Genomic DNA, 111,548 nt, shown 5'->3' on the forward strand with positions numbered 1-111,548 from the left:
TTCTCGACCTCGAGGATGCGGGTGAGCGCATCGATCTTCTGCTGATACGACACGATCAGGTAGCGCTGGGTGATCGTCGAGGAGGTCGTCGTTTTCGACGCGACCGTGATCTCCTCGGGGTCGTTGAGGTACTGCTTCGACATGCGGCGGATGGCCGCCGGCATCGTCGCGGAGAACAGGGCGACCTGCTTGGTGTCCGGGGTGTCGGCGAGGATCGTCTCGACGTCCTCGGCGAAGCCCATCTTGAGCATCTCGTCGGCCTCGTCGAGCACGAGGTACTTCAGCTCGGACAGGTCGAGCGTGCCCTTGTCGAGGTGGTCCATGATGCGGCCGGGGGTTCCGACGATGACGTGGACTCCGCGGCGCAGCGCCGAGAGCTGCACGCCGTAGCCCTGACCGCCGTAGACCGGGAGGACGTGGACACCCTTCGTGCGCGACGCGTACTTCTCGAACGCCTCGCAGACCTGCAGCGCGAGCTCGCGGGTCGGGGCGAGCACGAGTGCCTGCGGGGTCTTCTGGGTCAGGTCGAGCCGGTCGAGGATCGGCAGCGCGAAGGCCGCGGTCTTGCCGGTGCCGGTCTGTGCGAGGCCGACGACGTCGCGTCCCTCGAGGAGCGTCGGGATGGTCGCGGCCTGGATCGCCGACGGGGTCTCGTAGCCCACGTCGGAGAGCGCCTTGAGAACCTGCTCCCCCAGCCCGAGGTCGCGGAAAGTGATGACGGGCGGCTCGTCGACGGACTCGGGTACAGACTGTTCAGCAGAAGTGGACACGCTTCAGGGTAGTCCGCCTCTGCCGAGATCGCATGATCGACCCGGCGCGACCGAGCCCGGTGCCCTAGCCTCGAAGCAGGTCGACGGACTCGAGGGGGTATCGATGCCGGAGTGGTTGCTCTTCACCATCGCCGCGGTGGTCTTCTCGATCGCGGCGACGTGGCTCGCCAAGCGGGCGCTCGAGGCACGTGTCGGCTGGGTACGCGGTCCTGTCGTCTCCCTCATCGTCTTCGTCGTCTTCGGGCCGCTCGGTGTCTGGGTTCTGCGCGGAGCGGGAGTGCTGCAGGAGGAGGGCGGCCTGGTCACCGATCAGCCGGTCGCTTTCGGCTTCGTGCTGCTCGTGCTCGCTTGGCTGTTCGCGATCGTCCTCATCGCCCTCATCACCCTCGAGCTCATGTGGCCGGCGCGTCCGCCGGTCGGTCCCGTCACCTACGTCCGCGAGGCATTGCACCGCCGCCGCCGGGCGGTGAGGTACGCGCGTATCGTCGCGATCGCCTCGCGTCACGGCCTCGGCGGGATGCGCAGCGAGTCGGCGCGTGCCGAACTGCCCCGGGCGCTCGCAGCCACCCTCGACGATGCCGGTGTCACCTTCGTCAAGCTCGGCCAGATCCTGTCCACCCGCAACGACCTGCTGCCCGCCGAGATCACGAGCGCGCTGGCGTCCCTGCAGATGGACACGACGCCCATCCCGTGGCACGAGGCGAAAGCAGCGATCGAGAAGCAGCTGGGCCGACCGCTCGAGCTGGTCTTCGCCGGCATCGACGAGACGCCGCTGGCAGCGGCATCCGTCGGTCAGGTTCACAGCGCACGGCTGAAGGACGGACGCGCCGTCGTGGTGAAGATCCAGCGTCCGAAGGCGCGCGCCCAAGTCGCGACCGACCTCGACATCATCGAGCGTGCCGCCGCCGACCTCGAGCGACGCACGACGTGGGCGAAGGATGTCGGCGCCTCGGCCCTCGCCGCACAGTTCGCCGTCGCCCTGCGCGAAGAGCTCGACTACCGTGTCGAGGTCGCGAACATGCAGATGCTGCGCGACTCGATGACGGCAGCCGACGCTCGCGCGGTGCGGATCCCGGACGTCTTCCCCGACCTCTGCACGGAACAGCTGATCGTCATGGAGCACGTGCAGGGCATTCCGTTCAGCCGGCTGCCCGAGCCCGACAGCGACGCGCCCGGCGCTGTCGCGCCCGCGGAGGCGACGCGCATCGCCGACGCCGTGCTCGACGTCATCGTCGGGCAGATCGCACTGCGGGGGGTCTTCCACGCCGACCTGCATCCGGGCAACCTCATCCTGCAGCCCGACGGGATCGTCGCCCTCATCGACTTCGGGTCGGTCGGGATCATCGAGCGCAGTATGCGGCGCCTTCTGCTGCCGATGCTCGTGGCATTGCACAACGAGGACGACTCCGGCGCAACGGATGCCGTCCTGATGCTCGTGAAGCCGCGCGGCGACGCCGAGCTCGATGTCGGAGCACTTCAGCACGACATCGGCGTCATCCTCACACGACTGCACAACTCCACCTCCGACCAGCATCTCTTCACCGCGCTGATCGAGGTGCTCCGGCGCCACCGACTCGCACTCCCGCCCGGTCTGCTGCTGGGGTTCCGGACGCTCGGCGCGATCGAGGGGACGCTGCGGCGCCTCGATCCCGACTACGACATGATCAAGCGCGCGCTCACTCGGGCCCCGCAGTACGCCCTGCACATGGGCGATCCGCGCTCGGCGGCGATGACCGCTCAGGTGCAGCTGCAGCTCGGGCTCGAGCGAGCGCGTGAGCTGCCCCGCCGCGTGGACGGCATCCTCAGCGACCTCGAGTCGGGCCGCCTCACCGTACGACTCCGCGCTCTGGAGTCCCCCGACGACCGCTCGTGGGTCGAGTCGCTCACCGGACGCCTCACCACGACACTCGTGGGAGCCACCCTGGTCATCGTCGGCGTCATGATGGGCGTCGTCCAGCACGGTCCACTGCTCACCGAATCGGTGTCGGTGTTCCCGTTCCTGGGTAGTGTGGTCGGGCTCGGCGGCCTTCTGCTGCTGCTGCGTTCGCTGCGTTCGGCGCTCGTCCGTCGCGATGGAAGGTGACCCATGAAGATCCGCGATCTCGTCCACTTCGTCGCGGCCGCCGATGCCCTGCACTTCCCGCGCGCTGCGGAGAAGCTCGGAGTGTCGCTTCCCGTGCTGTACTCGTCGATCGACCGCCTGGAAGAAGAGGTCGGACATCCGCTGTTCACGAAGGACGGCGGCAAGCCGCGCCTGACCCCGGCCGGCACCCTCCTGCTCGCCGACGCCCGAGCCGAGGTCGCCGCGGCGCCCGCGCCGGCTGTCGCGCCGAAGCAGAAGGCGTCGGGCGGTGGAAAGGCCAAGGCGTCGAAGGGCTCGGGTCGCGCCCCCATCGTCAAGGGACAGCCCAAGCCGTACAAGAAGCGTCAGGGACGCTGAGGCCTCAGCCGCGGGTGGCGGCAGTCTCGGGTGCGCTGTTCCCGGTGCGCGACTGCGGCTGCGGGGACCAGCGGAACAGGTCGATGAGACGCGCGAGCGCAGGAACGCGGGCGAGCAGAAGCAGCAGGCCGTAGCCGAGGGCACCGCCGGCGACGTTCGAGAGGAAGTCGTTGATGTCGGCGATGTGTCCGCCGGCGAAGTACGCCTGCGCCGCGAGCTGCAGCGACTCCACGGTCAGGCTCGTGATCGCCGCCGCACCCACGACCTTCAGCCACGTCGGCCGGGCGAGCATGAGCGGAATCAGGATGCCGAGCGGCACGAAGACGAGCATGTTCATCAGCGCGTCGTCGAGCTCGTAGTCGGCGAACGGGATGAGCGCCAGCCCCGGCGTCCACGGCACCCCCGAGTCGGGCTTGTCGAGGAAGATCGGGAAGATCGTGTTGCCCACGATGCCCGCCGCGTAGACGGCGACCGCCGCGGCCACGGCCGCACGAGGCAGCGAGAAGCTGCGCCGAGCCCACAGCACGGCCAGGAGCACGGCGAAGACCACGATGCCGAAAGGGATGACGACGGGAAGGACCGGTAGTTCGGCGAAGGGACTGCTCATCATCGTCGACGCTATCGCGCCGCCGCCCCACGCCCGGACGGCGTGCCTCACCGCACGCGCGGGTCGATGAGGAACTTCATCGTGTCGGGGTCGGAGTTGCGCCTGAAGAAGTCGGCGAGGTCATCGAGACCGCCGCGTGCGGTGACGAGGTCATCCACGCGCACGGCACCCGAAGCGACCAACTGGATGGCGAGCGGCCAGGTGTCGACATAGCGGAAGAGCCCCTCGACGACGAGCTCGCGACTCTGAAGCAGGAAGAGGTCGAGGTCGACCGTCGCTGATCCCATACCCACGAGGACGGCGCGACCGGCGCCGCGGAGCGAACGCAACCCGGCGGCGATCGCCGCGCGGGCGCCGGACGCGTCGATGAACGCGTCCATCCGCCCGTCGAGTGTCGCCACCTCGGCGGGCTCCAGCACCCGCGTCGCCCCGTGCGTGAGTGCGACCTGTCGACGAGCGTCGACCGGATCGACCACCACGACCTCGGCAGCGCCGAACGCGCGCGCCGCGGCGCCGGTCAGGATGCCGATGGGACCGGCACCGGCCACCAGCACCCTCGAGCCCGGCACCACCCCGGCCTTGCGAACGGCGGCGATGCCGACCGACAACGGCTCGACCAGCGCGCCCTCGTCGTCGCTCATCGTCTCGGGCAGCGGGTGCGCCGCGTCGCCGGGAACCGCCAGGTAGCGCGCGAACGCGCCGTTCTCGGGCGGCGCCGAGGGGAACCGCATCCGCTCGCACAGGTTCGTACGCCCCGCCCGGCACGCGGGGCACCAGCGACAGGGACGCTGCGGATCGATCGCGACCCGCTCACCGATCCGGTTCGCGTCGGCCGGAGAGGCGACGGCGGCGATCACCCCGGCGGCCTCGTGTCCGAGGATGAGAGGACTCTCGACGACGAGATCGCCCACCCGGCCGTGCTCGAAGAAGTGCACGTCCGACCCGCAGAGCCCGACGGCAGTGAGCTCGACGAGCACGTCGCCCGGTTCCATCACCGGTACCGGCATGTCGCGGACCTCGAGACGACCCGGCGCGACCAGCACGCTCGCCATCATGCGATCGGGGATGCTGCTCATGCGTGCACCCGCTGACCCGCAGATCCGGTCGTCGGCGCTTCTGCGGGAGGCGCGTCGAACTCCTCGTCGTAGCGGGCGAGCGCCGCGGAGAGGTCGTCGGCCCGGCGGCCCGCTGCCTCAGCCGGGTCGAGCGAGAACAGCAGCGTCTCGGGTAGCGACGTCGCGAAGTAGTCGACGCGCGCGGGAGCAGAGCGCAGCTCGGTCACCCGCGCCGCGACTCGCGACCGCAGGGCGGCTGCAGCACCGTCGTCGCCTCGGGCACGGGCGGCCCGCGCCCCGTCGAGCGTGTCGGCGTCGACCTCCGCCGCTGCCGCTTCCACCATCGCCGCCCGCCACGCGTCATCGGCCGCCGCCGCTTCACCCGCATCCGCTCGAAGCCGCCCGAGCCGCAGCCACAGGGCGGCCCGGCTGTCGAGCAGGTGCCAGGCCTCGCCGAGCGATCGCGGAGCGTCGAGCGCGTGCTCGAGGATGGCCGCCGCCTGCGCGGCATCCGGCTCCACCTCCGCAGCGCGCGCGATCGACGCCCGGGCGAACGCGCGGATCGCGACGCCCTCGCCGCCTTCCCACGGCTGCAACGGACGGCTGAGCAGCAGGTCGATGGCCTCGGCGGGTCGCCCGACCATCGTCAGCAGGTCGGCCACCGTCACGAGGAGGTCATCACGCACGATGAGCCGGTCGCGGTGCGGCTCGAGCCTGGCCAACCGGGCGGCTGCGGAGATGCCGCGCCGCTGCGCGAGCTGGTCGAGCTCGAACCAGAGCCGGGGGTCGTCGCTCACCTCGACGGCCCGGTCGTACAGCACGGCAGCCGCGTCGAGGTCGCCCTCGACCTCCGCCGTGGCCAGCGCGGCGTTGCGCAGCAGCACGCCGTCGCGCGTCGCATCGTCGAGCGCAGCACGCCACTGGACCAGCGCGTCGGCTCGGCGTCCGCGGTCGTAGAGCCACATGCCGAGCAGCGATCGGGCACGCGCATCCGTCGGATCCGCGGCCACGGCAGCGTCGAGAGCGTCGTAGGCGTCGAGGCCCGCGGGGAACACCCAGTCGGCCGGTGCGCACTGCGCGCGACGGCGCGCCTCGGCCGCGGCATCCGTCTCACCCGCCTCGGCGAGCACACGCGCCCGGACGTACTCGGCGACCGGGGCGACGCCTCCCGTGCCGGCCGCCGGGCTCGCGGCCGCGGCGGCGAGCACGGCGAGCGCGTCGTCGCGCTCCCCCGCGCGGGCGAGATCACCCGCGAGATCGAGCAGCACGAGGCCGTCGTCGGGAAGCCCGCACCCACCGAGGGAGGCGGTGAGCACGTCGAGCCGATCGCTTCGCCCGAGGTCGGCGAGCTCGGCCTCGGCTTCGGCCTCGCGGCCGAGGCGACGCAGCACGATCACCCGCAGGTTCCGTGCGAGCGGGTCGTCCGACCCGTGACGCAGCGCATCGTCGAGGCGGCCGAGCGCGGCGAGGTCGCGCCCGGCTCGCGCGTCGAGCAGAGCCATCTGCAGGCTGGCGGGGTGGGCCCACCGCACATCCCACGCGGCCTTCGCGAACGCGTCGTAGGCACGCTCGTCGTAGCCGCGACGCCTCTCGACGAGTCCGAGGCGGTAGTGCGCCTCACCGTCGGCGGGGTTCGGGTTGCGGAAGGTCAGCCGGTCGACGGCGGCGCGCAGGTATGCGGCGGCGTCGTCGTACTCACCGCGGCCGTAGGCGGAGGCGCCGAGCGCCGTGTTCGAGCGCGCGTCGCCGGGGTCACGGCGGAGCGCCTCTTCCCAGTACGGCTCGGGATGCCGCGTCGGGTGGCGGTACTGCGCGAGGTGGACGCCCGTGAGGTACAGCTCGTCGGCTGAAGCGATGTCTGCGGGCAGCGGCGGCTCGGTCGCAACGGCAGGCTCGGGCGCGCCGTCGTCGTCGGAGCGCGGCCGCCAGCGGATGAGCTCGCGACCGCCGTCGTGGACGACCACCTCGACATCGGTGCCCCCGATCCCCTCAGCGCACTCGATCGACTCGATGAACGGCCGGCCCGGCCCGAGGTCGATGACGCGCTCGTGCGTGTCGGCCCCCGCGGTGATCCGCACCCGGGCCGCGCGCACGGCCCCGGTGACGGCGACGCCGACGTGCACGCGCCCCGCTTCGAGACGCACCGAGACCGCAGCATCCTTCGTCGCCTGGTGCGCCGCGCCGATGCCGGTGATCGGGAACCAGAACTGCGAGAACGTCTTCACCTCGCCGGGTGCGAGGTAGGCGAAGTCGGGCTGGTTGTCGGTGTACACGCCGGCCATCAGCTCGACGTAGGGGCCGTCGCCATCGGTCAGCTGGTCGTCCCAGGCGTGGCCGAAGGGGGCATTGCCCCACGTCCACTGCTTCTTGCCCGGTGCGATGCGGCGGTCCGCCCAGTGCACGAAGCCCGCACCGGCGGCATGGTCATAGCCGCCGAAGAAGTCGTCGCGCGTCTCGACCACCATGTATGACGTCGGCACGGGGATGTTCCCGTAGTAGTCGATGCGGTCGGCATCGGGGTGGGCGGCGTCGACCCGCGCCGGGTAGTCCACGCCGTAGTACGGGCGGTCGGCCCGGGGAAAAGCCGTGACGGCACGACGAGCGTGATCGGCGACATAGCGGACGTCGGTCGGGAAGAACGACTGGTAGTCCTCGTGAGCCCGGGCCGCGACGTTCGCCCACCACAGGAACGTCTGCGGCACCTCGGTGCGGTTGTGCAGACGGGCCCGCAGCTCGATCAGCGAGCTGTCGGGGCGCAGGCGGATGCCGTGGGTGCCGCGCATGCGCGCGAAGGGGTCGTGATCCGACATCCAGACGGTGACCGCCCCGTCGGGTTCGCGCTCGATCCAGCTCTCCATCGGCAGGAAGGTCGCGGGCCGGTGGTGCTGCGGCCAGTTGAACTCGACACCCCCCGACACCCAGGGCCCGGCGAGCCCGACGAGGGCGGGCTTGATGACGTTGTTCCGATAGAAGAAGTCGTAGTCGGCGCTCTTGTCGTAGCCGATGTGAATGCGGCCGCCGAGCTCGGGAAGCAGCACCAGCCGGATCCAACGGTTCTCGAGGTGCACGGCCCGCCAGTCACGGTCACGCGGCTCGGCGGCGATCCGCTCGGTGAACGGCAGCGGGTACACCCGCCCGCTCGACCCCTGGTAGACCCGACGGTCGAAGAACATCGGGAGCTTCTCCGGTTGCGCCGGCTCGTACGTGGGGATCGTGAGTGGCTGCTCCCAGACGGCCACGCCGCCGTCGTCGAGCGTCGCCTGCTCGTCCGCGGGCGGCTCGGGAAGACGCAGCGAGGATGTCGAGGTCGAATGCATGCCTCCAGCGTCGCCGAGCGAGCGCGGCCGCAACATGGCGGAAGCGGCCGTGCACCTGGACGATCCGCCGATATGCCAGGATGACGATCATGGCCATCTCAGACGGTTTCGCGGGCGAACGCCTGTGCGTCGTGCCGGCGCCGGCCATCACCGCCGCGCTCCAGCGCCCCGTGACCCGGCGACTCGTCGTGACCGATGCCGGCTGGTTCCCGCACGCCGCAGATCATGGCCGCACCCGCGAGCGCGGCATCCGCACGACGATCGTCATCGTGTGCACGGCCGGCGCCGGATGGCTCGAGATCGCCGGCACACGCCACCGCGTGCCGGCCGGGACCGCGGTGGTGATCCCCGCGCGCACGCCACACGCCTATGGCGCGGATACCGATGACCCCTGGACGATCTGGTGGTGCCATGTCGTCGGCTCCGACGTCGACGACCTCACCGCGGCGATCGGCACGACGGCCGCGCGCCCGATCGTGCGACTGCATAGCGTCGAGCGCGCGGTGTCACTGCTCGACGAGATCGTGCGCGGGCTCGAACGCGACCAATCGCCGGTGCGTCTGGTCGCCGTCACGGGCGCAGCGTTCAAGCTCATGACGCAGCTCGCGTCAGACCAGGCGCTTCCCGAGCGCGGCGACCCGCTCGAACGCGCGATGACGTTCCTGTCCGAGCGGCTCGACAGCGCGGTGCCGGTCAGCGAGCTGGCCGCGCTCGTCGGGGTCTCGGCATCCCATCTGACGTCGCTGTTCCGGCGCGCGACGGGAGGCGGCGTCCTGGCCTACCACACGGGCCTCCGCATGACGGCGGCACGCACCCTTCTCGAGCGCACCGACCGCACCGTCGGCCAGATCGCGACCGAGGTGGGTTACAGCGATCCGTTCTACTTCTCGCGGCACTTCCGACGCGTGCACGGGATGAGCCCGAGCCGCTACCGGGAGGACCGTCGCGGATGACCCCGCTCAGCTGCGGTCGCGCGTGGCTGTCGTCGGCGCCGCGAGGATCTCGGCGTTGAGGCGTCGCTGCCACGCGACATCCGACCACTGCGGATGATGCGGCGCCGCGTTCGAGCTGAGCACCATTCCCCACACCCCGTGCTCGAGCGCGGTGCGTACACCGTGCTCGGCGAGCTCCGTTCCGACCGGCCCGTCTTCGAAGTCGGCCCGGAGCGGGGTGTAGCCGACCCACCCCTCCCCTACGACAGCGGGGATGCCGCGGCGCCGCGACCACGCGGCGAGCGCCGTCACCCGCGACCCGATCTCGCGCAGCATCTCTTCGCGGTAGAGCCCGTAGTGGTTGTAGAGCCAGCGGTCCCAGAGGTCGGGGTCGACCCAGTCGTACCCGTAGATCTGCTGATCGGTGATGACGGTAGCCTCGAACTTCCAGTCGGCGGCGCGGCCGTACTCGGTGAACGTGGGCGCGTCGTCAACCAGCAGCGCTCGCATGGCCGCGCCGGGGAAGCCCTCGGTGCCTTCGGAGCGGATGTCGATGCGCCGCTGCAGCGCGTCGAGCACGCCGTAGGCGTAGACGTGCAGCTGACCGACCTGGAACCGCTCGGAGAGTCCCGCGAGGTCGAGGAAGGGGGCCTTGCCGTAGCTCGCGGTGACGAGGTGACCGGGGTGCGCGGCACGCACCTGGTCGAGGGCGGCATCCCCGCCGTCGGCGAACGCGGGGACGATCGAGAAGTCGACCTCGTTGTGGAGCTCGGCGAAGGCGATCGTGTCGCCCAGACCCGCGGCCTCGATCTCATCGAGCATCCGAATCGTCGCCGTCGCCAACACGTCGTAGCGCTCGGCGAGCGGCACGGCGTCGATCGCGCGGAACCAGCGCTCGTCCGCCGCGAACGCCGGTGACTGCTGGTACTCCCAGCTCGCGAGGATGACGACGATGCCGCGTTCGCGGGCACCGCGCAGCAGATCGAAGAAGCGCGTACGGAGGTCGAGCCGGTAGCCGCCGGGCACGTCGTACCAGCGTGTTCCGTTGCCGAACACCTCACCGTGCGGCGAGCGCCCGAGCCCCTCGATCTCGAGGTCGCTCGCGAGGTCGTCGAGCCCGAGACCGCCGAACAGCAAAAGCGGCGCCGCGCAGATGCGGATGGCGTTGTAGCCGCGGTCGACCGCTTCGTCGAGCGCAGCGCCGAGGTCGGCGTAGGGCTCGCCCGCGCCGGCTCGCGTGTACCAGGAGAAGTCCCACAGCGTGATCGTGAGGCGCGGCGGCAGGTGGGCGGGAACGGCGCCCGTCAGCGCCCGGGTGTCGGGGGCGGGATCGTGGCCGGAGCCGAGATAGCGGGTCATCGGGTCATCCCTTCGTCGCGCCGGCGGTGAGACCGGCTCGCCAGAATCGTTGCAGAGCGGCCATGACCACGATGAGCAGCACGGCCGAGACGGCGGCTCCCGTGACGACGAGCTCGTAGTACAGGGGTGCGCGCTGCGTCTGACCGTTCCAGAGCATGAGCCCGAGGGTGACCGGGAACGTGCGGGCGTCGTTGAGCATGACGAGCGGCAGCAGGTAGTTGTTCCAGATTCCCACGAACTGGAAGAGGAACACCGTCACGAGGGCCGGGGCCATCATGCGGGTGGCCATGGTCGCGAAGATGCGCACGTCGCCGGCGCCGTCCAGGCGCGCGGCCTCGATGACCTCGTCAGGCACGCCCGCGGTGGCGTAGATGCGGCAGAGGTAGACGCCGAAGGGGCTGACGATGCTCGGCAGCAGGAACGACCAGTACGTGCCGGTGAGGCCCACCGCATTGAACATGAAGTAGGTCGGCAGGGCGATCACCGTCGCGGGAACGAGGACGCCGCCGAGGATCATCGCGAACACGGCCTCGCGCCCGGCGAAGGCGTACTTCGCGAAGGCGTAGCCCGCCGCACCACTGAGTATCGTCGCGATGAGTGCGCCGAGCCCCGAGTAGAACAGGCTGTTGAGCAGCCACTGCGTATAGATGCCGCGATCGGTCGTGAAGAGGTTCTGGAGGTTGGTCAGCGGCTGCGGTGAGTCGCTGAACCAGAGTCCGAACGAGCCGAACAGGTCGGCGTTGCTCTTGGTCGCGGCGAACAGTACCCACACCACCGGCAGCGCGAAGTAGACGAGAGCGGCGACGAGCACGGCGAGGGTCGGCAGCGATCCCCAGAACCCCGCGCCCGGTCCCCCGGTGCCGCCGCGGCGGGCCGTGCGGCGATCGCGACGAACGGATGCCGCGCCGGTGGTGACCGAGCGGGTGGATTCGGTGACGGGTGCGATCACCATGCGCGATTGCCCTTCCGGTTGACCAGCCGCAGGAAGACGAACGAGAACACGAAGGCGATGACGGCCACGATGACAGCCATCGCGGCGGCGAGGTTCGGATTGCTCTGCGTGAACGCCTGGTTGTAGGCGGCGAGGTTCGGCGTGTAGTCGGTGTTGATGGCGGTCGTGAGCGGCCGCAGCACCAGGGGTTCGACGAAAAGCTGCAGCGTGCCGATGATCGTGAACACCGTGGTCAAAACGAGCGAGGGACGCAGCAGGGGGAGCTTGATCTCCCACACGATGCGCCACTCGCCCGCACCGTCGATGCGCGCGGCCTCGTACAGATCGGCGGGCACCGCCTGGAGCGCCGCGATGAGGACGAGCATGTTGTAGCCGGCGAACGTCCAGATGCCGATGTTCGCGATCGCGAACATGACGGTGCCCGATTCGAGCGGGGCGGCCGAGATGCCGAGGGCGGAGAGCCCCTGGAGGATCGGACTCGTGCTCGGCACGTAGAGGAAGCTCCACAGCAGCGAGGCGATGACGCCCGGCACGCCGTACGGCATGAAGAACGCGACGCGGAAGAACTGCGGCCAGCGTGCCCGGGTCGACTCCAGCAGCAGCGCGAGCACCGCCGAGAGCACGACCATCAGCGGCACCTGGATGAGCGCGAAGACGGCGATGCGCCCGAGGCTCGAGACGAACGCGGGGTTCGCCAGCGCTCGGACGTAGTTGTCGAGCCCGACGAAGAGCGTCTCCGGCGCGCCCAGTCCGAGGCCGCTCGCGCGCACCGAGAACAGGCTCTGCACGACCGCCCAGACGATGGGGGCGACGTAGAAGACGGCGAAGGCGAGGAGGAACGGGCCGAGCAGCAGCAACAGCGGCAGTCGGCTTCGGGTGGTGTGCATGCGATTCCCTTCGGGGCACGACCGGTCGGGGCGGGCGGCGTCGCTGCCGTCCGCCCCGCTCGGGTCAGTCGGCTACCGAGATCCCCTTCGCCGTCATCTCGGCCACCATGCGCTCCTGCACCGCGGCATAGGCCTCGGTGAGCGGGGTGCCCGACTCGACGGCGGCGGCGACCTCGTCGAGCAGGCTGGCGTTCAGGGCGTCGACCAGCGGCGGCCACTGCCAGTCGCGCGCGACCTGCTCGTTCGACTCGGCGAACACGTCCCAGATGTCCTGGCCGCCGAAGAACTCGAACACCTCGGGGGCCGACTGGATCGAGGGGATCGAGTCGACGTCGGCGATCGCGGGCCAGCCGGCGCCGTTCTCGGTGAGCAGGCTCACGCTGTCGAGGTTGCTGTTGAGCCAGAGGGCGAATTCGGCCGCCTGCTCGGGGTGCGCCGACCCCTTCAGCACGACGTTCGCGGAACCGCCCGACCAGCTCGCCGAGCGGGGGTTCGCCGCGTCCCACTGCGGCATGAGTCCGACCGACCACAGCCCCGAGGTCTCGGGTGCGTTGTTGCGGATGATCGCGTCGGCCCACGAGCCACTCATCCACGACACAATGCGCCCGGCCTGCACGTCGGCGAACCACTCGCTCGACAGGTCGGCCTGAACCTTCACGAGGTCTTCGTCGATGAGGCGCTGCCAGTACTCGGCCATGCGAAGGGTGTCGGGGTTGTCGATCGCGACCTTCCAGGCATCGCCCTCGACCTGGAACCAGGGCTCGCCCGCCTGCTCGGCGAGGCCCTCCATCCAGGCGGCCTGGTTCGGCGCGAACGCCGCGATGTATCGGTCGGGCGCCGTCGCCCGCACCGCCACGGCGGCCGCGTAGAAGTCGTCCCAGGTCGCGGGGGCCTCGGTGATCCCCGCTTCGGCGAACACATCGGAGCGGTAGTAGAGCCCCATCGGCCCGGCCGCCTGCGGGATGCCGTACACCCGATCGTTGAACGTCGTCGCGCCGATCTGCCAGTCGGAGAAGACGTCGACCTCGTCGCCGACGTAGTCCGTGATGTCCTCGAGGGCGCCGTTGAGGAGGAACGTCGGCATCTGGTCGTAGCCGACCTGGGCGACATCCGCGGGGTTGCCGGCCTGGACATCCGAGAGCATCTTGGCGTAGCCGCCTTCGGCGCCCGAGACGATCGTCTGCAGCTCGACCTGGATGTCGTCGTGCTGCTCGTTGAAGAGATCGACGGCCTGGTCGATACCGGGCACCCAGGTCTGGAACGTGAGGGTGACCGGACCCTCGTCGGCCGGCGCGGAACAGGCCGCGAGCGGCGCGATGACGGCGACGGTGACCGCCAGCGGGAGAAGGCGACGGCCGCGGAGCCGCCGGGGTGGAGTAGACATCGATGCCCCTTTGCATGTGTGCGACAAGCTGCTCGGGTAGCAGCCGGATTTCACACGTTAGAACCGGCGAGAGCGCACGCACATAGCCGAATGAGCGTGCGCCCTGGACGATCCGCTGATCACGCCGCCCGGGGCAGACCTGCTCCGGGACGCCTCATAAGCGGCTTTCATACGGTGAGAAGAACGAAGGGAGCAGGGATGCCGGAGGAAGTCGTCTCGGACGAAGCGCGGGTCACCATCAGCGGCGGCGAGCTGCGGGGCTCGCGGACGAACGGGGTCGACCGCTACCTCGGCATCCCGTACGCGAAACCGCCCGTCGGCGAGCGCCGCTTCCGGGTCGCCGAGCCGGTCGATCCGTGGGTCGGCGAGCGCGACGCGACACGGTTCGGCCCCACGGCGCCGCAGACCCCGTACGCGGGCGAGCTCGGCGAGCTGCTCACGGTGCCGACGATCGACGGCGACGACATCCTCACCGTCAACGTGTGGGCACCGGTGGGAGCGACGGACGCCCCCGTCGTGCTGTGGCTGCACGGCGGCGCTCTCGAACGCGGCGCCGCCGCGCAGACGATCTACGACGGCACCACCTTCGCCCGGGACGGCATCGTCTTCGTCTCGGCGAACTACCGCCTCGGTGTCGAAGGATTCAGCGTGCTCGACGACGTTCCCCTCAACCTCGGGCTGCGGGATGCCGCCGCCGCGTTGCGCTGGGTCAGCGACGAGATCCACGCGTTCGGCGGCGATTCGGCACGCATAACGCTCATGGGCGAGTCCGCCGGTGGCGCCCTCGTCGCCGCGCTGGTGAGCGATGCGGGCTCGCGCGCTCTCGTCTCGGGCGCCATCATCCAGTCGGGCCCGCTCGAAGCCGTCGAGCCCGACAAGGAGCGCCGGGCGTCGGACGCGATCGCCCGCGAGCTGGGCATCCCGACGACACGCGAAGCGTTCGCCGCCACGGGCACCGCCGATCTGCTGCGCGCGCGATCACGGGCCTCGGCCGGTTCGAGCCCGCTGCGCGGCGCGCCGGGGTTCGTCCTCGCCCTCGACGAGGAGTCGCTGCCCGAGGTGCCCGAGGTCGCGCTGACGTCGGCGGATCTGCCCGTCATGATCGGGACCAACACCGACGAGTACCGCCTGTGGCTGACCCCCGACGCGATCGCCCGGATCGGGCGGCTGAAGGCGTGGGGGGCCCGGCGCGCGATGGGGGTGTCCGAGCGGGCGGCCCGGTCCGTCGCACGCGCGTTCCCCGGCGCATCGCCCGGTGAGGTTCTGGGGCAGCTCCTCACCGACCGGCTGCTGCGCGCCCCCGCGACGCGCGTCGCCCGCGCGCGCACCGCTCCGACGTTCGTCTACGAGTTCGCCTGGCGCAGCCCGGTTCGGGGTCTGGATGCCGCGCACGCGCTCGAGATCGGCTTCGCCTTCGACCGGCTCAGCGACCCCGAGGCGCTGCTGCTCGCGGGACCGGACGCCCCGGCCGATCTCGCGCGCGACATGCACGCGGCGTGGGTCGCCTTCATCCGCGCGGGCGACCCCGGCTGGCCGCAGTTCTCACCGTCGCGCATGACGCGCATTTGGGATGCCGCGACCCGCGACCTTCCGCAGCGACGCGCCGAAGTCATCGACGCTCTGAGCTGACCCGGGCATACGCGAAATCCGCCGCGTCGGCTAGGGCCTCTCGCCAATTCGTCGTCGGTGCGAGAGTTTCGTCCGGACCTCTCGCACCGACGAACGGAGCCGTCATGACGGACGCCAACACCTCACCTGCCACGGGCGACGACGCTGCCGTCGACGATGCCGCCGTCGTCGACGCGCAGACGCCCGCCCCGGAAGCATCCGAGAACGCATCGGGCGTCACGCGCGCCGCGTCGCGCGTCGTGCATGGCGTCGCTGATGCAGGCAAGGGCGCCATCCACAAGGTGCAGGATGCCGCGAAGGATGCGCTTCCCGACGCCGTTCCCGACGTCGCAGACAAGATCGTCGACGCCGCGGCCGGCTTCGCCACCGCCCGAATCGATCAGAACGTCAAGATCGTCGACGGCGCGCTGACGCTCACCCGCCGCACCGGCAAGGCCGCGCGCATCGCTGCCGTCATCGGTGTCGTCGCCGTCATCGCGCTGCTCATCGCCCGCCGCTCGTAACGGGATCGAAGCGCGCTCCCCCGCGCTCACCGCGCATCGAGAGCATCATCGCGAGGGCGATCCAGCCGATGAGCGGTAGGACGATCAGAAAGAACCACACGCCGCTGCGGTTCGTATCGTGCAGGCGACGCCAGGTGACGGCCAGCATCGGCAGCAGGGTGGCCAGCGAGAAGACGAGCACGATCACGTCGGGGACGTTCTGCACGACACGAGTGTCGATGGGCCGCCAGTCGCCTGTCGTGAGACCGTTGACCACCTGGACCACGATCGGGAACAGGACGATCACGAGCATCGGCCACCAGAACTCCGCCCGGCTCGCGCGTCCGCGGAAGGTCGAGTAGTTCTGCATCCACCGCCGCAGCGCCGCGAGCGGCGGTGCACCGACATAGGGCCGGGTGAGCGGAGGTTCAGTCAGACGGTTCGGTCGGGGAGTCGCTTCACTCGTCATGCCGTGAGCCTACGGGGCGCCCTCACGCGGGCGCCTACCGGAACACGCGCCCGATCGACGCACCGGTCTGCGAGATCTGCAGCCAGATCGCAAAGCTGTACAGCGGTCGCATGACCCACCGCAGCAGCGGGATTCCTCGCCGCGAACTCGTGCGCTCCCACGCGTGCCGGATCAGCAGGCGGGTACCGCCGGCCGCGGGCTCCAGCTCGATCCGCATCCGGCGCTTGTTCGACGTCGGCGAGTCGGGCCAGGTCGTGATCCACTCGATCGCCGTCGTGGGCTCGCTGTCGACGAGTTCGATGCGGGCGCGCCGACGCTCGGGGTTGATGCGCTGCGGCTTGCCGTTCGGCGCCGTCTCGAGCGCGTACGCGGTCCATGTGGCTCCCGGCGCGGCGTCGTCGGGCAGATCGTCGACCCGGCCGAACAGGAGGTCCCATTCCGGCATCCGGGCGGGGTCGTTGAGCAGCGCCCACACGTCTGTCACTGCAGCGGGGACATGCACTGCGCCGGCGCCCGAGAGCGACCGGCCGTTGTCGGCGGCGCGAGTCGGCAGCGCGGGGTAACGCTCAGCCTGATCCAGAAGCTCGCGCACCTGCTGCGGGCTCGTGTCGAGGCGCTGAAGAATCGCCTCGATGAGCCCGCTGCCCTCGTCGACCAGCTCGCGCAGCACCGCGGCGGCATCACCACGCTTGCCTCCCTGACCCGCGCGTCGGAGCACGTCGAGGGCGCGATCGTTCCACGCGAACTCCCCACGCTCGTGATACGTGATGCGGCCGGGACCGGGCATGGCGGCCTGCACTCCGAGTGACGCGAGCTGATCGGCGTGCTGCTGCTCGACTGCCGCGCGCGTGCGCTCTAGGTCGGCGCCGAGCGCGCGCAGAACCTCGCCGGCCACCTGCTCGTTGATCGTCAGGGCCAGCAGAAGGTGGTCGATGTCACCGCTCTGCTCGCCGAGTCGAGATGCCTCCTCGGCACCGGCGAGGGACAGGTCGTACATCGTCGCGGTCGCTACCGTCAGCTTGCTCATCGGGTTCTCCTGGGGACGTCGATGGTCGGATCGATCCGTTTGGCGTACTTCTTGTGCACGGCCTGGCGCGAGACGCCGAGCGCGTCGGCGATCTCTTGCCAGCTCATGCCCGCGCGCAGGCCCGCCTCGACCTGCGCCAGCTCGAGGCGCTCGGTGAGAGAGCGCAGCGACGCGATCGCGCGCAGACCCGCACGTGGATCACGCGTGTCTGCGGCGACGCCGGCGATCTGGGTGGATTCCATATAAGCAACCTAGGTTGCTGAAGGGCTCCTTGTCAACCTTGGTTGCCAGCCGAGGGCTGCGTCGGACTACAGCCCACCGCGGATGATGACGACGCTGTCACTGATCTGCTCTCGGCCCGGGCGGCTCTCGGCATCCGGCAGGTAGCGGAAGTCGCCTACCTCGATGGTGGGCCCTCCCGTGATGATCGTCCCGAGTCCGCCTCCCGAGGAGCACGCCTTGTTCTCGAAGCCACCGTCGCGGAGCTGAATGAGGCAGATCTCGTCGTCCTGGCCCTTCGCAAGGAACAGCTCGACCCCGTCCACCTCGCCGACGAAGCGCGTCGTGTCGGACGCAATGCCCTCGATCGCCCGCTCGTCGGCGACGACGTCGCGGTCGGTCTGCTCGGTCGCAAACTCAGGCAGATCGCCTGCCGAGCAGCCGGCGAGCAGCAGGATCGGTGCGGCCACGAGCAGTGCTTTCATCAGCGATCGCATGCCTTGCACCCTATCGAGAGGGATGTCGCGGCTCAGGCCTCGGTGACGCGGCCACCCTCGACGTGCCAGCGTCGGTTCGTGCTCACGGCATCCAGCATCCGCCGGTCGTGGGTGACGAGCAGCAGCGTGCCGTCGTACGACTCGATCGCCTGCTCGAGCTGCTCGATCGCGGGCAGGTCGAGGTGGTTGGTCGGCTCGTCGAGCACCAGGACGTTCACGCCGCGCGCCTGCAGCAGCGCGAGACCGGCGCGGGTGCGCTCCCCCGGCGACAGCTCGTCGACCGGGCGCAGCACGTGATCGGCATTGAGACCGAACTTCGCCAGCAGCGTCCGCACCTCGCCGGAAGCCATCTCGGGCACGAGCGCCTCGAAGGCGTCGGCCAGCGGGCGCGAGCCCACGAGCAGCGAGCGGGCCTGGTCGATCTCGCCGATGCTCACGCTCGACCCGAGTCCGGCCGATCCCTCGTCCGGAGTCTGGCGACCGAGGATCGTGCGCAGCAGCGTCGACTTGCCGGCACCGTTCGGCCCGGTGATGCCGATGCGGTCACCGGCGTTGACCTGAAGCGAGACCGGTCCGAGCGTGAACGCCCCCTGCCGGACGACCGCGCCGTTGAGCGTCGAGACGACGGAACTCGATCGCGGCGCGGCACCGATCGTGAATTCGAGCTGCCACTCCTTGCGGGGCTCCTCGACCTCTTCGAGCCGGGCGATACGGCTCTCCATCTGGCGCACCTTCTGCGCCTGCTTCTCGCTCGACTCCGTCGCGGCCTTGCGCCGGATCTTGTCGTTGTCGGGATTCTTCTTCATCGCGTTGCGGACGCCCTGGCTCGACCACTCCCGCTGCACCCGAGCACGAGCGACGAGATCGGCCTTCTTCCCCGCGAACTCGTCGTACTTCTCGCGCGCGTGACGGCGCACGGTCGCCCGCTCTTCGAGGTAGGCGTCGTAGCCGCCGCCGTAGATGCGGTGCGAGTTCTGCGCGAGGTCGAGCTCGAGCACGCGGGTGACGCTGCGCGCGAGGAACTCACGGTCGTGGCTGACCAGCACGACTCCCCCGCGCAGGCCGCTCACGAACGTTTCGAGGCGCTCGAGCCCGTCGAGGTCGAGGTCGTTCGTGGGCTCGTCGAGCAGCACGATGTCGAAGCGCGACAGCAGCAGGGCCGCGAGCCCGACGCGCGCCGCCTGACCGCCCGAGAGGGATGTCATGAGGATGCCGTCGGCGTCGAGCTCGAGCCCGAGGTCGGCGAGCACGATCGGCAGGCGCTCGTCGAGGTCGGCTGCACCGCTCGCGAGCCAGCGCTCGAGGGCCGTGGCGTACCGGTCGTCCGCGCCGGGGATCGAGGGATCGCCGAGGTCGGATGCCGCGGCATCCATCTCCGCCGTCGCCTCCGCGCATCCGGTACGACGGGCGATGTACGCGGCGACGGTCTCACCCTCGACGCGCTCGTGCTCCTGCGGCAGCCAGCCGACGAACGCGTCGGCGGGCGCGAGGCTCACGGTTCCCGCCTGGGGTGCGTCACGCCCGGCGAGGATGCGCAGCAGCGTGGACTTGCCGGCGCCGTTGGCCCCGACGATCCCGACGACGTCACCCGGACTGACGGTGAGATCGACGCCCTCGAAGAGTGTGCGGTGGCCGTATCCGCCGGCGAGGCCCTGAGCGACGAGAGTTGCGGTCACCGGACGATTCTTCCATCTGGCGGGATGGGCGCCGGATCGGTGCGGGCTGACCGGTGGGCGTCTAGCCCTCGCCGAGCGCCGCGTCGCGGTCTCTGCGCCAGGTGACGAGGTAGGGATAGGCGGTGTTCAGATCGTGGGCGCGGCGAGCGGCACGGACTGCGGGGGCGAGCAGGTCCGCGTCGCTGCGCTCGTACGAGTGACCGAAGGGCAGAGGGAACCGCGACCGAAAGTGGTCCATCCACAGCAGCACGAGGTCGCCGTCGTGGGCGAGGACCCCGCTCGAGAACGAGCCGCGCTCGTGGCGGACGATGTCCCAGCCGCCGTCCGTCCGCGGAATCGCGGAGAAGTCAGGGTCACCCATCCACCGCCACGCATCGCGGTGGCGGACCGGTGCGCCGATGCGACCCGCGAGGGCTGCGGCGAGGGCGTCGGGGGTCCAGGGCGCGGGGAAGAACGATGAGAGGCTCGCGATCAGCGCGAGCGGGCTGAGGAGTCCGGCATCCGCACTCCTGCGCTCAGCGGCGAGAGCTTCATTGAGGATGACCGTGTTCGTCGCAGGCGCTCCGGGATCGAGCATGGCGAGGTACAGCTGCAACATGTCGAGGTACCGCCGGTGGTCGGCGGCCGTCGCGAACGGCGGAAGCGGGATGTCGGCGACGGGCTCGCGCCCTGCGGGAACGTCAGCGTCGAGGAACTGTTCCATGCGGACAGTTTGGCGCAGAGCGGTGCGGGTGCTGACGAGGTGGGATGCGGCTGGCTTTCATCTGTCAGCACGAGAGTGAATGGCTAGCATCGGCATCAATCGCCTCCCGTCGTCGGCTCGCCCGCCGAGGCGCGTGAGAAAGGCCGCCGCCGAATCTGAGGTCCGTACGCCGTAGGTCCGTCAGCCCCGGCTTCGTCGTCGGAGCACTCGTGTACGTCGCGATCGTCGTGACGTTCGTGATCCTCGGGGCCACCAATTTCGGTCGCGGAAACGACGATGAACCGCCGGTCCTGCCGTCAGACTTCCCGCGCCCGACCGTTACCGGGACCCTCGGCCCCTGAGAACGGCCGCGCTGGCCTCTCGCGAGGGGAATCCCGGCGCTACGGACGAACCCGGGCCCCGCGTCCGTCGAAGACGACGACATCGTCGTGCTGCAGCTGGCGTCCGCGGCGGCGGTCGACCTCGCCATTGACCGTGACGAAGCCATCGATGATGGCTTCCTTCACATCGCCGCCCGAGTCGAGCAGGCCCGCGAACTTCATGAACTGTCCGAGGCGGATGCCGTCGCTCCCGATCGAGACGTCGATGATGCGGGGAGTTTCAGCCATGCGGAAATGCTAGCCGAGCACTACGGGCGCAGGACCAGGATGTCGCCGGGCTGGATCTCCACCGGGGACATGAACTTGCCGTTGTACCCCATCACCGTGATGTAGTCGATGCACAAGCGATCACCGATGCCCCAGGCCGTGTCGCCGGACGCCACCGTGTAGGTTGAGATCTCGCCCTCATCGTTCAGCCCCCCCTCGCCAGATGCGTAGGTTGTCGGACCGAGGTCGGTGATCGTGCCGCCCAGCCGCGCCGCGGGATTCCACGCGTCGTAGGGATTGATCATGGCCCACGTCGGGCAGTCGCCGGGACCCTTGGCGCGGACGCTGACTCCGCCGTCGATGTCCTGGTATTCGGCCGTGCCGCCCTGACCGTCGAGCGGTGTGGTAATCTCCGCCACGGCGTCCGACGGTGGGCTCACGGACGGCGACGCTGTCGACCCGACGTTCGCGTCAGAGTCCGCGGTCAACGAGTCGGTGAGTCCTGAAACGGCCGGCATAGCCAATGCGAGAAGACCAGCGACCGCGAGCCCGGCGGCGCCCAGCAGAATTCCCTCGCGTTTGTTCATTGCTGAGGAGGCTATCGGACACTCCACTTTCCCGCACCGACTCGAGAACGGCCCTCCGGCCTTTCATGCAACACGGAAAGTGCTGTGGGACTATGCGACCACGCTCGTCGTCATCGTCCTGTCCCTGCATCTCGCCAGCGGAAGCCAGCAGAGTTCATGCTCGCGGCGGCTATCGGCACGGCAGCGCTCGCTGAGATCGCGGCGGCGGTCGCGGTCAGTACATCTCACCGCGTGCGGACACTCGCGTCGGCCAAGTCCGCACCGCCACGCCTCACCGCAACGAAACTGATGGCTGGTAGATAGGAAGGGGAAGGGCCGGGGCGCTTCGGACATCGGAAACCAGTTCGTCTCGGTGCCGCCTTGCTCGGTCCGCTCGATCGTCTTGGCGCCTAGGAACAAGCGTCGCATACGCATTCGGATAGAGGTGCGCCAACACCGAGGCAAAGTCGGGCTCAACTGCAGCACAGTACCGGTACTGACCGGCAAGCCGAGTGACCAGGTGTTGCTCCCGCTCCTCAAGCTTCGCCGCATGACCCCCGATGCCAAACTTCTCGATGTAATAGAACTCTTGCCGCAGCCTCGCCTTGAGACGCTTGCGCACCCGTGCGTGCGAACGATCCTCCACCGACAAACCCGTGACGAACATCGGTTGGCCGCGTTTGAAAGATCTCGTCTTGAGATTGTTCAGCTCGAAGCCAGCAGATACGACAGCAGTCGCAACTTCATCCTCAACATCGAACCAGGCATGCTGCGAGCTGAACGTCATGTCATCTGCGTATCGCGTGTAAGTCAAACCACGATCGACAGCCAGGGATGCAAGGCGGTCATCCAACTCCATCAGTACGATGTTTGAGATTCGAGGGCTCGTTCTCGCCCCGAGCGGCAGGCGCATTCTTCGACAAGTGAGCCTTGACAGCAGGTTCGCGGCCTCCCTGCCGAAGCCCAGCAGGACGAGCGCATCGGAGATCTGGACCGAGGTCGTGCTCGCGAAAAAGCTCTTGATGTCGAACTTCTGCAGAAACTGAGCACCAACATGCTGCGCGGCATTGGTGAGCGTGGACCTCCGAGCCACATACCCGTTGGGCGCCGGCCCCATCGACAGGTCGACGGGAAACAAGATAGTGCTTATCCGCCGATGCACGGCGTCGAGCTCCGACACGGGGACCGCGACCAACCTGCGCTTGCCTCGTATAACCATCGAGTACGTGTCATAGGCGCTAGCATCGTCGCACGACTCAGCCAGCCGCTCGAGCCGAGCAACATCCCGCCCGAGAGGCGCAGTGAGCGATGCCACGCTCGGGTGGACTTGAAACTCGAAGATCGGGTGCAGGGGTGCCATAGTCGCTCACTGATCACATGGTCGCGAGGGTGACTCACCCCCAGAACTCGACACCCCTGCTCTTACACAATAGGGTGTCGCGAGCCGCCCAGGTGGCGATCATCGTCGAAATCGAGAAGATACGCCAGGTTCCTTCCCAGGGAGAGGTAGCGGTTCGTCTCGAAGTCGCGGGCTCGACCACTGAGATGAACTCTAGTGATCCCCAAAGCATAGTCGGTGACAGCCAAGCAGGGAGCCAACTTTGTGCCGACGTAGGCCCTAGCCTCGCGCAGGCCGACCGAGCTTAGCAGAACACGCCAAAGTCGTCCATAGAGCGAGTCCATGGCGGAGTTCTCTTCGAAAACCACTGTCAAGGAAGCGTCGCGGTAACGTGCTAGCACGCTTTGGAGCAAAGTCCCATACATCGCCACTAGGCGATCTGTAAGAGGCTGATCGAGATCGTTTCGCGCGTATGCCACGTATGCTCGGAACTCGAGGCCGCCTAGCGCGTCCAGCAGAACCTGGCGAACTGACTCGCTGTCTTCCGTGAAGTGGAAACCAGTCTCCGCAAACTTGCGCCGTCGCACCTCGTCGGGCCAGATCGTCGAGTCACCCAACGCGGTCTCGTACGCAGCCCTGATAATCGACTCCGCCGCCGCGACGTCGCGAAACGCGGTGGCGCCGATGAGCGTAGTGCGATCGTTGCGCGACGTGCCTGACTCGTCAAGAAACAGGTGTACGCGCTCAGCCGGGAGAGTTTGAGCGATGGCGGTCACGTTGCGAGCATATGCGCGATGCGGTCACGCAACCACATCCCTGCTGAGCCATCATGTGTACGCGCTTCAGCCCGAGGCCCGCGAGCACGATCGACGGACGCTCGTCGAGGTTGGCGGCACCGCCGGTGAGCCAGCGTTCGGTCGCGGTGTCGCACCGGTCGTCGGCACCGTAGGTCGGGGCCCGCCTACCCAGGTCGGATGCCGCGGCATCCGACCACCACAGTCGCCACGCGCATCCGGCGCGGCACGCGATGCGCGCGGCGACGGTCTCGCGCTCGACGTGCTCGTACTGTTGACCCGGGCGGCCACAGGCCGCTTCGAGGAGACCAGGCTCGCGTTCCCGTCTGAGGGGCGTCGCTTCCGGCGCACTGCGGATGACCGCCAACTTTCCGATGCCGGTGGCTACGGGCGAAGCCGACGACCGCGCCCGGCCCTCTCCAACGGCCGATTAACGGGTGATTGTTCGGGACGTCCCAGCTTGCCGAGGCCGCATGCGTTCGCCCCTTACCCCGCAACCCCAGCGCCAGGACCCCAGATATGCCTGAATCCCACGTCAACACTCCGGGCACCATTTCGGTCCTCGAGCTGGACGTCCCACTCCCTTACCGACGACCGTGAATCACGAACATCCATTGGGCGCATCCTCAGCCGAGGAACGCAGGAGCACAAACGCACAGAATCACACAGTCAGGGAAGCACAGAAGCACAAAAGCGAGAAGGCGCACTCAGAGCAACGCTCGCACGTTTTTGGCTTCAAATTTTTGACGGCGACCGTTGTACGACGGGTCGAAAGCCAGCAGGTTACCTGCTTCGAGCCCCGCCCACATCCGGCGATCCTCGAGTTCATTGAGATGGAAGAAGTAGAGGTGCTCGCCGCTTCGCGCGAACCCAAACTGCTTGCCCGCAGGAATAGTCTCAACGATTCCCGTGATCCGCCCGCCCGCACGGATTGCGTGGACAGTATTTGATCGACAGGTCACTGCCATCCCTTGCGCCCTCCGCGAGATGTACCCCTCGCTCGTCGTAGCCTCTGCGACCCGCTCACAAAGTCCAGCCAAGTGGGAAAACCAGTCGTCAAACTCCTCGGTCCGGCTCTCCGAGGGAAGCTCGGCCGTCGCCTCGAGGCAGGCTTCTACCAGTTCCAGCGCGTCCGAGAACCGCCCCGCCGCCAGTGAGCGCTCGCCGCCGAACGTGGCAGATCGCAAAAGCAGCTCGACCAGCTGGAACCCCTGCTTGGGGCTTGGTTGCTTCTTCGCGGCGGCCGTGGCTGAGCCGACCGCGAGCAGGTATGAGCCCTCGTAGAAGTGCGACAGCCCGATACGGAGGAAAATTTCACAACTGTCTGGATCGAGGCGAGCGGCCTCCTCAAAATGCGCGCGCGCGGTCCCGATTTCGATACCTTCCGAGTCCAGGAAGGCCGCTAGATGAAAAAGGGCTAGAGGCTTCGACGCGTCGTCCGCAAGCTCGACGGCCTGCTCAAAGGCAAGCCGTGCGGCGGCGTGGTCACGCCGCAATGCATGCACATACCCCTCCACGCGGCGAGTCTCGTAGAACCCAGGCGAGAGCTGGTGAGCTTCCGTGCAAGCGGAAAGCGCGCGGTCGAGGTTGCCACCCTTGGTTTCGCGAATTGCCCTAAGGAGGAGTCGAGCCGCGGGCGCGTTGTGTAGCTCACGAATCTCGACCGTTCTCGGGTCGAATCGCCGATCTCGTTGCGCGCTGCCACGCTGGAGCCTGTTGCTCAGTTGCATGAGCTGTTCGCTCTTGGCCAATACTCTCGCGCGAACCTTCTCGGACACGGGGTTCTGCTTCGTCAGGTAGTCTCGCGCGAAGTCGCCCACTTCGTAACCAGCGTCGCTGTCAATCCCCGAGACGTAGGTCATCGATACGAAGTTGCTGCGCATGAGGTCGAGGACGAATGCTTGTATTTGTGTCGCGCTGACCTCGTTGATAAACGCCAGCTCGCCCTGATAGCGCACGCCTCGAAGCACTTGCATGCTTTGGAGAACTCGGCGCGCGCCACCTCCCAACTTTTCGTAGACGTTCGACATGCAGAAGTCGAGCAGGAGCCGACTCGAGGCGACCATGTCCGATGGGCGGCGGCCAGCCTGAACGCCTGATACGACCCATTTGATGTACAGTGGGTGCCCCTTCAACTTCTCGACCAGAGAGGATCGGCCGGCTTCGTCGAGCTCTTTGAGCATCTTCACGTTGCGGCCATGGGCCAAGGACATCAGCAAAGATCGACTCTCTTCGGCACTCAGCGGGTCGAGCTTGACGTCGTTCTCCTTGAAGACGCCGATCCGGCTGGTCATGAGAACCTTCGAGCCATTCGGAATCTCACGCAGGAATTCCCGCAGACGCTCGTCGGTCACGGTTTCCAGGTTGTCCAAGATGAGGAGAACTTTGAACGTAGCCATGTACTCCAACAGGTCTTCTGTCGGGTCGCTTCCGCCCGCTACGCCGAGCTGTGATGCAGCCTCGGAGAACATACCGAGACTATCCTGAATGGCGTTACTGATACGCTCGATCTCCGTCACGGTGAGTTGCTGACTTTTGGCCGTCACCCAGACGATCGCCTCAAAATCAGCCTTCGGGTCGTCCAGCAGATCATAAGCGACTTTGAGTGCTATGGCACTCTTACCAAGCCCCCCATCCCCAAGAATCGAGATAGCCGGCCACGAACCGAGCACGTAGCGCTTGATCTTGCGCAGATCATTCGACCTCCCGAGAAAACCCGTCTCGTCGAAGTCAGGCATCGGGAGATTGTGGAACGGCTCATTGACTGGATCTGCGGGCAAATTGACACGCAGGCCAAGAACGGATGAAGGGTCATCATTGATCTGCGCCAGCATCTCCTGCGTAGCTCGCCAGTGGTCAGGAGCAGCAGTAACTAATTGCTGAGCTATATCGATCGTGCGAGGGAGGTCCTGTATCTCGAGAGGACGCGTGTGCGCAACGCGATTCCGGGTCTGCGTAAAGAGGCCAATCTGCGGCGACACCCCTGTAAGTGAGTCGCGCAGGTCGCTCGCCAGCAGGGACTTGTGGGACAAGAGCAACTCATGGGTATCGGCGAAATCCAGGTAGTCCACAATTGCAGGGTGGCCTTTCGCAGCTGATCCACGATCATGCGCGAGACGCGCTTCCGCCTTCTGAACAACCGCAGGTGGCAGCATCGCGCCGTGAACCACCCGCAGTTCCTGGACCGAAGCGCGCGAGTCGAGCTCGATCGACGAGATGAGTGCGAAACAGGTCAATCGAGTGGCGTTGAACACGTAAGGCCTTTCTTGATGCGGTCTCCCTTGCGCATTCAACCACCTGCGGGGCCGAACCAGGCGCACCCCGCCGGGCAAGCCCCCCGCGCCCTTCCCTCGAAGGGCAAGCTTGTCCGCACGACTACGGAATCAAGAGCCACGTCCGTTCCGCGAGGTCGGCTTCGAGGCCGTTCGGCTACGGTAGCGATACGAACCCGAGGAAGGAGTACGCGCAGCGTGGACGGCACGAGTGACGTGACCCTCCGATCCGGGTCACACGACCACCTCCGACACCACGAGGCAGGTGAGGCGCTCCGAAGGATCGCTTCGTCGGCCGCGGAGCCGTCGAGAGTTCTGATCGCGGACGCACTCACCTACCGCGTGCCTGAACTGGCCGCGCTGGCGGGGGTTCCGCAGGATCCTCGGTGGCATCCAGAGGGCGACGTGCTCACCCACTCACTCCTCGCAATGGATGCAGCAGCAAAGCTATGGAGCGCGCGTCGCGGGTCGACAGCTCGTCGCGGATCAACAGCGCGCCGCGGGATAGTCGTCCTTGCAGCGCTATTCCATGACGTCGGGAAACCCGACACGACACGGATAGGTGTGCCTTCCGTGGCCTCGCCTGGACACGCCGAGCTTGGAGAACGAATCACGCTGCGCGCGGGCATCCGCCTTGGGTGGCCGGTCGAGGAGGTACGAGCCGTTGCCGCTCTTGTCCGCCATCACATGGCGCCCCTCTCGGTCGAGGGCGACCCCACACCGAAGGCAGTCATGCGACTCCAGAGGCGGCTTGCCGCTGCGGGAACATCACTCGAAGAGTGGTCGATCGTAGTTAACGCGGACGGCTCCTCTCGCGGAGTCGCTTCAGACCCAAGTCGTGCTGACTCGTGGTTGCGTGTTCACTCCAGGGCCTCATAGTTTGCCCTCGCGTCCGGCTTGTAGGCAACGACGAGCACGAGCGTAGTTCGATCGCGCACATCCTCGAGCGTTCTGAAGTAGTTGTGAATCGCCACGGATCGCGGAGGCTCCGCACCGCTTGCGCTCCGGTCGCGCCAGCGAGGCAGCGCCAGTACGTCGACGACAACCGTGAACGTTCTGGAAGGAGGCGCGTTGGTGGTAGGCCTCGACGCTGTGGCTGTCAGGCGCCGCGTGGCCATTCCGATCCGCGCGCGCGACGTCGTAGTCTCGCCTCATGCAGGAACGCGCCCCCGATGGCCCAAGCAGCCACTGTCGCACCACCTATCTGTTGGGTGCCGGATTCTCTAGGGCTGTCTCCCAATCTATGCCCCTACTTAACGAACTGGGCCGCCGGGTGCACGAGGCAGATGCTGTTCTTGAAGAGCGTGTAGCTCGTCATGAGATCGAAGATTTCGAAACTTGGATGTCGCTCGTCGCGAAAGGCGAGCCTTATCGGAGCCGGGCCGAAAATCACGAATCGCTCGGTTTGTATTTCCGCGCCGTGCGGCAGGTCGGGCGAGTGCTCCAAGATGAGGTCGGTATCGCGACAAGCGGGGACCTACCTGTTTGGCTTCAACGCCTGGTCCAGATCTGGCACGCAACCAAGGCGCCGGTTGCGACCTTCAACTACGACACGCTCACGGAGATCGCCGCCAGGAGAGGGAGTCTTTATGACCCAACCGAGAGGCTCGTCCTCCCCTGGCCGACCGTCATAAACTTCGCGCCGAGCGGGAATGACAGGTCGATGGGCGAGGAGAGCCGCAACGTCGCCTGGTCATCGTTTCAGCTGCTCAAGTTGCACGGTTCGATTAACTGGTTCTGGGTGCCGGAAGACTCGAGTGGCGCAACACTCGAACGTGTTCCGCTTTTCGATGCGGCGATCGAGAATGAGCGGAACTTCGACGTGTCCCGTTGGCTACCGGGCCGTGAGCCGTACATCGTTCCGCCTGTGGCGAGCAAGTCCTTGTTCTACGGTGGTCCTGTCACAACCCACCTGTGGCAAGCAGCCAGCGCAGCCCTCAGGGAGAGCGATGAACTTGTCGTCATCGGGTACTCCATGCCAGCCACCGACCTATCAACACTCGGGCTGTTACGCGAGTCTCTGCGCGGTAAGCAGAATCTGAAGGTTGTTGTGTGCGATATAGAGCCGAATCGAGTTGTCGAGCGAATCACAAGCCTTCTATCACCCGACATGGAACTGGACGTGACTACCTTCGCAGGCCTAGATGCGGTCGCATCCTTCGTCGACGATAGATGGGCCGCGATGCGGAGTAGGGTAATTGACACGCTTCGCGCGCGACTCGTTGCTGCTGCAGAACTGCCAGTTTCGCTTAATGGCGATGGGCAGCAAGTTCGGCAGATCAATTCGCTCACTCGGTCTGGCGATTCCTTGACACTGCATGCTTCCAACAGTTTTCATGCGACTATGTGGCGGGAAGAATCAGACATCAATCCCGAAGAGAGGGTGGGCCCGTCCTACTTCGTTGAAGCGCGGGAAGTCGCGGCGGCACTGAGCGGTTGCGTCGAGGTGCAAGCTGAAAGCCAATCGCGGCGAGCGGAGGTCTGGGGTGGCCGGGAATCGTCTTTTGGCATCCGACGCTGGTTCGATCTGTATGCGAATCTCTCTTAATCGCCCACCTAGGTGATGGCCGCCGTGGCGTCGCGGTAGCGCACCTCCACGGACTGGGTACGCTTTACATCCCCGGGTCACAACCGCGAGCACGCGCCTCGCGGAGGTGATTACGGCCCGTAAGAGAACCGACCAGCGTGGCTCTTATCGCCAGACCCAAACCGAATCGAGGCGTCAGTAACGGTGCTTTACCTGTTCGCGCTTTCCCCTGAAGCTCTGCCGCCAACCTCCGTGAGTCTCTCGGTGATCCCGGGAATTGCCTGACTTCCCGAGAGGCGCGTTCGTGGCTGAGAGGCATGCCATGTCACGCCGAGAAGAAGGGCTGTTTCCGTGAAAGACGATGGAACTCGGAGGGCGCCCTCACCGTGAGCATTACCATCGAGCACCGCGATGCACGAGCCGGGCGCGATGCTTGGCGAAACAGCCGGTCGAAGGTAACCGCGTGGTGCCCCTGGAGGGATTCGAACCCCCGACCCGCTCCTTAGGACGGAGTGGCTCTTCCACTGAGCTACAGAGGCAAGGCACCCCAAGTCTAGACGGCCGCGGGCCGCGGCATCCCGTCCCTCCGCAACCCCAGCGCACCCCGCCCTATGCTGACCAACGTGACCCGAGACGCCCCAGCCGCTGCGCCAGCGCGCAGGCCGCTGCGGACGGCGCTCGGACTCCTCGCCGCGTTCGTGCTCTTCTTCGCCACCATGGCCACGTGGATCGGCAGGCTCATCGCGTTCCACGCGCTCGGTATCCCGATGCAGGGCGACGAGTGGCTCGGCTGGGTGCTCGCGGGGCTCATCGCCCTCGCGGTGTGGCCACTCGCGGGACGGCGAGCACATCGCGAGTTCTGGGCTCACCAGCACCACGGCGCCATTCCGCCGAGAGCGTCCGTGACGGCACCGGATCGCGCTCTCCGCATCCTCGTCATGGTCGTCGGCGCGGCGGGCTCGTCGCGCTGTGCGGGCCGCGCAACATCACCCTTGCGCTGGCCGAGGCGTGGCAGATCATCGCTCCGGGCGGACGGTCATCTAGTGCGCTCCTGCAGCTGATCGGTCTGCTGCTGTGCTTCGTGCTGATGGTTCCGCCGATGCTCATCACACAGCGGAGCCTCCGCCGCACCCCGCCCGATCATCCGGATCGCCTGGGCCTCGAGCTCCGCCAGAACTGGTACGTGTCGGCAGCGACCGCGTGGGTCTGCTGCCTGCTGCTCGGGCTGATCGTGAGCTTCGTTCTCGCCAGAACCCTCTGACGCGGTAGTCGCCCGCCGACCTTCAGAATCCCCTGGGAGTCACCGCTCACGTTTGCGTTCGGCTCTGATTCTCGGAATCGTGGCGGGCTCCGCAGCAATCCACGGAAGGAGAGCTTCATGCTCACGCTCACCGAGAACGCCGCCACCGCGGTGAAGAACCTCACCGCCCAGATCCCCGCCGAGACCGGCGGTATCCGTATCAGCGACTCCGGCTCCCCCGAAACCGGCTTCGCCCTCTCCCTCGCCGAGGCCCCGCACAGCGAGGATGCCGTCGTCGAAGCCGATGGTGCACGCATCTTCGTCGACCCGGCCGCGGCCCTTGCGCTGGATGACCGCGTGCTCGACGCGCAGGTCGACGGCGAGGGCGCGATCAGCTTCGCGCTCGGCGTCCGGGGCTGACACCCCGACAGACTTCGAGAGCCCCGGCACCCGCATCCTCAGCGCGGAAGCCGGGGCTCTCGTCTGTCCGGCCGACAGCAAAGTGAGTCCAGGATGCGACGCGCATTCATCGCCGGCGACAAGCGAAATTTGAGCATCGCCCGCCGTCGGGCATATTAGAGGGGTCTCATCTGAAAGGCCCAACGACGTGACCGATCGCACCTCTTCCCCGCCCGCATCGTGGTATCCCGACCCGGGTGGAATATACGAGAGCCGCTACTGGGACGGCGCTACCTGGACCGACCACATCGTGATCAATGGGGTTCAAACGCGCGAGCAGGTCCGCGAAACACCCGAAAGCGCCGCTGCCACGCTCGGCCAGCCCACGACACGGCGCGCGGCCCGTGAATTGACGGTCAGCGAGTCCGTAAGCGATGACATGCCCGCTGCGGGCGGGCAGGTCGGCGCACCCATCCTTGATGAAGCTGCGCCCACCATCGCCCAACAGCCGAGCGCGCCTCTCGCCCCGCAGGAACTGTCGCCAGCTCGGTCGACACCGCCGCAGAAGGTGCCGTTCTTCGGTGCCCGCAAGTTCGCTCAGGACCTCCAAGCAGAGAATGCCCGCCTCGAGGAACTCATCGCTCGCTACGGCCTTCGCGAGCTTGCCGACTTGGACGCGGCGAAAGTGAGCATTCAGGCGGAGACCGCGCGGGCAGAAGCGGATCTTGACCGCGCTCGTTCCGGTGCCTTCGCGGCCCACCAGGAGAAGGCATCGGTAGCCGCCCAGGTCATCGACCTCCGCAATCAGATCGAACTGCAGGAGTTCGGACTCTTCGATTTCGAGCATCCCGCGGAAAGCTCAGTAGCGCTAGCGACGGAACTTGAGTCCGTGCGCAGCGAGATCAAGAGCAAGATTAGAGCTGGTGGGGCCACGCAGGCCACGCAGAACTTCACGTTCAACAACAGCGCCGCCAAGGGACGAAAGTTCGTCGCCGACATGTCGAAGCTTCTTCTGCGGGCCTACAACGCCGAGGCTGAGAACTGCGTCAAGACGGTTCGAGCAGGCAACCTCGATGCGGCACGCAAACGCCTTTCGACAGTCGTCGATCAGGTCGAGCGTCTCGGCAAGATGATCGATCTGCGCATCACTCCCGGGTACCACCGGCTTCGGCTGCGCGAGCTCGAACTTGCGAGCCGTCATCTCCAGGCGGTCCAGGCCGAGAAGGAGCTCGAGCGCGCACGACGCGAGGAACTGCGGGAGCAGAAGAAGGCTGAGCAGGAGCTCGCGCGAGAGAAAGAGCGGCTGCAGAAGGAGCGCTCGCATTACGCGAACGCGCTCGCGACCCTGGAAGCGAAGGGTGACCTCGAAGGGGCACAGCGCATTCGCGAGAAGCTCGACGATGTTGAGAACGCGATCGAGAACGTTGACTACCGCGCGGCGAACATCCGAGCCGGTTACGTATACGTGATCAGCAACATCGGTGCTTTTGGCCCCGATGTCGTGAAGATCGGACTCACACGACGGCTCGACCCCATGGACCGGGTGAACGAGCTCGGAGACGCGTCCGTGCCGTTCCGATTCGACGTGCACGCGCTGTTCTTCGCCGATGACGCTGTTGCGATCGAGTCCATGCTGCACCAGCAGTTCGCTGAGCAACGGCTGAACAAGGTGAACCTGCGGCGGGAGTACTTCCGCGTGACGCCCGAAGACGTACTCAACGCGCTGAATGAGCATCACGTCGAGGTCCTCGAGTACACCCTGGACCCGGTTGCAGCCGAGTATCGGAGCTCCATCGCCGTCGTCTGAGACCCCGTCGATAGGGTCGAAGGGATGGAAGCTGAGATCATCCCCCGCATCGTCCTCTTCGTCACGATGGCCGGCTCGGGTGCGCTGCTCATCTGGATGGCGCGGGCCGCGGCATCCGGAAAGCTGAGGCGGAACTCGCTCGCCGGCATCCGCACACCCAGCACCATGGCCAGCGACGAAGCCTGGCTTGCTGCCCACGAACGTTCGAAGGGGGCGACTCTGCTCACCGGCTACCTGGCGGTCGCGATCGGCGTGGTATCTCTCATACCGATGCCGCCGGCAGCGCTCGGGATCATGGTGCTCGTGGGCGCCGCGCTCATGGTCATCGTGATGATGTGGGGAACCCGAGCCGGCACCAAAGCGGCGCTGGCGGCAACCGAGGCAGCACGATGACAACATCCCCCGTCAAGATCGACCTGTACGACGATGTCGTCTTGCGGTCGCTCCGCACGGAGGATGCTGCGGCACTCGCCGAGGCGTACCGCGTGAACTCCGAGCATCTCGCACCTTTCGAGCCCCTCCGCCCGGCGAATTTCACCACCGAGGCAGGTCAGCGCACCGAGATCGCTGCCCTCCTCGCGAGCCGCGAGGCCGGTACGGCGCTCCCCCTCGTCCCCGCCGACGCATCGCGGATCATCGGGCGGATCACCCTCTCGGGCATCACCCGCGGAGCTTTTCAGAGCGGCAACCTCGGTTACTGGATCGACCAGAGCTACGCAGGTCGCGGCCTCATGACCGCGGCGGTCAACGAGGTCTCACGCCTCGCGGCGGACGACCTGCAACTGCACCGCATCCAGGCCGGCACGCTCGTCGACAACGTCGCCTCGCAAACCGTGCTCAGAAAGTGCGGCTTCATCGAATTCGGGCTCGCACCCGAGTACCTGCTGATCGCCGGGCGCTGGCAGGACCACCGGCTATTCCAGAGGATTCTCGCGCGATAACCCGCGGGCGACCGCGCAAATACGGCAGGATGGGCCCGCACCATTCTCGTGAGTCGAACCACCCACTGGAGGATCCTGTGACCTACGCCGCCGCTCCGCAAGCTCCCGCTTCCGTGCCCACTCCCCTGTCACAGCCTCTTTACGGCGCCTCGTTCGGCGAGGCGTTCACCCGCTTCTGGCGGAAGTACGCGACCTTCTCGGGGCGCGCGAGCCGGAGCGAGTTCTGGTGGTTCTACCTCGCGCACGCGCTCATCGTGACGGCGATCTTCGCGTTCATGATCGTCGGTGCGTTCGCCGGGATGACGACCGATCCCGTCACGGGACGGGACCAGCCCGGGCCGCTCATCGGCGTGGGTGCGTTCCTGTTGGTGCTCTGGCAGCTCGCAACCTTCATCCCGATGATCGCCCTGTCGTGGCGCCGGCTGCACGATGCCAACCTGGCCGGTCCGTTCTGGTTCCTCGGATTCGTGTTCCCCATCGGCGGCGTCGTCGTCCTCGTGCTCTGCGCACTGCCGAGCAACCCCGCCGGGGCACGCTTCGACAAGTAACCGCGGTCGCCCCGTAAACCGAGGCCCGCAGAAAACTGCTCGCCGTCACTCCCCGCGATCGGCGAGCCAGTACAGCGCCCCGTCGGCCGTGCGCTCGAGCACCCCGGTGTCGACGGCGTGGCGGCGGAAGAACGCGGCATCCGTCACGAACATGCTCAGCCGCTCGTTGAGCGCCGGCTCGCTCACCGGTTCGCCCGCGGTGACGAGCCGGCGGGCCACCGCCGCCACGGCGGAGTCGAGCTCGTCGAGCGCGAGGTCACCGGCGCAGATCCGCGGCCCCTGCAGAACGGCGAGCGCGGCGAGCTGAGCGTCGAGCGCGGCGAGCGCGTCATCCAGAAAGCTGTCGCTCAGGCGCACGCCGTCATCCGTTCGCTCGGCGATGCCGCTCCGGACGAACGCCTCCGACTCTCCATCGACGGATGCCGACGGCGTCGACCCGATCAGATCGGTGAAGGCGCCCCGCAGCCGCGGACTCCGAAGCATCATGACGAGGGAGCGAACCGGACGCAGCGACGAAGCGGACATCCCTCGATCCTCACCGAGCCACACGCGCGTAGCAAGACGACGGCGACGCTAAAGCGCATGTAGACCCAGGTACTGGTCGCCCAGACAAGTCCGAACCGCAGTCCGATGTGGCATGTCGCGCCCCTTCGTAGCGTCGATGGGGACGAAAGGTGACACATGATCCGTGTTCAATCGCTCTCGAAACGGTATGGCCAGAAGGTCGCGGTCGACGGCCTCGACTTCGCGGTCGAGCCGGGCCGGGTGACGGGATTCCTCGGCCCGAACGGCGCCGGCAAGTCGACCACCATGCGCATGATCGTGGGGCTCGACAAGCCGACATCCGGCACGGCCGAGGTCAACGGTCGCGCGTACCGCGACCTGCCCGCGCCACTGCGCGAGGTCGGGGTGCTGCTCGACGCCCGCGCCGCGCACAAGCGCCGCACCGCGTACAAGCACCTGCTCGCGATTGCCGCGACCCACCGCATCCGCGCCCCGCGCGTGCGCGAGGTGATGGAGCGCACCGGTATCGACTCGGTAGCGAACAAGCGCGTCGGCGGCTTCTCGCTGGGCATGGGCCAGCGGCTCGGTATCGCCGCAGCGCTCCTGGGTGACCCGCAGACGATCATCCTCGACGAGCCCATCAACGGACTCGACCCCGACGGCATCCTGTGGATCCGACGCCTGCTGCGCGAACTCGCCGCCGAGGGCCGCACGGTGCTGCTCTCGTCGCACGTCATGAGCGAGATGGCCCAGACCGCCGACCACCTGATCGTCATCGGTCGCGGCGCGATCATCGCCGACGGGCCGATGCGCGATGTCATCGCGGGAGCGACTCAGCCGGTCGTCCGGGTGCGCACGCACGACAGCGAGCGGCTCGTGGCGGCGGTCGCACGCTCGGGAGTGACAGTCATCACGCGCGAAGACGGCGCGCTCGACATCACCGACCTGACCACCGAAGAGGTCGCGCGCATCGCCGGGGCCGCGGGCGTCGTGCTCTACGAGGTGGCATCGGTGTCGGGCTCGCTCGAAGACGCCTACCTCGCCCTCACCGCGCAGGCCACCGAATACCCGTCGGCACCGAGCCAGAACGAGAAGGACAACTGATGGCCCTCACCACCAAGCCCCACCGCGCCGACGCCCGCACTCAGCGCCCGCCGTTCACCGCCGTGGTGCACTCCGAGTGGATCAAGGTCGTGAGCCTGCCGTCATCCGTCCTCGCACTGGTCGGCATCCTGGCGGTGGGAATCGGCGGGAGCCTGTTCCTCGGCCTGACCCTCGAATCATCCGGCGTGCCCTCGGTTCCATCCATCGAGCGCACCATGGCCGACGTCACGGTACCGATGGTCGTGCTCGGGCAGATCATCGCCGGTATCTTCGGCGTCATGACGATCGGCGCCGAATACTCCTCTGGTGCCATGCAGACGACCCTCACGGCGGTGCCGCATCGGATGCGGATGCTGACGGCCAAGACCCTCGTCACCTTCACGACCGTCACCGCCGTCGCCCTCGTCACCGTGTTCGGTGCGTGGGCGGTGACGAACCCGATCTACGACGGCTTCGGTCTGGGCGCTCCCCTCACCGCACCCGGGGTGTTGCTCGCCCTCGTCGGCTCGGCTGTCTACCTCGGCTTCTGCGCAATGTTCGGACTCGGCGTGACGACTCTCGTCCGCTCGACGACCACCGGATCGATCATCGTCTTCGCCGCGACGCTGCTGCTACCCGTACTCAGCTCGCTGCTGCCGTTCGGGCTCCTCTCTCGCGTCATCCGCCTCGGCCTGCTCGGCAACGCCGGTGACGCCATGGGCCGGGTGGGAATCGAAGGCGGACCTTTCCTCGACCTCTGGAGCGGACACATGAGCGTCGGAGCCGGCTGGCTGATCGCGGCCGTCTGGGCGGGTGCAGCAATCGTGATCGGCGCGGTGGCGCTGCGGACGAGGGACGCGTGAGCCCGTCCCCAGGGCGACGGGACGTGGCTGATGCCGTCATCCTCGTCTCCTACCTGATCGTCGCGGTGTTCCTTGGGTATCTGTCCGTCGAATCGACGATCGCCACTCCCCTGTGGCCGATGCTGCTGCTGGCGCTTGCCGGGGTGGCGGATGTCGTGGCCTCACGGCGGCATCCGGCAATCGGTTTCGGAGTCGCCGTCGCCCTGATGCTCGTCTCCTTCGCCGTCGGTACGGGGGCCGAAGCCCTCCTCGTGGTGGTCGCGCTCTACCGCGCCGGTCTCGACGAGGCACGCCGCGCGTGGCTCTGGTTCGGGTGGGCGACCGCGGGAGCGCTCGCGGCTTCACTGGCACTCGCGGTGCGGGTGCGCGTCGGTCCGCCGCTCCTCGGCCTGGCACCCCGGGAGGATGCCGCCGCCTGGGCGACCGACTGGGCGAGCATCGCCGTCGTCGTGATCGCCGCGAGCCTCATCGCGACCCTGCTCGGCATCAACGCGGGGCACGGCCGGCGGCAGGCCGCAGCGCTCGCCGAGCGGGCGGAGCACCTGCGGCGCGAGCGCGATCAGGAGGCGAGCATCGCGGCCGCGGCCGAGCGCGAACGTATCGCCCGCGAGATGCACGACGTCATCGCGCACAGCCTCGCGGTGATGGTCGCGCTCGCCGACGGCGCGCAGGCCTCGGTCGATCAGCGGCCCGACGAAGCGCACCGCGCCATCGGTCGGGTGAGCGAGACCGGGCGGCGGACCCTCGGCGAGGTGCGGCGGCTGCTGACCGCGGTGCGCGGCGAGCGCGATGCGCCGCTGGCGACGGAGGCACCCCGGGTGGAGCAAATCCCGGCGCTCGTCGAGGAGTTCCGGTCGGCCGGCATCCCGGTGCGCCTGGAGCAGACCGGAACCGTGACCGAGGGCGCGGCCGTGAGCCTGACGATCTACCGCATCGTGCAGGAGGCGCTGACGAACGTCCTGCGGCACGGACGTGACGTGCGCGACGTGCTCGTGCGGCTGGTGTTCGAGCGCTCCGAGGTGACGATCCTGGTGAAGGACGTGTCGGCGCCGGCAGCCACGCCCACCTCTCCGGGGCGCGGGCTCGTCGGTATCCGGGAACGGGCCGCCTTCTACGATGGCTCGGTGGAGGCGGGACCGGTCGCCGGCGGCGGCTGGCGGGTTCTCGTCCGCCTCTCGACGGAGGAACGATGACGCAGCCCGCCGCGCCCGAGGCCCGTACGGCGGTGCTGCTCGTCGACGATCAGGAACTGATCCGGTACGGCTTGCGCCTCGTGCTCGAGGCTCAGCCCGACCTGGTCGTGGTGGGTGAGGCATCCGATGGCGCCGAAGCCGTGCAGGCAGCGCAGCGGCTGCGTCCCGACGTCGTGCTCATGGACGTCCGGATGCCGGGACTCGATGGCATCGAGGCCACCCGCCGGCTGACCGCGGCTCTGCCCGAGACGCGGATCATCGTGCTGACGACGTACGACCTCGACGAGTTCGCGTTCGGCGCGCTGCGGGCGGGCGCGGCCGGCTTCCTGCTGAAGAACACCCGCCCCGACGAGCTCGTCGCCGCGGTGCGGGCCGTGACGGCGGGTGATGCCGTCGTGTCGCCCCGGATCACCGCGAAGCTGATCGATGCGGCGATGCCGCATCTCTCGGGCACCGGCCGGCCGGCATCCCCCGAGGCACTCTCGGCGCTGTCGCCGCGCGAGCGCGACGTGTTCCGCCACGTCGGGCAGGGGCTGACCAACGCCGAGATCGCTGCGGCGCTGCACCTGAGCGAATCGACCGTGAAGGCGCACTTCGGCCGCATCCTGGTGAAGCTCGACCTCGCGAACCGCGTACAGGCTGTGATCCTCGCCTACGAGCTCGGAGTGGTCAGCGTCGACCGCTGAGCCTGTTTGCGGCACGGCTGCGGCGGCGTGGCTCGCCCGGGCTGGCGCTTCGTCTGGCACTTCGCGCCCCCTCGGGTCGGGGGTGGGGGCCACAGCTGCCAAGTGAACCGCGTGAGCCGATGCATACTGACCTCGTGAGGATCGCGATCGCCGGCAGCACCGGCACCGTCGGCAAGCTCGTCCACAGCATCGCCACCGAACGCGGACACGACGTCGTCGCGCTCGCGCGCAGCAAGGGTCAGGACCTCGAGCATGCCTCGCTCCCGCCTTCGGTGCTGGACGGTGTCGACACGATCGTCGACGTCAGCGGCATCCAGACGCTCTCGCGGCATCGCTCGCGCCGGTTCTTCGAGAGTGTGTCGGCCAACCTGCAGCAGGCGGGAACGGCCGCAGGCGTGAGACACCTCGTCGCGCTCTCGATCGTCGGAATCGACGGGGTGGATGCCGCGTACTACGGCGGCAAACTCGCGCACGAGCGGGCGGTGCAGCGCGGGGCGCTCCCCCACACGCTGCTCCGCGCTGCGCAGTTCCACGAGTTCGCCGAGCAGACGCTCGTCCGCGGCAAGATGGGCCCGATCACGGTCGTACCGGCCGCCCGGGTACGCCCCGTCGCGGCAGAGGAGGTCGCCGAGCACCTCGTCACGCTCGCGGAGGGCGAGCCGGTGGGCCGCGCGCGCGACCTGACCGGGCCTCGCGACGAGCTGCTCATCGACATGGTGCGAGCGCTGCTCGATGCCCGCGGCATCCGCCGCACCACGGTCGAGATGCGCCTGCCGGGATCGTTCGGTCGCGCGATCTCGTCGGGGCGCCTGCGCGGGCACGCGCACGCCGAACGCGGCACCGTCACATTCGCGGAGTGGCTCGCGAGCCAGACCTGAGAGGCGCGCCGCCGAGGCGGGGGAACTCATAAAGCACAAGAACTGTTGCGCAATGGTTCTTGCGCATCTAGCGTAGCGGGTATGACCTCCGCCGACAGCTCCGCTTCTCGACTCGAAACCGCTGCCGCCATGCGCGTGCTGGCGCACCCGACCCGGCTGCGGCTCCTCGGCATCCTGCGCGAGAACGGCCCGCAGACGGCGGCTCAGCTCGGCGAAATCGTCGACGAAGCGCCGGGCACGATCAGCTACCACCTGAGCAAACTCGCCTCGATCGATCTCATCGAGCCCGCCGAGCCGCGCAGCGCCGATCAGCGCGAGCGCTGGTGGCAGGCCGCCGCTGCCGAGACGACGTGGGAACCGGCGGAACACCTCGATGACCCGGCCCAACGGGCTGCCTCATCGGCGCTGGAGAAGTCGATCGCGCAGATCTACGCCGCCCGCTACAGCGAGTACGTCGACGCGATGCCGACCCTCCCGGCCGAGTGGGTGGCCGCCGGGGCGACCGGCGACCGCACGATGCGCCTCACGCTCGACGAGCTGACCGCGATGCGCTCCGAGCTCGAATCGCTGATGCACCGGTGGCAGGAAGCGAGCGCGCGACACGACGACGCAGACGAGACCACCGCACCGGTCGCCCTCGTCTACCAGGCCTACCGCCGGCCATGACCACGACCGACTCCCCTGTCCGTTCGGCCGATGCGACGCACCGGCGCGCAGCATCCCGCGCCCTCTACGCCCTGCTGTCGGCGCACGCGATCTCGCAGACGGGTAACGTCATCACGGCCTTCGCCATCCCCTTCTACGTCCTGGCCACGGGCGGCTCGGGCGTCGAGATCGGGCTGGCCGCGTTCGCCGCGACCGCGCCCGTCATCGTGGGAGGCGTGTTCGGCGGGGTGGTCATCGACCGCATCGGCGGCCGTCGCACCGCGATCGTCGCCGACATCGTCAGCGGTGTGACGGTTCTCGCGATCCCCGCGCTCGCGCTCACGGTGGGCCTGCCCTTCTGGGCTCTGCTGGCACTCGTCTTCACGAGCGGCGTGCTCGACGCTCCCGGCCAGATCGCCCGCCGCGTGATGCTGCCCGAGCTCACGGAGGCGGCGCACGTCAGGCTCGAGCGGAGCGTCGGACTCCTCGACGGCTCGGAGCGCCTCTCCAAGCTCATCGGCGCGTCCGTCGCCGGCGCGCTCGTCGCTCTCCTCGGACCAATGGCAGCGCTCGTCACGAACGCTGCCGCGTTTCTCATCTCGGCTGCGATCACCCGCCTGATGGTCCCCGCGACGACAGTGCGAATGACCGCCGTCGGCGACACGGATGCCGCAGCCCGGCGCTCGTACTGGCGCGAGCTGCGCGACGGGTTCCGGTTCGTCGTGCGTGATCCGCTCATGCGGCTCATCGTCGGCATGGTGCTCATCACCAACCTGCTCGATGCGGCCCGCAGCGCCTCGCTGATGCCTCTCTACGCGAACGCCGAGCTCGGCGGCGCCGGAGCCCTCGCCGTCATCGTCGCTGTCATGGGCGGGTGCGCGCTCATGGGCAACATCGCGTTCGGCTTCATCGCGCACCGGATGCCGCGGCGCGTGACCTTCGCGCTGTGCTTCCTCGTCGCCGGCGGCCCGTCCAGCGCGGTGTTCGCCCTCGGCGCGCCGTTCCCGGTGCTCGTCGCTGCCGCCGGCGTCTCGGGGCTCGCGGCCGGCGCGTTGAACCCGATCCTCGGCGCGGTGCAGCTCGAGCGCGTCCCGGCGCCCATGCGCGGTCGCGTCTTCGGCCTGCTCAACGCCGGCACGTGGGCAGGGGTCCCGCTCGGCGCGCTGCTCGGCGGCATCGCCGCCGATGGCCTCGGTCTCTTCGCATCGTTCGGCATCGTCGCGATCGTCTACACCGTGGTCACGACGGCACCCCTCACGGGCGGAGCCTGGCGGCTGATGGAACGGCGACCGAACGAACAGGCGGCACTCTAGGCCCCTGCGCCACGTCTCGCACGTCGTTCCCTATCCGGCATCCGCTCGTGTTGACTGCCGGGATGAGCAACTGGGCCGAGACCGTCATGTTGTGGCACGTGTACCCGCTGGGGTTCACGGGAGCACCGATCCGGCCGGACGGCGCCGACGACGACGGCCAGTCGGATGCCGGCGCCGCAGACCAGCCCGTCGAGCACCGACTGAACCGCATCGAGGCCTGGCTCGATCACGTCGTCGAGCTCGGCCTCAACGGCCTGCTCCTCGGCCCGGTCTTCCCCTCGAGCACGCACGGATACGACACCGTCGACTACTTCCGCATCGATGCCCGGCTCGGTGATGACGGCGACATCGATCGTCTGATCGCGGCCGCCCACGACCGCGGCATCCGCGTGCTGTTCGACGGTGTCTTCAACCATGTGGGGCGCGAGCATCCGGCATTCGAAGCTCTCGAGGAACGGGGCCCGGAAGCCGACACCGCCGACCTCTTCCGCGTGCGGTGGGACGGCTGGCAGCCCGGCGAGCCGGTCGACGCCGACGTCTTCGAGGGGCACGACGCCCTGGTCACGCTGAACCACGACTCCCCCGCCGTCGCGGATCTCGTCGTCGAGGTGATGACCCACTGGCTGGGCCGCGGCATCGACGGCTGGCGCCTGGATGCTGCCTACGCTGTGCCGTCCGCCTTCTGGGCGAGAGTGCTGCCGCGGGTTCGCGCCGAGTACCCCGAGGCATGGTTCCTCGGCGAGGTCATCCACGGCGACGCCGCCCGCATCGTCGAGGAGTCGACGATCGACTCGCTGACGCAATACGAGCTGTGGCAGGGCATCTGGCACGGCATCGCCGACCGCAACCTCTTCGAGCTGAAGCACGCGATCGAGCGGAACAACGAGCTCCTATCGGTCTTCGCTCCGCAGACCTTCGTCGGCAACCACGACGTCACGCGGATCGCCTCGGCGATCGGCCCCGACCTGGTGCCGCACGCGCTGGCGGTGCTGTTCACCGTGGCGGGGGTGCCGTCGGTGTATGCGGGCGACGAGTACGGCTACGAGGCGGTGAAGGAGGAACGACTCGGCGGCGACGACGCGGTGCGCCCCGAGTTCCCCGATGCGCCGCCCGCCCCCGAGTCGCTGCCCGAGACCGCGCAGCACATCCTCCGCACCCATCAGCAGCTCATCGCCGTGCGCCGGCAGCATCCCTGGTTGCATCGCGCCCACACCGACGTCATCCACATCGACAACACCGCGATGGTGCTGCGGACCGCGACCGGAACGGATGCCGTCGTCACAGCGCTCAACGTCGGCGACGCGCCGGTGTCCGTGCCGGTGGCCGATGCGACGCGGGTGCTCGCCGGATCGCTGGCCGACGACATCGACAGGCACGCCGGCGAGGCATCCCTTCCCCCGCGCGGCTGGGCAGTGCTATCGGCTACCCCCGCCTGACCCGCGACCCGACCCAGATGGCGGTTCTCCCCCACGCGTGACGACAATTCGCGTCGGCTCGCATCGGGTCGTCAGCGGAAGTCTCGTGACTGGTGCCTCACCCCCACTCGCAGGTCTTCGAAGGCGTCGGCGAGGATGTTCACGACCCCCTCGTTCGACCGTTCGAGGATGCCGCGGACGATGAGCGCCGGGCTGTCGCGCACCACCCGCCGGTAGCGGTGCCACATGCCCGTCGAGCAGATGACGTTCATCAGCCCGTGCTCGTCCTCGAGGTTGAGGAACGTGATGCCGGATGCCGTCGCCGGGCGCTGCCGGTGGGTGACGAGCCCGGCGATCTCGACACGGCGCCCCGACTCGTGCTGTCGCAGATCGTTCGCGGTGAGCACGCCGCGCGCGTCGAGCTGGGAACGGTAGTGGGTCATCGGATGGTCATCGGGTGAGATGCCCGTGGCCCACAGGTCGGAGGCCAGCACGTCGTAACTCGACTGGTCGGTGAACAACGGCGGCTGCACGGCGATGAGCGAATCGGGCAGGTACTCGATGCGGTCCTGCGCGGCCGATCCCGCCAGCCAGATCGCCTCACGACGGGTGTGTCCGAAGCACTCCAGCGCTCCCGCGGTGGCGAGCGCTTCGAGCTGCGTCGTGTCGGCACCGGTGCGGCGCACCAGGTCGCGCATGTCGCGATAGGGGCCGGATGCCTCGCGCTCGGTGACGATCCGCTCGGCGAACCTCTTGCCGATGCCGGTGACGGCGGCGAGCCCGAGCCGCACCGCGAATGCACCGTCGCGGCGATGCGCCGCCGACTCGTCGGGGGCGTTGATGTCGAAGACCGGCACGGGAGGCTGCTCGCCGAGGCAGCTCTCCTGCCCCGTCGGCCCCAACTGCTCCGCCTCACCCGACACGGATTCGAGCACGGCCTCGGCTCCCGAGAGCTGCAGGTCGGGGCGCCGCACCTCGACTCCGTGACGGCGGGCGTCGGCCGCCAGTGTCGCCGGCGAGTAGAAGCCCATCGGCTGAGCCCGCAGCAGCCCCGCGAGGAACGCCGCCGGGTAGTGCAGCTTGATCCACGAGCTGGCGTAGACGAGCAGCCCGAACGACAGCGAATGGCTCTCGGCGAAGCCGAAGTTCGCGAACGCCTGGATCTTCGCGTAGATGTCGTCGGCGGCATCCCCCACCAGGCCGTTCTCGGCCATGCCCTCGTAGAGCTTCTGCTTGAGCGAGTCGATGCGCTCGATGCCGCGCTTGGAGCCCATCGCACGACGCAGCAGGTCGGCATCCTCGCCCGAGAGTCCGCCGATGACCATGCCCATCTGCATGAGCTGCTCCTGGAAGACCGGCACCCCGAGCGTGCGTTCGAGCACGGGCTTGAGCTTCTCGTGCGGATACGTCGTTTTCTCGTATCCGAGCTTGCGGCGCACGTACGGGTGCACGGCACCGCCCTGGATGGGCCCCGGCCGGATGAGCGCGATCTCGATGACGAGGTCATAGAACCGTCGCGGCTGCAGGCGCGGCAGCAGTCCCATCTGCGCGCGGGACTCGACCTGGAACACCCCGATCGAGTCGGCCCGGCACAGCATGTCGTAGACGGCGGCCTCTTCCTTCGGCAGCGTCGAGAGCTCGAACCTCTCCCCCGTCGCTCCCTCGATGAGGTCGAAGCAGTACTGCAGCGCGGCGAGCATCCCGAGGCCCAGCAGGTCGAACTTCACCAGGCCCATCCAGGCGGCGTCGTCTTTGTCCCACTGGATGACGGTGCGGTCCTGCATCCGGGCGTGCTCGATCGGCACGACCTCGCCGACGGGACGATCGGTCAGCACCATGCCGCCCGAGTGGATGCCCAGGTGCCGGGGTGCCTTCAGCAGCTCGGCGGCGTAGCTGAGCACCCGCTCGGGGATGTCGTGGTCGGGACCGGTGTCGAGCGTGGCCCCCCAGCGTTCGACCTGCTTCGACCAGGCGTCCTGCTGTCCCGGGGAGTGCCCGAGCGCCTTCGCCATGTCGCGCACGGCGTTCTTGGGCCGGTACTGGATGACGTTCGCCACCTGCGCCGCCCGCTCGCGCCCGTAGGTGGCGTAGACCCACTGGATGATCTCCTCGCGCCGGTCGGAGTCGAAGTCGACGTCGATGTCGGGTTCCTCCTCGCGGAGGGCCGAGAGGAAGCGCTCGAACGGCAGCCGGTAGTAGATGGAGTCGATCGCGGTGATGTCGAGCAGGTAGCAGACGGCACTGTTGGCCGCCGATCCCCGCCCCTGGCACAGGATGCCGCGACGCCGCGCCTCTTGCACGATGCCGTGGACGATGAGGAAGTAGCCCGGAAAGTCCTTCTGCTCGATGACCGCGAGCTCTCGCTCGATGCGGTCGCGGTCTTCGGCCGGAAGGTTCGGGTACTTGCGCGGCACGGCCTCCCACACGAGGTGCCGCAACCACGACATCGGCGTGTGCCCCTCGGGAACGGGAAGCTTCGGCAGGGCGGGCTTGGCCCGGCGCAGCGGGAAAGCGAGCTCGTCGGCAAGCTCGACGGTGCGCGCCACGGCTCCGGGGAACCGGCGGAAGCGCCGCGTCATCTCGGCTCCCGACCGCAGGTGCGCCCCGGCGTGGGACGGTAGCCACCCGTCGAGCTCGTCGAGACCGCGGTTGGCCCGGACCGCCGCGATCGCGGCAGCGAGGTGGGCGCGATCGGGTACGGCGTAGTGCACGTTGTTCGTCGCGAGGATCGGCAGGCCGCGCTCACGCGCGAGGCCGGCGAGGATGTCGTTGTGCCGCGAGTCCAGCGGCTCACCGTGATCCATCAGCTCGACCTCGACGGCGTCGCGCCCGAACCGGTCGACCAGGGCGTCGAGCTCGGCGGCGGCAGCATCCGGTCCGCGCTCGATGAGCGCCCGGCGCACAGCGCCCTTGCGGCATCCGGTGAGGATGCTCCATTCGCCTCCGGCGATGTCGGCCAGATCGTCGAGCCGGTACCGGGGCTTGCCCTTCTCCGCTCCCGCGAGCTGGCCCTGCGTGAGCGCCCGCGCCAGCCGGTGGTACCCCTCTTCGCCGCGGGCGAGGATGAGCAGATGCTCGCCCGGCGGGTCGGCCTCGTTGCGCGCGGCGCCGACGCGCTGCGGCAGATCGAGCGACAGCTCCGCCCCGAACACGGTCTTCACGGCGAGCTGCTCGGCGGCCTCGGCGAAACGGACGATGCCGTAGAACCCGTCATGGTCGGTGACGGCGAGAGCGTGCAACCCCAGCCGTTCGGCCTCTTCGGCCAGCTCTTCGGGCGATGAGGCCCCGTCGAGGAACGAGTACGACGTGTGCGCGTGCAGCTCGGCGTACGGCACCGCGTCCTCGGGACGCTCGATCCTCGGCGCGGAGTACTTGCCCCGCTTGCGCGACCACGCGGGGCTGTCGCCACCGTCCGCACCCGGCGGCGCGCTCGGCGCCCGGTTACCGCTGAGCAGCCGCTCCATCTCGGACCACGGCACCGAGGGGTTGTTGAAGCCCATCAGTCGTACCGCCCCTCGACCGACCATTCGCCGCCGTCGCACACCAGCAGCCACGCGGTCTGGGTGGCATCGACCATCTGGAAGCGGTGGGCATGGCGCGCTCGCGCGGCATCCCACGCCCGCTCGATCACCGGCCACGGCCCCGCCCACGAGCGGATGCCGCGCGACCCGGTCGACGACACCAGGGCGGCCGGGATCGCCGTCAGCTCGCCCCGCCCGTCGACGGCCACCATGTCGCCCTCCCGATCGACGACAGCCAGCGGCAGCGCCCGCTCGAAGACCGTCGCGGGCAGCGGATCGGGCAGGCTCCCCGGCCAGGGCCGTTCGCGCGAGCTCGTCACCGGGCGGTCACCCCACGGCACGAGCACCTGCCGCTCGGCGAGCCAGCGGCCACCGCCCACGACCGGGGTCACGACGCCCGTGTGGCCGAGCATCGCCTGCACCCGCGACAGGGCGTGGTGCACCCGCTGCTCGGGACCGGAGCCGAACAGCGACACGGCGTGATGGGATGCCGCATCCACCGCTTCGGGCTCGATCTTGACCCGAGCGACACCGCTGGTGAGCTTGCCGCTCTCGGCCAGCTGCCAGCGCACCCGGTCGACGACGGCGGCGGCGTCGAAGGTGCCGGGGTGGAGCCAGACACGGTTGCTCGTCTCGCCCCGGTCGCCGGTGAGGATGACCCGCAGCTCGGTGCACACGAGATCGACCGCGCCGAGTCCGGAGATGAACTCCTCGGCCGCGACCCTCATGCCGAACGCGACCTGGTCGGCGAGGTCGAGCGGAGGCTCGAACGAGACCTCGCGGTGCAGCTCGGGCGGCGGAGTGCGCGGGACCACCGGGCGTGAATCGGCGCCGGAGGCGAGGCCGTGCAAGCGCGCGCCGCGGGGGCCGAAGCGTTCGACCAGTCGTTCGGGCTCGATCGCGGCGAGGTCGCCGAGGGTCTGCACGCCGAGCCGGGCGAAGAGGTCGACGGAGTCGTCGTCGAGCACCGCGATCGTCAACGGTGCGAGGAACTCCGCCGAGCGCCCGGCTTCGACCACCCGGATGGGCCGGTCGGGGCGGGTGCTCATCCGCGCGGCCTGCTGCGCCGTGAAGGGTCCGTCGGCGACACCGGCCCGCACGTCGAGGTCGCCCTCGGCGACCGCGGCCAGCAGCGCGCCGGCGGCCTCGGTCTCACCGCCATAGAAACGCGCGGGGCCGCGCACGCGCAGCGCGCAGAGCCCTGCCTCGAGCACCTGCACTCCCGGTGCCATCTCTTCGAGGCGCGCCACGATCGGCGCGAACTCCCGGTGATCGCGCACCGCATCCGCGTCGGCCACCTGCAGCGCGGGGCAGCGCGCCTGCGCGTCGCGGCGACGCTGCCCGCGTGCGACACCGTCGGCTCGCGCTGCCGCCGAACACGCGATGACCACGCCCTTCTCGAAGACCGCGATCGGCGCGTTCGGATCGCCGCCGCTTTCGCGCACGAACGCCACGACCGGCCAGTCGGGCACCCACACCACGAGGCTGCGTACCGGTGCCGTCGCCTCCTGCTCCCCCACGTCAGACCGCCCGTCGCATCGGGATCGGCTCGACGACCGGGCCGCCCGCGAGAGCCCGCTCGTGCGGAGCGGCCGAGATCGCGCCATCGGGCGCGGGCAGCAGCATCCGCGCCGATCGGGGAACCGGGAACCGCCGGCTCGACACGGTGACCGTCAGCTCGCGGTCGCTGAGGTAGCCGTCACCGTCGCCCAGCCCCGACCACCGCGGATCGGTGACATCGAGCATCGCCTCGGTCTGCGGCCACGGCCCCTGCACGAGCAGCACCGTTCCACGGTCGCGCAGCCGGCCGGCGAGCTTGGCGATGTCGGAGTCTTTCGCCCGTTCGGGCGGACGCACCGCGACGATAGGAAGCACGTCGGCGATCGTCGCGGTGACGGCGAGCCACCGGGCTCCCGGATCCGGGATCAGCACGACGCGGGACAGGTCGACCCCGGCGTGCTCCGCCGCTTCGGCCCCGAAGCCCGGCATCCCGACCACACCGCACCACGACCCGGTCTGCGACGGCTGGGCGAGCAGGGCGAACAGGAGCGACGACGAGGAGCCCAGCGAATAGGCCGCGCCGGGACGCAGCCCCCGCCCGGGCAGCAGCCCGGCCAGGGCAGGATGGGTCGGCAGCACCGGAGCGTCGAGGCGGCGCCCCTGCATCCGCTCCATCTGCGCGCGCAGTCGCTGCACGTCCTCGGCGGCAGCAGGATTGCGCATGATCGACCTCACTCAGCAAGGGTAGAACATATGTTCTAGACCATCAATGTCGAGATCGAAGATACGACCGACTTCCGACATCGCCTGGCAGATTGGATCGCGTGAACGCCTCCGACACCCCGCCCGTGACCCTGCGCCCCTACCGGTCGGCCGCTGACGAACTACCGGATGCGGAAGGTCCTGTCACACGTCACGCGTTCTGAGGACGAGAAGAGCGGCGAGCGTCGTCCATAGCGTGAAGATCGCCATGATCCCGAGTCCCACCAGCGGCGGCATCCCGCTCGTCGTCCCGACAGCGTACGAGGCCTGGCCGGCCGTCGTGGGCCAGTAGGTACCCGCGAACTCACCGATGACCCCGGGCATCCCCGGGGCGAGAGCGGGCACGAGAAGCGCGACGGACACGATGATCGCGAGCGCACCGGAAGAGCTTCGCGTGATGATGCCGAATCCGAGGCCGAGGACGGCCGTGAGGACGAGGTACACGATCGCACAGACGATGGCCCGAGCAGTTCCAGGGTCATCGAGTGCCGACACGGGCAGGCCGGCCGCAGCGAGCGCGGCCTGCGTGGCACCGAAGCTGCATGCCACCGCCGCGACTGCCACGACCAAGCCGACAAGCGCCGAAACTCCGAGCTTCGAAGCCAGGAGGGCCCCGCGCCGGGGCACGATGGCGAGGCTCGTGATGATCTGCCCCGAGCCGTATTCACTGGTGATGGCCTGCGATCCGATGGTCGCGAGGAGGATCTGACCGACCAGGATGCCCTTGAAGCTGATGCCGGTGGGGTCGAAATCGGAAGGGAGCGCGGCCTGCCAATCGGCCACGAGCCCGCTCACCCCCAGCAGGCTGACCATCACCGTCACGACGACTGCCGAGGCAGCGAGGATCCAGGTGCTGTGGACACTGCGGGCTTTGATCCATTCGGAAGCGAAGAGGTTCATGTCAGGCGGCCTTCTGCTCGATCGTGGTCATGGCGAGAAACGCGTCTTCGAGCGAGTCCCGAACGAGGGTGAGCTCGAACACCTCGGCGCCGGAGGCGGCTGCGATGCGGCCGACGCTCTCCGTCGTCGCCCCCGAGACGACGAGGACGTCGTTGCGATCGGCGTCCGCCCGAACCGGAAGCCCGGCTCGCCGGAGCGCATCACGCAGGACATCGGCATTCGGAGTCCGAACGCGGACGTACTCGTTCGTGCGCGAGGCGATGAATGCGTCCAAAGACTGGTCGGCGAGCAGACGACCGTGGTTGATCACGATGAGGTGATCCGCCGTCAGTTGCATCTCACCCATCAGATGGCTCGAGAACAGCACCAATCGGCCTTCCGCAGCGAGCTCGCGCATCAGGGATCGAGCCCAGCGGATGCCTTCCGGGTCGAGCCCGTTGAGAGGTTCGTCGAAGATGACGATGCCGGGGTCGCCGATCAACGCCGTGGCGATCCCCAGCCGTTGCTTCATCCCGAGCGAGAAGTCGCCGGCCGGCCGGCTCCCTGCTTCAGCCAGGCCCACCAACTCCAGAACCTCCCCGACTCGACCCCGTGGCACGCCTCCGGCACGCGCGACGGACGCGAGATGATCCACGGCCGTACGCCGCGGATGAACGGCACGCGCATCGAGCATCGCGCCGATCACCCGCATCGGATGGGGCAACTCATGCAGACGATGCCCGTTCACGGTCGCGGCGCCGCTCGTGGGCTTGTCCAGGCCGAGGAACATGCGGAGAGTGGTGGACTTGCCCGCCCCGTTCGGCCCGAGGAAGCCGGTCACGATCCCGGGCCGAACCTGGAATGACAGACCGTCCACGGCGGTGACGGTTCCATAGCGCTTGACGAGATCGTGAGCTTGGAGAGATGCCTGCGTTGTCTTCTGCACGGCAGGTACACTACACCGTACCGTGTAGTTTTGCTGCACTGGTCGGTGTAGAGTTCGGGAAGAGCAAAGGATGACGATGAGCGATGCGAGGCCGGTCAGGCAGGGCCAGGAGCAGAAGCGCTCCGCGATACTCGCGGCGGCGCGAGAGCTCTTCGTCGAGGTGGGCGTCGAGCGCTCGAGTATGGATGCCGTTTCGGCGCGCGCGGGTGTCTCCAAGCGCACCGTCTACGACTACTACGGCGATAAACGGCGGCTGCTGCTCGGAGTGGTCGAGAGCGCGGGCGAGACGGCCGTGAACACCCTCCGCGAGCTGTCCGAGACGCACCTGCCGGACGCCATCGCGATCGACGGCCGCGATGAATTGCACCAGGCTGTGATCGCGTTCGCCGCCGAACTCGGGGGGTTCCTCGCCACGTCGACGAACTACGCAGCCGCTGTCAAGCTGATCTCGGAGAACGAGTCGCTCCTGCCCGAACTCGAGGACCACCCGCTGGACCGAGCGCACGCCGACGTTCTCGCCGAGCGCTTCGCTCACTTCGCGACCGAGGGTCTGCTCGACCTCGACGACCCGGGACTCGCCGCCGAGCATTTCCACGCGCTCACGACGCTCCGGGTTCTCAACGAGCCCGCTCGCCGCCGGACGGACGCCGAGCGGGTCCGACAGATCATGACCGATGGCGCCGGCGCATTCCTGCGCGCCTACGGCCCGAGAGCGCGGTAGGCGCGCACCGCGGCGATCAGGCGGCGAGACTCAGGTACGGCTCCCAGCGCGGGTCGGATCGCTCCGTGCCCCGTACGGCCCACTGCGGTCCACGCGGGGGCTTCGGCAGCCATCGCAGCTCCCACCCCATCTCCTGCGGAGTGTGGTCGCTCTTGAGGTTGTTGCACCGCAGGCAGCAGGCGACGAGGTTCTCCCACGAGTTGCTGCCCCCGCGCGAACGCGGCATCACGTGGTCGATCGTCGACGCCGCTTTCCCGCAATAGGCGCATCGGTGCGCGTCGCGGCGGAGCACGCCACGCCGCGTCACCGGCACGCGGCGCGCATTCGGGATACGGACGTACCGGGTCAGGACGATCACGGCCGGGCGTTCGTACGTTCCATCGATCCCGAGAACGGGATCGTGGACGACGTGCTCGACGATCGTCGCCTTGTCGTTCAACACCAGGAGGAGGGCACGACGGAACGACACCACAGCGAGTGGCTCATACCCGGCGTTCAGTACCAGAGTGCGCATTTCCTGTCCTCACGAACTGCCCTGACGGCTTCAGCGGATGTTCGATGACCGACGTCGCGCGAGCCGTGCGGGCAGGCCCCGCGAGGGTGCGAGCACGAAAAAAGGCGCTGTCATGAAGACAGCGCCTTGATTCACGGCCGAGGCCGCAGTGGTGCACACGATGCCGCAGGACGTAGCGACCGATCGCATTCACGGTTCGAATGCCCGGTACTGGTCCCATCAGCTCCCCCTCGGCGTGCGCGAGCGTCGCGTTCAGGGTAATACACCCTCGACCCAGGAAGGTCGACGGGAGATGAACGGATGATGCGTGTCGTCAGCCCGCGTTCGCGACGAGCCACGACTCGGCGTTCATGTACGCGCCGTCGACCACGATCTCGAGATGCAGGTGCGTTCCGAACGCGCGGCCCGTATCGCCGACCTGGCCGAGCAGCTGTCCCGCCGAGACGGTGTCGCCGACCTGCACCGCGCGGGTGCCCCAGTCCATGTGCGCGTAGAGGCTCGTGACGTTCGTGCCGTTGATGTTGTGCGCGACCTTGACGTACACGCCCCAGCCCGGACCGCTCTCGCTCGAGGCGACGACCGTGCCGTCGGCGACCGAGTAGATCGGCGTGCCACGGTCGGCCATGTAGTCGGTGCCGCGGTGACCGGCGTACGGGGTGCCGAAGTTGTTGAACGACATCAGCGGACGACGCACGAGACCGGAACCCGGCGCGACGAGCGGGATCGACTGGCTGTACGACGTCGACGACGAGGCGGTCGAGCTGCTCGCGGAGATGCGGTTCGCGAGGGCCTCGGCGGCTGCCTTGGCGGCGGCCTCCTCGTCCTTCTTCTTCTTGATCTCTTCGGGCGTGGTCGCCGTGAAGCCACTGCGGTCGAGAGACGCGGGTCCGACCTCGGACGCGACGACGATCGACTGCGCGTTGTTGGCGGCGACCTGCTGCAGCGTCATCGCGTCGGCCGACGTACCGCGCACGGCGGCGAAGGCCGGGATGGCGACGGTGGCGACAAGGCCGACCACGGCAGCGACGGTGAAGGTGCTGCGAACGGGGTGGACCCGGCGACGGCTCCGGCGGGAAGCGCGGTTCTCGATGGTCGCGACGTCCCGCTTCTGCTTCTTCGCCATCGGGAAGCGGCGGCCACGCAGGGCGCGACCAGAGCGTTCGGGATTCGTCGCGTCGACCTCGGGTACGTCTACCGACGAATCGTTGTGTTCAGCCAAATCAGTCCTCCGGCGCCTCTGCGCGATGGTCTGCGCTGGCTCGTCGACACTGCGCGTGTAGGTCCACGCGACATTCGGGTGTCACCGCGTGGACGACGAGCCGAAGAGGCAATCCATGCAGCGGTCTCGGGCGGGCTTCTCGCCTGAAGACTTCTCGAGGCTACCGGAAGGTAACGAATAAGTCACGCTGTCGTTCCCTTCCCCACCGGACGCTCAGGTCCGGTGGCCAAACGCTCGCGGACTCAGTCGCGACGCGTGAGGAAGATGTGCGACGCGACCTCGACGGGCAGCTCGAGCCCCTCGTCGACACCGTCCATCTGAACGAGGACGTACCCCTCCGAGAACTGGAACGTGCCCTCACGGCCGGGGACGACGCCCGCCGCCCGCAGCTGCTGCAGCAGTTCGGGGTCGACCTGGGCCGGCTCGGCGAGCCGTCGCACGGTGCCCTCGATCGGCCCGCCGGTCTCGTTCAGCAGACGCACGAGGCCCACCACACCGTCGTCGAAGGTGCGCGCAGGCACATCCCCGAGCTGGTCGAGACCGGGGATCGGGTTGCCGTAGGGCGATTCCGTGGGGTGACCGAGCAGCTCGATGAGGCGACGCTCGACGAGCTCGCTCATCACGTGCTCCCAGCGGCAGGCCTCTTCGTGGACATAGGCCCAGTCGAGTCCGATGACATCACTGAGCAGGCGCTCGGCGAGACGGTGCTTGCGCATGACGTCGACCGCCTTCTGCCGGCCGCTGTCGGTCAGCTCGAGCGAGCGGTCTTCCGACACGACGACGAGTCCGTCGCGCTCCATGCGGCCGACCGTCTGCGAGACGGTGGGGCCGGAGTGCCCGAGGCGCTCGGAGATGCGTGCACGCAGGGGGACGATCGCCTCTTCCTCGAGTTCGAGGATGGTACGCAGATACATCTCTGTCGTGTCGATGAGATCGGTCATCACAGCCCTTGTCGTGCGCGTGGTCGGGAGGATCCCAGCCTATCCGCTGGTGAGGACATGCGAGGCTGCCCTTACCTCCTGCTCATGGCACGGCGGGCCCGGACGCCGCCCCTAGAATCGGCTCATGGCGCACGTCACCCTGCCCCGAGACATCCTTCCCCGCGACGGCCGCTTCGGCTGCGGTCCCGCCAAGATCCGCCCCGAGCAGGTCGCCGCCCTGTCGGGTCCCGGCTCGATCCTGCTCGGCACGTCGCACCGCCAATCGCCGGTGAAGAGCCTCGTCGGCCAGGTCCGCTCCGGCCTGTCCGATCTGCTGCGGCTGCCCAACGGATACGAGATCATCCTCGGCAACGGCGGATCGACCGCGTTCTGGGATGCCGCGGCATTCGGCCTCATCGAGAACCGCAGCCAGAACCTCGTCTTCGGCGAGTTCGGCGGCAAGTTCGGCGCGGCCGCATCCGCGCCCTGGCTCCAGGCTCCCGACATCCGCAAGGCCGAGCCCGGCTCGAGCATCTCGGCCGAGGCTGTGGAGGGCGTCGACGTGTACGCCTGGCCCCACAACGAGACGTCGACCGGTGTCGCCGCCCCCGTGCGCCGCGTCGTCGGCGACGAAGGCGCGCTGACCGTCATCGATGCCACGAGCGCGGCGGGCGGAATCGACTTCTCGGTCTCGCAGTGCGACGTCTACTACTTCGCCCCGCAGAAGAACCTCGGCTCGGATGGCGGCATCTGGTTCGCCGCGGTCTCCCCCGCCGCGATCGAGCGGATCGAGCGGGTCGCCGCGTCGGGCCGCTACATCCCCGAGTTCCTGAGCCTGAAGAACGCGCTCGACAACTCGCGACTCAACCAGACACTGAACACGCCCGCCGTCGCGACGCTCTATCTGCTCGACAAGCAGCTCGAGTGGATCCACAGCAACGGCGGCCTGCAGTGGGCGGCTGACCGCACCGCAGAGTCCTCTTCGGCGCTGTACGACTGGGCCGAAGCGTCCGAGCACGCGACGCCGTTCGTCGCCGATCCCGCCGACCGCTCCCCCGTCGTGGTGACGATCGACTTCGACGACACCGTCGATGCCGCTGCCGTCGCCAAGAGCCTGCGCGGCAACGGCATCGTCGATACCGAGCCGTACCGCAAGCTGGGCCGCAACCAGCTGCGCATCGCGACGTTCGTCTCGATCGAGCCCGACGACGTGCGCCAGCTGATCAAGTGCATCGACTACACGATCGACCGTCTCTGAGCGCGTAACGCCGCTGAGACGACGAAGGGATGCCGCACCGCGCGGCATCCCTTCGTCGTTCCCGTTCGAGCGGTCAGCGCTCCCAGGGCGATTCGTCATGGTCGGAGTCGTCGTCCTCGTCCGAATCATCGTCCTCGTCCGAGTCGTCATCATCGTCGTCGAACTCGTCGTCATCCGAGTCGTCTTCGTCGTCATCGGCAGCGCCGGAATCGAGCGCGTCGATGTCGACCCCGTCGACGTCGCCCGCGTGGGTGACCGCCGTGCTGCCGTCCGCGAAGTCGTCCTCGTCCGCGTCGTCGTCGAGGTCGTCCGCGTCATCATCGAGATCGGCCGCGTCGTCGTCGAGATCGTCCGCGTCGTCGTCGTCGCTGTCCGCGTCATCGTCCTCGTCCGCGGCGGCCTGAGCGGCCTGGTAGTCCGCGAGCCGCACAGCCCACGGAACCCACTCGGGAGCGAGCAGCGCTCCGACGGCCGGGAGCAGCTCGACCTCGAGCACCGTCGGCTCGGCGTCTTCGACCACGGCGACGCTGACCGTCCACAGCCACCCGGGGTAGCCGGCCAGACGGTTGGCGAAGCGCAGAGATACGACGCCGTCGGCCTCGACGACGTAGTCGACGGGATCGCCGACGGTCGACGGGGGCGTGATCTCGGCGAGCGCAGCCAGGGCGAGATCGTGAGCGGCGAGCAGTCGTTCGTCGACCGCGACCGGCTCGGACGCTACGGCATCCTCGGGCGCTGCGGCCTCGTCAGACGCCGGCTCGATGACTTCGACCTCGTCCGTCGCCGACGTGTCGGCGGGCTCAGGCGTCGAGGTCATCGGCGACCTTGCGCAGCACCGCGGCGATCTTCTTGCCGTGACCCGAGCTGGGGTAGCGACCGCGACGGAGATCGGCGCCGATGCCGTCGAGGAGCTTCACGAGGTCCTCGACGATGATCGCCATGTCGTCCGCGGGCTTGCGGTTGCGCTTGCTCAGGCTCACGGGAGCCTCGAGCACGCGGACGGCCAGCGCCTGCAGACCGCGCTTGCCATCAGCGACACCGAACTCGAGGCGCGTGCCGGGCTTGAGCGACTCGGTGCCCGCCGGGAGTGCCGTGGCGTGCAGGAAGACGTCCTGGCCGTCATCGGAGGAGATGAAGCCGAACCCCTTCTCGTCGTCGTAGAACCTGACCTTGCCGGTGGGCATGTGCGTACCTCGCTGTCACGGACCGCGTTTCGCGGGCAGAACGGAATGCCGGGGCCGTGTCAGCCCCGGTAACCAGCCTACGGCACCACTGCGAACCGCTACGCTGATGCGGATGAGCACGCGCAGCACGGGCGACGACCTTCCGGTCCGCCGTATCGACCGCATCCTCGCGTTCATGTCGCTGGGGCTGCTGATTCTGGCGATCGTCTGTTTCTTCGCGATCATCATCGGCACCGCGACCGGCATGGAGCAGTCAGACTTCGGCACCGGGGCGTGGCCCACGGTGAGCGCCATCGTGTGGATCGCGCCGCCCGTCGCGTTCGCCCTGCTGCTGACGGTGCTGATCATGACCTTCATCCGACGGAGCCGGGCCAACAAGGGCCGGTGACGTGTCTCCCGTCGACGCCCGTGCCCTCGCGAGCTGGCTCGCCACGGTCGACGACGACGTCCTGACGGACCTGCTCCGTCGACGCCGCGTCTCGCCCGACGTCGCCTGGGCCGATTTCTTCGACGCCGCCGAGGCCCTGCTCGATCCCGCGGCGGTGGCCAAGGCCGCTCCGCTTCTCTCCCGGCCGCTCGTCGAGGCCATGGACGACGCGGTCGCCTCCGGCGATGCGGTTCCGCCCGGTACGGCACGCGACGCCCTGCTGCATCTCGGGCTCGTCTCTCCTGGCGGGATGCCCTACGCCGGTGCCGCTACGGCGTGGCGCGATGTCCCCCGCCCCGAGACCGCGGGCCGTTCCATCACGACGGGCTCGCCGGAGGATGATGCGCAGCTGGCCGAACGCGCCTTCACCGCGCTCTCGTCACTCGCCGATGTCCTGTCGCTGACGCAACCGTCGCCCCTCGGACGCACCGGTGCGGGAACCCTGGGTGCCGCCGACCGCCGCCGCCTGATTGAAGCAGGAGCGGTGGCGGATGCCGAGACAGCCGACCTCGTGATCGGGATCGGTCTCGACGCCGGGCTCCTCGGTCCGGTCGAGCGCGAGTGGCGGGTGACGACCGAGGGAACCGCCTGGTTGCTCCGTGGCTCCGCCGATCGCTGGGCCAACACCGCCGGCCGCCTGCGCGACGCGCTCCCATCGGCGCTGCGGACGACGGACGGCGGATGGCAGCCGCCGGCGCAGTGGCACCTCGCCTATCCGCTCGACCCGCAGTGGTCCGCGCGTGCCGACCGCCTGACGGCGCAGTGGCGGCTGTGGGCGATCATCGACGCATCGGGGCGCCCGGCAGCCTGGGCGACGGCGCTCGCGAACGGAGGCGACGTCGACCGGACGACGCTGCAGGAGCACCTCCCCGGCGAGGTCGACCGCATCTTCCTCCAGAACGACCTCACGGCGATCGCGCCCGGGCCGCTCGAGCCCGCGATCGATGCGCGGCTGCGCCGCGCGGCGCGGCGCGAGTCGCGCGCGCAGGCGTCGACCTACCGGTTCTCCGCCGAATCGATCGGAGCAGCGCTCGCGGCCGGAGAGGATCCGGCATCCCTCGCCGAGTTCCTCGCCGCGATCTCGCTGACCGGCCTGCCGCAGCCGCTGGCATACGAGCTCGAACGGGCGGCCGGCCGCCACGGCCGACTGCGCGTGGGCGCCGACTCCACCGGTCGGACGCAGGTGACGGCATCCGACCAGGGCGCCCTCGACACGCTCGCCGTCGATCAGGCGCTGCGACCGCTCGGGCTCGTGCGCGATGGCGACCGGCTGCTCAGCCGCAGCTCGGTCGACGCTGTCTTCTGGATGCTGAGCGACGCTCGCTACCCCGTCGCCGCGGTCGACGAGAACGGAGAGGTACGGATCCTCGACCGCGCCAAACTGGCCGCATCGGCGGACGACGCACCGGCAGGCACCTCCGAGGCCCGTTTCCGGCCGCTCATCGAGCGCATGCGCCGAGCCCATTCCTCCGACGACGCGGATGCCGCGTGGCTGGGCCGCGAGCTCGAGCAGGCGGTCAAAGCACGCGCGGTGATCGAGGTGAGCGTGCGCCTGCCGGACGGCGCGACGCGTGACTTCGTGCTCGAAGCGACGGGGCTGGGCGGCGGCCGGCTGCGCGGACGCGACCGCGCCTCGGATGTCGAACGCACTCTGCCGGTGTCGAGCATCGTCTCCGCCCGGCTGACCTGAGCATCGCAGGCACCCTCCGCACAGGCCGACGTGGGCTGAGCACCGGTACGATTGCTCGTTATGGCTGATGGTCCCCTGATCGTCCAGAGCGACCGCACCGTGCTGCTGGAAGTCGCCCACCCGAGCGCCGAGGATGCGCGGCACGAGCTCGCGATCTTCGCCGAGCTCGAGCGGGCGCCCGAGCACATCCACACCTATCGCATCACGCGCCTGGGCCTGTGGAACGCACGCGCCGCGGGGCACGATGCCGAAGACATGCTGGCCACACTCGACCGCTGGTCGCGCTTCCCCGTGCCGCCGTCGGTGTCGACCGACATCCGCGAGACGGTGACGCGCTACGGACGTCTGGTCATCGAGCGCGACGACGAGGGCACCCTGATCTTGCGCTCGAGCGACGCGGCCGTTCTCTCGGAGGTCACGCGCAACAAGCGCATCCAGCCGCTGCTCCTGGGCAACCCCACGCCCGACACGTATGTCATCGACGCCTGGGCCCGCGGCCAGATCAAGCAGGAGCTGCTGAAGATCGGCTGGCCCGCCGAAGACCTCGCCGGCTTCACGCCGGGCACGCCGCACGAGATCGAGCTGCACGAAGACGGCTGGAGCCTGCGCCCCTATCAGCGCAAGGCGGTCGACATCTTCACCGAGGGCGGCTCAGGCGTCGTCGTACTCCCCTGCGGCGCCGGCAAGACGCTCGTCGGAGCCGCAGCGATGGCCGACACGAAGACGACCACGCTCATCCTCGTGACCAACACCGTCAGCGCGCGGCAGTGGCGCAACGAGCTGCTCAAGCGCACGAGCCTGACTCCGGAGGAGATCGGCGAGTACTCCGGTCAGTCGAAGGAGGTCAAGCCGGTCACGATCGCGACGTACCAGATCCTCACCGCGAAGCGGAAAGGCGAATACGCCCACCTCGCGCTCCTCGACGCGCTCGACTGGGGTCTCGTCGTGTACGACGAGGTGCACCTGCTGCCCGCCCCCGTGTTCAAGCTCACCGCCGACCTGCAGGCGCGACGCCGGCTCGGCCTCACCGCGACCCTGGTCCGCGAGGACGGCCGCGAAGGCGACGTGTTCAGCCTCATCGGCCCCAAGCGCTTCGACGCGCCGTGGAAGGAGATCGAGGCACAGGGCTTCATCTCCCCCGCCGTCTGCTACGAGGTGCGCGTCGACCTCCCGGCATCCGACCGCCTCGAGTACGCGGCCTCGGCCGATGACGAGCGGTACCGCCTGGCTGCCACCGCGCACGCGAAGATCGGGGTCGTCCGCGACCTCGTCGCGAAGCACACGGGCGAGCAGATCCTCGTGATCGGCCAGTACCTCGATCAGATCGATGTGCTGTCCGACGCGCTGGGAGCGCCGAAGATCACGGGTTCGACGCCCGTCGACGAGCGCGAGGAGCTGTACGAGGCGTTCCGAACGGGCGAGATCCCGGTGCTGATCGTGTCGAAGGTCGCGAACTTCTCGATCGACCTCCCCGACGCCTCCGTCGCCATTCAGGTCTCGGGATCGTTCGGCTCGCGCCAGGAGGAGGCGCAGCGACTCGGGCGCCTGCTGCGTCCGAAGTCCAACGGTCACACCGCGAGCTTCTACACGCTCATCGCGCGCGACACCGTCGACCAGGACTTCGCGCAGAACCGGCAGCGCTTCCTCGCCGAGCAGGGGTACAGCTACACGATCCTCGACGCCGAGAAGCTCGAAGCGGCCTGAGCCGGTCGCCCCACGGCGGCCGTGTCAGGGCTTGGTGAGCTCGGGCGTCGGCTCGCCGGGAAGCGGCACGGTCGCCGTCGGCGTCGGCATGGGGATCGGCGGCGGCAGCTGGGTCCGCGGAAGGCCGTACGTGCGCGCGATCGGCCGCCGCCGCAGCACGTACTCGACGGCAAGGCAGTAGCCCCCGAGCAGCAGCACCGAGGTGGCGAAGCTCACCCAGCCGACATCCGCCGCCGACGGGTCGGTTCCCGCCACGATCCCGGTCACGAAGGCCAGCAGGTTGTTCACGATGTGCACCGCGATCGCGGCCTCGAGTCCGCCGGTGCGCCACGTGAGCCAGCCCGCGGCGATCGCGAAGAGCGCGACGGCTGCCTGACCGACCGGGTCGTAGAGGTGCCCGATGACGAACAGGGGCACCGGCAGCAGGATGGCAAACAGCGGATGCCGCAGCCACCGCCCGATCGACTGCATCAGGTAGCCGCGGAAGATGTACTCCTCTGCGGCGGCCTGGACCGGCACCACGAGGATGACCACGAGCAGACTCAGCCACAGCGTGGCACCCGCCGGGGGCGTGAGCGATGCTCCGCTCTGCTCGGGAGGGAGCAGCGAGGTGACGATCGCGACGACGACCGCCATGGCCACGGCGAGCCCGACGCACACGATCAGCCACCGCCAGCGCAGCCGCCCGAACACGGCGGAGGCGAACCCGAGACGACGTCCGTTGATGAGGAGCGACGCGAGCAGGTACGCGGGCAGCAGCAGCGCGATCGCGCCGAGGCCGACCAGCAGCGACAGCGGGTTCGTGACATCCAGGGAGTCGGAGGTCTCGAGCACGCGGTTCAGCGCCCGAGCCGCGTCGTCGCTCGACAGCGCGACGAGAAGCGCCGCGAGCGCGACGACGAGCAGCATGGCGAGGAAGAAGACGATGCCGACGGCGCCCACCGCGAGCGGGGTCCACCACCCCGAACGACGACGTGCGAAGACGAGCCGATGGAATGCGAGACGGTCGGAATCGATCGGACGCGGCATGCGTCCATCCTCTCGCGACCCCTACCAGGTCGACCCCCTGCGGCGCGATATCCAGCAAACCGATGGGATCCGGTGCAAGTATGGGCCTATGACAGCACCGCGCATTCTCGTCGTGGACGACGAACCGAACATCCGTGACCTGCTGATCACCGGGCTGAAGTTCGCCGGATACCAGGTCCGCGCCGTCGGCAACGGCGCGCAGACGATCTCGGCGGTGCTCGAGGAGGAGCCCGATCTGATCGTGCTCGATGTGATGCTGCCCGACATGAACGGCTTCAGCGTCACCAAGCGGCTCCGCGGGGCGGGCTACACCGCGCCGATCCTCTTCCTCACCGCCAAGGACGAGACCGAGGACAAGATCGAGGGGCTCAACGCCGGCGGCGACGACTACGTCACCAAGCCGTTCAGCCTCGACGAGATCGTCGCGCGCATCCAGGCGATCCTGCGTCGCACGATGCAGGCCGACGAGGAGTCGATCATCCGGGCCGGCGAGCTGACGATGGACCAGGACACCCACGACGTCCAGGTCGGCGATGTCTCGATCGATCTGTCGCCCACCGAGTTCAAGCTGCTGCGCTACCTGATGCTCAACCCGAACCGGGTGCTCAGCAAGGCCCAGATCCTCGATCACGTCTGGGAGTACGACTTCAACGGCGACGCCGGCATCGTCGAGAGCTACATCTCGTACCTGCGGCGCAAGATCGATCCGCACTCGTCCGAGCCGCTGATCCAGACCAAGCGCGGCTTCGGATACATGCTCAAGGCCGACAAGTCGGCCTGATCCGCGGGAGCGCAGACGCCTGAGCGATTCCGCGAACGACGGCGTCACCCGATGGTGGCGCGGCATCAGCCTGCGCACGAAGGTGACCGGGGTCATCGTCACGTTGCTCGCGATGGGTCTGATCGCCGCGGGCGTCGGCACGATGATCTTCCTCCGGAACGCCCAAGTCGCAGCGCTCGACGGCAGCCTCCGCTCGCTCGCCCCGACCGACCTGGCGAGCACGGTGATGGATGTCACCGTCGAAGACGGCATCGCGCTCTTCGAGGCGAAGGAGTCACCGGCGCCGACCACCTTCGTCGTCGCGATCTACAGCGCCGAGGGCGAGCTGCTGTCGGTCGCGGGCGGACCCGAGTCGGTCCGCCCCGATCTGCCCGCCTCGTTCCCACTCGACCGCACGGTCGTCAAGGGCACCGAGCCTTTCGAGCTCGCCGCCCGTCAGGGAACCGGCACCTTCCACGCGAGTGTCGATGTCCTCCAGCCCGAGGGGTCGCGTGAGAGCTATACGCAGCTCGTCGCGCTGCCGCTCACCTCGGTGACACAGACCGTCGCGAACTTCATCAGCATCTACACCGTGATCGCCGCCCTCATCCTCGTGGCCGGCGCTCTCGGCACCCGCTGGCTCGTGACCCTCACCTTCCGCAGCCTCAGCCAGGTCGAGGAGACCGCGATGACGATCGCGGCGGGCGATCTGAGCCAGCGCATGGGCGACATCTCCCCCGGTACCGAGGTCGGCCGGCTGAAGATCGCCATCAACGCGATGCTCGACCGTATCGACACCGCCCTGGCCCAGCGCGACGCCACGGTCCAGCAGATGCGGCGGTTCATCGGCGACGCCAGCCACGAGCTGCGCACACCGCTCGTGACGGTCCGCGGATACGCGGAGCTGTACCGCATGGGCGCGATCACCGACGCCGAGCACACCGCGCAGTCGATGGAGCGGATCGAGAAGGAGGCCGTTCGGATGAGCGGCCTCGTTGAAGACCTCCTGGCCCTCGCGCGCCTCGACGAACGCCGTGACCTGGTCATCACGCCGGTCGACCTGCGTCCCATCGCCCGTGACGCCGCGCTCGACACGCGAGCGGCGGCGCCCGAGCGCCATGTCTCGGTGATCGAGTACTCCGATGAGACGCTCACGGTGGATCTGCCGACGAACACGGGGACCGGCGCGACGACGAAGCGTTCGGGCGGTGCCCGCAACCGCACCGGCCAGACGCTCTCCCGCCTGCGTCGGCGACCGAAGGACGAGCGGGGCGCACGCTCGGGAGACTCCGGCACGGCGTCCCGGAAGACGGATGCCGCGTCGGCGAACACGTCACCCGGCGCGACCACGGACACGAAGCCGCTGCTGCAGCCGAGCGAGCCGCCGCTCGTACCGGTCGTCCTCGGCGACGAGAACCGCATCCGCCAGGTCGTCGCCAACCTCATCGGCAACGCGCGGCGCTACAGCCCGGAGGGCACCCCGATCGAGATCGCCGTGGGCCTGGACCGCGACGCCCGCATGGGATGGATCTCGGTGATCGATCACGGCGAAGGCATCCCCGAACCCCTGCGCGAGAAGATCTTCCAGCGGTTCTGGCGGGCCGACACGTCGCGCACGCGCGAGACCGGCGGCTCGGGCCTCGGCCTGTCCATCGTCGCCTCGATCGTGGAGGCGCTGCACGGTTCGATCGACGTCCAGGCCACGCCGGGCGGCGGCGCCACGTTCCGGGTCGCATTCCCCTTGGCCGATCGCCGCGAGGCCGCCGAGCATCTCTGGATCGAGACCCAACCGCTGCCGCGTCTGCGCGACGAGCGCTGAGCGGAGTCGCGGCGGCTTCTCCCCCGCCGCACCGGGCACTGGCCTCTCCCCGATCGCATCCGCGCGCGAGCGCAGCGGGTCGACGGCGACCTAGCGTGTCGGCATCCACCGCACACGACGCAAGGAGCGACATGGCCACCTTTTCGATCGACAGCGACGCCGTAGCGAGCGCCACCGCCGCCATCCGCGCCACCTCGGAACGCATCGAGAGCGACACCGGCGCGATGATGGCGCAACTGACACAACTGCAGGGCTCGTGGACCGGCAGCGCCGCTCTCGCTTTCCAGGCCGTCGTGGAGAGGTGGCGCGCGGCGCAGCGCGAGGTGGAAGCGGCGCTCGGCGACATCGGATCGGCACTGGATGCCGCCGGCCAACAGTACCTGCAGGCCGAGGCTGCGGCCGCGGGCTTGTTCCGCTGACGCCCCTCCGAAACGCAGAACGGCCCCCCCGAAGGAGGGGCCGTTCTGTATGCGATGGATCAGAAGTCCATGCCACCCGTGGGGTCGCCCGCGGGAGCCGGGGTCTTCTCCGGCTTGTCCGCCACGACCGCCTCGGTCGTGAGGAACAGGCCCGCGATCGACGCGGCGTTCTGCAGCGCGGAGCGCGTCACCTTGGCCGGGTCGATGATGCCCTGCTCGAACAGGTTGCCGTACTCGCCGGTCGCGGCGTTCAGGCCGTGTCCGATCTCGAGCTCGGCCACCTTGTTGGCGACGACGCCCGGCTCGAGGCCGGCGTTCAGAGCGATCTGCTTCAGCGGAGCCTCGATCGCGACCTTGACGATGTTCGCACCGGTCGCCTCGTCGCCCGAGAGCTCGAGACCGCTGAACGCGTTCTTGCCGGCCTGGATGAGTGCGACACCACCACCGGCGACGACACCCTCTTCCACAGCTGCCTTGGCGTTGCGGACGGCGTCCTCGATGCGGTGCTTGCGCTCCTTGAGCTCGACCTCGGTCGCAGCTCCGGCCTTGATGACGGCGACGCCACCGGCGAGCTTCGCGAGGCGCTCCTGGAGCTTCTCGCGGTCGTAGTCACTGTCGGTGTTGTCGATCTCGCGACGGATCTGGGTCACGCGGCCCTCGAGCTGAGCCGAGTCACCGGCACCCTCGACGATCGTGGTCTCGTCCTTCGTGATGATGACCTTGCGCGCACGGCCGAGCAGGTCGACGGTGGCGTTCTCGAGCTTGAGGCCCACCTCTTCGGTGATGACCTGGCCGCCGGTGAGGATCGCGATGTCCTGCAGCTGAGCCTTGCGACGGTCGCCGAAGCCGGGAGCCTTGACGGCAGCCGACTTGAAGATGCCGCGGATCTTGTTGAGGACCAGCGTCGCGAGAGCCTCGCCCTCGACGTCCTCGGCGATGATGAGGAGCTCCTTGCCCTCCTGGATCACCTTGTCGACGATGGGCAGAAGGTCCTTGATGTTCGAGATCTTCTGGTTCGCGATGAGGATGTACGGGTCCTCGAAGACGGCCTCCTGGCGCTCCGGGTCCGTGACGAAGTAGGGGTTGATGTAACCCTTGTCGAAGCGCATGCCCTCGGTGAGCTCGAGCTCGGTGCCGAAGGTGTTCGACTCCTCGACGGTGACGACGCCCTCCTTGCCGACCTTGTCGATGGCCTCGGCGATCAGCTCGCCGATCGAGGCGTCAGCAGCCGAGATCGAAGCGGTGGCAGCGATCTGCTCCTTCGACTCGACCTCCTTGGCGTCAGCGAGGAGCTGGTCGGTGATGGCCTTGACGGCCTTCTCGATGCCCTTCTTGAGCGAGATGGGGTCGGCGCCGGCTGCGACGTTGCGCAGGCCTTCGCGGACGAGCGCCTGAGCGAGGACGGTCGCGGTGGTCGTTCCGTCACCGGCGACGTCGTCGGTCTTCTTGGCGACCTCCTTGACGAGCTCCGCACCGATCTTCTCGTACGGGTCGTCGAGCTCGATCTCCTTGGCGATCGAGACGCCATCGTTCGTGATGGTGGGGGCGCCCCACTTCTTTTCGAGCACGACGTTGCGACCGCGCGGGCCGAGCGTCACCTTGACGGCGTCGGCCAGCGTGTTCAGGCCGCGCTCGAGGCCGCGGCGGGCCTCCTCGTCGAAAGCGATGATCTTTGCCATGTGTGTGTCGTCCCTCCCGGACGGTGGAGAACAGTCTTTAGCACTCGATGAACGTGAGTGCTAAAGCCATTCTGGCACTCGCCCATGGGGAGTGCAAGCCGCGTGGCCGGTGACGCGACCCGGGGAAACGACGGAGCGCACCGCGATGGCGGTGCGCTCCGTGGAGTGTTGCGATTCAGGCGACGACGCGCACCGATTCCGCTTGCGGACCCTTCTGCCCCGTCCCCACGGTGAACTCGACCGCCTGCCCCTCTTCGAGCACGCGGAAGCCGCTCATCTCGATGTTGGAGTAGTGGACGAAGACGTCCTGCCCTTCGTTCACGGTGATGAAGCCGAAACCCTTCTCGGCGTTGAACCACTTGACGGTGCCCTGTGTCATGCGAATCTCCTGATGCTGTGCGACAGCGTCATCGTATGCAGGGCGTTCCGCCGGATCCGGCGCTTCCGGTCACTGTTGACACGGCCGCATCGAGAATTTCACGAGCGTGAAACACGCCCGGTCGTCAGCCCTCGCCGCCACCGCCCGCGCGGTCCTCGCCGACGACCACGGTGAGCTGCTTGCTGGGCTCCCCGTCCGCGCCGTCCGGGCCTGCATAGGCCTCGCTCATCTCCACGTCCGCTCCGCCGATCACTTGGGCGAGGCCCCGCGCGGCACCCTCGTCCTCCGCATGGACGTAGAAGATCGTGGTCGTCGCGAAGTCATGAGTGCTGGCGTCACCCGCGTCGACGACATCCGAGTTCCATCCGGCACCGACGACGGTGTCGCGGAGGGCGGTCGCCAGTCCGCGCTCCGACGTCGCGTTGAGGATCAAGACGGGATACGAGGTGTCGACGACCGGATCGGCCTCGACGGGAGCCTCGACCACGGACGTCGCCGTGGGCGCCGCCGGGAACAGCCCGATGCGACCGGTGACGATCATCGTGCCGAAAACGCCGGCCGCCACCAGGACGAGGACCGCGACGGCAGCCCAGACCAGGAGCACGCCGGCACGCAGCCGGGGGTTCTCGGCCCGGTGGGCGCCGACGCGGGTGGTGTCGGCGGGCAGCTCGTCGAAGCGGTCTTTCGGGTATGTCGTTGTCGGCACGGAGGAATGCTATCTGCCGAAGCTTCGCGTCACATGGCCGCGCGGTCGGCGCGCGAGCGCTCGGCCGCCGCACGCATGCGCCGCAGGCGGTGCACGAGCAGGGGGTCGTGCGACACCGCGTCGACCGACTCGATGATCCGCCCGAGCAGCTGGTAGTACCGCGCAGGGCTCAGCGAGAGCTCTTCGCGAACGGCCTCTTCTTTCGCGCCGCTGTGAGCACCCCAACGCGCCTCGAAATCGAGGATCGAGCGGTCGCGTTCGGAAAGTGCCACGTCTCCACGCTACGACCGCGCGCGCTCGGAGCCGGGACGCCACTCCCACCATCGCCCGAGCGGATCGGCCGCAGCGTCGATCTCCCCGTCGAGGGCGACCGCGAAGCCGTCGCGCCAGCCGGAGGGAGCACCGCCTGCCCAGCCGTCATGGGTGGCGGGCTCGTCAATCGTCAGCCAGCGCCCCAGTCCGCGCGCACGCGTGACCACGCCCGCGCGTCGTTCCCGGGGGATGTGCACGAGCACCCCGGGCGTGGTGATCACGAGCGTCGCGTCGGCCGGGGCGAGCGCTGCCACGTCCGGAAGAAGGTCGTACGCGTCGCCGGCGAACAGAAGGGGCGGGTCGGATGCCGCGACAGCCGCCGCCGCTCGGATGCGCTCCGCCCGCCCGCTCTCGCCCGGCCACACCAGGCGGGTCAGCCAGTCGACGTCGCGGGGATCGCGCACGTCCAACGGGGCGAGATCGATGCCGGCGCGCCAGACGATCTGGGGATGCCGCACGCGCGGCATCCGCACCCCCCTCACCTCGCTCGGCAGCTCGACCACGGCTGCCCCCGCGGGCGGGTCGAGGCGCGTCTCGCCGTCGTCACCCCGGTACCGATACGAGTAGCGGTCGGGATACAGGCACAACCCGGCGCTCGCTCCGACCTCGAGCAGCGCGATAGGCCCCGAGACGCGCGACAGCGTCGGAAGAAGCGCCGCGCAGCGGAGCGGCTCGTTCGTCTGCACCGAGCGGACGAGGGTCTCCGAGACGACGGCGTCGGCATGATCGAGCACCCACGATGCCCACGACGACGAATCCACGTCGCCGGAACCGAGCAGGCGGCAGACCGCGAACACGAGCGGCGGCTGGCGCCGGTTCGCGGGAAGCCGCGACAGCACCTGCTGCAGGTCGCGGTCTTCGACGACGCGCCGCGCCCATGCCGCGTAGAGATCCGATCGCCCGGGTGCCTCGTCGACGGCGAAGCGTCGGTAGCGCTCGATCACGGCGGCGAACTCGTCGGACATGAAGCCATTCTCAGGGAACATCGACCCGCAACGTCGAGTTGAATAGGACGAGGCGAAGGAGCAGACATGACCTATTCCGTGAACAAGACCGACGAGCAGTGGCGCGAGGAGCTCACCCCTGAGCAGTACGCGGTGCTGCGGCAGGCCGGCACCGAGCGCGCGTGGACCGGGGAGCTGCTCGACGAGAGCCGCGCGGGCCTGTACACCTGCGCCGCCTGCGGCGCCGAGCTGTTCCAGAGCGGAACGAAGTTCGACTCGCACTGCGGTTGGCCGAGCTTCTACGAGTCGGTGCGCCCCGAGGCCGTCGAGCTGATCGAGGACCGCTCGCACGGCATGGTGCGCACGGAAGTGCGCTGCGCGAACTGCGGTTCGCACCTGGGGCACGTCTTCCCCGACGGTTTCGGCACGCCCACTGGAGACCGCTACTGCATGAACTCGCTGTCGCTGTCGTTCACTCCCGAGCAGGAGAAGTGACCGGAGCCTTCGAGGCCGCCGGCGCACGCCGGTCGTGGTCGAAGGTCACCGACGAAGCACCCTCGCACGAGGAGCTCGTGCGACTGGTCTCGGCCGCGGGGCGGGTCGCCGACCACTCGTCGTTGCGTCCGTGGCGGCTCATCGAGATCCGAGGCGACGGGCGGACGCGGCTGGGCCGTGCGCTGAACAAGGCCGAGGGCAAACGCGGTGTCTCGACGAAGCCGATGCGCGCCCCGCTGCTCATCGCGGTCGTCGCCAGCTACAGCAAGAAGAGCAAGGTCCCGCGGTGGGAGCAGGAGGCCGTGGCATCGGGCGTCGCTCACATGCTGAGCCTGCTTCTCGACGAGGCCGGGTGGGGCGTGTTCTGGCGCACGGGCGGCGCGACGCGATCCAAGGCGGTCGCGAAGGCGCACAAGCTCGGCAAGCGCGAAGAGCTACTCGGCTGGCTCTATGTCGGCGGTAAGCCCGCAGACCGCGACTCCGGGCGCCGCAAGTCGATCGACGGCGAGTCGTTTCTGAGCCCGATGCCCTGAATCGCCCTCAGGTCGGAGGCTGCGAGCGGGATCGGAGCCTGCGGGCCGACAGACGACGCTCGTCGAGGAGGTCGGCGATGTCGACGTCGAGCGCTGCCGAGATCCGCGCCAGCTCCTCGATCGACATCGCCGATGGCTGCCGAACGTGCAAGCGGCGGGCGAGCGTTCGCATCGGGATCCCGCTCGCCTCTGCCAGCCATTCCTGCGTCAACCGCTCATCCGCGAGAACCGCGCGGATGGACCGAGCCACTCGAGCGCTTAGCAAGCCGTCTGCCATATGGCAACACTATTGACGCCCTTGCCACATGGCAATAGTTCAGCCAAACTTGGCACGTGCCCACAGGAAGAACACCGGAACCCGGCTCGCTCAGCCGTCATGTCGCGAATCTGCTCGCCGCTGAGATCGCTCGTCGCGGACTGCGTCAGACCGATGTCGCCGCCCAGGCCGGCATGTCGGCCTCGCAGCTGTCGCGCGTCCTCGCCGCGAAGAAGGTCTTCACGATCGATCAGCTCGACGCGGTGTGCCGCGCCGTCGGCATCCCCATCGGGCAGGTCGTCGTCATGCCCGGCCGGCGGCGGTGGCCCGGCAGCGGAGCCGTCGACATCGCCGTGTCCAAGGCGCCGCAGAACGACCGCGGAGCGGACGAGTGTGACGGATGATGCAGCCGAGCGGCAGAATGCCGACAACTCCGCCAAACTGGGCACGTGCCCTCAGGAAAGACCCCGGAAGCCGGCCCGCTCAGTCGTCATGTGGCGAGTCTGCTCGCCACCGAGATCGCACGCCGCGGACTGCGCCAGACCGACGTCGCCGCCCAAGCGGGCATGTCGGCCTCGCAATTGTCGCGGGTGCTCGCTGCCAAGAAGGTCTTCACGATCGACCAACTCGACGCCGTCTGCCGCGCGGTCGGCATTCCCATCGCGCAGGTCGTCGTCATGCCGGGCCGGCAGTCTCGCCGGACCCGCGACGGGTCTCCCCTCCCCCGCATCGATGTCGGCCCCTCACGCGATACTGAGCGGGCGGTGGCCAAAGCGCCACACGATGACCGCGGAGGGGACGACGGTGACGGATGACGAACTTCTCGACACACTCGATCTTCTCGGCGTACGCCTGACCATCACCGACCTGCCTCCCGACCGCGACGGAGAGTACGAGCACGGGCTCCGCGTCGTCCGACTCCGGCCGGGAATGGCCCGACGCCTCCACCGGTCGGTCCTGGCGCACGAGTGCGCCCACGCCGTGCACGGCGACGTGCCGCTTCGCGACCCGCACCACGCCGAACGGCAAGAGGCGAGAGCCGACGAATGGGCGGCGCGGATGCTGGTGTCCGTCGACGAGTACGCGCGCGCCGAGAGCATCCACGACGGACACGTGGATGCGATGGCCCTCGAGCTCGACGTGACCGTCGACCTCATCCGGGCCTTCCAACGCACGCTCCGGCACCCTCGCACCCTTCGTATGCCAGACATTCCGACGGGCGCGCCGCGGTAGCACAGCGATCCGCATGCAGCCGACCGCATGAGTCGAGACGTAAAATCGAGGGATGCCCGGAGGCGCCTCGAGCGCGGGTCGGAGGCAGAAGCCGCTGGCCACCGGAGACACCGCGGGAGTCGCATTGCACGGAAACGCCACCACTCGTTACGACGACGTCGCCCTCCTCTCGGTGGCGAGTGTCCTCCCCTCCCGCATCACCCCGTCAGACGCGATAGAGGAGCGGCTGTCGGATGTGCTGCGTCAGCTGAAGCTCAAGCCCGGACTGCTGCGACGCGTCGCGGGCGTGAACGAGCGACGCAATTGGGCGGCGGGCGAGTCGTCCGACGACGCGACGATCCAGGCCGGTCGGCGAGCGCTCGACGAGGCGGGTGTGCGCCCGGACCAGATCGGACTGCTCATCAACACCTCCGTGTCGCGCAAGCATCTCGAGCCGTCGGTCGCGGTGCGGCTGCACCACGGGCTCGGCCTCCCCACCTCGGCCATCAACTTCGACGTGGCCAATGCCTGCCTCGGATTCATCAACGGCATGAGCCTCGCGTCGGGCATGATCCAATCGGGCCAGATCGACTACGCGATCATCGTCAACGGCGAGGATGCCGACGAGATCCAGGTCAACACCGTCGAGCGACTCAATCGCGGCGGTCTCGGCCGCGACGGCTTCATGAGCGAGTTCGCGTCGCTCACGCTCGGCTCCGGCGCCGCCGCGGCCGTGCTGGGGCGGGCGAGCGAGAACCCCGGCGGGCACCGGATCGTCGGTGGCGTCACCCGCGCGGCCACGCAGTTCCACGAGCTGTGCGTCGGCAGCGTCGACGGGATGTTCACCGACGCCAAAGCGCTCCTGAAAGGCGGGCTCGCGCTCGTCGTCGATGCGTGGAAAGAAGCGCAGTCGACCTTCTCGTGGTCGACGATCGACCGCTACATCACGCATCAGGTCTCGTCCGTGCACACCAACGCGATCGTCAAGGCGGTCGGTCTCGACCGGCGTCGTGTGCCGGTGACCTACCCTCACCTGGGCAACGTCGGACCGGCGTCCATCCCGATCACCCTCGATGCGGAGAAGTCGACGTTGCAGCGTGGCGACCGGGTCCTGCTGATGGGGGTCGGGTCGGGCCTGAACACCAGCATGCTGGAGCTCGCCTGGTGATCCCCTCGGTGCCGCGGGAGCTGCCCGGAGTAGAGAGCAACGTATCGACGACCCGCGTCGTCACCGGTGTCGGCGCCGACGCCGGGTCGCAGCGCCGCTGGCACCTGCTCGACACCGCCCCGCTGCTCGCGCGCGAAGGGATCACGCCCGTCGGGACGATCGTCGCCGTGCACGGCAACCCGACCTGGTCGTATCTCTGGCGCGGGCTCGTCGCTGCGTCGCTACAGCGTGCACGGGCCGGCGGGCCGGCCTGGCGGATCGTCGCCGTCGACCAGCTCGAGATGGGCTACTCCGAGCGGACGTCGCTGACGAGAGGCCTGCCGCAGCGCATCGCCGACCTCGGTGCGATCATCGACGACCTCGACATCGCCGGCACGCTCGTCACTCTCGGACACGACTGGGGCGGCCCGGTCTCTCTCGGGTGGGCCGTGCGCAATCGTGACCGGGTCGACGCCGTCGCCGTGCTCAACACGGCTGTGCACCACCCGGCCGGGATGCCGCTGCCCTCGGCGCTGCGCGTCGCGGGAGCCCGATCGCTGCTGGCCACCACGACGGTCAAGACGACCGCGTTCCTCGACACGACCCTCGCGCTGGCCGATCCCTCGCTCGCGCCCGACGTGCGCGCCGCCTACCGGGCGCCCTACGCGTCGAGCGAGCTCCGCCGGGGCATCGGCGCTTTCGTCGCCGACATCCCCGCGACGCCCGACCACCCGAGCACGCCGGCGCTCGATGAGCTCGCGGGCGGTCTCGTCGACCTCACCGTGCCCGCCCTGCTGCTGCGCGGACCGCGCGACCCCGTGTTCGGCGAGCACCACCTCGACGATCTCGCGCGTCGCCTCCCGCACGCCGACGTCCACCGCTTCGAAGGCGCCGGTCACATGCTCGCCGAGGAACGACCGTACGCAGATCTGGTGCTCGACTGGCTCGACGACAAGGGCCTGTCCGGCGGCGACCACGGCGACCCCGTCGACCGCGGTATCCGCGCCGAGGAGGAGAACGCGCACGACGACGCTCAGCCGTTCGTTCCGATCTGGCAGCGACTGTACGACCGCCGCGACGACGGCGACACCGCCGTGGTCGACCTCACCCGTCGGGTCGGCGGCGAACCACTCGATGTCAGCTGGAACGAACTCGCGCAGCGCGTCGACCAGCTCGCCGCCGGATTCGCGGCGTTCGGCATCCGTCCCGGAGACCGCGTCTCGCTCCTGGTCCAACCCGGCCCGACCCTGACGGCCGTGCTCTACGCATGCCTTCGCATCGGTGCCGTCGTGGTCGTCGCGGACCGGGGGCTGGGCATCCGCGGACTCTCGCGGGCCGTTCGCGGCACCGAGCCCGCCTTCGTCATCGGCGAGCAGGCGGGCCTCGCAGCGGCCCGCGCACTCGGATGGCCCGGCCGACGCATCTCGGCGCCGAACCTTCCGGCGCCGGCAGCGCGCGCGCTCGGCGTCGAGGCGAGTCTGGCCGAGATCGCGGCATCCGGGTCGCGTGCCACCGTTCCGGCACCCCCGGACGCGCACGACGAGGCGGCCATCCTCTTCACGTCGGGTTCGACGGGACCGGCGAAGGGCGTCGTCTATACGCACGCGCAACTCGCCGCGCTGCGCGACACCCTGGGGGCGCACTTCGACGTCACCCCGGACGTCGGACTGGTCACGGGCTTCGCTCCGTTCGCGCTGCTCGGGCCCGCGCTCGGGACGCGCTCGGCGACGCCGCGCATGGACGTCTCGGCACCGCGCACCCTCACGGCCTCCGCCGTCGCCGAAGCCGTGCGCGCCTCGCGTGCGCGAATCGTGTTCCTCTCCCCCGCCGCCGTCGCGAACGTCTGCGCCACAGCCGGCGCGCTCACTCCCGACGATCGCGCAGCGCTCGCGCAGGTCCGGACGTTCCTCTCGACCGGCGCGCCGGTGAGCATCGATCTCCTGCGTCAGGCGCACCAGCTCATGCCCGCCGCCGCGGCGCATACGCCGTACGGCATGACCGAGTGCCTGCTCGTCACCGACGTCACCCTCGACGAGCTCGAGAGCGCACAGCAGGCACCCGACGCCGGGGTCTGCGTCGGCACGCCGATCGGATCGGGCACGGTGCGCATCTCGGCTCTCGACGACGATGGGCGCGCAACGGGCGATCTGTCCGACACGCCGCACGTGACGGGTGAGATCGTCGTCTCGGCACCGCACCTCAAGCGCGGATATCACCGCCTCTGGGCTACCGACCGCGATGCCGTACGCGGCACTCAGGCGCATCCGGGACGCTGGCACCGCACCGGCGATGTCGGCCACCTCGACGCCGATGGCAGGCTCTGGGTCGAGGGACGGCTTCCCCACGTCATCGTCACGGCCGACGGCCCCGTGACGCCCGTCGGTCCCGAGCAGCAGATCGAGAGCATCGACGACGTTCGCCGTGCCGCGATCGTCGGGGTCGGACCACGCGGCCGCCAGGTCTGCGTCGCGGTCGTCGAGACGACACCCGGCGCGCGTCGGCCGGGCCTCGCACCGTCGGATCTGGCCGAGCGCATCCGCACGGCATCCGACACGCCCGTCGCTGCGGCGCTCGTGGTCCCGGCACTGCCGACCGACATCCGTCACAACTCCAAGATCGACCGGTCGCGCTTGGCGGCATGGGCCGAGCGCGTGCTCGCGGGCGCGAAGGCGAGCGCGCCGTGATCGTCCTCGCCACCGGTGCATCCGGATTTCTCGGTCGCGCCGTCGTCGCCGAGCTGATCTCCGCCGGACATGAGGTGCGGACCCTGCAGCGTCGCCCCTCGGGTGTCGCCGGCGCGCACGACATCCGGGGATCCGTCACGGATACGACGACCGTGTCGGATGCGGTGGCGGGCGCCGATGCCGTCGTCCACCTCGCCGCGAAGGTGTCGCTCGCCGGTGACCGGCGCGAGTTCCACGACGTCAACGTCGGCGGCACGACGACCCTCCTCGACGCCGCGGCGGCAGCCGGCGTGGCGCGCTTCGTCCAGGTCTCCTCACCATCGGTCGCCCATGCCGGGTCTGCGCTCGCGGGAGCGGGGGCCGACCCGGCCGACCCCGTCCGCGCGCGCGGCGAATACGCGCGCACGAAGGCGGAGGCCGAGCTCATCGCGCTGAGCCGCGACAGCGCAGCCATGCACGTCGTCGCGGTGCGGCCGCACCTGGTGTGGGGGCCGGGCGACCCGCAGCTCATCGAGCGCATCGTCGCTCGCGCGCGGCGGCGCACCCTCCCCCTCCTCAACGGCGGCACGGCGCTGATCGACACCACGTACGTCGATAACGCCGCCTCCGGCATCGTCGCGGCCCTGCACCGGGCGGATGCCGTCGGCGGTCGCGCCTACGTGCTCACCAACGGCGAACCGCGGCCCGTGGGCGACCTGATGGCGGGCATCTGCCGCGCGGCGGGAGCCCCCGAGCCGAAGCTGCGCCTACCGGCTGCCGTCGCGCGTGCGGCGGGAGCCGCCGTGGAGAAGGTCTGGGAGGTGCGTCCCGGCGCCGACGAGCCGCCGATGACGCGTTTCCTCGCCGAACAGCTGTCGACCGCGCACTGGTTCGATCAGACCGACATCCGGCGCGACCTGCAGTGGGCGCCGACCGTCTCGATCGATGAGGGCCTCGCGCGCCTCGCGGAGCACTACGCCGCTCGTCGCTGAGTCGCGCCCATCACACCTCAGCGGACTCGGCGCCGCCACGGTACGACGGCGATGACCACGCCGACGAAGGCCACACCGGCCGCGACCGTAGCGGCCAGCAGCGACGGTCCGGCCGGAGGCGGCGCGATCGCATCGAGGACGATCGATGCGGCGAGCAGCCCCACGACCGATCCGAGGCCCAGGAGCAGTACCCCGGTGCGCTTCACCAGCGCGGCCGAGATGACGATGTAGACGACCCCCATCGCGCCGCCCAGGTACATCCAGGGCTCGGACGGCAGCGCCGCGGGCATTCCATTGAGGGTCACGCTCACCGCAGCCGCGATGCCGAGCGCGACGGACCCGCCCGTGAAGTTCACGACCGTCGTCGACAACGGGCTGCCGAGCTCCTGGCGCAGGCGCCCGTTGGTGCCCTGCTGCCAGGCGATGCCGGCTCCGGCGATGAGCGGCAGCGCCAGCATCCACCACGCGACCGGCTCACCCCGCTGACCGAGCGCGCACAGCACAACGCCGACGATCGCGAGCAGTCCCCCGACCAGGCGGGGGACGGTCACGGCGACCACCCCGGCGGGTCCGTACCCGACGCGGTCGAGCACCAGTCCGCCCGCCGTCTGGCCGGCGACCAACCCGACGGTGAAGAGCGCGACTCCGATCGTGGCGACGGTGAGTCCCTGCGTGGCGACCGTGACGGCGCCCGCGAGGCCGCCCAGCAGCATCCAGATCGGGATGCCGCGCCCCGCCCCCGCGATCAGGAGACGGAGCCCCCGCCGGCCGCTGGGGGCCAGCAGGGTGATCGCGAGGATGAGCACCAGCCCGCTTCCGAACGAGATGGATGCCGCGACGAACCCGTCACCGATCGCTGCGCCGAGCGCGCCGTTGATGCGCGCTTGAACGGCGGTGAGGACGCCGATGAACACCGTCGCGGCGATCGCCGCTCCGAGCGGCAGAGCCGGGGGTCGAGTCTGATCGGTCACTCGGTCAATAGTGCATCAGGAGCGCCGCACGCCACGAACCCGCGAGCACTGCATCCGCCCCCTCTTGACGCTCGCAGGACGAACCGGGACCGTGGAGAAGGAGAACGGGGAACGGTTCGCGGGTCTGGTCCGCACGTCGCACATCCCCCCTCGGTGCGGCGGCCGACCCGCGAATCGTTCTTCTCGGGGACCATCATGGGGCGATTCATCTATGGCAACGGCAACACCAAAGTCGAGATCGAGGACCGCGCGCTCGCGCACCTGCAGCAGGTGATCGGGTCGAAGCTGCGGCGCAACGAGTGCTTCTTCTTCACGTGGCGCGACGACGTGAGCATCGGCGACGGGCGGCGGTCGGTCTGGATCCATCAGAACGCCGACCTGGTGTTCAAGTACCACGGTCACCGTTCGCCGCAGCTCAACCGCGACTGGCTCGAGGCGCTCACCGCCGTCGCGAATTCCGGGAGCGGTCTGTACCTGACCCCGGAGCCGACCCCTCGCGGTCGCGGCGGTCGCGATGCCGTGACGATGCACGATCGTGCCGACATGATCGGGCTGCACTGACGCGACGCTTAGGCTTGTCCCATGTACGTGGGCACCATTCGTCGTGTCGAGAACACCACCGTCGAGCTTGCCGGGCACTCGCTCGAGGAGATCCGCGATCAGGCGCAGGCTGCCGCGCCGGAGGGCTTCGACCTCGTGTCGGCTCCCGTCCAGATGATCAAGGGCAGCACAGAGCTGAAGGCGACCGCGACGTATCAGCGGCGCGACGGTTTGCGCGACATCGAGGCCGATGACCGGCAGGCGCTTTTCGCGCAGGTGCCGGAGGGCTGGCAGCTCGTCAACATCCGCAAGCACTGACGACGCGTCCGCGCGCCATCTCGTCGGGATGTCGTCGGGCCATGACAGTCTTCGGGCCGGGAGAGGAGAACCCGGCCTGTGGGGACCAACAAGCGCTACGCCGATGCGATCGATCGCCGTGCCGACGAGCGCACCGAGCGGGTCCTCATGCGCATCCCGCCGTGCACGATCCCGATGCAGGCCTACGGCCCCGACCCGCTCGAGTGGCCGGCGGAGCGGCCCACGGTGTGGGCATGGGTGTCGTGGCCGCACAAGCCGGCCGAACGGGTCGCGGCTGTCGCACACGGATGGAACGACCGCGTCGTGGTGGTGCATTGGATGAGCCCCGCCGGCGAGCTCAACACGGTCGTCTGGCGCAACGCCGTCACGCGTCGGAGCGACCACAGGCGCGGTTAGCCCGCCGAGCGCGAGTTGGCAACCCCGTGCCGCATCGCGGGGTGAGGTGGCATCGTGCACGGCGATGCGTTACGTGAAGTACGGGGGCGAGACTTTCATCACCAGCGACGCCGTCGCCCGCGCGCTGCTGGCTCTGACCGCGAGCGTCGCCGCCACATCGGGAAGTGAAGTCGTCACCATCCTCGCAATCGAGCCGGGATCGGAGGAACCCGCGCAGGTCGACCTCGTGATCGGGACGGGCATCCACATCCTGTCCCGGCCCGCCGCCATCGACATCCCGGAGCCGGATTTCGAGGATGCCGTCGGCTGGCTGCAGCTTCATCCCGACTATCCCCGGCTCGCGCCTGAGCCAGGCCCGACAGCCGACACCGACGACCTCACGTCGTGGAACGACGATTTCGGCGGAGCGATCGACATCATCTGAGCCGGCCGCAGTGTGGCACGGAGCTGTGGAACGCGACGTGCTGATCCCGTTTCAGTAGAGGCGAGCATCGAAGCGAACGCCGCGGGCGCGGGCGTCGGGAACGGTCGCGAGCTCAGGTGATAATGAGCGCTGGCAACACGACAGGGTGTTTTGCCGGGTGCCATTGGAGGAGCGCATGCCGTTTCGCACGAAGGAAACACTGGAGGCCTGGCTGGCCGAGTTCGCTGAGCTCGGTTACCCGATCAGCGAGCGGCTGCGGGTCATGCCTCAGGACGGCACCGGGGGCCACGACACCGGCCTCATCGGCCTCGACCTGGTGAACGCCGGCACCGTGACCTACCTGCAGCCCGAGCCCGTCGGGTCGACGCACTGGGCGATCACGTTCGAAGCGCGCGAGCAGGACGTCAAGCTCGACGCGGGCCGCGCCTTCGAACTCTCTTCAGAGCTCGCGATGGTGTCCGCTCTGTGCTCGTTCCTGCAGTCCAAGTCCGCCGCGTTCATCGCCAACCGGGCGGCCTGAGGACTCAGTCGCCGGGCGGCTCCGGGACCAACCGCAACCCGGCCGCGCTGTTCGCCGCCTCATTGAGAACCACGAGCCACCGCCGGTTGAGGGTCCCCGTCGGCGCTTCGGTGAAGCTGAAGTACAGCGAGGAGGCGCGTGAGATCCAGACGCTTCCGTACTCGCCTTCCTGCCCCGCGGCCGCGTCGTCACCATGCGTGTCGGGCTCGCTGCCCCATGTGAAGACGAAGCTCTCGTCGCGACGGAGCTTGGTGACGATGACCGCACGGAGATGCTGCAGCGCCCAGTCGTCGATGTTGATGGCCGGTGCGACACCGTAGATCAGATGTCCCATGGTTCTCCCTCTCGAGCAGCGGTCCCGACCCGCCCCGGACCGGGGCTCCTCTGACGCCTGAGCGTCCGAGCGGCTGACCAAAATGTACCGCGCCCGTCGGGCGTCGGGAGACCGCGCCGAGGGTGCAAATGATGCGTCGCGCTCCCCCGCTCGCGCAAGCCACCTTGCATACTTTCGCCACCCGACGACAATTGTCCGGTGCGTCGGATCCACTACGGAACGGGCGTCGTCCTCACGACGGACGACGTCGCCGACGTGTTGCTCCGACTCAACGTCGCCCTCGCCAACCTTGCGCACTCCGAGCGGGTGACGATTCCCGTCGCGAGTGGCGATTCCGCGGACAGCAGCGTCGACCTCATCCTCGGCCCCGGCATCGCGATCATGTCCGAGCCCGCTCCGTGGCACGGAGACGAACCGGACTTCTCGACCGGTGCCACCCTGCTCCGGATGAACCCGCACTACCCCTATCGGCGCCCCGCCGGACAGGCGCAGCCCATGACGCCGATCGACACGGACGACTGGGACCTCGATCTCGACGGCTACTGACACCGCACGGAGTCACGGAGCCGACTACGGGACTCGAACCCGTAACCCCCGTATTACAAGTACGGTGCGCTACCAATTGCGCCAAGTCGGCAAGGCGTCCAGTCTAGCGACGGACGCGAGCGGCGCCGAAACGTCGGCGGCCGCAGGCGGCCCGTCAGGACGCGGGCGCCTCGGTCGGGGTCGGAGTCGGGGTGGGCGCGGACTTGTAGTACGCGTCGCTCGCGGTCGTCAGCACGAACTGCGAGAACTCGGCCGGGTCGCTCAGGTCGCCGATGTACTGCTTGCCGTTGACGAGCACCATCGGTGTTCCGGTCAGCGCCAGCCCATTCGTGTCAGGGATGCCGGCGACGGCGCGCTCGGTCGCCGACTTCGCCCATGCGGCGTACGAGCCCGACTCGATGCAGTCGCGGACCACGCGGGTCGAGTCGACGCCGGAAGCCTGCGCCATGTTGGCGAGCTCGGTGTCGGAGTAGCCGTCGGAGTCGACCTCGGGCTGACGCGTCAGCAGTTCGTTGTTGAACGCGAAGAAGGCGTCGGGCGCGTTCGTCGCAACGCAGGCTGCAGCACTGGCCGCGCGGAGCGAGTACTTCGTCCCGTTCGACTTCGCCGTCAGCATCGCGACCGGGTAGTAGCTGAGCGTGACCGCACCGTCGTCGACCCACGAGGTCAGCTGCTGCGCATTGGCGACCTGCCACTCGCGCGCGCCGGCGGAGAGGTAGTCGACGTAGACCCGGATCTCGACGGGCGGTGCCGTCGTGGAGGTCGGAGCAGGAAGGCCCTCGGCGGGAGTCGCGGCCGCGGCATCCGGGGCGGGCTCGGCAGGCGCGGACGCGTCGGTCTCGGCGGCGATGTCGGTGGAGACCGAGGTATTGACGACGTCGGCGACGACGAAGCCGTCGCCCGACGCGGTGGCGGGCTCGAGCTGCGGCTTGCTGCCGGCGCTCGAGACGGTCATGGTGACTGCCACCGCTGCGGCTGCCACGACTCCGACGGCGAGCACCCCGAGACCCGAGCGACGCGCGATGCGCGCACGCGACTGCCGGGTGTGAACCTGCAGCGCCTTCTCGCGCACCGCCTCGCGACGGTCGATGACTGCCGGCGATTCGGGAGCGTCAGGAGTGTCGTCAGAAGACATGGAACCTCGGGGAACAGAAGTAAGGATGAGGCCGCGCGGGGCGACTCGCGGCGGGCCTCACGGGTCACTCGATGGTAATCAGCCAGCCTGGGAAAGCCCAGAGCACCACCCGGAATGCGTTGTCTCCCGCACGCCCGCGCCCGTGCCATACTGAGAGCGCGCCCGATGAGGGGCGTACGGGGGCGACCCCGTTCCATTCACAACGGATCGTCCGGCACGTACCTGCCGGTGAAGGAGAAGAAACGATGGCGACTGTCACTTTCGACAACGCAACCCGTCTGTACCCCGGTGGCACGCGCCCCGCGGTCGACAAGCTCAACCTCGAAGTGGGCGACGGCGAGTTCCTCGTCCTGGTCGGCCCCTCCGGTTGCGGAAAGTCCACCTCGCTGCGCATGCTCGCCGGCCTCGAAGAGGTCAACTCGGGCAGCATCCGCATCGGTGAGCGCGACGTCACCGACGTTCCCCCGAAGGACCGCGACATCGCGATGGTCTTCCAGAACTACGCGCTCTACCCGCACATGACGGTCGCCGAGAACATGGGCTTCGCGCTCAAGATCGCCGGCGTCGGCAAGGAAGAGCGCGCGCAGCGCGTGCTCGAGGCCGCCAAGCTCCTCGACCTCGAGGAGTACCTGACCCGCAAGCCGAAGGCCCTCTCGGGTGGTCAGCGTCAGCGCGTCGCGATGGGCCGCGCCATCGTCCGCAAGCCCCAGGTGTTCCTCATGGACGAGCCGCTGTCGAACCTCGACGCCAAGCTCCGCGTCCAGACGCGCACCCAGATCGCTTCGCTGCAGCGCAGCCTCGGGGTCACCACGGTCTACGTCACGCACGACCAGACCGAGGCCCTCACCATGGGTGACCGCATCGCGGTCCTCAAGGACGGCATCCTGCAGCAGGTCGGCACGCCGCGCGACCTGTACGAGAAGCCGAACAACGTCTTCGTCGCCGGCTTCATCGGCTCGCCCGCCATGAACCTGTTCACGGCGTCGCTCGCCGAGGGCGGTGTGCAGTTCGGCACCAAGGTCGCCGCGGTCGAGGCCGACACGCTCGGCAAGGCTCACGGCTCGACGGTCACGATCGGCATCCGCCCCGAGGACATCATCGTCAACCCCGAGGACGGCCAGGGCCTGACCGTCGACGTCGACCTGGTCGAGGAGCTCGGCGCTGACGGCTACCTCTACGGCCACACCGACATCAACGGCAAGCGCACCGACATCGTCGCGCGCGTCGACGGCCGCCGTCACCCGAACGCGGGCGACCGGGTCGTCCTCGCCCCCGTCACCGGACACGTCCACGTGTTCGACGGCGAGACCGGCGAGCGCCTCACCGACAAGGCCATCGCTTCGGCCTGATCCGGTATCTTCGTACGCTGCGGCGCGGGTGGCCTCTGGTCGCCCGCGCCGCAGTCTTTGCGCCTCACATCCGATCGGAGAATCCGTGACCGCCTCGCTCTCGATCACCGCCAGCAGCGTCGACCCGGGTCTGCTCGCCCTCCCCTGGTCGACGACCCTCGCCGATTGGTCGACGCCCGACATCGTCTACCTTCCCAAGGGCATCTCGCGTCACCTCGTGCGCTTCGCGAACCTGTCCGGACGCGTCGTGGCGATCAAGGAGACGACGGCGACGATGGCTCGGCGCGAGTACGAGATGCTCGGCTCGCTGCAGCGCCTCGACGTGCCCTGCGTCGAGCGCGTCGCAGTCATCGACGGACGTCGCGACGAGAACGGCGAGGAACTGCCCGCTGCCCTCGTCACGGCCCACCTGAAGTTCTCCCTCCCCTACCGCGCCCTCTTCACCCAGGTGCTGCGTCCCGACACGGCGACCCGTCTCGTCGACGCCCTCGCCGTGCTCCTCGTGCGCCTGCACAACGTCGGCTTCTTCTGGGGCGACGTCTCCCTGTCGAACACGCTCTTCCGCCGCGACGCCGGCGCGTTCGCCGCGTACCTGGTCGACGCCGAGACCGGCGAGCTGCATGAGCGGGGCCTCACGCGCGGTCAGCGGATGCACGACCTCGACATCGCACGCACGAACATCGCCGGCGAGATCATGGACCTCGAAGCCGGTGGCCGCCTCGAAGGCGGTGTGGACGCCATCGCGATCGCCGACGGCATCATGTCGTCGTACCACTCGCTGTGGGCGGCCCTCACCGACCAGGAGACGTTCTCGGCGAACGAGTCGTGGCGCATCACCGAGCGCGTCCAGAAGCTCAACTCGCTCGGGTTCGACATCGGCGAGATGTCGATCGACGCGGCCGCCGACGGCACACGCGTATCGATCCAACCGAAGGTCGTCGACGCCGGCCACCACCAGCGTCGCCTGCTCCGCCTGACGGGACTGGATGTCGAGGAGAACCAGGCCCGCCGCCTGCTCAACGACCTCGATGAGTTCAGCGCGCGTGTGTCACGCCTCGGGTCGAACGAGGAGATGGTCGCGCACGAGTGGCTCACCCGCGTGTTCGAGCCCGTCGTCCTCTCGGTGCCGTGGGACCTGCGCGCCAAGCTCGAACCGGCGGAGCTCTTCCATCAGGTGCTCGAGCACCGCTGGTACCTCTCGCAGACCGAGGGGCGGTCCGTTCCCCTCGCGGAGGTGCTGTCGTCGTACGTCGAGAACGTGCTCCGTCACCGGCGCGACGAGGCGACCGTCATGGGGCCGCCGACCGAGACGATGTCGGTGCCGATCGTCACCGATTCCGTCCCGGTCGACGACGACGAGGCGGAGGTCGACTGGCGCGACCTGGTCTGAGCGCCATCCGGCCACGGCCCGCGGGTCACGCCCACGGGCCGTGCCGCCGGTCAGTAGCCGACAGTGAAGCGCTCGCGGACATGCTTCGGGTTCTCGATCTCGTCGACGACCGCAATGGCGAAGTCGGCGCCCGAGATGAACGAGTCGCCGTTCTCGTCGGTCACGAGCACGTCTCCACCGTCGCGATAGTGTCCGGTGCGCTCGCCCGGGTTGAATGAGCCGAAGCCGCCCGCAGGGTGGATGAAGAACCAGTCGCGACCGCTCTCGTCGGCCTGCAGGTCTTCGAGGATGCCGATCGCCTCGAGCGCCTCGTCCTTGAACTCCTCGGGGAAGCCGCTGTCGATCAGGCGCGGACCGCCCGGCGCGACGAGGCTGCCACCCGCGCCGCCGACCACGCCGACGCGCACGTTCTCGGGAAGACTCTCGACCAGCAGCGCCGTGTTCGGGCGCACCTGGCCCTGCATGTCGCCGCGCGGCGCGACGGCGGAGACCACGACATCGACGCCCTCGAGCTGACCGACGAGCGCCGGCACGTCGAGCAGGGTGCCTTCGAGGTAGGTCGCACCCTCGACGCGCTCAGCGGGTACCTTTCGGGCGACCGAGACCACGGTGTGGCCGCGCGACACGGCTTCCTCGACGATGTGGCTGCCGGCGTAGCCGGTGCCTCCGATGACAGCGATGCGTGCCATGACTGTTACCTCCGTTGGGTGTCGAGCGCAGACCGCGGTCCGCGCGTGTGGCGAGTCAGCGAGCGGGCTGGGTGTGCCAGATACGGTCGATGTAATCGCGGATGGAGCGGTCCGACGAGAAGAAGCCCGTGCGGGCGACGTTCAGGATGGCCGAACGGGTCCAGGCATCGCGGTCGGCGTAGGCGGCATCCACCCGCTCCTGCGCCGCGATGTACGACGTGTAGTCGGCCAGCACCATGAACCGGTCGTCGTAGAGCAGGTTCGACACGACGGGCTCGAAGGTCGAGCGGTCGCCCTCCGAGAACGCGCCCGACCCGATCAGGTCCAGGGCACGGCGCAGCTCGTCGTCAGCCTGGGCGAACTCTCCCGGCCGGTAGCCGGCGGCCCAGAGTTCCTCGACCTCGGGCTCGCTCATGCCGAACAGGAAGAAGTTGTCGTCACCGACGAGCTCACGGATCTCCACGTTCGCGCCGTCATCGGTGCCGATGGTGAGCGCGCCGTTCAGGGCGAACTTCATGTTGCCCGTGCCCGAAGCCTCCTTGCCGGCCAGCGAGATCTGCTCCGACAGGTCGGCCGCGGGGATGACCCGCTCGGCAAGGGTGACGTTGTAGTTCGGCGGGAAGACGACCTTGAGGCGCCCCTCGAGGCGCGGGTCGTTGTTGACGACTGCGCCAACCGCGTTGATGAGATGGATCACACGCTTGGCCATCGCGTAGCCGGGAGCCGCCTTCGCGCCGAAGATGAAGGTGCGCGGCTGCAGGTCGGATACCGCCACTCGGCCCGACACGACACGCTCGTAGAGGGTGACGATGTGCAGCAGCTTCAGCGTCTGACGCTTGTACTCGTGCAGCCGCTTGACCATGACGTCCAGCAGATGGTCGTCGGCGATCTCGAAGCCGTCGCGCTTCATCAGAACGTCGTTGAGGCGCCGCTTGTTCGCGGCCTTCACGTCGGCGAAGGCAGCGCGGAAGTCCGGGTCCTCCGCGTACGACTCGAGTTCACGCAACCGCTCGAGGTCGGTGAGCCAGCCCGTGCCGAGCGCCGCCGTGATGAGCTCGGAGAGCTTCGGGTTCGCCAGCCGCATGAATCGGCGCGGCGTGACGCCGTTCGTGACGTTCGTGAACTTCTCGGGCATCATCTCGTCGAACTGATGCAGCACCTTCTCGCGCAGCAGCTGCGAGTGCAGCTCGGCGACGCCGTTCACCTTCGCCCCGGCGACCGTCGCGAGGTAGGCCATGCGCACGGCCCGGTGCTCGGAGACGATCGACATGTCGCGCAGACGCTGCTCGTCGTCGCCGAACCGCTCGCGCACACGCAGCAGGAACTCGTCGTTGATGCGGTAGATGATCTCGAGATGCCGCGGCAGCAGGCGTCCGAGCAGATCGACCGACCAGACCTCGAGCGCCTCGGGCAGCAGGGTGTGGCAGGTGTAGGCGAAGCACTTCTGGGTGATCGCCCACGCGGCATCCCAGTCGAGCTTCCGCTCGTCGACCAGCACGCGCATCATCTCGGGGACGGCGATGACGGGGTGGGTGTCGTTGAGCTGGAAGATGACGCGGTCGGGCAGATCCTCGAGATCGAAGTCCTCCGGCAGCACCTTCGTCATGTAGTCGGCGATGGATGCCGCGACGAAGAAGTACTGCTGCTGCAGGCGCAGCTCCTTGCCCTGCGGAGTGGAGTCCTCGGGGTAGAGGACCTTCGAGATGTTCTCGGCGAAGGTCTGCGCGCGCACCGCCTCGACGTAGTCGCCGCTGTTGAAGGTGCGCAGGTCGAAGGCCTTCGTCGCCTCGGCGCTCCAGAGGCGGAGGGTGTTCACACGACCGTTCTGGTAGCCGGGGACCATGTAGTTGTAGGGCACGGCACGGACGCTCCAGGCCGGCACCCATCGGCTGCGGATGACGCCGTCATCGTCGTAGGTCTCGGTGTGACCCGCGAACGACACGGTCTGCGCCGCTTCGGGGTGACGGAACTCCCACGGCGAGCCGAGTGCGAGCCAGGCATCCGGCTTCTCGATCTGCTCGCCGCCCCGGAACACCTGCCGGAAGATGCCGTATTCGTAGCGGATGCCGTAGCCGATACTCGGCACGCTGAGGGTGGCCAGCGAGTCGACGAAGCACGCGGCCAGCCGCCCGAGACCGCCGTTGCCGAGGCCCGGCTCGACCTCGTGGGCACGCATCGTGTCGATGTCGATGCCGCACGCGGCCAGTGCTTCGGTGGCGATGTCGGTGAGCCCCGACGCGAGCAGGTTGTTGTCGAGCTGGCGCCCGAGCAGGTACTCCGCCGACAGGTAGCAGACGGCCTTCCGCTGGTCCTCGCGCTGACGTCGCTGATCTTCGAGCCACCGCGCGACGAGGTAATCGCGGACGGTCGCCGCGAGCGCCATGTACTTGTCGGTCTCGGTGGCCGCCGACAGGGCGACGCCGCGCTCCATGTTGAGGTTCAGCAAAAACTCACGCACGAAACCGTCGACCGTGGCCGGAGGCGAGCTCACCGGCGCGAGCGCCAGCGGGTGGGTCGCGACGATCGTGCGGGAGCCGGAGGTGTTGTCGTTCTCGCTCACGGTTCGAAACTACCCGCTGGATCGTCATCCCGCGGGGTCGTCTCTGATGGACCGCCCGGAATTTACAGGAAGGTCATCGCTCGGTCACAGCCGGCGTCACCGCGATCACTCCTGGGCGGCCCGGATCGTGGCGACCTGGTAGAGCGCGACGGACGCCGCGATACCGGCGTTGAGCGACTCGGTCGCCGACGAGATGGGGATCGAGACGACCTGGTCGCACGTCTCCGTCACGAGACGCGAGAGCCCCTTGCCCTCCGAGCCCACGACGATGACGACCGGGCGGTCGGCCAGCTGCAGCGCTGGCAGCGCGACGTCTCCCCCGCCATCGAGACCGAGTACGAAGACGCCCTGCTTCTTGAACTCCTTGAGCGTGGTCGTCAGGTTCGGTGCGATCACGACCGGGATGCGCGCGGCCGCGCCGGCGCTGGTCTTCCAGGCGGCCGAGTTGACGCCCGCCGAGCGGCGCTGCGGCACGATGACGCCCTGGCTGCCGAAGGCGGCCGCCGAGCGCATGATCGCCCCGAGGTTGCGGGGGTCGGTGACGCCGTCGAGCGCGACGAGCAGCGGCGTCTCGCCCGAGTCGATGACCTGCTCGAGAAGATCCTGCGGGTGGCCGTACTCGTACGGAGGCACCTTGATCGCGACGCCCTGGTGCACGCCGTCGAACCCGGCCATGCGGTCGAGTTCCTGCCGCGTGACCTCGAGCACGGGGATGCCGCGGTTCGTGGCGATCGACAGCATCTCCTTGACGCGGTCGTCCATCTCGACGCGCTGCGCGATGTAGAAGGCGGTGGCGGGGATCTTGGCGCGCAGCGCCTCGAGGACGCTGTTGCGGCCGGTGACCGTCTCGGTGTCGTCACCCGACTTCGACTTGGGCGCGCGGTTCGAGCTGCCTTGGCGCTGCTGCGGCTTGCCGCCGGCAGCGACGTAGCGCTCCTGGGCGGCCTTGCGCTTACCGGCGGGGTGCCAGGCGCGGTCTTCGGCCTTGGGGGTCGGGCCGCGCCCCTCGAGCGAGCGACGGTTCTTGCCGCCGGTGCCCTTGGTGGGGCCCTTCTTCTTGCCGCGTCCGGCGGACGGGTTTCCTGGCTTAGCCACGGTTCACACTCCAATGGGTCCCCTCGGGACCGTCTTCGAGGACGATGCCGGCCGCCGCGATCGCGTCGCGGATGCGGTCGGCCGTCGCCCAGTCCTTGGTGGCGCGCGCCTCGGCGCGCTGGTCGATCATGGTGCGCACGAGCGCATCGAGAGCGATGGTCTCGGCGTCGTCGCCGCGCGCCTCGCCGGCGGCGTCGAGTCCGAGCACAGCGAGCATTCCCGAGACGGCTGCGACGGCATGCGCCACTGCGTCTCGATCGCCCGCGTCGAGAGCGGTGTTGCCCGCCCGGACCGTCTCATGCAGAACGGCGAGCGCCTGCGGGACGGCGAGATCGTCGTCCATCGCCGAGGCGAAGGCGGCGGGAAGTTCGACGTCGCGAGACGCTGATGCGTCGGGAAGCAGGCGTGCGGCGCGCTGCAGGAACGCCTGGATGCGGGCGAGCGCCGCCTCCGCCTCATCGAAACTCTGTGAGGTCAGGTCGAGGCTCGAGCGGTAGTGGGCGGCTCCGAGCGCGTATCGCACGACGCGGGGGTCGCGCTCACGCAGCACATCGTCGGCGAGCAGGAAGTTGCCGAGCGACTTCGACATCTTCTGGTCACCGACCGTGACGAGGCCGTTGTGAACCCAGTAACGCGCGAAGGCGTCACCCGCAGCCGTCGACTGCGCGAGCTCGTTCTCGTGGTGCGGGAAGCGCAGGTCGAGCCCGCCGCCGTGGATGTCGAACTCGCCGCCGAGGTAGCGCCGGCTCATCGCCGAGCACTCGATGTGCCAGCCGGGACGGCCGAGTCCCCAGGGGGAGCTCCAGGCGGCGTCCGACGGCTCTTCGGGCTTGGCGCCCTTCCACAGGGCGAAGTCGCGCGGATCGCGCTTGCCTCGGGGGTCGGCGTCCGCCGCGGCCTCCATCGCGTCGAGCGACTGGCGCGTCAACGAGCCGTAATCGGGCCACGACCGCACATCGAAGTACACGTCTCCCGATCCGTCCGGCGCCGCATAGGCGTGGCCGCGCTCGATGAGGGTATCGATGAGCTCGATCATCTGCGGAACGGATGCCGTGGCGCGCGGCTCGTACGTCGGCGCGAGCACGCCGACCGCCGCATAAGCGCGAGTGAACTCGAGCTCGATCCGGTAGGCGAGCGCCCACCAGGACTCGGCATCCGTCGCATTGGCGAGGATCTTGTCGTCGATGTCGGTGACGTTGCGGACGAAAGTCACCCGCCCATGACGGTACTCGAGCCAGCGACGCAGGATGTCGAACCCGACAGCGGCCCGGACGTGGCCGATGTGGGGCCCCGACTGGACCGTCGGACCGCAGACGTAGACCGTGACGTTCGACGGGTCGCGCGGCGCGAAATCGCGCAGCGCCTGCGCGCGGGTGTCGTAGAGGCGAACGGTCACTGCACCAGCCTACCGGCGGGCTGCCACGCCGCCGTGGCATGAGCGCGCTCCGAGACGCGGTAGAACTGGAGGGTGCTGCCCGTGATCGCCGTCCTCGCCGCGGCAGTGCTGTTCGGCACGACCGGCACCGCACAGGCCCTCGGCCCCGAGAGCACCACACCGCTGGGGGTCGGCGCCGCCCGGCTCATCGTCGGCGGCACGGCGCTCGCTGCCGTCGGCCTTTCGGTCGGGGCCCGAAGACAGCGCGCACGCTTCGCTCGCGACGGCATCCGCCCGGTCACGAGTTCGCGCGCCGTCGCCCTCATGGCACTGACCGGGCTCTGCCTCGCCCTCTACCAGCCGTTGTTCTTCCTCGGCACGGCGCGCAACGGTGTCGCCGTGGGGACGGTCATCGCACTCGGATCCGCGCCGGTGCTGGCCGGACTGCTCGAGTGGGCCCTCACGCGGCGGCGGCCGACGACGTCGTGGATGACCGCGACCGCCCTGGCCACGGCCGGAGTCGCCCTGCTCGCCGTCGCGGGAGGCGGCTCGGCGGGGGCGGACGGTCTCGGCGTGCTGGGGTCACTCGGGGCGGGCGCCTCGTTCGCGGTGATCGCCAACGCGCAGCGGCGGCTGATCTCCGGCGGCTGGGACGCCTTCACCGTCTCGGGCGCGATGGGAGCCGGAGCTGCGGCGTGCGGCGTCGCGATGCTCCCCTTCACCGACATGGGCTGGCTCACCGACCCCCGCGGCTGGGCGATGGCTCTCTGGCTCGGGCTCGCGACCGTCGCGCTCGCCTACGCCCTGTTCACCTGGGGGCTCGGCGGTCTGAGCGCCGCGACCGCGGCGACTCTCACCCTCGCCGAACCGCTGACGGCAAGTCTGCTCGGCGTCATCCTGCTCGGTGAACGTCTCGCTCCGCTCGCGCTCGTTGGGCTGGCGGTGCTCGCCGCGGGCCTGGTGCTGCTCGCCGCGACCTCGCGCTCTCGTAGCAACCCTGCCCCGACACCCCTGGAGGCCTGACATGACGGAATCGCTCACCATCGTCCGAGATGATCTCTCCGGCGTCGCGACGCGCGGGCTGCTGGCCGCACATCTGGCCGGCATGCTCGCGAACACGCCCGTCGAGAGCGTGCACGCACTCGACCTGACGGCGCTGCAGCATCCCTCCGTGCGGGTGTACTCGGCTTGGCTGGGCGACGAGATCGCCGCCGTCGGAGCGCTCAAGGTCTTCGGCAGCGACTGCGCCGAGATCAAGTCCATGCGCGTCTCCGAGGCTTTCATCGGGCGCGGGCTCGGACGCGCGATGCTGCAGCACCTCGAGCGGGAAGCCCGGGACGTCGGCATCCGCTCGCTCTGGCTCGAGACCGGCTCCGGCGCGGATTTCGTCCCGGCACGCGGACTCTACGAGAGCGCCGGGTTCTCGTACTGCCCGCCCTTCGGCGACTACTCCCCCGATCCGCTGTCGGTGTTCATGACGCGCGACCTCGATCCCGCGACCGAGTCCGCTGCTCCCTGAGCCGCAGCACGGTCGACGTCGGGCGCACTTCGATGCATCAGGCGCAGCTCGAACCGCGCTTCATCCGCGCAACTGCGCCCGACCCGTGCCGGATGTCGGCTGACCCGTCAGCGGATGCGGTGAACGAGGGCGACGGCGGTCGCTGAGACGCCTTCGCCGGTGCCGGTGAACCCGAGCCCGTCGGTCGTCGTCGCGGCGACGGAAACCGGCGCCCCGAGGGCATCTGTCAAGACCGCCTCGGCCTCGGCACGGCGCGGCGCGAATCGCGGGCGGTTGGCCTGCACCTGAACCGAGACGTTGCCGATCGCGAACCCGGCCTCAGACACGAGCTCGCGCACCCGCCGCAGGAAGACGACGCCCGAGGCACCCGCGTACTCGGGACGGTCGACGCCGAAGTGGGTGCCGATATCGCCGAGGCCCGCGGCCGCGAGCACCGCGTCGACGATCGCGTGGGCGACGGCGTCACCGTCGGAGTGACCGCGCAGTCCGGCCTCGCCGGGCCAATCGAGCCCAGCCAGCCGCAATTCCCCGTCCCCCCCGAAGGCGTGGACGTCGGTACCGATACCGACGAGCGGGATCACGGATGCCGCAGGAGTCGCCGGCCGCAACAGGTGACGCGCTCGATCGAGGTCGGCGGGCGTGGTGATCTTGAACGACAGATCGTCGCCCATCACCGTGTGGACGGGGTGACCGACGGCCGCGAACAGGGCGGCGTCGTCGGTGTACTCCTCCGTCGCCGCGGCGTACGCCGCCTCGAGGAGCGCGCGGGGGAAACCCTGGGGAGTCTGCGCCGCTACGAGCGGAGCGCGATCGACGGCTTCGTCGACCACGGCGCCGGTCACGCGTTTGAGCGTATCGACGACCGGTCGGGCGGGGACGACCCCGGCGCCGGTGCGTTCGACCTCGGCGATCACCCGTTCGAAGACATCCGGCGGGGTGAGGGCGCGAGCGGCGTCATGGACGAGGACGGTCTCGACGTCGGCCCACAGCGCTGCGAGCCCCGCGGCGACCGACTGCTGCCGCGTCTGGCCACCGACGACGACCGACACGAGATCGGACCGCCCGCCGAACGCCGCTTCGGCCTCGGTCTGCGCGTCGCCCTGACGTCCGCGGGGAACGACGATCACGACCTGCGCCGCCGGCGCCGGGGCAATGCCGTCGAGGGCGTGCCTCAGGATCGAATGCTCGTCGATACCGACGAAAGCCTTCGGCGCCCCGGCCGACAATCGTGTTCCGGAACCGGCCGCGACGACGACGATAGCGACGCGCGGAACGGGGATGATGCCCACGGCAGCGGATGCCGGATCGGCCTCAGGAGGCGAGGACCTCGTCGAGGACGCCCGAAGCGTGGTCCTCATCGGCCTTCAGCGCGAGCGCGATCTCGGAGACGAGGATCTGACGCGCCTTGGCGAGCATGCGCTTCTCACCCGCGGACAGGCCACGGTCCTGATCGCGACGCCACAGGTCGCGAACGACTTCGCTCACCTTGATGACATCGCCCGAGGCGAGCTTCTCGAGGTTGGCCTTGTACCGACGCGACCAGTTGGTCGGCTCTTCGGTGAAGGGAGCGCGCAGGACGTCGAACACGCGCTCGAGACCGTCCTTGCCGATGACGTCGCGAACGCCGACCAGGTCGACGTTGTCAGCCGGGACCTCGATGATGAGGTCTCCCTGGGTGACGTTGAGCTTCAGGTATTTCTTCGTCTCGCCCTTGATGATCCGGTCCTTGACCTCGATGATCGTGGCTGCCCCGTGGTGGGGGTAGACGACGGTTTCGCCAACCTCAAAAAGCATGGAGTTATATCCCTTCGGCAACATCCAGGATAACACAGGGGGCATACAGTAAGGTTTGCCGCCGCTTATGCCCCGCAGCATCCAGCCGATGTCGGCGGACCAGCCTCGTCACCCTCTAGACTGCTGAGGACGCCGTCTGCCTGCCTGGAGGATCCGTGAAACTGCGAATCGTCGCTTCGATTGCCGTGGGCGCCGCCCTGACCCTGGGAGCCGCCGGCTGCAGCATGATCGCGCCGCAGGCGACCACGATCGACTTCTCCGCTTCGGACGGCGTGAACATCCCGCCGTCCGGCCCGCTCGACGTCCGCAACGCGATGGTCATCGCCGACGAGTCCGGCACGGCCGGCAACTTCCTCGCCGCCATCGTCAACCCCACCGACGAGGACCACACGCTCATCTTCGGGTTCGACGGCGTCACCACCGAGATCGAGGTTCCGGCTCGCGACAGCATCAGCCTGGGCGTCGACGGCAACGAGCCGATCCTGCTCGACGGCATCGACACCAAGCCCGGCGCGACCCTTCCGATGTCGTTCCAGTCGGGCGACGCCGAGGGCGTACGCATCGACGTGCCCGTCCTCGACGGCAAGCTTCCCTACTACACCGAGTACGTCCCGCTCGAGACGCCGACCCCGTCGGTGACCCCCACCCCGTCGGCCACCCCGACACCGTGACGACTCGGCGCATCTGACGCGAACAGAGGGCCCGGCGTTCATCGCCGGGCCCTCTGTTCATCGCGCTCGCGAGCGTCAGCCTTCGAATCGATAGCCGAGGCCTCGAACGGTGAGCAGCATCGACGGCTGCCCCGGGTCGCTCTCGATACGCGAGCGGATGCGCTTGATGTGCACGTCCAAGGTCTTCGTGTCACCGAAGTAGTCGCTGCCCCACACGCGGTCGATCAGCTGCCCGCGGGTCATCACGCGTCCGGCGTTGCGCATGAGCACTTCGAGCAGCTCGAACTCCTTGAGCGGCATGTTGATCACGCTGCCGTCCACGGCGACCGTGTGACGGTCGAGGTCGATCGTGACCCGACCACCGACGAGCACGCGTTCGTCGACATCGACCTCTGCGGTCGCCGCACGGCGCAGCACAGCCCGCATCCGCGCCAGCAGCTCGCGCGACGAGTACGGCTTCGTCACGTAATCGTCGGCGCCCAATTCCAGCCCGACGACGATGTCGACCTCGGAGTCCTTGGCCGTGAGCATGATGATCGGGATCTTCGACGTCGTCCGGATGATGCGGCACACCTCGGTTCCCGGCATCCCGGGCAGCATGAGGTCGAGCAGCACGATGTCGGCACCACGCGACTCGAAAGCCTCGAGCGCAGCGGGTCCGTCCTCGGCGATCTCGACCTCGAAGCCCTCCCGTCGCAGCAGGTAGGCCAGCGGGTCGGCGAGGTCGGGCTCATCCTCCACGAGCAGGACACGGGTCATGATGGGTCTCCCTTCGTCCGGGCGGGAAGGGCCCGGGCGATCTTCTTTCTGGTCTTCCGGGGCGTCGGCGCCGCGCCGTCGGGCGCGGCGATCGCGGGAAGGCGGATGGTGAACGTGGAGCCGCGGCCCGGCCGCGACCACAGCTGGACCTCGCCCCCGTGGCGCTGGACGGCGTGCTTGACGATCGACAGCCCGAGCCCGGTGCCCCCGGTGCGTCGGGAACGGGCGTAGTCGGCCCGGTAGAAGCGCTCGAAGACGCGCTGCTGCTCGCTCTCGGGGATCCCGATACCCCGGTCGGTGACGGCGATCTCCACCGTGTCGCCGTTGCCACGGATGCCCACGCCCACTTGGCTCGCCGGCGGCGAATAGACGATGGCGTTGGCGATGAGATTGCCCACCGCTTCGCTCAGCACCTGCACGTCCCCGCGGACGTAGAGCCCGCGGTCGCCACCGCGCACGAGGGCGACGCCCGCCGACTCGGCAGCGATCGCGTGCGTCTCGATCGCCGACGTGACGACCTCGTCGATCGCGACGTCGCGCAGCTCGGTCAGCTCGTCGGAGGACTGCAGGCGAGACAGGCTCATGATGCGCGAGGTCAGGTTGCCGAGCCGCATCGCCTCGGCGCTCAGCCTGCTGGCGAACGAGCGCACCTGTTCCGGGTCGTCGGCGGCCGACTCGATCGCCTCGGCGAGCAGAGTGACGGCTCCGACCGGTGTCTTCAGCTCGTGGCTCGTGTTGGCCACGAAGTCGCGGCGCATCTCAGCGAGCCGCTCGCGCTCGGTGATGTCGCGGACCAGCACGAGCGTGAAACGCGGCGTGATGCTGCTGGCGCGCGCGACGATGAGGCGCGGTTCCGCCGGCGCGACGCCGCGTCGGAGCTTCAGCGTTCCCGTCTCGGAATGCGGCACGCCGCGGGAGGACCGCAGCAGCTCGCGCAGCTCATCGCCGGGGATCGACTCGCCCTCGAAGAGACCGAACAACTCGGCGGAGGGCGACGTCGCGACAATCGTGAACGACGCATCGACGATGAGCGCAGCCTCGTCGAGGGCGCCCAGAACCTCACGCGCGCCCGCAGGCAGTTCGCCGTCGGCCTGTTCCTGCGCCTGAGCGCGAGCACGCCAGGCGAGGAAGGCCACGGCGCTGATGAGAAGGCCGACGAACACGCCCGCGAGAAGGGCGAGCAGCGCGAGCTGCGTCGGATTCATTCCTCCAGATTAGAACGCGGCGCAGGGTCCGCCCATCGCGTCTCGGCCGTTCCTACCCCGACTCGCGCGGATGTTCATCGGCTCGGCACCGTTCGTTAACCTTGTCGAGCGACAATCGCGTCGCCGTGAGTACGGCGTCGTGCTGTCTCCGCAAGAAGGAAAGGTGCTCCGATGCGCGAAGTGTTCCACCAGTCCCTCGAGGACGTCCAGACCCGCCTGGTCGAGATCTCCGAGCTGGTGACCGTCGCGATCGAGAAGGCCACGCGTGCATTCGGCACGAGCGACATCACCCTCGCCGAAGAGGTCATCGACGCGGATGCCGTGATCGATGAGAAGGCCATCGCGATCGACGAGCTGGCGATCGAGATCCTCGCCCGCCAGCAGCCGGTCGCCCGTGACCTGCGCATCGTCGTCTCGGCCCTGCGCACGAGTGCGTCGCTCGAGCGCATGGGCGACATCGCCGAGCACATCGCGCAGCTCACCCGCATGCGCTTCCCCGAGCGAGCGATCCCGAAGGGCCTCAAGGGCACCTTCACTAAGATGGGCGAGATCGACGTCGAGGTCGCGCGCACGCTGACCGAGCTGCTGCGCTCGGAAGACCTCGCGCTCGTCGAGACGCTGCGTGCTCTCGACGACCGGCTCGACGACCTCCACCTCAGCGTCTTCGAGAAGGTGCTCAGCGAGAACTGGCAGGGCGAGGCCGCGGCCACGGTCGACGCGACCCTCGCCAGCCGGTACCACGAGCGCTTCGCCGATCACGCGGTGACGGTCGGCAAGCGCGTGGCCTACCTCGCGACGGGTGAATGGCGCCCCGACACCGAGACGATCAACGTCATCGTGAACGAGAGCGGTCTCTGACCGACATCCGGTCTCGACGAAGGGGCGGTGCCGATCGGCGCCGCCCCTTCGTACGTGTCGTACTCAGGCCTTGCCCTGGTTGGCCACGGCAGCAGCTCCCGCTGCGGCCGCCTCGGGATCGAGGTACTCGCCCGGACCGAGCGGCTTCAGGTCCTCGTCGAGCTTGTAGACCAGCGGGATGCCGGTGGGGATGTTCAGCTCGGCGATGTCGTCGTCGCTGATGCCCTCGAGCTGCTTGACGAGCGCGCGGAGCGAGTTGCCGTGAGCGGTGACGAGCACGGTCTTGCCGGCACGCAGGTCCGTGGCGATGTCGGACTCCCAGTAGGGCAGCAGACGGTCGATGACGAGCTTCAGCGACTCGGTGCGGGGCACCTCGCCGTCGATGTCGGCATAGCGCGGGTCGTTCACCTGGCTGTACTGGTCGTCGTCGGCGAGGGGCGGCGGCGGCACGTCGAACGAACGACGCCACAGCATGAACTGCTCGTTGCCGAACTCCGCGAGGGTCTGCGCCTTGTCCTTGCCCTGCAGGGCGCCGTAGTGGCGCTCATTCAGACGCCACGAACGCTTGACCGGGATCCAGAGGCGGTCGGCCGCATCGAGCGCGATCTGAGCGGTCTGGATGGCGCGGCTGAGGACCGATGTGTACAGGACGTCGGGAAGCAGGCCCGCCTCGGCGAGCAGCTCACCGCCGCGCTGGGCCTCGGCCTTGCCCTGGTCGGTGAGTCGGACGTCGACCCAGCCGGTGAACTGGTTGGACTTGTTCCACTCGCTCTGCCCGTGGCGGAGGAGGATCAGCGTGTAGGGCGCACTCATGCTCCGAGTCTATCGAGCCGGGGCCTGCGATCATGGGGTCATGGCCCCGGGACATATCGGGCAGGCCACCCGTGGAACCACGAACACGAACCGCCTGCGTCGCGTCGATCGCTGGATCGCGCGGCATCCCGTGCTGCGCCGGTGCGCCGACCCCCTGGTGATCGACCTCGGCTACGGCGCGAGCGGCGTCACGGCGTTCGAGCTGGAGGCACGCCTGCGCCCCGCGCGACCCGACGTCGAGGTGCTCGGGCTCGAGATCGATCCCGAGCGCGTCGCTCGCGCGCGCACGCAACTCGAGGAGGTGCGGGTCGGACGGACGCCCTTCGCCCCGGACGCCCGCGTCGGATTCGCGCGAGGCGGGTTCGAGGTGCCCGTGCCGGGTAGCCGCCGGCCGGCGATCATCCGTGCCTTCAACGTATTGCGCCAGTACGACGAAGCGGATGTCGCCGACGCGTGGTCCCGGATGACGTCGCGCCTCGCACCCGACGGCATGCTCGTCGAGGGCACGTGCGACGAGATCGGCCGGGTGAGCACCTGGATCGAGGTGGGCCCGGGTGCCGCACCCCGCAGCCTCACGATCTCGCTCCGTCTCGCGGGGCTCGACTCCCCCGCGATCGCGGCCGAACGTCTGCCGAAGGCCCTCATCCACCGGAACGTCGCCGGTGAGCGGGTGCACGAGCTGCTGTCGTCGCTCGACGACGAGTGGCGGCGGGCCGCGCCGGCATCCGCTTTCGGCCCGGTGCAACGGTGGCGGACGGCCCTGGGGGCGATGGCTGACCGCGGAATCGACCTCGGCGACCGTTCACGGTGGCGCCTGGGCGAGTTCACCGTTCCGTGGAGCGCAGTCGCGCCGCACTGACGCCCGCCGCGTCCGTCATCGCGCGAGGTCAGCCCTCGTTCCAGTCAGCGGCGTCCCGTCGCGCCGCAGCACGGCGAGCGACGGCGACAGCGGCTTCGTAGCCCTCCTCGGGGTACGAGACGAGGTGCTCCGTCGCGAGGGCGTGCACGCGGACGTTCCACTCCCCCGCTGCCGCAGCCCGGTCGATCGCGTCGCGGCCCGATTCGCCGAGCATCACGAACGCCCGGCTCAGACTCTGCTGCAGATCGTCCGGCCCGAGGCCGAAGTGCGCCGCCAGTTCCGATGCGAGCGCGGCGCGCTCGGCCTCGGGTGCGAGTCCGGCTGCCGTACGCCACGCGGTCCGCGCGACCTCGGCGTTCTCGTCGTGCAGGAGCTCCGATGTGATCGCGGGCCAGGCCCGGGGGTCGCGGATCTTCGAGAGCGTGTGGAGCGCCTGAGCCCGTGCCCTCGGGAACGGCGATCCGAGCTCGGGAAGCACCCGATCGAGAGTCGTGTCGCGGTCCTGCCGGGTGAGGGCCCAGGTCAGGGTCTCGCGAACGGTGAGGTCGGGCTCGTGCGCGCACTGCTCGACGAGCACCGGAACGTACTCGGGACGCGGGTAGGTTCCCGCCGCCATCGCGCTGCGAACCCGCTCCGACCCGTCGGGTGAGGCCAGTGCGCGGCGCAGCAGATCCGCGGCCGTGGGGGCGTTCTCGCTGGTCATGTGGCTTCCCTCCCCTCCATCGAACACCCTCGCCGGCTCGCTTGTTCCGTCGACAGGCCGAGCGCGCCGGCAGGGCAGGATCGGCGGCCGCCGCATCGGCTCAGCACGTCCGAGGGCAGGGTCGAGGATCAGCCGCCGATGTCGAGGGCGACCTTGATCCAGCCGGGCTCGCGGCGGTCGAAGGCCTCGTACGCATCGATGACGCCCGCCAGCGACTCGTGCGCCGTGATGAGGGCGGTGGGATCGAAGACACCGGCGGCGACCATGTCGATCAGCGGAGGCGTGACGCTGTGGTGATCACAGTTGCCCATCCGCACGGTCAGGTTCTTGTTCATGGCCTGCCCGATCGGATAGACCTCGGCCAGCGGCGAGTAGACCCCGATGATCCCGATGCGGCCGTACTTGGCGACCATCTCGACCACCCAGCGCGATGCCTGCGACGGAGCGTCGCCGGGTCGCCAGAGATCGCCCTGGGGCGCGATGTCGGGCGCGACCTGCGCGACCTCTTCGTCGAATTCCGCCGCGGCGTCGTCATCCGGAGCGGCCGGCCCACGAGCCGGACGTTCGGCGTCCACACCCACGGCGTCGATGACGCAGTCGGCCCCGATGTCGTTCGTCAGTTCCATGACGGCCGACACGGGGTCGACGTCGTTGAAGTCGATGATCTCTGCCCCGAGGGTCCGGGCCTGTGCAAGGCGATCCGCGACGCCGTCGACGACGATCACGCGTCCCGCCCCCTGCTTGAACGCCGAGACGACGGAGAACTGCCCGACGATCCCCGCTCCGAGCACGACGACGATGTCACCCCGGGAGACCCCCGCCAGCTGCGCGCCGAACCATGCCGTCGGGAAGATGTCCGAGAGCAGGATCGCCTGATCGTCCGTGACGGAGTCGGGCAGCTTCGTCATCGTGTTCTGCGCCCACGGGATGCGCGCATACTCGGCCTGCAGACCGTTGATCGGCCCCGTCGCCTCGGGCCCGCCGAAGAAGGATGTGCCGGCGTGCGGCCCGTTCGGGTTCGCCACGTCGCACTGCGCGGTGTGCCCATCGCGGCAGTAGCGGCACGCGCCGCACGACATCGTCGAGTTGATCACGACACGGTCACCGGGTTGGAAGCCGCGAACATGTCCGCCGACATCGGTCACGACGCCGACCGCTTCGTGTCCGAGGATGGTGCCCTCCTTCATCCCCGACATGGTGCCGCGGATGAAATGAAGATCGGTGCCGCAGATCGCGCTGCGGGTGATGCGGACGATGGCGTCATGCCCGTCTTCGATGCGCGGTTCGTCGACCTCGTCGAGCCGGATGTCGCCGATGCCGTGCCAGACCACTGCCTTCATGATCGCTCCTCACTCCAGGGGAAGACGACCACGCCAGGGAGGCGCCGGGATGCCGCGCGAGGCGGTTGCGAACCCCTGCTGCCTGCCGTACCGTCGGCGGGCGCTCAGATCCGCGGCATCGCCGCGCGGGCCTCGGCCTGCGGCATCCCCGCCGCCGTGAGCAGATCGACGACCAGTGGACGCAGCGCCGTGATGACGTTCTGGTCGCCGAGTGAGGAACCGGGCGCCAGACTGGTCGGATCGAGCCGGGTGGCGACCGCGAGCAGCGACTCTCGGGCGGCCGGTTCCAGCGCGATGTCGTCGATCGACTGACCCAGCAGGTCGGCGGCGCGCGCGATCTGGGCGAGCAAGTCCGCCGCGATCGGGCGCGGCTGGCGGTCTTCGAGGGCGTACACCACGCGGCGCGCGATGACCCGGAGGTTGCGTGTCGCGAGGTCGAGGGATGCGCGCATCCGGTCCTGACGTTGCAGCTCCTCACGCTGGCGCCGGAGGAACGGCGAGATGCGCGCTACGGCGAGCCCGGAGTCCAGCGAGGTCGCCCAGTCGTCGACGAGCGGCTGCAGCGCTCGCGCCTTCTCGAGTCCGCGGTCAGCACGCACGCGGTCGCCGCGGCGCAACGCCTGGATGACGGTCGCCGCCGCGCCGTCGAAGTTCGCGAACAGGGCGCGGCCCGCGCGCGAGACTTCGCGCAGCGGCCGGCGCGGCAGCAGGGCCGTCGCCAGCAGCGCGGCCACCGCTCCCACCGATCCGTCGACGAGGCGCAGGAACGGCATGCTTCCGGGAATCGCGATCACGATCACCGACTGGATCGCTGCCGAGATCGCGAAGCTCGGCTGCGCCGAGAGCGCCCGTGCGGTGAGCAGCGTCGCGGCGAGAGCCAGGGCGAGCTGCCAGGTTCCCGATCCGACGACGACCACGATGAGTTCCGAGACGAGCACGCCCACCAGCATCCCGATCACCGTCTCGAGAACCCGACGAGGCCGCGCGTCGCGCACCAGACCCAGGCTCGAGATGGTCACGGTCGCCGCGAGCAGGGGCGACGGATGCCCCAGCACGAGGTGCGCGAAGGCGTAGGCCGCGGATGCCGCGACGACGATCTGCACGATCGCCGGAGCGGAGTCGCGCGCGCGCTCGAAACCCCGACGCGGGCGCACGCGCGCCCGCCAGCCGGTCGCGATGGGTGCGGTGACGGCGGGCGGCTCGTCGGAGCGCTCGGGCGACACGTCAGGTGCGGCGGCTCAGGCGCGGCAGCCTCGGCGGCGCAGCGGTGCGCCCGGCGTCGGGCGGCACGACGACCTCCTGCACAGCGGCCACGCTCTCGCCGTCCGCGTCCACCACGAGCTCGGCGTCGACGGGCACCGACCGCTTGACGATGGCGAGGGCGATCGGGCCCTGCTCGAAGTGCCGGGCGACCGAGGTGATGCGACCGACCTCGTCGCCGTCGCGGCGCACGACCGCGCCGCGTTCAGGAAGCACCGCGTCGCTGCCGTCGAGCTGCAGGGCCACGAGCCGTCGGGGTGGATGGCCGAGGTTGTGCACCTTCGCCACCGTCTCCTGGCCGCGGTAGCAGCCCTTCGACAGGTGGACGGCGGTGCGGAGCCAGTCGACCTCGTGGGGAAGCGTCATGCCGTCGGCCTCGGTGGCCGCGCGCGGCCGCCACGCGGCGACGCGCAGGGCGTCCGCAGCCCATCGCCCGGCGACACGGCGACGGCCCGCGGCGGCATCGTCGGCGAGCCGGCGGAGGTCCTCGCGGTCGACGATCGCCTCGGCCCAGTCGCGTCCGGCGCCGGGATGCCCCTCACCGGCCGCGTACCCCCACCCTCCGATCGAGACCTCGGGCCACGGGTCGCGCCACACGGCGGACGATGCGAGGTCGGCCACTGCGGATGCCGTTCCGCCGACGACCGCCGTGTCGCCGGAACGATCGACGACCTCGACCCGCAGCCGGAACCGCATGCGCGTGAGCCAGGTGACCAGCGCCTCGAGACGCTCGACGTCGGTGATGAGCCAGGTCATCTCGCCATCGTCGACGACGGATGCCGCGTGCTCTACGTGACCATGCGGGTCGAGCACGAGCAGTTCGGTGCTCTCCCCCGGGAGCAGCTGCGTCAGCGCCTGCGACGTGAGCGAGTCGAGCCAACTGAGCCGGTCGGGGCCCGCGACCGTGACCACTGCACGGTCGCCCAGGGGTGCGACCGCACCGCCACTGTCGAGGAGCTGCTGCTCGCGCATCGGATTGCCGATGTGCGTGAGCCCCAGGTCGTCGCACACCGCTCCGTCGACGCCGGCGAAGGTCGCGCCGTCGCCCGGCATCACTCGGCCTTGGCCAGACGGGCGGACGCGTGCGAGGCGAGCTCGCCGCCGAGCGCCGCGATGTCCCACGCCCAGAGGAGGTGGCCGTCGACCAGCCCGTACATGCGAGTCGCCGCGGTGTACTCCTTCGCCCCCGCCGTGCGGACGACGGCGTCCGTCGCGAGGTCGATGCGCGGCCCGCGGACCTGCCCGAGGTAGAGCTCGCTCACGCCGTCGGAGTGCACGAGGGCGACCTCCAGGTCGAAGCCGCCTTCAGCGTTGCGGAGCGCCTCGACGTCGTCGACGGTGCGCTCGCGCCCGGGTGCGGATGCCGGAAGCAGTCCCGGTCCCGCATCCTCGGCTCCTGCCGGACGCGCGACCCTCCAATAGCCGGTCTCGGCGACCAGCGGGCGGTCGCGTGCACCGTTGTCGTCGAGGAGCCAGGCGCTGGCGGAGTAGTTCAGATAGTCGCCACCGTCGTGGCTGAAGCTCACCTGGTGCGCGAACTCGCCGGTCAGATGACCGTCGGCAGTCTCGTAGTCGATGACGCCCGAGCCCTCCCAGACTCCGAGCAGCCACGACAGCGGGACGAGGTCCGCCGGCAGGTCGGTGGGCAGCTCGAGCACGATGTCAGCGCTGGCCGCGGTAGAGGTTCTTCACGACGACACCCGACACGAAGACGATGGCGAGCGACGCCAGTCCGAGCAGGCCCACGTAGAAGATTTCGAGCGCGAGGAGATCCATGTCTCTACTCTATGCCCGCGCGGACCGTTCACGCCTGTGGCAAGCGGTTGCGGTCAGGCTCCGACGAGCGACGCGAGCCCGAACCCGATGCCGATGAAGCCCATGACGAACAGCGCGCCGAGCACGCTCACGGCCACGCGCTCGATGAAGCCGCGCACCCGTCCCAGCGCCAGCTGGACCGCGAAGGCGAGGATCAGGCAGCCACCGAGGGCCACCGGCATCCACATCGCCCGGTCTTCGGCGGGGGCGAGGATCCCCACGAGGACTGCGGCGACGGCCGCGGCGATCCAGACGGCGACGACTCCGACGACGGTGCGCGGGGGTGCGAGATCGGGCGTGGTCACCGTCCCATTGTGGCCCACCATGTCGCGCGGTGCGACGGTGCGCACAGGCCGCGCCCAGCGAACGCCTAAGATGAGGTCACGTCCCGGCCGCTCCCGGAGGAATCCCCGTTGGCACAGCTTCTCGTTCTGAGTTCCACGCACGGCGGTGGTCTCGCGCTCCCGGCGCTCGAGCTGCTCAGCCACCGGGTGCGGCAGATCCCCGCCGAACCCGCACAGCTGGTCAACGCCCCCAGCGCCGAAGTCGTCTTCGTCGACGCGCGTCATGACCTCGTGGGGGCGAAGTCGCTGTGCAAGATCCTCGGCAGCACCGGCATCGACGCACCGCTCGTGCTCATCGTCACCGAGGGCGGCCTCACCGCCGTCTCCACCGACTGGGGCATCGATGACGTCATTCTCGCGACCGCCGGCCCCGCCGAGATCGACGCGCGCATCCGTCTGGCGATCGGACGTGTGAGCAAGGAGGCGGTATCGAGCCGCATCCAGACCTCCGGCATCACGATCGACGAGTCGTCGTACTCGGCGAAGGTGCACGGACGGCCGCTCGATCTCACGTACAAGGAGTTCCAGCTGCTGCACTTCTTCGCGACGCACCCCTCGCGGGTGTTCACCCGCGAGCAGCTGCTGAGCGAGGTCTGGGGATACGACTACTTCGGCGGCACGCGCACGGTCGACGTTCACGTCCGGCGACTGCGCGCGAAGCTCGGCGACCTCGAGCAGCTGATCGGGACCGTCCGCAACGTCGGCTACCGCTTCAACGTGTACGAAGACGAGCCGGTTCCCGCCGGCGGCGCATCCGCGCAGAGCTGACTCTCCGCCTCGTTCACCGGCAGGACACGCAGGACTGCCATGATGAGGGGATGATCGACACCGAGGCTCTGGACTCCGGTCTGGGCGACGCCGACGACGACGACTTCGACCCGGCCGTCGAAGACGTCGACGCACAGCTGCCCGACCACCGCTACACCGACCGTGAGATCAGCTGGCTCGCCTTCAACCAGCGCGTGCTCGAGCTCGCCGAAGACCCGACGCTGCCGGTGCTCGAGCGGGCCAACTTCCTGGCGATCTTCGCGAGCAACCTCGACGAGTTCTTCATGGTGCGCGTCGCGGGCCTCAAGCGGCGAATCGTCACCGGCCTCGCGGTACCCACCAACGTCGGCCGAGCTCCGCAGGAGGTGCTCTCCGACATCTCCGCCGAGGCGCACGCGCTGCAGCTGCGCCACGCCGGCGCATGGGGCAACATGGTGCAGCCCGCCCTGGCGGAGGCGGGCATCGAGATCGTCGGATGGGACGACCTCGACGATTCCGAGCGCGGCCGACTGTACGACTACTTCCAGGCGCAGGTCTTCCCCGTTCTGATGCCGCTGGCCGTCGACCCGGCACACCCCTTCCCCTATATCTCGGGGCTGTCGCTGAACCTCGCGATCCGCATCCGCAACGCCAAGACCGGCCGGCAGGAGTTCGCGCGCCTGAAGGTGCCGCCGATGCTCCCCCGGTTCGTCGAGCTGAACACCGGCACGTCGGTCAAGCGCTACCTGCCGCTCGAGGACCTGATCGCGAACAACCTCGAAGACCTCTTCCCCGGCATGGAGATCCTCGAGCACCACACCTTCCGGCTCACGCGCAACGAGGATGTCGTGATCGAGGAGGACGAGACCGAGAACCTGATCCAGGCCCTCGAGGCCGAGCTGCTCCGGCGTCGCTTCGGGCCGCCGATCCGGCTCGAGGTGACCGAGGACATGGACGACGTCACGCTCGACCTGCTCCTCGGCGAGCTCGACATCACCGACCAAGAGGTCTACCGACTGCCGGGGCTGCTCGATCTGCGCGGACTCTTCGACCTCGCGCGCATCGACCGCCCCGAGCTGCGGTACAAGCCCCACGTCCCCACGACGGCGACCGCCTTCCAGCCTGCCGAGCAGAACGGGCGCACCGACTTCTTCGGCGCCATCCGCGCCGGCGACGTCCTCGTCCATCACCCGTACGAGTCGTTCACCACGAGTGTCGTCGCGTTCCTCGAGCAGGCGGCCCGCGATCCCCACGTGCTCGCCATCAAGCAGACGCTCTACCGCACCTCGGGTGACAGCCCCATCGTGCAGGCGCTGATCGACGCCGCCGAGCGCGGCAAGCAGGTGCTGGCGCTCGTCGAGGTGAAGGCCCGCTTCGACGAGGCCGCCAACATCGTGTGGGCTCGCAAGCTCGAGAAGGCCGGTGTGCACGTCGTCTACGGCCTCGTGGGGCTGAAGACCCACTGCAAGCTGCTGCACGTCATCCGCGAAGAGGACGGCACGCTCCGCAGCTACAGCCACATCGGCACCGGCAATTACAACCCCAAGACCAGCCGGCTCTACGAGGACTTCGGCCTGTTCACGAGCGACGAGCAGGTCGGCCGCGACCTGACGCGTCTGTTCAACGAGCTCAGCGGCTACGCGATCGAGAAGAAGTTCAAGCGGCTGCTGGTCGCGCCCCTCCACCTGCGGAAGGGGCTGCTTCGGCACATCGACGCCGAGCGCCGCAACGCGCTCGACGGCAAGCCCGCCCACATCCGCATCAAGGTCAACTCGATGGTCGATGAGCAGATCATCGACGCCCTGTACCGGGCGAGCCAGGCGGGGGTGCGTGTCGACGTGTGGGTGCGCGGCATCTGCTCGCTGCGCACCGACCTTCCCGGCGTCACCGACAACATCACCGTCCGGTCGATCCTCGGGCGCTATCTCGAGCACTCGCGCATCTTCACGTTCCACAACGACGGCGACACGATCGCGTACATCGGCAGCGCCGACATGATGCACCGCAACCTCGACCGCCGCGTCGAGGCCCTGGTGCGCGTCGTGGCGCCTGCCCACGTGAAGGAGCTGACGACGCTGTTCGACCTGGCGATGAGCGACTCGACCAGCTCGTGGCACCTCGGTGACGGCGGGGTGTGGACGCGCCACGCGTTCGACGACGATGGCAAGCCGCTGGTCGATCTGCAGGACCGCACCATGGCTCAGGTGCAGCGGCGCCGCCGGGCGCGGGCGGTGCGATGACCGACACCGCGGTGTACGCGGCAGGCGGAGTCGTCTGGCGGTGGGTCGACGACAAGGTCAGGGTGCTGATCATCCATCGCACCAAGTACCGCGACCTCACCCTGCCCAAGGGCAAGGTCGATCCCGGTGAGATGCTCGCCGAGACGGCCGTGCGCGAGATCCGGGAGGAGACCGGCATCTCGGTCCGGCTCGGTCCGCCCGTCGGTGTCTCGAGGTACCACCTGCCGAGCAAGAAGCAGAAGATCGTCCACTACTGGGCGGCGGAGGCGACCGACCTGGCGATCAGGATGTCGACGTTCGTACCGAACAAGGAGATCGCCGCGCTCGAGTGGATGAGTCTGAAAAAGGCTCGCAAAGCGCTCAGCTACCCCGTCGACGTCGAGATCCTCGACGAGTTCGTGCGGCTCGTCGACGAGCGCGCCATCGACACATTCCCCCTCATCGCGCTGCGGCACGCGAAAGCCGTAGCTCGCGAGGACTGGGACGGCGAGGATGCCGCGCGGCCGCTCTCGTCCCGAGGCAAGAAGCAGGCGCACGCGATCGTCGGCCCGCTCGTCGCGTTCGGCGTCCGCCGCATCATCTCGTCCGACGCGCGGCGATGCGTGCGCACCGTGACGCCCCTGGCGGCCGCGATCAGCAAGCGGATCGACAAGTCTCCGCACCTTTCGCAGGACGCCTGGGAGAACGGTCAGGCCGATGTCCGGTCGGTCGTCGGTGATCGCGTGCGCGCCCGCAAGCCGGTCGTGCTCTGCACCCACGGCCCGGTGCTGCCCGACCTCCTCAGCGAGATGGCGCTGGCCACCGGCACCCTGCGCGGGTCGTATCTCGGCAGCGCCTCGTCGCTCGAGACGGGCGCATTCTCGGTCGTGCACCTGCCGCGGGAGAACCCCGGGGCCGGGATCGTCGCAATCGAAACCCACATGCCGAAGGTGTGATCTCGCACGCGATGATCCCCCGATAGCCGCGTCTTTCCGGGGCTGGGGAGCGCCGTTCACCTTCTGTTCACCCCCACAGCGCACTCTCGTAAGGGACGGTGTCTACCGTTCGGGACGAACCTGCACCGGGTTCTCGTCATCAACATGCGAAGGATTCACACAGTGAAGCTCTCCCGACTCGCCCAGCTGGGCGCCGTGGCCGCCGTGGCCTCTCTTGCCCTCGCGGGCTGCGCTGCGAACGAAGGCGGCGCTCCCGACGCCGGCGCCGGCTCGAGCGACTCCTCGGCCCCCTCCCTCGAGGGCAACCTCGTCGGAGGCGGCGCCTCGTCGCAGGAGGTCGCCGTCCAGGCCTGGACCCAGGGCCTGCAGACCGCCAACCCCGGTCTCACGATCGACTACGACCCCTCCGGCTCGGGCACAGGACGCGAGTCGTTCCAGGCCGGCGCCGTTCAGTTCGCCGGCTCGGACCGCGCGTTCAAGACCGACGAGATCACCGCCGGCCCGTTCGAGGCGTGCGCCGAGGGCTCCGACCTCGTCGAGCTCCCGACCTACATCTCGCCGATCGCCGTCGTCTTCAACATCGACGGTGTCGACTCGCTCAACCTCGACGCCATGACGCTGGCGAAGATCTTCGCGGGCCAGATCACGACGTGGAACGACCCGGCCATCACGGCCCTCAACGAGGGTGTCGAGCTGCCCGCGACCGCGATCACCCCGGTTCACCGCTCCGACAAGTCGGGCACCACCGGCAACTTCACCGACTACCTCGGCAAGACCGCTCCCGACGTCTGGACCGCCGGTTCGGTCGAGGAGTGGCCGGCCCTCGGCGGCGAAGCCGCTCAGGGTACGTCGGGTGTCATCTCGGCCGTCGAGGGCGGCCAGGGCACCATCGGCTACGCCGACGCCTCGCGCGCCGGCGACCTCGGCACCGTCGCGATCAAGGTCGGCGAGGAATTCGTCGAGTACTCCCCCGAGGCTGCTGCCGCGATCGTCGACGCCTCGCCCGAGGAGGAGGGTCGCGCCGCCACCGACATCGCGATCAAGCTCGACCGCACCAGCACCGAGGCCGGCGTCTACCCGATCGTCCTCGTGAGCTACCTCATCGGCTGCGCCGAGTACAAGGACGCCGCGACCGCTGAGATGGTCAAGGGCTTCTTCAGCTACGCCGCGAGCGCCGAGGGCCAGGATGCCGCGGCATCCGCTGCCGGCTCCGCTCCGATCTCGGAGACCCTGCGCACGCAGGTGACCGAGGCCATCGAGGCCATCAAGTAATACGCTCCGGGTGCCCGGTCCGGTTCGCGCCGGACCGGGCACCTCGCGCGGTTCCCGTCCGTCGCACAGAATCGAAGCCATGACCACCACACCCGAGGTCACCCGCACCGGAGCCCCGAAGGCCAAGACCCGAGCGGGCGACCGCTGGTTCTCCGGCACGGCGCTCTTCGCCGGCTCGATGATCCTCGTGACCCTCGCCGCGGTCGCGATCTTCCTGGTCATCCAGTCGCTCCCCGCCTTCGTCGCCACCAACGAAGACGCCTCGATCCTGCCCGACAACTTCTGGTCGTACGTCGGGCCGCTCGTCTTCGGCACCGTCTGGGCAGCCGCGTTGGCGCTGCTCATGGCCGTGCCGCTGTCGCTCGGCGTCGCCCTCTTCATCTCGCACTACGCCCCGCGCCGGCTGGCTCAGGCACTCGGGTACGTCGTCGATCTGCTCGCGGCCGTTCCCTCCGTCGTCTTCGGTCTGTGGGGCATCGGCGTACTGGCACCCGCCGTGCAGCCGATCTACAGCTGGTTCGTCGACAACGTCGGGTGGTTCCCGCTCTTCAACGGTCCCGTCTCGAGCACGGGCCGCACGATCTTCACGGCATCTGTCGTCCTCGCGGTCATGGTCACCCCAATCATCACCGCGATCTGCCGCGAGATCTTCCTCCAGACCCCGACCCTGCACGAAGAGGCCGCGCTGGCCCTCGGGTCGACGCGCTGGGAGATGATCCGGATGGCCGTCTTCCCCTTCGCCCGCAGCGGCATCGTCTCGGCCGCCATGCTCGGCCTCGGACGAGCACTCGGCGAGACCATGGCCGTCGCCATGGTCCTGTCCGTGTCCGGCGGGGTCACGTTCGCGCTCTTCACGTCGGGCAACCCCTCGACGATCGCGGCGAACATCGCTCTCACCTTCCCCGAGGCCTACGGGACGAACGTCAACGTCCTCATCGCCACGGGCCTCATCCTCTTCGTCGTCACCTTCGCGGTGAACGCGGTCGCGCGCTACATCGTGAGCCGCCGCAAGGAATTCTCGGGGGCCAACTGACATGACCGCGACTCTCACTCCCCCGAGCACGTCGGCGCGCAGCGCTTCGACGAGCCTCACCACGGGGCACCTGCCCAAGTGGGGGCCTTGGGCGATCCTCGGCGCCTCGCTCGTGGTCGTCGGCATCTTCTTCGGCGTCATCGCCGCGGCATCCGGCGATGCGCTCAACGTCCCCGGATGGCTGATCCTGTCGGCCGTGGCATACCTCGTGCTCATCACGGCGGTCTCGGCCGCCGTGGAAGGCCGCCGCAAGTCGGTCGACCGCCTGGTGACCGGGGTCGTCACCGTCGCGTTCCTCATCGCGATGGTGCCGCTCGTCTCGGTGGCCTTCACCGTCATCACGCTCGGCGCTCCCAGCTGGAGCGGCGAGTTCTTCAGCTCGTCGATGCGCAACGTCGTCGGTGAAGGCGGCGGCGCGCTGCACGCCATCATGGGCACGGTCCTGATCACTCTCGCCGCAGCTGTGATCTCGATCCCGATCGGCATCTTCACCGCGATCTACCTCATCGAGTACGGCCAGGGGAAGCGTCTGGCTCAGGGCATCACGTTCCTCGTCGACGTCATGACGGGCATCCCGTCGATCGTCGCGGGCCTGTTCGCCTACGCCCTGTTCGCGCTCTTCCTCGGCCCCGGCATCCGCCTGGGCATCATGGGGTCGGTCGCACTCGCCGTGCTGATGATCCCGGTCGTCGTCCGCTCGACCGAGGAGATGCTGCGTCTCGTCCCCAACGAGCTGCGCGAGGCGTCGTACGCGCTCGGTGTGCCCAAGTGGCTCACGATCGCCAAGGTCGTGCTCCCCACCGCCATCGCCGGTATCACCACCGGTGTGATGCTCTCGATCTCGCGCGTCATCGGCGAGACCGCCCCGCTGCTGATCACCGCCGGCTTCACGGCATCCATGAACTACGACCTCTTCAACGGTCGTATGCAGACCCTGCCGGTCTTCACCTACACCCAGTACATGAACCAGGGCATCCCCGCCGAGGCCTTCGTCGGCCGCGCCTGGGCTTCGGCTCTGACCCTCATCGTCATCGTGATGCTGTTGAACCTCGTGGCGCGCCTGATCGCCAAGTTCTTCGCACCCAAGACCGGCCGCTGACCCGAAAGAAGAAACCTCCGTGTCCAAGAGCATCGAAGTCAACGACCTCAACGTCTACTACGGCGACTTCCTCGCCGTCGAGGGTGTCTCCCTCGACATCGAACCCCGCAGCGTCACCGCCTTCATCGGCCCGTCGGGCTGCGGCAAGTCGACCTTCCTGCGCACCCTGAACCGCATGCACGAGGTCATCCCCGGCGCTCGCGTCGAGGGCAGCGTTCTGCTCGATGGCGACAACCTGTATGGCCCCGGGGTCGACCCGGTGCTCGTGCGCCGTCAGGTCGGCATGGTGTTCCAGCGGCCGAACCCGTTCCCGACCATGTCGATCCGCGAGAACGTGCTGGCCGGCGTCAAGCTCAACAACCGTCGCATCTCGAAGTCGGACGCCGACGCCCTCGTCGAGAAGTCGCTGCGCGGCGCGAACCTCTGGAACGAGGTCAAGGACCGCCTCGACAAGCCCGGCTCAGGCCTCTCGGGCGGACAGCAGCAGCGTCTGTGCATCGCTCGCGCGATCGCGGTCTCGCCCGACGTGCTGCTGATGGACGAGCCCTGCTCGGCCCTCGACCCGATCTCGACGTTCGCGATCGAGGAGCTCATCCAGGAGCTCAAGAGCGACTACACCGTCGTCATCGTCACGCACAACATGCAGCAGGCGTCGCGCGTCAGCGACAAGACCGCGTTCTTCAACATCGCCGGAACCGGCAAGCCCGGCAAGCTCATCGAGTACGACGACACGACGTCGATCTTCACCACCCCGTCCGTGCAGGCTACCGAGGACTACGTCTCCGGCCGCTTCGGGTGAGTCGAGCCCCCGGCTCGTCGTGGGCCGGGTCCGGCAAGGGCCGGGATGCAAGGGATCGTGCGCGACGCGCCGGTGCGAGGACTCCTCGCCCGGCGCGTCGCCGTTTCCGCCTTGCATCCCGGTGCGGCGGGCTGCGTCGGGCGTTCGGGCGGCCGTCGTGCCCGGATGCAAGGGATCCGTGCCGGCACCCCGGTGAGGATGCCGTTCGGGCGGGGTGTCGGGGCGAACCGCGGCGGTCGATTCCGG

115 protein-coding genes and 2 tRNA genes (2 of these 117 cut by a window edge) are annotated in these 111,548 nt (G+C 69.0%); 59 read left to right on the plus strand and 58 right to left on the minus strand.

All coding sequences use genetic code 11. From position 1 onward, the window contains the following. Positions 1-770 carry the 5' portion of a DEAD/DEAH box helicase gene (locus ACLBWJ_RS12055; RefSeq protein WP_447660378.1) on the minus strand. The gene continues 1,057 nt to the left of window position 1, outside the view, so only the first 770 of its 1,827 coding nucleotides appear in the window; the start codon lies at positions 768-770; its stop codon lies beyond the left edge, outside the window. A 103-nt stretch (positions 771-873) separates the two neighbouring features. Here ACLBWJ_RS12055 and ACLBWJ_RS12060 point away from each other — a divergent pair, with 103 nt between their 5' ends. Next, positions 874-2,853, plus strand: a complete 1,980-nt coding sequence (locus ACLBWJ_RS12060) for an ABC1 kinase family protein (protein ID WP_447660379.1) — start codon at positions 874-876, stop codon at positions 2,851-2,853. Between the two features lie 3 nt (positions 2,854-2,856). Beyond that, complete coding sequence (locus ACLBWJ_RS12065; protein WP_112617045.1) at positions 2,857-3,210, plus strand: helix-turn-helix domain-containing protein; 354 nt, start codon at positions 2,857-2,859, stop codon at positions 3,208-3,210. 4 nt (positions 3,211-3,214) lie between these two features. On the opposite strand, the gene ACLBWJ_RS12070 is transcribed toward ACLBWJ_RS12065, so the two are convergent. The 3 genes from ACLBWJ_RS12070 to ACLBWJ_RS12080 are packed head-to-tail and all read right to left on the minus strand — an operon-like array spanning position 3,215 to position 8,189. Next, positions 3,215-3,817 carry a VanZ family protein gene (locus tag ACLBWJ_RS12070; RefSeq protein ID WP_447660380.1) on the minus strand — a complete coding sequence of 201 codons (603 nt, stop codon included), beginning with the start codon at positions 3,815-3,817 and terminating at the stop codon, positions 3,215-3,217. A gap of 47 nt (positions 3,818-3,864) precedes the next feature. Beyond that, positions 3,865-4,893 carry an alcohol dehydrogenase catalytic domain-containing protein gene (locus ACLBWJ_RS12075; RefSeq protein WP_447660381.1) on the minus strand — a complete coding sequence of 343 codons (1,029 nt, stop codon included), beginning with the start codon at positions 4,891-4,893 and terminating at the stop codon, positions 3,865-3,867. Further along, complete coding sequence (locus ACLBWJ_RS12080; RefSeq protein ID WP_447660382.1) at positions 4,890-8,189, minus strand: DUF5107 domain-containing protein; 3,300 nt, start codon at positions 8,187-8,189, stop codon at positions 4,890-4,892. Before ACLBWJ_RS12080 ends, ACLBWJ_RS12075 begins: the two co-directional genes overlap by 4 nt. Before the next feature lie 89 nt (positions 8,190-8,278). Between ACLBWJ_RS12080 and ACLBWJ_RS12085 the strand changes: the two genes are divergently transcribed. Next, positions 8,279-9,142 (plus strand): AraC family transcriptional regulator, encoded by an 864-nt coding sequence (locus ACLBWJ_RS12085; RefSeq protein WP_447660383.1) that lies wholly within the window; start codon positions 8,279-8,281, stop codon positions 9,140-9,142. A 6-nt stretch (positions 9,143-9,148) separates the two neighbouring features. Here ACLBWJ_RS12085 and ACLBWJ_RS12090 read toward each other — a convergent pair whose 3' ends face one another. The 4 genes from ACLBWJ_RS12090 to ACLBWJ_RS12105 form a co-directional block, all read right to left on the minus strand. Further along, complete coding sequence (locus ACLBWJ_RS12090; RefSeq protein WP_447660384.1) at positions 9,149-10,480, minus strand: cellulase-like family protein; 1,332 nt, start codon at positions 10,478-10,480, stop codon at positions 9,149-9,151. A gap of 4 nt (positions 10,481-10,484) precedes the next feature. Continuing rightward, complete coding sequence (locus ACLBWJ_RS12095) at positions 10,485-11,432, minus strand: carbohydrate ABC transporter permease (RefSeq protein ID WP_447660385.1); 948 nt, start codon at positions 11,430-11,432, stop codon at positions 10,485-10,487. Continuing rightward, positions 11,426-12,319, minus strand: a complete 894-nt coding sequence (locus ACLBWJ_RS12100) for a carbohydrate ABC transporter permease (RefSeq protein WP_354450380.1) — start codon at positions 12,317-12,319, stop codon at positions 11,426-11,428. Before ACLBWJ_RS12100 ends, ACLBWJ_RS12095 begins: the two co-directional genes overlap by 7 nt. Positions 12,320-12,383: 64 nt before the next feature. Beyond that, a complete protein-coding gene (locus ACLBWJ_RS12105; RefSeq protein ID WP_354450378.1) occupies positions 12,384-13,703 on the minus strand; it encodes an ABC transporter substrate-binding protein in 1,320 nt (439 codons plus the stop codon). A gap of 198 nt (positions 13,704-13,901) precedes the next feature. On the opposite strand from ACLBWJ_RS12105, the gene ACLBWJ_RS12110 reads away from it, so the two are divergent. Then, positions 13,902-15,332: a carboxylesterase/lipase family protein gene (locus ACLBWJ_RS12110; protein ID WP_447660386.1), complete on the plus strand. Its 1,431-nt coding sequence runs from the start codon at positions 13,902-13,904 to the stop codon at positions 15,330-15,332. Positions 15,333-15,436: 104 nt separating this feature from the next. After that, positions 15,437-15,835, plus strand: coding sequence for a hypothetical protein (locus tag ACLBWJ_RS12115; RefSeq protein WP_447660387.1), 399 nt, complete (start codon positions 15,437-15,439; stop codon positions 15,833-15,835). Here ACLBWJ_RS12115 and ACLBWJ_RS12120 read toward each other — a convergent pair. From ACLBWJ_RS12120 to ACLBWJ_RS12175, 12 genes are all read right to left on the minus strand, one after another. Then, positions 15,816-16,283, minus strand: a complete 468-nt coding sequence (locus ACLBWJ_RS12120) for a DUF805 domain-containing protein (RefSeq protein ID WP_447660388.1) — start codon at positions 16,281-16,283, stop codon at positions 15,816-15,818. The genes ACLBWJ_RS12115 and ACLBWJ_RS12120 overlap by 20 nt on opposite strands. 34 nt (positions 16,284-16,317) lie before the next feature. Then, complete coding sequence (locus tag ACLBWJ_RS12125; protein WP_447660389.1) at positions 16,318-17,310, minus strand: Clp protease N-terminal domain-containing protein; 993 nt, start codon at positions 17,308-17,310, stop codon at positions 16,318-16,320. After that, complete coding sequence (locus ACLBWJ_RS12130) at positions 17,307-17,552, minus strand: helix-turn-helix domain-containing protein (protein WP_064954960.1); 246 nt, start codon at positions 17,550-17,552, stop codon at positions 17,307-17,309. The genes ACLBWJ_RS12125 and ACLBWJ_RS12130 overlap by 4 nt, the downstream gene beginning before the upstream one ends. Before the next feature lie 66 nt (positions 17,553-17,618). Continuing rightward, a complete protein-coding gene (locus tag ACLBWJ_RS12135) occupies positions 17,619-18,026 on the minus strand; it encodes a hypothetical protein (protein WP_447660390.1) in 408 nt (135 codons plus the stop codon). Positions 18,027-18,058: 32 nt separating this feature from the next. Further along, entirely contained in the window at positions 18,059-19,702 is a 1,644-nt protein-coding gene (locus tag ACLBWJ_RS12140) for an ABC-F family ATP-binding cassette domain-containing protein (RefSeq protein WP_447660391.1), read from the minus strand. A gap of 61 nt (positions 19,703-19,763) precedes the next feature. Next, positions 19,764-20,405: a hypothetical protein gene (locus ACLBWJ_RS12145; protein WP_447660392.1), complete on the minus strand. Its 642-nt coding sequence runs from the start codon at positions 20,403-20,405 to the stop codon at positions 19,764-19,766. A 380-nt stretch (positions 20,406-20,785) separates the two neighbouring features. After that, positions 20,786-21,013, minus strand: coding sequence for an RNA-binding S4 domain-containing protein (locus ACLBWJ_RS12150; RefSeq protein WP_023954721.1), 228 nt, complete (start codon positions 21,011-21,013; stop codon positions 20,786-20,788). 20 nt (positions 21,014-21,033) lie between these two features. Continuing rightward, the gene (locus ACLBWJ_RS12155) at positions 21,034-21,579 is read right to left on the minus strand and encodes a LysM peptidoglycan-binding domain-containing protein (protein ID WP_447660393.1); all 546 of its coding nucleotides are present in this window, start codon (positions 21,577-21,579) and stop codon (positions 21,034-21,036) included. Between the two features lie 271 nt (positions 21,580-21,850). After that, positions 21,851-22,918 carry a reverse transcriptase family protein gene (locus ACLBWJ_RS12160; protein WP_447660394.1) on the minus strand — a complete coding sequence of 356 codons (1,068 nt, stop codon included), beginning with the start codon at positions 22,916-22,918 and terminating at the stop codon, positions 21,851-21,853. Between the two features lie 62 nt (positions 22,919-22,980). Beyond that, positions 22,981-23,673 carry a hypothetical protein gene (locus ACLBWJ_RS12165; RefSeq protein ID WP_447660395.1) on the minus strand — a complete coding sequence of 231 codons (693 nt, stop codon included), beginning with the start codon at positions 23,671-23,673 and terminating at the stop codon, positions 22,981-22,983. Then, positions 23,642-24,058: a hypothetical protein gene (locus ACLBWJ_RS12170; RefSeq protein WP_447660396.1), complete on the minus strand. Its 417-nt coding sequence runs from the start codon at positions 24,056-24,058 to the stop codon at positions 23,642-23,644. Before ACLBWJ_RS12170 ends, ACLBWJ_RS12165 begins: the two co-directional genes overlap by 32 nt. Positions 24,059-24,398: 340 nt before the next feature. Continuing rightward, positions 24,399-26,945, minus strand: coding sequence for an NB-ARC domain-containing protein (locus tag ACLBWJ_RS12175; RefSeq protein ID WP_447660397.1), 2,547 nt, complete (start codon positions 26,943-26,945; stop codon positions 24,399-24,401). A gap of 15 nt (positions 26,946-26,960) precedes the next feature. On the opposite strand from ACLBWJ_RS12175, the gene ACLBWJ_RS12180 reads away from it, so the two are divergent. Both ACLBWJ_RS12180 and ACLBWJ_RS12185 read left to right on the plus strand, forming a co-directional pair. After that, positions 26,961-27,842 (plus strand): HD domain-containing protein, encoded by an 882-nt coding sequence (locus ACLBWJ_RS12180; RefSeq protein ID WP_447660398.1) that lies wholly within the window; start codon positions 26,961-26,963, stop codon positions 27,840-27,842. Positions 27,843-28,116: 274 nt separating this feature from the next. Beyond that, a complete protein-coding gene (locus ACLBWJ_RS12185) occupies positions 28,117-29,511 on the plus strand; it encodes a hypothetical protein (RefSeq protein WP_447660399.1) in 1,395 nt (464 codons plus the stop codon). A 443-nt stretch (positions 29,512-29,954) separates the two neighbouring features. Here ACLBWJ_RS12185 and ACLBWJ_RS12190 read toward each other — a convergent pair. Next, positions 29,955-30,029 (minus strand) — tRNA-Arg (locus tag ACLBWJ_RS12190). An 84-nt stretch (positions 30,030-30,113) separates the two neighbouring features. Between ACLBWJ_RS12190 and ACLBWJ_RS12195 the strand changes: the two genes are divergently transcribed. From ACLBWJ_RS12195 to ACLBWJ_RS12225, 7 genes are all read left to right on the plus strand, one after another. Continuing rightward, positions 30,114-30,551, plus strand: a complete 438-nt coding sequence (locus ACLBWJ_RS12195) for a hypothetical protein (RefSeq protein WP_447660400.1) — start codon at positions 30,114-30,116, stop codon at positions 30,549-30,551. A 38-nt stretch (positions 30,552-30,589) separates the two neighbouring features. Continuing rightward, complete coding sequence (locus ACLBWJ_RS12200; RefSeq protein WP_447660401.1) at positions 30,590-30,751, plus strand: hypothetical protein; 162 nt, start codon at positions 30,590-30,592, stop codon at positions 30,749-30,751. Positions 30,752-30,868: 117 nt separating this feature from the next. Next, positions 30,869-31,150 carry a HesB/IscA family protein gene (locus ACLBWJ_RS12205; RefSeq protein WP_023954731.1) on the plus strand — a complete coding sequence of 94 codons (282 nt, stop codon included), beginning with the start codon at positions 30,869-30,871 and terminating at the stop codon, positions 31,148-31,150. Positions 31,151-31,337: 187 nt separating this feature from the next. Then, positions 31,338-32,936 carry a DUF4041 domain-containing protein gene (locus ACLBWJ_RS12210; protein WP_274178620.1) on the plus strand — a complete coding sequence of 533 codons (1,599 nt, stop codon included), beginning with the start codon at positions 31,338-31,340 and terminating at the stop codon, positions 32,934-32,936. A gap of 24 nt (positions 32,937-32,960) precedes the next feature. Then, positions 32,961-33,329, plus strand: a complete 369-nt coding sequence (locus tag ACLBWJ_RS12215; RefSeq protein WP_447660402.1) for an SdpI family protein — start codon at positions 32,961-32,963, stop codon at positions 33,327-33,329. Beyond that, positions 33,326-33,877 (plus strand): GNAT family N-acetyltransferase, encoded by a 552-nt coding sequence (locus tag ACLBWJ_RS12220; RefSeq protein WP_447660403.1) that lies wholly within the window; start codon positions 33,326-33,328, stop codon positions 33,875-33,877. Before ACLBWJ_RS12215 ends, ACLBWJ_RS12220 begins: the two co-directional genes overlap by 4 nt. A 113-nt stretch (positions 33,878-33,990) precedes the next feature. Then, positions 33,991-34,425, plus strand: coding sequence for a DUF805 domain-containing protein (locus ACLBWJ_RS12225; RefSeq protein ID WP_447660404.1), 435 nt, complete (start codon positions 33,991-33,993; stop codon positions 34,423-34,425). A gap of 45 nt (positions 34,426-34,470) precedes the next feature. Here the strand turns inward: ACLBWJ_RS12225 and ACLBWJ_RS12230 are convergent, their stop codons facing one another. Beyond that, complete coding sequence (locus ACLBWJ_RS12230; protein WP_447660405.1) at positions 34,471-34,950, minus strand: DUF2087 domain-containing protein; 480 nt, start codon at positions 34,948-34,950, stop codon at positions 34,471-34,473. A 156-nt stretch (positions 34,951-35,106) separates the two neighbouring features. Here ACLBWJ_RS12230 and ACLBWJ_RS12235 point away from each other — a divergent pair, with 156 nt between their 5' ends. From ACLBWJ_RS12235 to ACLBWJ_RS12270, 8 genes are all read left to right on the plus strand, one after another. Further along, the gene (locus ACLBWJ_RS12235) at positions 35,107-36,033 is read left to right on the plus strand and encodes an ABC transporter ATP-binding protein (protein WP_447660406.1); all 927 of its coding nucleotides are present in this window, start codon (positions 35,107-35,109) and stop codon (positions 36,031-36,033) included. Beyond that, the gene (locus ACLBWJ_RS12240; protein ID WP_447660407.1) at positions 36,033-36,875 is read left to right on the plus strand and encodes a hypothetical protein; all 843 of its coding nucleotides are present in this window, start codon (positions 36,033-36,035) and stop codon (positions 36,873-36,875) included. The genes ACLBWJ_RS12235 and ACLBWJ_RS12240 overlap by 1 nt, the downstream gene beginning before the upstream one ends. 23 nt (positions 36,876-36,898) lie before the next feature. Further along, positions 36,899-38,068: a sensor histidine kinase gene (locus ACLBWJ_RS12245; protein ID WP_447660408.1), complete on the plus strand. Its 1,170-nt coding sequence runs from the start codon at positions 36,899-36,901 to the stop codon at positions 38,066-38,068. Continuing rightward, positions 38,065-38,754, plus strand: coding sequence for a response regulator (locus tag ACLBWJ_RS12250; RefSeq protein ID WP_447660409.1), 690 nt, complete (start codon positions 38,065-38,067; stop codon positions 38,752-38,754). The genes ACLBWJ_RS12245 and ACLBWJ_RS12250 overlap by 4 nt, the downstream gene beginning before the upstream one ends. Before the next feature lie 134 nt (positions 38,755-38,888). After that, positions 38,889-39,632 (plus strand): SDR family oxidoreductase, encoded by a 744-nt coding sequence (locus ACLBWJ_RS12255; RefSeq protein ID WP_447660410.1) that lies wholly within the window; start codon positions 38,889-38,891, stop codon positions 39,630-39,632. Positions 39,633-39,713: 81 nt separating this feature from the next. Then, entirely contained in the window at positions 39,714-40,298 is a 585-nt protein-coding gene (locus ACLBWJ_RS12260) for a helix-turn-helix domain-containing protein (RefSeq protein ID WP_323986026.1), read from the plus strand. After that, positions 40,295-41,590 carry an MFS transporter gene (locus ACLBWJ_RS12265; protein ID WP_447660411.1) on the plus strand — a complete coding sequence of 432 codons (1,296 nt, stop codon included), beginning with the start codon at positions 40,295-40,297 and terminating at the stop codon, positions 41,588-41,590. Before ACLBWJ_RS12260 ends, ACLBWJ_RS12265 begins: the two co-directional genes overlap by 4 nt. A gap of 62 nt (positions 41,591-41,652) precedes the next feature. Then, positions 41,653-43,026 carry an alpha-amylase family glycosyl hydrolase gene (locus ACLBWJ_RS12270; protein WP_447660412.1) on the plus strand — a complete coding sequence of 458 codons (1,374 nt, stop codon included), beginning with the start codon at positions 41,653-41,655 and terminating at the stop codon, positions 43,024-43,026. 71 nt (positions 43,027-43,097) lie between these two features. Here ACLBWJ_RS12270 and ACLBWJ_RS12275 read toward each other — a convergent pair whose 3' ends face one another. The 5 genes from ACLBWJ_RS12275 to ACLBWJ_RS12295 all read right to left on the minus strand — a co-directional run bounded on the left by ACLBWJ_RS12275 (position 43,098) and on the right by ACLBWJ_RS12295 (position 50,613). Next, a complete protein-coding gene (locus ACLBWJ_RS12275) occupies positions 43,098-46,505 on the minus strand; it encodes an error-prone DNA polymerase (RefSeq protein WP_447660413.1) in 3,408 nt (1,135 codons plus the stop codon). Next, positions 46,505-48,046, minus strand: a complete 1,542-nt coding sequence (locus ACLBWJ_RS12280; protein WP_258524671.1) for a DNA polymerase Y family protein — start codon at positions 48,044-48,046, stop codon at positions 46,505-46,507. The genes ACLBWJ_RS12275 and ACLBWJ_RS12280 overlap by 1 nt, the downstream gene beginning before the upstream one ends. A 1-nt stretch (position 48,047) precedes the next feature. Continuing rightward, the gene (locus tag ACLBWJ_RS12285; protein WP_064954983.1) at positions 48,048-48,749 is read right to left on the minus strand and encodes a hypothetical protein; all 702 of its coding nucleotides are present in this window, start codon (positions 48,747-48,749) and stop codon (positions 48,048-48,050) included. 183 nt (positions 48,750-48,932) lie between these two features. Next, entirely contained in the window at positions 48,933-49,688 is a 756-nt protein-coding gene (locus ACLBWJ_RS12290; protein ID WP_447660414.1) for an ABC transporter permease, read from the minus strand. Position 49,689: 1 nt separating this feature from the next. After that, on the minus strand, positions 49,690-50,613 hold the full coding sequence (locus ACLBWJ_RS12295) for an ABC transporter ATP-binding protein (protein WP_447660415.1): 924 nt from the start codon (positions 50,611-50,613) through the stop codon (positions 49,690-49,692). Between the two features lie 76 nt (positions 50,614-50,689). On the opposite strand from ACLBWJ_RS12295, the gene ACLBWJ_RS12300 reads away from it, so the two are divergent. Beyond that, positions 50,690-51,334: a TetR/AcrR family transcriptional regulator gene (locus tag ACLBWJ_RS12300; protein WP_323986037.1), complete on the plus strand. Its 645-nt coding sequence runs from the start codon at positions 50,690-50,692 to the stop codon at positions 51,332-51,334. Between the two features lie 16 nt (positions 51,335-51,350). Here ACLBWJ_RS12300 and ACLBWJ_RS12305 read toward each other — a convergent pair whose 3' ends face one another. The 3 genes from ACLBWJ_RS12305 to ACLBWJ_RS12315 form a co-directional block, all read right to left on the minus strand. Beyond that, positions 51,351-51,848, minus strand: a complete 498-nt coding sequence (locus ACLBWJ_RS12305; RefSeq protein ID WP_114588335.1) for an HNH endonuclease — start codon at positions 51,846-51,848, stop codon at positions 51,351-51,353. Positions 51,849-52,161: 313 nt separating this feature from the next. Further along, positions 52,162-53,067 carry a M23 family metallopeptidase gene (locus tag ACLBWJ_RS12310; protein WP_112617091.1) on the minus strand — a complete coding sequence of 302 codons (906 nt, stop codon included), beginning with the start codon at positions 53,065-53,067 and terminating at the stop codon, positions 52,162-52,164. Between the two features lie 242 nt (positions 53,068-53,309). After that, on the minus strand, positions 53,310-54,008 hold the full coding sequence (locus ACLBWJ_RS12315; RefSeq protein WP_112617092.1) for a metal-dependent transcriptional regulator: 699 nt from the start codon (positions 54,006-54,008) through the stop codon (positions 53,310-53,312). A 124-nt stretch (positions 54,009-54,132) separates the two neighbouring features. Here ACLBWJ_RS12315 and serC point away from each other — a divergent pair, with 124 nt between their 5' ends. After that, on the plus strand, positions 54,133-55,245 hold the full coding sequence (serC, locus tag ACLBWJ_RS12320) for a phosphoserine transaminase (protein WP_114588337.1): 1,113 nt from the start codon (positions 54,133-54,135) through the stop codon (positions 55,243-55,245). A gap of 73 nt (positions 55,246-55,318) precedes the next feature. On the opposite strand, the gene ACLBWJ_RS12325 is transcribed toward serC, so the two are convergent. Both ACLBWJ_RS12325 and ACLBWJ_RS12330 read right to left on the minus strand, forming a co-directional pair. Continuing rightward, positions 55,319-56,062: a DUF3027 domain-containing protein gene (locus ACLBWJ_RS12325; RefSeq protein WP_447660416.1), complete on the minus strand. Its 744-nt coding sequence runs from the start codon at positions 56,060-56,062 to the stop codon at positions 55,319-55,321. Next, positions 56,046-56,429: a cold-shock protein gene (locus tag ACLBWJ_RS12330; RefSeq protein ID WP_023954781.1), complete on the minus strand. Its 384-nt coding sequence runs from the start codon at positions 56,427-56,429 to the stop codon at positions 56,046-56,048. Before ACLBWJ_RS12330 ends, ACLBWJ_RS12325 begins: the two co-directional genes overlap by 17 nt. A gap of 112 nt (positions 56,430-56,541) precedes the next feature. Between ACLBWJ_RS12330 and ACLBWJ_RS12335 the strand changes: the two genes are divergently transcribed. From ACLBWJ_RS12335 to ACLBWJ_RS12345, 3 genes are read left to right on the plus strand one after another with little or no spacing between them, the layout of a single operon-like run. Continuing rightward, a complete protein-coding gene (locus ACLBWJ_RS12335) occupies positions 56,542-56,817 on the plus strand; it encodes a multidrug ABC transporter ATPase (RefSeq protein WP_274178641.1) in 276 nt (91 codons plus the stop codon). Position 56,818: 1 nt separating this feature from the next. Continuing rightward, positions 56,819-58,546 carry a helicase-associated domain-containing protein gene (locus ACLBWJ_RS12340; protein WP_447660417.1) on the plus strand — a complete coding sequence of 576 codons (1,728 nt, stop codon included), beginning with the start codon at positions 56,819-56,821 and terminating at the stop codon, positions 58,544-58,546. Positions 58,547-58,606: 60 nt separating this feature from the next. Further along, on the plus strand, positions 58,607-60,250 hold the full coding sequence (locus ACLBWJ_RS12345) for a DNA repair helicase XPB (RefSeq protein ID WP_114588339.1): 1,644 nt from the start codon (positions 58,607-58,609) through the stop codon (positions 60,248-60,250). A gap of 24 nt (positions 60,251-60,274) precedes the next feature. Here the strand turns inward: ACLBWJ_RS12345 and ACLBWJ_RS12350 are convergent, their stop codons facing one another. Then, positions 60,275-61,279, minus strand: coding sequence for a CPBP family intramembrane glutamic endopeptidase (locus tag ACLBWJ_RS12350; RefSeq protein ID WP_447660418.1), 1,005 nt, complete (start codon positions 61,277-61,279; stop codon positions 60,275-60,277). An 88-nt stretch (positions 61,280-61,367) separates the two neighbouring features. On the opposite strand from ACLBWJ_RS12350, the gene ACLBWJ_RS12355 reads away from it, so the two are divergent. The 3 genes from ACLBWJ_RS12355 (at position 61,368) to ACLBWJ_RS12365 (ending at position 64,277) form a co-directional block, all read left to right on the plus strand. Continuing rightward, positions 61,368-62,060, plus strand: a complete 693-nt coding sequence (locus ACLBWJ_RS12355; protein ID WP_023954791.1) for a response regulator transcription factor — start codon at positions 61,368-61,370, stop codon at positions 62,058-62,060. A gap of 142 nt (positions 62,061-62,202) precedes the next feature. Continuing rightward, the gene (locus ACLBWJ_RS12360; protein WP_447660665.1) at positions 62,203-63,858 is read left to right on the plus strand and encodes a sensor histidine kinase; all 1,656 of its coding nucleotides are present in this window, start codon (positions 62,203-62,205) and stop codon (positions 63,856-63,858) included. Positions 63,859-63,989: 131 nt separating this feature from the next. After that, positions 63,990-64,277, plus strand: coding sequence for a WXG100 family type VII secretion target (locus ACLBWJ_RS12365; RefSeq protein ID WP_274178645.1), 288 nt, complete (start codon positions 63,990-63,992; stop codon positions 64,275-64,277). Between the two features lie 59 nt (positions 64,278-64,336). On the opposite strand, the gene groL is transcribed toward ACLBWJ_RS12365, so the two are convergent. From groL to ACLBWJ_RS12390, 5 genes are all read right to left on the minus strand, one after another. Beyond that, positions 64,337-65,956, minus strand: coding sequence for a chaperonin GroEL (gene groL, locus ACLBWJ_RS12370; RefSeq protein ID WP_112617101.1), 1,620 nt, complete (start codon positions 65,954-65,956; stop codon positions 64,337-64,339). Between the two features lie 175 nt (positions 65,957-66,131). Further along, positions 66,132-66,335 carry a cold-shock protein gene (locus tag ACLBWJ_RS12375; RefSeq protein WP_023954799.1) on the minus strand — a complete coding sequence of 68 codons (204 nt, stop codon included), beginning with the start codon at positions 66,333-66,335 and terminating at the stop codon, positions 66,132-66,134. Between the two features lie 124 nt (positions 66,336-66,459). Further along, on the minus strand, positions 66,460-67,041 hold the full coding sequence (locus ACLBWJ_RS12380) for a LytR C-terminal domain-containing protein (RefSeq protein WP_447660419.1): 582 nt from the start codon (positions 67,039-67,041) through the stop codon (positions 66,460-66,462). A 29-nt stretch (positions 67,042-67,070) separates the two neighbouring features. Next, on the minus strand, positions 67,071-67,313 hold the full coding sequence (locus ACLBWJ_RS12385; RefSeq protein WP_112617103.1) for a DUF3263 domain-containing protein: 243 nt from the start codon (positions 67,311-67,313) through the stop codon (positions 67,071-67,073). Between the two features lie 9 nt (positions 67,314-67,322). Beyond that, positions 67,323-68,318 (minus strand): DUF2332 family protein, encoded by a 996-nt coding sequence (locus ACLBWJ_RS12390; RefSeq protein WP_447660420.1) that lies wholly within the window; start codon positions 68,316-68,318, stop codon positions 67,323-67,325. A gap of 66 nt (positions 68,319-68,384) precedes the next feature. Here ACLBWJ_RS12390 and msrB point away from each other — a divergent pair, with 66 nt between their 5' ends. Both msrB and ACLBWJ_RS12400 read left to right on the plus strand, forming a co-directional pair. Continuing rightward, complete coding sequence (gene msrB / locus ACLBWJ_RS12395) at positions 68,385-68,792, plus strand: peptide-methionine (R)-S-oxide reductase MsrB (protein WP_023954808.1); 408 nt, start codon at positions 68,385-68,387, stop codon at positions 68,790-68,792. Next, on the plus strand, positions 68,789-69,325 hold the full coding sequence (locus ACLBWJ_RS12400) for a nitroreductase family protein (protein ID WP_282501154.1): 537 nt from the start codon (positions 68,789-68,791) through the stop codon (positions 69,323-69,325). Before msrB ends, ACLBWJ_RS12400 begins: the two co-directional genes overlap by 4 nt. 7 nt (positions 69,326-69,332) lie before the next feature. On the opposite strand, the gene ACLBWJ_RS12405 is transcribed toward ACLBWJ_RS12400, so the two are convergent. After that, positions 69,333-69,575, minus strand: a complete 243-nt coding sequence (locus ACLBWJ_RS12405; RefSeq protein ID WP_162815455.1) for a helix-turn-helix domain-containing protein — start codon at positions 69,573-69,575, stop codon at positions 69,333-69,335. A gap of 83 nt (positions 69,576-69,658) precedes the next feature. Here ACLBWJ_RS12405 and ACLBWJ_RS12410 point away from each other — a divergent pair, with 83 nt between their 5' ends. The 6 genes from ACLBWJ_RS12410 to ACLBWJ_RS12435 all read left to right on the plus strand — a co-directional run bounded on the left by ACLBWJ_RS12410 (position 69,659) and on the right by ACLBWJ_RS12435 (position 75,595). Then, positions 69,659-69,985 carry a helix-turn-helix domain-containing protein gene (locus ACLBWJ_RS12410; protein WP_282501155.1) on the plus strand — a complete coding sequence of 109 codons (327 nt, stop codon included), beginning with the start codon at positions 69,659-69,661 and terminating at the stop codon, positions 69,983-69,985. 45 nt (positions 69,986-70,030) lie between these two features. Beyond that, positions 70,031-70,396, plus strand: a complete 366-nt coding sequence (locus ACLBWJ_RS12415; protein WP_282501156.1) for a helix-turn-helix domain-containing protein — start codon at positions 70,031-70,033, stop codon at positions 70,394-70,396. Continuing rightward, positions 70,386-70,814, plus strand: a complete 429-nt coding sequence (locus ACLBWJ_RS12420) for an ImmA/IrrE family metallo-endopeptidase (protein ID WP_282501157.1) — start codon at positions 70,386-70,388, stop codon at positions 70,812-70,814. Before ACLBWJ_RS12415 ends, ACLBWJ_RS12420 begins: the two co-directional genes overlap by 11 nt. A gap of 124 nt (positions 70,815-70,938) precedes the next feature. After that, positions 70,939-71,961: a 3-oxoacyl-ACP synthase III gene (locus tag ACLBWJ_RS12425; protein ID WP_240309742.1), complete on the plus strand. Its 1,023-nt coding sequence runs from the start codon at positions 70,939-70,941 to the stop codon at positions 71,959-71,961. A gap of 8 nt (positions 71,962-71,969) precedes the next feature. Beyond that, positions 71,970-74,624, plus strand: a complete 2,655-nt coding sequence (locus ACLBWJ_RS12430; protein ID WP_447660421.1) for an alpha/beta fold hydrolase — start codon at positions 71,970-71,972, stop codon at positions 74,622-74,624. Further along, on the plus strand, positions 74,621-75,595 hold the full coding sequence (locus ACLBWJ_RS12435; RefSeq protein WP_274178652.1) for an NAD-dependent epimerase/dehydratase family protein: 975 nt from the start codon (positions 74,621-74,623) through the stop codon (positions 75,593-75,595). Before ACLBWJ_RS12430 ends, ACLBWJ_RS12435 begins: the two co-directional genes overlap by 4 nt. A gap of 17 nt (positions 75,596-75,612) precedes the next feature. On the opposite strand, the gene ACLBWJ_RS12440 is transcribed toward ACLBWJ_RS12435, so the two are convergent. Continuing rightward, positions 75,613-76,566 (minus strand): DMT family transporter, encoded by a 954-nt coding sequence (locus ACLBWJ_RS12440; RefSeq protein WP_447660422.1) that lies wholly within the window; start codon positions 76,564-76,566, stop codon positions 75,613-75,615. Between the two features lie 195 nt (positions 76,567-76,761). Here ACLBWJ_RS12440 and ACLBWJ_RS12445 point away from each other — a divergent pair, with 195 nt between their 5' ends. From ACLBWJ_RS12445 to ACLBWJ_RS12465, 5 genes are all read left to right on the plus strand, one after another. Next, on the plus strand, positions 76,762-77,127 hold the full coding sequence (locus ACLBWJ_RS12445) for a DUF7882 family protein (RefSeq protein ID WP_282501161.1): 366 nt from the start codon (positions 76,762-76,764) through the stop codon (positions 77,125-77,127). 21 nt (positions 77,128-77,148) lie between these two features. After that, entirely contained in the window at positions 77,149-77,424 is a 276-nt protein-coding gene (locus ACLBWJ_RS12450) for a hypothetical protein (protein WP_112617109.1), read from the plus strand. A gap of 78 nt (positions 77,425-77,502) precedes the next feature. Beyond that, complete coding sequence (locus ACLBWJ_RS12455; protein ID WP_274178655.1) at positions 77,503-77,820, plus strand: hypothetical protein; 318 nt, start codon at positions 77,503-77,505, stop codon at positions 77,818-77,820. A 64-nt stretch (positions 77,821-77,884) separates the two neighbouring features. Beyond that, positions 77,885-78,244: a hypothetical protein gene (locus ACLBWJ_RS12460; RefSeq protein WP_274178656.1), complete on the plus strand. Its 360-nt coding sequence runs from the start codon at positions 77,885-77,887 to the stop codon at positions 78,242-78,244. A gap of 175 nt (positions 78,245-78,419) precedes the next feature. Next, a complete protein-coding gene (locus ACLBWJ_RS12465) occupies positions 78,420-78,764 on the plus strand; it encodes a hypothetical protein (protein ID WP_404568658.1) in 345 nt (114 codons plus the stop codon). 4 nt (positions 78,765-78,768) lie between these two features. Here ACLBWJ_RS12465 and ACLBWJ_RS12470 read toward each other — a convergent pair whose 3' ends face one another. Then, positions 78,769-79,098, minus strand: a complete 330-nt coding sequence (locus tag ACLBWJ_RS12470) for a DUF7882 family protein (RefSeq protein WP_274178658.1) — start codon at positions 79,096-79,098, stop codon at positions 78,769-78,771. Positions 79,099-79,296: 198 nt separating this feature from the next. Here ACLBWJ_RS12470 and ACLBWJ_RS12475 point away from each other — a divergent pair, with 198 nt between their 5' ends. Further along, positions 79,297-79,644: a hypothetical protein gene (locus tag ACLBWJ_RS12475; RefSeq protein WP_447660423.1), complete on the plus strand. Its 348-nt coding sequence runs from the start codon at positions 79,297-79,299 to the stop codon at positions 79,642-79,644. An 18-nt stretch (positions 79,645-79,662) separates the two neighbouring features. Here the strand turns inward: ACLBWJ_RS12475 and ACLBWJ_RS12480 are convergent. Next, positions 79,663-79,735: transfer RNA gene (locus ACLBWJ_RS12480), tRNA-Thr, on the minus strand. A gap of 63 nt (positions 79,736-79,798) precedes the next feature. Further along, positions 79,799-80,779 carry a DsbA family protein gene (locus tag ACLBWJ_RS12485; RefSeq protein ID WP_378719288.1) on the minus strand — a complete coding sequence of 327 codons (981 nt, stop codon included), beginning with the start codon at positions 80,777-80,779 and terminating at the stop codon, positions 79,799-79,801. A 245-nt stretch (positions 80,780-81,024) separates the two neighbouring features. Between ACLBWJ_RS12485 and ACLBWJ_RS12490 the strand changes: the two genes are divergently transcribed. Together ACLBWJ_RS12490 and ACLBWJ_RS12495 are read left to right on the plus strand one after the other, a co-directional pair. After that, positions 81,025-82,128, plus strand: coding sequence for an ABC transporter ATP-binding protein (locus ACLBWJ_RS12490; RefSeq protein WP_274178662.1), 1,104 nt, complete (start codon positions 81,025-81,027; stop codon positions 82,126-82,128). An 85-nt stretch (positions 82,129-82,213) separates the two neighbouring features. Beyond that, positions 82,214-83,518: a DUF4032 domain-containing protein gene (locus ACLBWJ_RS12495; protein WP_112617117.1), complete on the plus strand. Its 1,305-nt coding sequence runs from the start codon at positions 82,214-82,216 to the stop codon at positions 83,516-83,518. 50 nt (positions 83,519-83,568) lie between these two features. Here ACLBWJ_RS12495 and ACLBWJ_RS12500 read toward each other — a convergent pair whose 3' ends face one another. From ACLBWJ_RS12500 to cysS, 4 genes are all read right to left on the minus strand, one after another. After that, positions 83,569-84,207, minus strand: a complete 639-nt coding sequence (locus ACLBWJ_RS12500; protein WP_274178663.1) for an NAD(P)-dependent oxidoreductase — start codon at positions 84,205-84,207, stop codon at positions 83,569-83,571. 55 nt (positions 84,208-84,262) lie between these two features. Continuing rightward, positions 84,263-86,731 (minus strand): glycogen/starch/alpha-glucan phosphorylase, encoded by a 2,469-nt coding sequence (locus tag ACLBWJ_RS12505; protein WP_439117199.1) that lies wholly within the window; start codon positions 86,729-86,731, stop codon positions 84,263-84,265. A gap of 141 nt (positions 86,732-86,872) precedes the next feature. Further along, entirely contained in the window at positions 86,873-87,862 is a 990-nt protein-coding gene (rlmB, locus tag ACLBWJ_RS12510) for a 23S rRNA (guanosine(2251)-2'-O)-methyltransferase RlmB (RefSeq protein WP_274178664.1), read from the minus strand. Next, positions 87,855-89,258: a cysteine--tRNA ligase gene (cysS, locus tag ACLBWJ_RS12515; protein ID WP_447660424.1), complete on the minus strand. Its 1,404-nt coding sequence runs from the start codon at positions 89,256-89,258 to the stop codon at positions 87,855-87,857. The genes rlmB and cysS overlap by 8 nt, the downstream gene beginning before the upstream one ends. 72 nt (positions 89,259-89,330) lie before the next feature. Between cysS and ACLBWJ_RS12520 the strand changes: the two genes are divergently transcribed. Together ACLBWJ_RS12520 and ACLBWJ_RS12525 are read left to right on the plus strand one after the other, a co-directional pair. Then, positions 89,331-90,260, plus strand: coding sequence for a DMT family transporter (locus tag ACLBWJ_RS12520; protein WP_112617121.1), 930 nt, complete (start codon positions 89,331-89,333; stop codon positions 90,258-90,260). A 1-nt stretch (position 90,261) separates the two neighbouring features. Further along, a complete protein-coding gene (locus ACLBWJ_RS12525) occupies positions 90,262-90,756 on the plus strand; it encodes a GNAT family N-acetyltransferase (protein ID WP_447660425.1) in 495 nt (164 codons plus the stop codon). Positions 90,757-90,863: 107 nt separating this feature from the next. Here the strand turns inward: ACLBWJ_RS12525 and ispD are convergent, their stop codons facing one another. Further along, positions 90,864-92,045: a 2-C-methyl-D-erythritol 4-phosphate cytidylyltransferase gene (gene ispD / locus ACLBWJ_RS12530; protein WP_282501225.1), complete on the minus strand. Its 1,182-nt coding sequence runs from the start codon at positions 92,043-92,045 to the stop codon at positions 90,864-90,866. 22 nt (positions 92,046-92,067) lie between these two features. Beyond that, positions 92,068-92,550 carry a CarD family transcriptional regulator gene (locus ACLBWJ_RS12535; RefSeq protein ID WP_023954865.1) on the minus strand — a complete coding sequence of 161 codons (483 nt, stop codon included), beginning with the start codon at positions 92,548-92,550 and terminating at the stop codon, positions 92,068-92,070. A gap of 155 nt (positions 92,551-92,705) precedes the next feature. Between ACLBWJ_RS12535 and ACLBWJ_RS12540 the strand changes: the two genes are divergently transcribed. Beyond that, positions 92,706-93,221: a DNA modification methylase gene (locus tag ACLBWJ_RS12540; protein WP_114588359.1), complete on the plus strand. Its 516-nt coding sequence runs from the start codon at positions 92,706-92,708 to the stop codon at positions 93,219-93,221. Between the two features lie 75 nt (positions 93,222-93,296). Here ACLBWJ_RS12540 and ACLBWJ_RS12545 read toward each other — a convergent pair whose 3' ends face one another. Continuing rightward, on the minus strand, positions 93,297-93,980 hold the full coding sequence (locus ACLBWJ_RS12545) for a response regulator transcription factor (RefSeq protein ID WP_112617125.1): 684 nt from the start codon (positions 93,978-93,980) through the stop codon (positions 93,297-93,299). Beyond that, the gene (locus ACLBWJ_RS12550; protein ID WP_112617126.1) at positions 93,977-95,185 is read right to left on the minus strand and encodes a sensor histidine kinase; all 1,209 of its coding nucleotides are present in this window, start codon (positions 95,183-95,185) and stop codon (positions 93,977-93,979) included. Before ACLBWJ_RS12550 ends, ACLBWJ_RS12545 begins: the two co-directional genes overlap by 4 nt. A gap of 171 nt (positions 95,186-95,356) precedes the next feature. On the opposite strand from ACLBWJ_RS12550, the gene phoU reads away from it, so the two are divergent. Continuing rightward, on the plus strand, positions 95,357-96,043 hold the full coding sequence (gene phoU / locus ACLBWJ_RS12555) for a phosphate signaling complex protein PhoU (protein ID WP_112617127.1): 687 nt from the start codon (positions 95,357-95,359) through the stop codon (positions 96,041-96,043). Positions 96,044-96,106: 63 nt separating this feature from the next. On the opposite strand, the gene ACLBWJ_RS12560 is transcribed toward phoU, so the two are convergent. Next, entirely contained in the window at positions 96,107-96,856 is a 750-nt protein-coding gene (locus tag ACLBWJ_RS12560; protein WP_112617128.1) for a phosphoglyceromutase, read from the minus strand. A gap of 40 nt (positions 96,857-96,896) precedes the next feature. On the opposite strand from ACLBWJ_RS12560, the gene ACLBWJ_RS12565 reads away from it, so the two are divergent. Then, positions 96,897-97,715 (plus strand): class I SAM-dependent methyltransferase, encoded by an 819-nt coding sequence (locus ACLBWJ_RS12565; protein WP_274178670.1) that lies wholly within the window; start codon positions 96,897-96,899, stop codon positions 97,713-97,715. A gap of 28 nt (positions 97,716-97,743) precedes the next feature. On the opposite strand, the gene ACLBWJ_RS12570 is transcribed toward ACLBWJ_RS12565, so the two are convergent. The 6 genes from ACLBWJ_RS12570 to ACLBWJ_RS12595 all read right to left on the minus strand — a co-directional run bounded on the left by ACLBWJ_RS12570 (position 97,744) and on the right by ACLBWJ_RS12595 (position 103,138). Beyond that, positions 97,744-98,418, minus strand: a complete 675-nt coding sequence (locus ACLBWJ_RS12570; RefSeq protein ID WP_274178671.1) for a HEAT repeat domain-containing protein — start codon at positions 98,416-98,418, stop codon at positions 97,744-97,746. A gap of 128 nt (positions 98,419-98,546) precedes the next feature. Next, positions 98,547-99,758 carry an alcohol dehydrogenase catalytic domain-containing protein gene (locus ACLBWJ_RS12575; RefSeq protein ID WP_282501226.1) on the minus strand — a complete coding sequence of 404 codons (1,212 nt, stop codon included), beginning with the start codon at positions 99,756-99,758 and terminating at the stop codon, positions 98,547-98,549. Positions 99,759-99,862: 104 nt separating this feature from the next. Next, positions 99,863-100,981 (minus strand): FUSC family protein, encoded by a 1,119-nt coding sequence (locus ACLBWJ_RS12580; protein ID WP_354450261.1) that lies wholly within the window; start codon positions 100,979-100,981, stop codon positions 99,863-99,865. 1 nt (position 100,982) lies between these two features. Beyond that, entirely contained in the window at positions 100,983-102,071 is a 1,089-nt protein-coding gene (gene ygfZ, locus ACLBWJ_RS12585) for a CAF17-like 4Fe-4S cluster assembly/insertion protein YgfZ (RefSeq protein WP_269267606.1), read from the minus strand. Next, positions 102,071-102,676 (minus strand): nitrobindin family protein, encoded by a 606-nt coding sequence (locus tag ACLBWJ_RS12590; RefSeq protein ID WP_274178674.1) that lies wholly within the window; start codon positions 102,674-102,676, stop codon positions 102,071-102,073. Before ACLBWJ_RS12590 ends, ygfZ begins: the two co-directional genes overlap by 1 nt. A gap of 171 nt (positions 102,677-102,847) precedes the next feature. Next, entirely contained in the window at positions 102,848-103,138 is a 291-nt protein-coding gene (locus ACLBWJ_RS12595) for a hypothetical protein (protein WP_274178675.1), read from the minus strand. Positions 103,139-103,246: 108 nt separating this feature from the next. On the opposite strand from ACLBWJ_RS12595, the gene ACLBWJ_RS12600 reads away from it, so the two are divergent. The 8 genes from ACLBWJ_RS12600 to ACLBWJ_RS12635 all read left to right on the plus strand — a co-directional run. Beyond that, a complete protein-coding gene (locus tag ACLBWJ_RS12600; RefSeq protein WP_112617138.1) occupies positions 103,247-103,945 on the plus strand; it encodes a winged helix-turn-helix domain-containing protein in 699 nt (232 codons plus the stop codon). A 50-nt stretch (positions 103,946-103,995) separates the two neighbouring features. Next, entirely contained in the window at positions 103,996-106,164 is a 2,169-nt protein-coding gene (locus ACLBWJ_RS12605; protein ID WP_447660426.1) for an RNA degradosome polyphosphate kinase, read from the plus strand. Beyond that, on the plus strand, positions 106,161-107,099 hold the full coding sequence (locus ACLBWJ_RS12610) for an NUDIX hydrolase (protein WP_274178676.1): 939 nt from the start codon (positions 106,161-106,163) through the stop codon (positions 107,097-107,099). Before ACLBWJ_RS12605 ends, ACLBWJ_RS12610 begins: the two co-directional genes overlap by 4 nt. A gap of 162 nt (positions 107,100-107,261) precedes the next feature. Then, the gene (gene pstS, locus ACLBWJ_RS12615; protein ID WP_112617141.1) at positions 107,262-108,371 is read left to right on the plus strand and encodes a phosphate ABC transporter substrate-binding protein PstS; all 1,110 of its coding nucleotides are present in this window, start codon (positions 107,262-107,264) and stop codon (positions 108,369-108,371) included. Between the two features lie 79 nt (positions 108,372-108,450). Further along, positions 108,451-109,404 (plus strand): phosphate ABC transporter permease subunit PstC, encoded by a 954-nt coding sequence (gene pstC, locus ACLBWJ_RS12620; protein ID WP_112617142.1) that lies wholly within the window; start codon positions 108,451-108,453, stop codon positions 109,402-109,404. Between the two features lies 1 nt (position 109,405). Continuing rightward, on the plus strand, positions 109,406-110,503 hold the full coding sequence (gene pstA, locus ACLBWJ_RS12625; RefSeq protein ID WP_112617143.1) for a phosphate ABC transporter permease PstA: 1,098 nt from the start codon (positions 109,406-109,408) through the stop codon (positions 110,501-110,503). 19 nt (positions 110,504-110,522) lie between these two features. Next, positions 110,523-111,302, plus strand: a complete 780-nt coding sequence (gene pstB / locus ACLBWJ_RS12630) for a phosphate ABC transporter ATP-binding protein PstB (RefSeq protein WP_112617144.1) — start codon at positions 110,523-110,525, stop codon at positions 111,300-111,302. 214 nt (positions 111,303-111,516) lie between these two features. After that, positions 111,517-111,548: the 5' end (the start) of an endonuclease domain-containing protein gene (locus ACLBWJ_RS12635; RefSeq protein WP_447660427.1), read on the plus strand. The gene runs 748 nt beyond the window's last position; 32 of the gene's 780 nt are visible here — the first part of the coding sequence; it begins with the start codon at positions 111,517-111,519; its stop codon lies off the right edge, out of view.

The sequence above is a fragment of the Microbacterium sp. M4A5_1d genome (genome assembly GCF_053345465.1).

What these genes read in the sequence shown, in the direction of transcription:
- ACLBWJ_RS12275 (WP_447660413.1), bottom strand. Translation starts at nt 46,505, where the DNA reads ATGGGCTTCAACAACCCCTCGGTGCCGTGGTCCGAGATGGAGCGGCTG.
- ACLBWJ_RS12535 (WP_023954865.1), bottom strand. Translation starts at nt 92,550, where the DNA reads ATGCTTTTTGAGGTTGGCGAAACCGTCGTCTACCCCCACCACGGGGCA.
- ACLBWJ_RS12490 (WP_274178662.1), top strand. Translation starts at nt 81,025, where the DNA reads ATGGCGACTGTCACTTTCGACAACGCAACCCGTCTGTACCCCGGTGGC.
- ACLBWJ_RS12345 (WP_114588339.1), top strand. Translation starts at nt 58,607, where the DNA reads ATGGCTGATGGTCCCCTGATCGTCCAGAGCGACCGCACCGTGCTGCTG.
- ACLBWJ_RS12270 (WP_447660412.1), top strand. Translation starts at nt 41,653, where the DNA reads ATGAGCAACTGGGCCGAGACCGTCATGTTGTGGCACGTGTACCCGCTG.
- ACLBWJ_RS12120 (WP_447660388.1), bottom strand. Translation starts at nt 16,283, where the DNA reads ATGACGAGTGAAGCGACTCCCCGACCGAACCGTCTGACTGAACCTCCG.
- ACLBWJ_RS12075 (WP_447660381.1), bottom strand. Translation starts at nt 4,893, where the DNA reads ATGAGCAGCATCCCCGATCGCATGATGGCGAGCGTGCTGGTCGCGCCG.
- ACLBWJ_RS12155 (WP_447660393.1), bottom strand. Translation starts at nt 21,579, where the DNA reads ATGAACAAACGCGAGGGAATTCTGCTGGGCGCCGCCGGGCTCGCGGTC.
- ACLBWJ_RS12215 (WP_447660402.1), top strand. Translation starts at nt 32,961, where the DNA reads ATGGAAGCTGAGATCATCCCCCGCATCGTCCTCTTCGTCACGATGGCC.
- ACLBWJ_RS12450 (WP_112617109.1), top strand. Translation starts at nt 77,149, where the DNA reads ATGTACGTGGGCACCATTCGTCGTGTCGAGAACACCACCGTCGAGCTT.
- ACLBWJ_RS12230 (WP_447660405.1), bottom strand. Translation starts at nt 34,950, where the DNA reads ATGTCCGCTTCGTCGCTGCGTCCGGTTCGCTCCCTCGTCATGATGCTT.
- ACLBWJ_RS12545 (WP_112617125.1), bottom strand. Translation starts at nt 93,980, where the DNA reads ATGACCCGTGTCCTGCTCGTGGAGGATGAGCCCGACCTCGCCGACCCG.
- ACLBWJ_RS12285 (WP_064954983.1), bottom strand. Translation starts at nt 48,749, where the DNA reads ATGCGCAATCCTGCTGCCGCCGAGGACGTGCAGCGACTGCGCGCGCAG.
- ACLBWJ_RS12360 (WP_447660665.1), top strand. Translation starts at nt 62,203, where the DNA reads ATGATCTTCCTCCGGAACGCCCAAGTCGCAGCGCTCGACGGCAGCCTC.
- ACLBWJ_RS12560 (WP_112617128.1), bottom strand. Translation starts at nt 96,856, where the DNA reads ATGAGTGCGCCCTACACGCTGATCCTCCTCCGCCACGGGCAGAGCGAG.
- serC (WP_114588337.1), top strand. Translation starts at nt 54,133, where the DNA reads ATGGCGCACGTCACCCTGCCCCGAGACATCCTTCCCCGCGACGGCCGC.
- ACLBWJ_RS12375 (WP_023954799.1), bottom strand. Translation starts at nt 66,335, where the DNA reads ATGACACAGGGCACCGTCAAGTGGTTCAACGCCGAGAAGGGTTTCGGC.
- ACLBWJ_RS12125 (WP_447660389.1), bottom strand. Translation starts at nt 17,310, where the DNA reads ATGAGCAAGCTGACGGTAGCGACCGCGACGATGTACGACCTGTCCCTC.
- ACLBWJ_RS12565 (WP_274178670.1), top strand. Translation starts at nt 96,897, where the DNA reads ATGGCCCCGGGACATATCGGGCAGGCCACCCGTGGAACCACGAACACG.
- ACLBWJ_RS12355 (WP_023954791.1), top strand. Translation starts at nt 61,368, where the DNA reads ATGACAGCACCGCGCATTCTCGTCGTGGACGACGAACCGAACATCCGT.
- ACLBWJ_RS12110 (WP_447660386.1), top strand. Translation starts at nt 13,902, where the DNA reads ATGCCGGAGGAAGTCGTCTCGGACGAAGCGCGGGTCACCATCAGCGGC.
- ACLBWJ_RS12445 (WP_282501161.1), top strand. Translation starts at nt 76,762, where the DNA reads ATGGGGCGATTCATCTATGGCAACGGCAACACCAAAGTCGAGATCGAG.
- ACLBWJ_RS12335 (WP_274178641.1), top strand. Translation starts at nt 56,542, where the DNA reads ATGAGCACGCGCAGCACGGGCGACGACCTTCCGGTCCGCCGTATCGAC.
- ACLBWJ_RS12460 (WP_274178656.1), top strand. Translation starts at nt 77,885, where the DNA reads ATGCGTTACGTGAAGTACGGGGGCGAGACTTTCATCACCAGCGACGCC.
- ACLBWJ_RS12605 (WP_447660426.1), top strand. Translation starts at nt 103,996, where the DNA reads ATGATCGACACCGAGGCTCTGGACTCCGGTCTGGGCGACGCCGACGAC.
- pstA (WP_112617143.1), top strand. Translation starts at nt 109,406, where the DNA reads ATGACCGCGACTCTCACTCCCCCGAGCACGTCGGCGCGCAGCGCTTCG.
- ACLBWJ_RS12390 (WP_447660420.1), bottom strand. Translation starts at nt 68,318, where the DNA reads ATGTCCGACGAGTTCGCCGCCGTGATCGAGCGCTACCGACGCTTCGCC.
- ACLBWJ_RS12570 (WP_274178671.1), bottom strand. Translation starts at nt 98,418, where the DNA reads ATGACCAGCGAGAACGCCCCCACGGCCGCGGATCTGCTGCGCCGCGCA.
- ACLBWJ_RS12300 (WP_323986037.1), top strand. Translation starts at nt 50,690, where the DNA reads ATGAGCGATGCGAGGCCGGTCAGGCAGGGCCAGGAGCAGAAGCGCTCC.
- ACLBWJ_RS12485 (WP_378719288.1), bottom strand. Translation starts at nt 80,779, where the DNA reads ATGTCTTCTGACGACACTCCTGACGCTCCCGAATCGCCGGCAGTCATC.
- groL (WP_112617101.1), bottom strand. Translation starts at nt 65,956, where the DNA reads ATGGCAAAGATCATCGCTTTCGACGAGGAGGCCCGCCGCGGCCTCGAG.
- ACLBWJ_RS12550 (WP_112617126.1), bottom strand. Translation starts at nt 95,185, where the DNA reads ATGAATCCGACGCAGCTCGCGCTGCTCGCCCTTCTCGCGGGCGTGTTC.
- ACLBWJ_RS12160 (WP_447660394.1), bottom strand. Translation starts at nt 22,918, where the DNA reads ATGGCACCCCTGCACCCGATCTTCGAGTTTCAAGTCCACCCGAGCGTG.
- ACLBWJ_RS12130 (WP_064954960.1), bottom strand. Translation starts at nt 17,552, where the DNA reads ATGGAATCCACCCAGATCGCCGGCGTCGCCGCAGACACGCGTGATCCA.
- ACLBWJ_RS12525 (WP_447660425.1), top strand. Translation starts at nt 90,262, where the DNA reads ATGACGGAATCGCTCACCATCGTCCGAGATGATCTCTCCGGCGTCGCG.
- ygfZ (WP_269267606.1), bottom strand. Translation starts at nt 102,071, where the DNA reads ATGCCGGGCGACGGCGCGACCTTCGCCGGCGTCGACGGAGCGGTGTGC.
- ACLBWJ_RS12200 (WP_447660401.1), top strand. Translation starts at nt 30,590, where the DNA reads ATGCTCATCACACAGCGGAGCCTCCGCCGCACCCCGCCCGATCATCCG.
- ACLBWJ_RS12305 (WP_114588335.1), bottom strand. Translation starts at nt 51,848, where the DNA reads ATGCGCACTCTGGTACTGAACGCCGGGTATGAGCCACTCGCTGTGGTG.
- ACLBWJ_RS12365 (WP_274178645.1), top strand. Translation starts at nt 63,990, where the DNA reads ATGGCCACCTTTTCGATCGACAGCGACGCCGTAGCGAGCGCCACCGCC.
- ACLBWJ_RS12240 (WP_447660407.1), top strand. Translation starts at nt 36,033, where the DNA reads ATGGCCCTCACCACCAAGCCCCACCGCGCCGACGCCCGCACTCAGCGC.
- ACLBWJ_RS12150 (WP_023954721.1), bottom strand. Translation starts at nt 21,013, where the DNA reads ATGGCTGAAACTCCCCGCATCATCGACGTCTCGATCGGGAGCGACGGC.
- ACLBWJ_RS12185 (WP_447660399.1), top strand. Translation starts at nt 28,117, where the DNA reads ATGCAGGAACGCGCCCCCGATGGCCCAAGCAGCCACTGTCGCACCACC.
- ACLBWJ_RS12575 (WP_282501226.1), bottom strand. Translation starts at nt 99,758, where the DNA reads ATGAAGGCAGTGGTCTGGCACGGCATCGGCGACATCCGGCTCGACGAG.
- ACLBWJ_RS12290 (WP_447660414.1), bottom strand. Translation starts at nt 49,688, where the DNA reads ATGAACCTCTTCGCTTCCGAATGGATCAAAGCCCGCAGTGTCCACAGC.
- ACLBWJ_RS12105 (WP_354450378.1), bottom strand. Translation starts at nt 13,703, where the DNA reads ATGTCTACTCCACCCCGGCGGCTCCGCGGCCGTCGCCTTCTCCCGCTG.
- ACLBWJ_RS12115 (WP_447660387.1), top strand. Translation starts at nt 15,437, where the DNA reads ATGACGGACGCCAACACCTCACCTGCCACGGGCGACGACGCTGCCGTC.
- ACLBWJ_RS12065 (WP_112617045.1), top strand. Translation starts at nt 2,857, where the DNA reads ATGAAGATCCGCGATCTCGTCCACTTCGTCGCGGCCGCCGATGCCCTG.
- phoU (WP_112617127.1), top strand. Translation starts at nt 95,357, where the DNA reads ATGCGCGAAGTGTTCCACCAGTCCCTCGAGGACGTCCAGACCCGCCTG.
- ACLBWJ_RS12470 (WP_274178658.1), bottom strand. Translation starts at nt 79,098, where the DNA reads ATGGGACATCTGATCTACGGTGTCGCACCGGCCATCAACATCGACGAC.
- ACLBWJ_RS12090 (WP_447660384.1), bottom strand. Translation starts at nt 10,480, where the DNA reads ATGACCCGCTATCTCGGCTCCGGCCACGATCCCGCCCCCGACACCCGG.
- ACLBWJ_RS12235 (WP_447660406.1), top strand. Translation starts at nt 35,107, where the DNA reads ATGATCCGTGTTCAATCGCTCTCGAAACGGTATGGCCAGAAGGTCGCG.
- ACLBWJ_RS12145 (WP_447660392.1), bottom strand. Translation starts at nt 20,405, where the DNA reads ATGGAACAGTTCCTCGACGCTGACGTTCCCGCAGGGCGCGAGCCCGTC.
- ACLBWJ_RS12205 (WP_023954731.1), top strand. Translation starts at nt 30,869, where the DNA reads ATGCTCACGCTCACCGAGAACGCCGCCACCGCGGTGAAGAACCTCACC.
- ACLBWJ_RS12220 (WP_447660403.1), top strand. Translation starts at nt 33,326, where the DNA reads ATGACAACATCCCCCGTCAAGATCGACCTGTACGACGATGTCGTCTTG.
- ACLBWJ_RS12180 (WP_447660398.1), top strand. Translation starts at nt 26,961, where the DNA reads ATGCGGTCTCCCTTGCGCATTCAACCACCTGCGGGGCCGAACCAGGCG.
- ACLBWJ_RS12465 (WP_404568658.1), top strand. Translation starts at nt 78,420, where the DNA reads ATGCCGTTTCGCACGAAGGAAACACTGGAGGCCTGGCTGGCCGAGTTC.
- ACLBWJ_RS12135 (WP_447660390.1), bottom strand. Translation starts at nt 18,026, where the DNA reads ATGCGATCGCTGATGAAAGCACTGCTCGTGGCCGCACCGATCCTGCTG.
- ACLBWJ_RS12250 (WP_447660409.1), top strand. Translation starts at nt 38,065, where the DNA reads ATGACGCAGCCCGCCGCGCCCGAGGCCCGTACGGCGGTGCTGCTCGTC.
- ACLBWJ_RS12325 (WP_447660416.1), bottom strand. Translation starts at nt 56,062, where the DNA reads ATGACCTCGACGCCTGAGCCCGCCGACACGTCGGCGACGGACGAGGTC.
- ACLBWJ_RS12260 (WP_323986026.1), top strand. Translation starts at nt 39,714, where the DNA reads ATGACCTCCGCCGACAGCTCCGCTTCTCGACTCGAAACCGCTGCCGCC.
- ACLBWJ_RS12085 (WP_447660383.1), top strand. Translation starts at nt 8,279, where the DNA reads ATGGCCATCTCAGACGGTTTCGCGGGCGAACGCCTGTGCGTCGTGCCG.
- ACLBWJ_RS12100 (WP_354450380.1), bottom strand. Translation starts at nt 12,319, where the DNA reads ATGCACACCACCCGAAGCCGACTGCCGCTGTTGCTGCTGCTCGGCCCG.
- ACLBWJ_RS12080 (WP_447660382.1), bottom strand. Translation starts at nt 8,189, where the DNA reads ATGCATTCGACCTCGACATCCTCGCTGCGTCTTCCCGAGCCGCCCGCG.
- ACLBWJ_RS12500 (WP_274178663.1), bottom strand. Translation starts at nt 84,207, where the DNA reads ATGGCACGCATCGCTGTCATCGGAGGCACCGGCTACGCCGGCAGCCAC.
- ACLBWJ_RS12315 (WP_112617092.1), bottom strand. Translation starts at nt 54,008, where the DNA reads ATGACCGATCTCATCGACACGACAGAGATGTATCTGCGTACCATCCTC.
- ACLBWJ_RS12330 (WP_023954781.1), bottom strand. Translation starts at nt 56,429, where the DNA reads ATGCCCACCGGCAAGGTCAGGTTCTACGACGACGAGAAGGGGTTCGGC.
- pstC (WP_112617142.1), top strand. Translation starts at nt 108,451, where the DNA reads ATGACCACCACACCCGAGGTCACCCGCACCGGAGCCCCGAAGGCCAAG.
- ACLBWJ_RS12265 (WP_447660411.1), top strand. Translation starts at nt 40,295, where the DNA reads ATGACCACGACCGACTCCCCTGTCCGTTCGGCCGATGCGACGCACCGG.
- ACLBWJ_RS12610 (WP_274178676.1), top strand. Translation starts at nt 106,161, where the DNA reads ATGACCGACACCGCGGTGTACGCGGCAGGCGGAGTCGTCTGGCGGTGG.
- ACLBWJ_RS12070 (WP_447660380.1), bottom strand. Translation starts at nt 3,817, where the DNA reads ATGAGCAGTCCCTTCGCCGAACTACCGGTCCTTCCCGTCGTCATCCCT.
- msrB (WP_023954808.1), top strand. Translation starts at nt 68,385, where the DNA reads ATGACCTATTCCGTGAACAAGACCGACGAGCAGTGGCGCGAGGAGCTC.
- ACLBWJ_RS12060 (WP_447660379.1), top strand. Translation starts at nt 874, where the DNA reads ATGCCGGAGTGGTTGCTCTTCACCATCGCCGCGGTGGTCTTCTCGATC.
- ACLBWJ_RS12095 (WP_447660385.1), bottom strand. Translation starts at nt 11,432, where the DNA reads ATGGTGATCGCACCCGTCACCGAATCCACCCGCTCGGTCACCACCGGC.
- ACLBWJ_RS12350 (WP_447660418.1), bottom strand. Translation starts at nt 61,279, where the DNA reads ATGCCGCGTCCGATCGATTCCGACCGTCTCGCATTCCATCGGCTCGTC.